The 115343-nt window shown below is 63.6% G+C and carries 94 protein-coding genes and 1 pseudogene (2 of these 95 running past the window's edge); 34 read left to right on the forward strand and 61 right to left on the reverse strand.

Annotated elements, in window-relative coordinates:
- The 6 genes from DESUT3_RS19945 to pckA form a co-directional block, all read right to left on the reverse strand.
- Positions 1 to 1939: the 5' portion of a hypothetical protein gene (locus tag DESUT3_RS19945; RefSeq protein WP_221250247.1), read on the reverse strand. Its footprint begins 527 nt before the window's first position; 1939 of the gene's 2466 nt are visible here — the first part of the coding sequence; its start codon is at positions 1937 to 1939; its stop codon lies beyond the left edge, outside the window.
- Positions 1936 to 5169, reverse strand: coding sequence for a poly-gamma-glutamate biosynthesis protein PgsC/CapC (locus DESUT3_RS19950; protein ID WP_221250248.1), 3234 nt, complete (start codon positions 5167 to 5169; stop codon positions 1936 to 1938). The genes DESUT3_RS19945 and DESUT3_RS19950 overlap by 4 nt, the downstream gene beginning before the upstream one ends.
- Positions 5170 to 5194: 25 nt before the next feature.
- The gene (locus DESUT3_RS19955; protein ID WP_221250249.1) at positions 5195 to 7846 is read right to left on the reverse strand and encodes a CHASE2 domain-containing protein; all 2652 of its coding nucleotides are present in this window, start codon (positions 7844 to 7846) and stop codon (positions 5195 to 5197) included.
- A gap of 70 nt (positions 7847 to 7916) precedes the next feature.
- Complete coding sequence (locus tag DESUT3_RS19960) at positions 7917 to 8687, reverse strand: NRDE family protein (RefSeq protein WP_221250250.1); 771 nt, start codon at positions 8685 to 8687, stop codon at positions 7917 to 7919.
- A gap of 54 nt (positions 8688 to 8741) precedes the next feature.
- On the reverse strand, positions 8742 to 9323 hold the full coding sequence (locus DESUT3_RS19965; RefSeq protein ID WP_221250251.1) for a class I SAM-dependent methyltransferase: 582 nt from the start codon (positions 9321 to 9323) through the stop codon (positions 8742 to 8744).
- 135 nt (positions 9324 to 9458) lie between these two features.
- On the reverse strand, positions 9459 to 11033 hold the full coding sequence (pckA, locus tag DESUT3_RS19970) for a phosphoenolpyruvate carboxykinase (ATP) (protein WP_221250252.1): 1575 nt from the start codon (positions 11031 to 11033) through the stop codon (positions 9459 to 9461).
- Between the two features lie 414 nt (positions 11034 to 11447).
- On the opposite strand from pckA, the gene DESUT3_RS19975 reads away from it, so the two are divergent.
- A complete protein-coding gene (locus DESUT3_RS19975) occupies positions 11448 to 13301 on the forward strand; it encodes a phosphoenolpyruvate carboxykinase (GTP) (protein ID WP_221250253.1) in 1854 nt (617 codons plus the stop codon).
- Positions 13302 to 13372: 71 nt separating this feature from the next.
- Here the strand turns inward: DESUT3_RS19975 and DESUT3_RS19980 are convergent, their stop codons facing one another.
- The 5 genes from DESUT3_RS19980 to DESUT3_RS20000 all read right to left on the reverse strand — a co-directional run bounded on the left by DESUT3_RS19980 (position 13373) and on the right by DESUT3_RS20000 (position 17939).
- Positions 13373 to 13777 (reverse strand): c-type cytochrome, encoded by a 405-nt coding sequence (locus tag DESUT3_RS19980; RefSeq protein WP_221250254.1) that lies wholly within the window; start codon positions 13775 to 13777, stop codon positions 13373 to 13375.
- Between the two features lie 90 nt (positions 13778 to 13867).
- Positions 13868 to 14350, reverse strand: a complete 483-nt coding sequence (locus tag DESUT3_RS19985; protein ID WP_221250255.1) for a HyaD/HybD family hydrogenase maturation endopeptidase — start codon at positions 14348 to 14350, stop codon at positions 13868 to 13870.
- Positions 14350 to 15003: a Ni/Fe-hydrogenase, b-type cytochrome subunit gene (gene cybH / locus DESUT3_RS19990; RefSeq protein ID WP_221250256.1), complete on the reverse strand. Its 654-nt coding sequence runs from the start codon at positions 15001 to 15003 to the stop codon at positions 14350 to 14352. Before cybH ends, DESUT3_RS19985 begins: the two co-directional genes overlap by 1 nt.
- A gap of 101 nt (positions 15004 to 15104) precedes the next feature.
- A complete protein-coding gene (locus DESUT3_RS19995) occupies positions 15105 to 16817 on the reverse strand; it encodes a nickel-dependent hydrogenase large subunit (RefSeq protein WP_221250257.1) in 1713 nt (570 codons plus the stop codon).
- Positions 16818 to 16820: 3 nt separating this feature from the next.
- On the reverse strand, positions 16821 to 17939 hold the full coding sequence (locus DESUT3_RS20000; RefSeq protein ID WP_221250258.1) for a hydrogenase small subunit: 1119 nt from the start codon (positions 17937 to 17939) through the stop codon (positions 16821 to 16823).
- Between the two features lie 304 nt (positions 17940 to 18243).
- Between DESUT3_RS20000 and DESUT3_RS20005 the strand changes: the two genes are divergently transcribed.
- From DESUT3_RS20005 to DESUT3_RS20045, 9 genes are all read left to right on the forward strand, one after another.
- Positions 18244 to 18906 (forward strand): cyclase family protein, encoded by a 663-nt coding sequence (locus tag DESUT3_RS20005; protein ID WP_221250259.1) that lies wholly within the window; start codon positions 18244 to 18246, stop codon positions 18904 to 18906.
- A gap of 121 nt (positions 18907 to 19027) precedes the next feature.
- Complete coding sequence (locus DESUT3_RS20010) at positions 19028 to 19546, forward strand: BCAM0308 family protein (protein WP_221250260.1); 519 nt, start codon at positions 19028 to 19030, stop codon at positions 19544 to 19546.
- 85 nt (positions 19547 to 19631) lie between these two features.
- Positions 19632 to 20060 (forward strand): archease, encoded by a 429-nt coding sequence (locus DESUT3_RS20015; RefSeq protein WP_221250261.1) that lies wholly within the window; start codon positions 19632 to 19634, stop codon positions 20058 to 20060.
- A 25-nt stretch (positions 20061 to 20085) separates the two neighbouring features.
- The gene (locus DESUT3_RS20020; protein ID WP_221250262.1) at positions 20086 to 21528 is read left to right on the forward strand and encodes an RtcB family protein; all 1443 of its coding nucleotides are present in this window, start codon (positions 20086 to 20088) and stop codon (positions 21526 to 21528) included.
- Between the two features lie 97 nt (positions 21529 to 21625).
- On the forward strand, positions 21626 to 22519 hold the full coding sequence (locus tag DESUT3_RS20025) for a complex I NDUFA9 subunit family protein (protein ID WP_221250263.1): 894 nt from the start codon (positions 21626 to 21628) through the stop codon (positions 22517 to 22519).
- A gap of 136 nt (positions 22520 to 22655) precedes the next feature.
- A complete protein-coding gene (locus DESUT3_RS20030; RefSeq protein ID WP_404827059.1) occupies positions 22656 to 25199 on the forward strand; it encodes a helicase C-terminal domain-containing protein in 2544 nt (847 codons plus the stop codon).
- Between the two features lie 15 nt (positions 25200 to 25214).
- Positions 25215 to 25661: a YhcH/YjgK/YiaL family protein gene (locus DESUT3_RS20035; RefSeq protein ID WP_221250265.1), complete on the forward strand. Its 447-nt coding sequence runs from the start codon at positions 25215 to 25217 to the stop codon at positions 25659 to 25661.
- The gene (locus DESUT3_RS20040) at positions 25661 to 26566 is read left to right on the forward strand and encodes a DMT family transporter (protein WP_221250266.1); all 906 of its coding nucleotides are present in this window, start codon (positions 25661 to 25663) and stop codon (positions 26564 to 26566) included. The genes DESUT3_RS20035 and DESUT3_RS20040 overlap by 1 nt, the downstream gene beginning before the upstream one ends.
- A 70-nt stretch (positions 26567 to 26636) precedes the next feature.
- Positions 26637 to 27092 (forward strand): FKBP-type peptidyl-prolyl cis-trans isomerase, encoded by a 456-nt coding sequence (locus DESUT3_RS20045; RefSeq protein ID WP_221250267.1) that lies wholly within the window; start codon positions 26637 to 26639, stop codon positions 27090 to 27092.
- Between the two features lie 54 nt (positions 27093 to 27146).
- Here the strand turns inward: DESUT3_RS20045 and DESUT3_RS20050 are convergent, their stop codons facing one another.
- Positions 27147 to 27722 (reverse strand): Slp/YeaY family lipoprotein, encoded by a 576-nt coding sequence (locus DESUT3_RS20050; RefSeq protein ID WP_221250268.1) that lies wholly within the window; start codon positions 27720 to 27722, stop codon positions 27147 to 27149.
- Between the two features lie 315 nt (positions 27723 to 28037).
- Between DESUT3_RS20050 and DESUT3_RS20055 the strand changes: the two genes are divergently transcribed.
- The 3 genes from DESUT3_RS20055 to DESUT3_RS20065 all read left to right on the forward strand — a co-directional run bounded on the left by DESUT3_RS20055 (position 28038) and on the right by DESUT3_RS20065 (position 33356).
- Entirely contained in the window at positions 28038 to 30197 is a 2160-nt protein-coding gene (locus DESUT3_RS20055; protein WP_221250269.1) for a carboxy terminal-processing peptidase, read from the forward strand.
- Between the two features lie 378 nt (positions 30198 to 30575).
- The gene (locus DESUT3_RS20060) at positions 30576 to 31880 is read left to right on the forward strand and encodes a pyridoxal phosphate-dependent aminotransferase (protein WP_221250270.1); all 1305 of its coding nucleotides are present in this window, start codon (positions 30576 to 30578) and stop codon (positions 31878 to 31880) included.
- 114 nt (positions 31881 to 31994) lie between these two features.
- Positions 31995 to 33356, forward strand: coding sequence for a glutamate--cysteine ligase (locus DESUT3_RS20065; protein WP_221250271.1), 1362 nt, complete (start codon positions 31995 to 31997; stop codon positions 33354 to 33356).
- 562 nt (positions 33357 to 33918) lie between these two features.
- Here DESUT3_RS20065 and DESUT3_RS20070 read toward each other — a convergent pair.
- The gene (locus DESUT3_RS20070) at positions 33919 to 34368 is read right to left on the reverse strand and encodes a gamma-glutamylcyclotransferase family protein (RefSeq protein WP_221250272.1); all 450 of its coding nucleotides are present in this window, start codon (positions 34366 to 34368) and stop codon (positions 33919 to 33921) included.
- Positions 34369 to 34724: 356 nt separating this feature from the next.
- Here DESUT3_RS20070 and DESUT3_RS20075 point away from each other — a divergent pair, with 356 nt between their 5' ends.
- The 4 genes from DESUT3_RS20075 to proX all read left to right on the forward strand — a co-directional run bounded on the left by DESUT3_RS20075 (position 34725) and on the right by proX (position 40004).
- Positions 34725 to 35957, forward strand: coding sequence for a MopE-related protein (locus tag DESUT3_RS20075; RefSeq protein WP_221250273.1), 1233 nt, complete (start codon positions 34725 to 34727; stop codon positions 35955 to 35957).
- 879 nt (positions 35958 to 36836) lie between these two features.
- A complete protein-coding gene (gene proV, locus DESUT3_RS20080) occupies positions 36837 to 38048 on the forward strand; it encodes a glycine betaine/L-proline ABC transporter ATP-binding protein ProV (RefSeq protein ID WP_221250274.1) in 1212 nt (403 codons plus the stop codon).
- A 38-nt stretch (positions 38049 to 38086) separates the two neighbouring features.
- Positions 38087 to 38923: an ABC transporter permease gene (locus DESUT3_RS20085; RefSeq protein ID WP_221250275.1), complete on the forward strand. Its 837-nt coding sequence runs from the start codon at positions 38087 to 38089 to the stop codon at positions 38921 to 38923.
- A 49-nt stretch (positions 38924 to 38972) separates the two neighbouring features.
- Positions 38973 to 40004, forward strand: a complete 1032-nt coding sequence (gene proX, locus DESUT3_RS20090) for a glycine betaine/L-proline ABC transporter substrate-binding protein ProX (protein WP_221250276.1) — start codon at positions 38973 to 38975, stop codon at positions 40002 to 40004.
- A 104-nt stretch (positions 40005 to 40108) separates the two neighbouring features.
- Here the strand turns inward: proX and DESUT3_RS20095 are convergent, their stop codons facing one another.
- The gene (locus DESUT3_RS20095) at positions 40109 to 41908 is read right to left on the reverse strand and encodes a M3 family oligoendopeptidase (protein WP_221250277.1); all 1800 of its coding nucleotides are present in this window, start codon (positions 41906 to 41908) and stop codon (positions 40109 to 40111) included.
- Positions 41909 to 42119: 211 nt separating this feature from the next.
- Here DESUT3_RS20095 and DESUT3_RS20100 point away from each other — a divergent pair, with 211 nt between their 5' ends.
- Positions 42120 to 43469, forward strand: coding sequence for an NAD(P)/FAD-dependent oxidoreductase (locus DESUT3_RS20100; protein WP_221250278.1), 1350 nt, complete (start codon positions 42120 to 42122; stop codon positions 43467 to 43469).
- Between the two features lie 23 nt (positions 43470 to 43492).
- Here the strand turns inward: DESUT3_RS20100 and DESUT3_RS20105 are convergent, their stop codons facing one another.
- From DESUT3_RS20105 to rsxA, 23 genes are all read right to left on the reverse strand, one after another.
- Positions 43493 to 45868 carry a glycoside hydrolase family 65 protein gene (locus tag DESUT3_RS20105; protein ID WP_221250279.1) on the reverse strand — a complete coding sequence of 792 codons (2376 nt, stop codon included), beginning with the start codon at positions 45866 to 45868 and terminating at the stop codon, positions 43493 to 43495.
- Positions 45865 to 46635: an HAD family hydrolase gene (locus DESUT3_RS20110; RefSeq protein WP_221250280.1), complete on the reverse strand. Its 771-nt coding sequence runs from the start codon at positions 46633 to 46635 to the stop codon at positions 45865 to 45867. The genes DESUT3_RS20105 and DESUT3_RS20110 overlap by 4 nt, the downstream gene beginning before the upstream one ends.
- Positions 46636 to 46893: 258 nt before the next feature.
- Entirely contained in the window at positions 46894 to 48354 is a 1461-nt protein-coding gene (locus DESUT3_RS20115; RefSeq protein WP_221250281.1) for an NADH-quinone oxidoreductase subunit N, read from the reverse strand.
- 52 nt (positions 48355 to 48406) lie between these two features.
- Entirely contained in the window at positions 48407 to 49960 is a 1554-nt protein-coding gene (locus DESUT3_RS20120; protein ID WP_221250282.1) for an NADH-quinone oxidoreductase subunit M, read from the reverse strand.
- Positions 49961 to 50004: 44 nt separating this feature from the next.
- On the reverse strand, positions 50005 to 51981 hold the full coding sequence (nuoL, locus tag DESUT3_RS20125) for an NADH-quinone oxidoreductase subunit L (RefSeq protein WP_221250283.1): 1977 nt from the start codon (positions 51979 to 51981) through the stop codon (positions 50005 to 50007).
- A 47-nt stretch (positions 51982 to 52028) separates the two neighbouring features.
- The gene (gene nuoK / locus DESUT3_RS20130) at positions 52029 to 52331 is read right to left on the reverse strand and encodes an NADH-quinone oxidoreductase subunit NuoK (protein ID WP_221250284.1); all 303 of its coding nucleotides are present in this window, start codon (positions 52329 to 52331) and stop codon (positions 52029 to 52031) included.
- A gap of 26 nt (positions 52332 to 52357) precedes the next feature.
- On the reverse strand, positions 52358 to 52861 hold the full coding sequence (locus tag DESUT3_RS20135) for an NADH-quinone oxidoreductase subunit J (protein ID WP_221250285.1): 504 nt from the start codon (positions 52859 to 52861) through the stop codon (positions 52358 to 52360).
- Positions 52862 to 52882: 21 nt separating this feature from the next.
- Complete coding sequence (locus tag DESUT3_RS20140) at positions 52883 to 53278, reverse strand: NuoI/complex I 23 kDa subunit family protein (RefSeq protein WP_221250286.1); 396 nt, start codon at positions 53276 to 53278, stop codon at positions 52883 to 52885.
- Positions 53279 to 53305: 27 nt separating this feature from the next.
- On the reverse strand, positions 53306 to 54349 hold the full coding sequence (gene nuoH / locus DESUT3_RS20145; RefSeq protein WP_221250287.1) for an NADH-quinone oxidoreductase subunit NuoH: 1044 nt from the start codon (positions 54347 to 54349) through the stop codon (positions 53306 to 53308).
- A 47-nt stretch (positions 54350 to 54396) separates the two neighbouring features.
- A complete protein-coding gene (locus DESUT3_RS20150; RefSeq protein WP_221250288.1) occupies positions 54397 to 55359 on the reverse strand; it encodes a tetratricopeptide repeat protein in 963 nt (320 codons plus the stop codon).
- A gap of 19 nt (positions 55360 to 55378) precedes the next feature.
- A complete protein-coding gene (gene nuoG, locus DESUT3_RS20155; protein ID WP_221250289.1) occupies positions 55379 to 57859 on the reverse strand; it encodes an NADH-quinone oxidoreductase subunit NuoG in 2481 nt (826 codons plus the stop codon).
- 33 nt (positions 57860 to 57892) lie between these two features.
- Complete coding sequence (nuoF, locus tag DESUT3_RS20160; RefSeq protein ID WP_221250290.1) at positions 57893 to 59674, reverse strand: NADH-quinone oxidoreductase subunit NuoF; 1782 nt, start codon at positions 59672 to 59674, stop codon at positions 57893 to 57895.
- 47 nt (positions 59675 to 59721) lie between these two features.
- Complete coding sequence (nuoE, locus tag DESUT3_RS20165; protein ID WP_221250291.1) at positions 59722 to 60219, reverse strand: NADH-quinone oxidoreductase subunit NuoE; 498 nt, start codon at positions 60217 to 60219, stop codon at positions 59722 to 59724.
- Between the two features lie 27 nt (positions 60220 to 60246).
- Positions 60247 to 61425, reverse strand: a complete 1179-nt coding sequence (nuoD, locus tag DESUT3_RS20170) for an NADH dehydrogenase (quinone) subunit D (protein ID WP_221250292.1) — start codon at positions 61423 to 61425, stop codon at positions 60247 to 60249.
- A 47-nt stretch (positions 61426 to 61472) separates the two neighbouring features.
- The gene (locus DESUT3_RS20175) at positions 61473 to 61955 is read right to left on the reverse strand and encodes an NADH-quinone oxidoreductase subunit C (RefSeq protein ID WP_221250293.1); all 483 of its coding nucleotides are present in this window, start codon (positions 61953 to 61955) and stop codon (positions 61473 to 61475) included.
- Between the two features lie 41 nt (positions 61956 to 61996).
- Entirely contained in the window at positions 61997 to 62506 is a 510-nt protein-coding gene (locus tag DESUT3_RS20180; protein WP_221250294.1) for a NuoB/complex I 20 kDa subunit family protein, read from the reverse strand.
- Positions 62497 to 62853, reverse strand: a complete 357-nt coding sequence (locus DESUT3_RS20185) for an NADH-quinone oxidoreductase subunit A (RefSeq protein WP_221250295.1) — start codon at positions 62851 to 62853, stop codon at positions 62497 to 62499. The genes DESUT3_RS20180 and DESUT3_RS20185 overlap by 10 nt, the downstream gene beginning before the upstream one ends.
- A 345-nt stretch (positions 62854 to 63198) precedes the next feature.
- Positions 63199 to 63795: an electron transport complex subunit RsxE gene (gene rsxE, locus DESUT3_RS20190; protein WP_221250296.1), complete on the reverse strand. Its 597-nt coding sequence runs from the start codon at positions 63793 to 63795 to the stop codon at positions 63199 to 63201.
- The gene (locus DESUT3_RS20195) at positions 63792 to 64394 is read right to left on the reverse strand and encodes an RnfABCDGE type electron transport complex subunit G (protein WP_221250297.1); all 603 of its coding nucleotides are present in this window, start codon (positions 64392 to 64394) and stop codon (positions 63792 to 63794) included. The genes rsxE and DESUT3_RS20195 overlap by 4 nt, the downstream gene beginning before the upstream one ends.
- A 9-nt stretch (positions 64395 to 64403) precedes the next feature.
- On the reverse strand, positions 64404 to 65393 hold the full coding sequence (locus tag DESUT3_RS20200; RefSeq protein WP_221250298.1) for an RnfABCDGE type electron transport complex subunit D: 990 nt from the start codon (positions 65391 to 65393) through the stop codon (positions 64404 to 64406).
- Positions 65394 to 65395: 2 nt separating this feature from the next.
- Positions 65396 to 66712, reverse strand: a complete 1317-nt coding sequence (gene rsxC / locus DESUT3_RS20205; RefSeq protein ID WP_221250299.1) for an electron transport complex subunit RsxC — start codon at positions 66710 to 66712, stop codon at positions 65396 to 65398.
- Positions 66713 to 66734: 22 nt separating this feature from the next.
- Positions 66735 to 67583 carry an RnfABCDGE type electron transport complex subunit B gene (locus tag DESUT3_RS20210; protein ID WP_221250300.1) on the reverse strand — a complete coding sequence of 283 codons (849 nt, stop codon included), beginning with the start codon at positions 67581 to 67583 and terminating at the stop codon, positions 66735 to 66737.
- Between the two features lie 72 nt (positions 67584 to 67655).
- Complete coding sequence (rsxA, locus tag DESUT3_RS20215) at positions 67656 to 68237, reverse strand: electron transport complex subunit RsxA (RefSeq protein ID WP_221250301.1); 582 nt, start codon at positions 68235 to 68237, stop codon at positions 67656 to 67658.
- A 377-nt stretch (positions 68238 to 68614) separates the two neighbouring features.
- Here rsxA and hemL point away from each other — a divergent pair, with 377 nt between their 5' ends.
- The gene (gene hemL / locus DESUT3_RS20220; RefSeq protein WP_221250302.1) at positions 68615 to 69898 is read left to right on the forward strand and encodes a glutamate-1-semialdehyde 2,1-aminomutase; all 1284 of its coding nucleotides are present in this window, start codon (positions 68615 to 68617) and stop codon (positions 69896 to 69898) included.
- Positions 69899 to 69966: 68 nt separating this feature from the next.
- Here hemL and murB read toward each other — a convergent pair whose 3' ends face one another.
- Positions 69967 to 70947: a UDP-N-acetylmuramate dehydrogenase gene (murB, locus tag DESUT3_RS20225; protein ID WP_225911573.1), complete on the reverse strand. Its 981-nt coding sequence runs from the start codon at positions 70945 to 70947 to the stop codon at positions 69967 to 69969.
- Positions 70948 to 71088: 141 nt separating this feature from the next.
- On the opposite strand from murB, the gene DESUT3_RS20230 reads away from it, so the two are divergent.
- The 5 genes from DESUT3_RS20230 (at position 71089) to atpE (ending at position 73593) form a co-directional block, all read left to right on the forward strand.
- The gene (locus tag DESUT3_RS20230; RefSeq protein ID WP_221250304.1) at positions 71089 to 71850 is read left to right on the forward strand and encodes an RNA methyltransferase; all 762 of its coding nucleotides are present in this window, start codon (positions 71089 to 71091) and stop codon (positions 71848 to 71850) included.
- Positions 71851 to 71941: 91 nt separating this feature from the next.
- Complete coding sequence (locus DESUT3_RS20235) at positions 71942 to 72199, forward strand: AtpZ/AtpI family protein (protein WP_221250305.1); 258 nt, start codon at positions 71942 to 71944, stop codon at positions 72197 to 72199.
- Entirely contained in the window at positions 72183 to 72548 is a 366-nt protein-coding gene (locus DESUT3_RS20240; protein ID WP_221250306.1) for an ATP synthase subunit I, read from the forward strand. The genes DESUT3_RS20235 and DESUT3_RS20240 overlap by 17 nt, the downstream gene beginning before the upstream one ends.
- Positions 72549 to 72567: 19 nt before the next feature.
- On the forward strand, positions 72568 to 73242 hold the full coding sequence (atpB, locus tag DESUT3_RS20245) for a F0F1 ATP synthase subunit A (RefSeq protein WP_221250307.1): 675 nt from the start codon (positions 72568 to 72570) through the stop codon (positions 73240 to 73242).
- 84 nt (positions 73243 to 73326) lie between these two features.
- Positions 73327 to 73593, forward strand: coding sequence for an ATP synthase F0 subunit C (gene atpE, locus DESUT3_RS20250; protein ID WP_221250308.1), 267 nt, complete (start codon positions 73327 to 73329; stop codon positions 73591 to 73593).
- Between the two features lie 101 nt (positions 73594 to 73694).
- On the opposite strand, the gene DESUT3_RS20255 is transcribed toward atpE, so the two are convergent.
- On the reverse strand, positions 73695 to 73925 hold the full coding sequence (locus DESUT3_RS20255) for a hypothetical protein (RefSeq protein ID WP_221250309.1): 231 nt from the start codon (positions 73923 to 73925) through the stop codon (positions 73695 to 73697).
- Positions 73926 to 74440: 515 nt separating this feature from the next.
- On the opposite strand from DESUT3_RS20255, the gene DESUT3_RS20260 reads away from it, so the two are divergent.
- Complete coding sequence (locus tag DESUT3_RS20260; RefSeq protein WP_221250310.1) at positions 74441 to 76291, forward strand: cytochrome c3 family protein; 1851 nt, start codon at positions 74441 to 74443, stop codon at positions 76289 to 76291.
- A 77-nt stretch (positions 76292 to 76368) separates the two neighbouring features.
- Here the strand turns inward: DESUT3_RS20260 and DESUT3_RS20265 are convergent, their stop codons facing one another.
- Positions 76369 to 78180 (reverse strand): DUF2339 domain-containing protein, encoded by a 1812-nt coding sequence (locus DESUT3_RS20265; RefSeq protein WP_221250311.1) that lies wholly within the window; start codon positions 78178 to 78180, stop codon positions 76369 to 76371.
- 527 nt (positions 78181 to 78707) lie between these two features.
- On the opposite strand from DESUT3_RS20265, the gene DESUT3_RS20270 reads away from it, so the two are divergent.
- The 4 genes from DESUT3_RS20270 to DESUT3_RS20285 all read left to right on the forward strand — a co-directional run bounded on the left by DESUT3_RS20270 (position 78708) and on the right by DESUT3_RS20285 (position 83070).
- Positions 78708 to 79178 (forward strand): cytochrome c3 family protein, encoded by a 471-nt coding sequence (locus tag DESUT3_RS20270; protein ID WP_221250312.1) that lies wholly within the window; start codon positions 78708 to 78710, stop codon positions 79176 to 79178.
- A 2-nt stretch (positions 79179 to 79180) separates the two neighbouring features.
- The gene (locus tag DESUT3_RS20275; RefSeq protein ID WP_221250313.1) at positions 79181 to 79954 is read left to right on the forward strand and encodes a 4Fe-4S dicluster domain-containing protein; all 774 of its coding nucleotides are present in this window, start codon (positions 79181 to 79183) and stop codon (positions 79952 to 79954) included.
- A gap of 2 nt (positions 79955 to 79956) precedes the next feature.
- Positions 79957 to 81237 (forward strand): NrfD/PsrC family molybdoenzyme membrane anchor subunit, encoded by a 1281-nt coding sequence (nrfD, locus tag DESUT3_RS20280; protein ID WP_221250314.1) that lies wholly within the window; start codon positions 79957 to 79959, stop codon positions 81235 to 81237.
- 378 nt (positions 81238 to 81615) lie between these two features.
- Positions 81616 to 83070: a NapC/NirT family cytochrome c gene (locus tag DESUT3_RS20285; RefSeq protein ID WP_221250315.1), complete on the forward strand. Its 1455-nt coding sequence runs from the start codon at positions 81616 to 81618 to the stop codon at positions 83068 to 83070.
- Between the two features lie 280 nt (positions 83071 to 83350).
- Here the strand turns inward: DESUT3_RS20285 and DESUT3_RS20290 are convergent, their stop codons facing one another.
- From DESUT3_RS20290 to cysM, 9 genes and pseudogenes are all read right to left on the reverse strand, one after another.
- Positions 83351 to 84340 (reverse strand): beta-ketoacyl-ACP synthase III, encoded by a 990-nt coding sequence (locus DESUT3_RS20290; RefSeq protein WP_221250316.1) that lies wholly within the window; start codon positions 84338 to 84340, stop codon positions 83351 to 83353.
- Positions 84341 to 84440: 100 nt separating this feature from the next.
- Positions 84441 to 86930, reverse strand: coding sequence for a mechanosensitive ion channel domain-containing protein (locus tag DESUT3_RS20295; protein WP_221250317.1), 2490 nt, complete (start codon positions 86928 to 86930; stop codon positions 84441 to 84443).
- 275 nt (positions 86931 to 87205) lie between these two features.
- Positions 87206 to 88249 (reverse strand): cytochrome-c peroxidase, encoded by a 1044-nt coding sequence (locus DESUT3_RS20300; protein ID WP_221250318.1) that lies wholly within the window; start codon positions 88247 to 88249, stop codon positions 87206 to 87208.
- Between the two features lie 93 nt (positions 88250 to 88342).
- Complete coding sequence (locus tag DESUT3_RS20305) at positions 88343 to 89068, reverse strand: N-formylglutamate amidohydrolase (RefSeq protein ID WP_221250319.1); 726 nt, start codon at positions 89066 to 89068, stop codon at positions 88343 to 88345.
- Complete coding sequence (locus tag DESUT3_RS20310; protein WP_221250320.1) at positions 89058 to 90296, reverse strand: carboxylate-amine ligase; 1239 nt, start codon at positions 90294 to 90296, stop codon at positions 89058 to 89060. Before DESUT3_RS20310 ends, DESUT3_RS20305 begins: the two co-directional genes overlap by 11 nt.
- A complete protein-coding gene (locus DESUT3_RS20315) occupies positions 90293 to 91774 on the reverse strand; it encodes a RimK family protein (protein ID WP_221250321.1) in 1482 nt (493 codons plus the stop codon). Before DESUT3_RS20315 ends, DESUT3_RS20310 begins: the two co-directional genes overlap by 4 nt.
- 4 nt (positions 91775 to 91778) lie before the next feature.
- The gene (locus DESUT3_RS20320) at positions 91779 to 92498 is read right to left on the reverse strand and encodes a C39 family peptidase (protein WP_221250322.1); all 720 of its coding nucleotides are present in this window, start codon (positions 92496 to 92498) and stop codon (positions 91779 to 91781) included.
- A gap of 117 nt (positions 92499 to 92615) precedes the next feature.
- Positions 92616 to 92987 (reverse strand): DUF3024 domain-containing protein, encoded by a 372-nt coding sequence (locus tag DESUT3_RS20325; protein ID WP_221250323.1) that lies wholly within the window; start codon positions 92985 to 92987, stop codon positions 92616 to 92618.
- Positions 92988 to 93002: 15 nt separating this feature from the next.
- Positions 93003 to 93098 (reverse strand): annotated as a pseudogene (gene cysM, locus DESUT3_RS21375) (cysteine synthase B); the annotation flags it as partial.
- A gap of 196 nt (positions 93099 to 93294) precedes the next feature.
- Between cysM and DESUT3_RS20330 the strand changes: the two are divergent.
- Positions 93295 to 93492, forward strand: coding sequence for a Rho termination factor N-terminal domain-containing protein (locus tag DESUT3_RS20330; protein WP_221250324.1), 198 nt, complete (start codon positions 93295 to 93297; stop codon positions 93490 to 93492).
- A 15-nt stretch (positions 93493 to 93507) separates the two neighbouring features.
- Here the strand turns inward: DESUT3_RS20330 and DESUT3_RS20335 are convergent, their stop codons facing one another.
- The 7 genes from DESUT3_RS20335 to DESUT3_RS20365 all read right to left on the reverse strand — a co-directional run bounded on the left by DESUT3_RS20335 (position 93508) and on the right by DESUT3_RS20365 (position 101372).
- Complete coding sequence (locus tag DESUT3_RS20335; protein WP_221250325.1) at positions 93508 to 93909, reverse strand: DoxX family protein; 402 nt, start codon at positions 93907 to 93909, stop codon at positions 93508 to 93510.
- 28 nt (positions 93910 to 93937) lie between these two features.
- Positions 93938 to 95779 (reverse strand): UbiD family decarboxylase, encoded by a 1842-nt coding sequence (locus DESUT3_RS20340; RefSeq protein ID WP_221250326.1) that lies wholly within the window; start codon positions 95777 to 95779, stop codon positions 93938 to 93940.
- Between the two features lie 601 nt (positions 95780 to 96380).
- Positions 96381 to 97247, reverse strand: coding sequence for an NAD(P)-dependent oxidoreductase (locus DESUT3_RS20345; protein ID WP_221250327.1), 867 nt, complete (start codon positions 97245 to 97247; stop codon positions 96381 to 96383).
- A gap of 64 nt (positions 97248 to 97311) precedes the next feature.
- Positions 97312 to 97833 carry a hypothetical protein gene (locus DESUT3_RS20350; RefSeq protein WP_221250328.1) on the reverse strand — a complete coding sequence of 174 codons (522 nt, stop codon included), beginning with the start codon at positions 97831 to 97833 and terminating at the stop codon, positions 97312 to 97314.
- Positions 97834 to 97952: 119 nt separating this feature from the next.
- Positions 97953 to 99344 (reverse strand): dihydrolipoyl dehydrogenase family protein, encoded by a 1392-nt coding sequence (locus DESUT3_RS20355; protein ID WP_221250329.1) that lies wholly within the window; start codon positions 99342 to 99344, stop codon positions 97953 to 97955.
- The gene (locus DESUT3_RS20360; protein ID WP_221250330.1) at positions 99341 to 101176 is read right to left on the reverse strand and encodes an acyl-CoA dehydrogenase family protein; all 1836 of its coding nucleotides are present in this window, start codon (positions 101174 to 101176) and stop codon (positions 99341 to 99343) included. Before DESUT3_RS20360 ends, DESUT3_RS20355 begins: the two co-directional genes overlap by 4 nt.
- Before the next feature lie 7 nt (positions 101177 to 101183).
- Positions 101184 to 101372 (reverse strand): hypothetical protein, encoded by a 189-nt coding sequence (locus DESUT3_RS20365; protein ID WP_221250331.1) that lies wholly within the window; start codon positions 101370 to 101372, stop codon positions 101184 to 101186.
- 129 nt (positions 101373 to 101501) lie between these two features.
- Between DESUT3_RS20365 and DESUT3_RS20370 the strand changes: the two genes are divergently transcribed.
- The 4 genes from DESUT3_RS20370 (at position 101502) to DESUT3_RS20385 (ending at position 107931) form a co-directional block, all read left to right on the forward strand.
- Complete coding sequence (locus DESUT3_RS20370) at positions 101502 to 102209, forward strand: hypothetical protein (RefSeq protein ID WP_221250332.1); 708 nt, start codon at positions 101502 to 101504, stop codon at positions 102207 to 102209.
- 51 nt (positions 102210 to 102260) lie between these two features.
- A complete protein-coding gene (locus DESUT3_RS20375) occupies positions 102261 to 103703 on the forward strand; it encodes a hypothetical protein (RefSeq protein WP_221250333.1) in 1443 nt (480 codons plus the stop codon).
- Between the two features lie 221 nt (positions 103704 to 103924).
- Complete coding sequence (locus DESUT3_RS20380) at positions 103925 to 106768, forward strand: HEAT repeat domain-containing protein (RefSeq protein ID WP_221250334.1); 2844 nt, start codon at positions 103925 to 103927, stop codon at positions 106766 to 106768.
- Positions 106765 to 107931 carry a HEAT repeat domain-containing protein gene (locus DESUT3_RS20385; protein ID WP_221250335.1) on the forward strand — a complete coding sequence of 389 codons (1167 nt, stop codon included), beginning with the start codon at positions 106765 to 106767 and terminating at the stop codon, positions 107929 to 107931. The genes DESUT3_RS20380 and DESUT3_RS20385 overlap by 4 nt, the downstream gene beginning before the upstream one ends.
- A gap of 6 nt (positions 107932 to 107937) precedes the next feature.
- Here DESUT3_RS20385 and uvrB read toward each other — a convergent pair whose 3' ends face one another.
- From uvrB to DESUT3_RS20410, 5 genes are all read right to left on the reverse strand, one after another.
- The gene (gene uvrB, locus DESUT3_RS20390) at positions 107938 to 109935 is read right to left on the reverse strand and encodes an excinuclease ABC subunit UvrB (RefSeq protein ID WP_221250336.1); all 1998 of its coding nucleotides are present in this window, start codon (positions 109933 to 109935) and stop codon (positions 107938 to 107940) included.
- A 147-nt stretch (positions 109936 to 110082) separates the two neighbouring features.
- Positions 110083 to 111528 carry a cysteine--tRNA ligase gene (gene cysS, locus DESUT3_RS20395; protein ID WP_221250337.1) on the reverse strand — a complete coding sequence of 482 codons (1446 nt, stop codon included), beginning with the start codon at positions 111526 to 111528 and terminating at the stop codon, positions 110083 to 110085.
- Positions 111529 to 111601: 73 nt separating this feature from the next.
- A complete protein-coding gene (cheB, locus tag DESUT3_RS20400) occupies positions 111602 to 112639 on the reverse strand; it encodes a chemotaxis-specific protein-glutamate methyltransferase CheB (protein ID WP_221250338.1) in 1038 nt (345 codons plus the stop codon).
- A gap of 33 nt (positions 112640 to 112672) precedes the next feature.
- On the reverse strand, positions 112673 to 114763 hold the full coding sequence (locus tag DESUT3_RS20405; protein ID WP_221250339.1) for a hybrid sensor histidine kinase/response regulator: 2091 nt from the start codon (positions 114761 to 114763) through the stop codon (positions 112673 to 112675).
- Position 114764: 1 nt separating this feature from the next.
- On the reverse strand, positions 114765 to 115343 hold the 3' end of the coding sequence (locus DESUT3_RS20410; RefSeq protein WP_225911574.1) for a methyl-accepting chemotaxis protein. It continues 1197 nt past the right edge of the window; the window shows 579 of its 1776 coding nt (coding positions 1198–1776); the start codon falls outside the window, past its right edge — the gene reads right to left on this strand; it ends in the stop codon at positions 114765 to 114767.

Here is a 115343-nt window from a genome sequence, read left to right on the forward strand (position 1 = left end):
CGGCGGCCACCGGTGCCAGCCGCAGCTCGCCTTCGCGACCCGCCAGAACCCCCTGCTGGTGCAGCAGGCCGTCGACGTAGAGAGCGAAGGGCAGCGGGCGGTCCGAGCTGCGCAGGAACAGCAGGGTCGGCTCCACAGTCGGCCGCCGGTAAGGCGAACGGAAACTCAGGCGGGTTTCCCGCCCGGCGTGCAGCGGCCGGAAGGTGGCAGGCAGGGCCGCGTCGCGCTGCAGGGACCCGGGCTCCGCCGGCACCAGCAGCCTGCGGGCCAGCCAGTCGCCCTCGGGGTGAAAATCCTCCCACAGGTAGCGGCCTTCCAGCAGTTCGGGACGCTCCTCGGGGGGCCGGTGCTGAACGGTGAGCAGCAGCGAGCGGCCGGCCCTCTCCAGTCCCTCGTGATCTTCGGGGCGCAGCCCGAACCAGGCGGGCTGGCGCTCCTCGCCCGCCGAGGGGGCGAAGTAATCCTCGGGGATTCGCAGCTCCCGGGCCAGCCCCGGCGGCCGGGTATAGGCGCTGACCAGCGCCGGAGCCGGCGCCTCGAAGCGAATCTCGGCCACCTCGGGCCCCAGCCGGAAATAGCTGCGCAGGGGTTCGGAAAGCGAACCGCCCTCGCCGAGACCAGCCGGGCTGTCGTAGAGAGAGGGGATCGGGGCCAGCGGGATATCGCCCCTGGTCAGGGTCTCGCCTTTGGCATCGAGCAGACGATAGCCGACCACCGGCGCCTGCTGAACGCTCCAAGGCTCCGCCAGCGGCAGGGCCAGGCGCAGGTCGACCCGGAAGGGGGTCGCGGCCGCGCGGTCATGACTGACGCGGTAAGCCACCGGCTGGCCGGAATCGACCAGGTAGCTGCGGTGGTAGAGCGGTTCGGGGGTCACCTCCCGCAGCAGATCCGGCTCCCGCAGAAAGGCGCGAACCGCCAGCGGCGACGGCGACTCCACCTCGAGCAGGCCGCCGCCCAGGTCGGCTTCGAAAACCCCGGGTTCTGCCGGCCAGGGGACAGCGAACTGACGACGTTGGTCGGGGCCGCGGCCGAACCAGCGCAGCCGGACCGGCCCTTCCCCTTTAGCCCCGGGCACCAGCGGCCGAAGCTGGAGCTGCAAATGTTTGGCATCCTCGGGCAAGGCGATGACCCCGCGGCGGCCGGTGTCGACCACCAGGCCCTGGGGGAGCACTACCTCCTCGAACTGCTCGCCCTCGGCCCCCTGCCGCAGGTAGATAAGCTGCGGATGGTAGTCCTGGCCGGCCACCCCGGCCGGCCCCAGGGGCCGCCAGCCCTGGCGCAGCAGGTTGAGCTTTTCCTCGGCCAGCAGAAGCTCCGGGGGATAGACGCTCCCCCTCGCCAGGGACTGCTTCTGCGCTTGGCTGAGCCGCTGCCAGAGAAAGCCGAGCTTGTGTTCGGCGGCCTGTTCCAGGGCATAGACCCGCAGACCGACGCCGGCCACTGCCGGATCGGCCGGCCCGGGGCGGACCCGCAGGGCGGCTGCCCCTTCGAGGCCCTGCAGCCCGATCAGGGCGATGCGCCCCTCGGCCGGGAGCAGGGCGCTGTCCGGGTAGTAGAGCGGCGCCGTCGGCTCCCCGGTCTGCGGATCGAGCAGGCGCACCAGCCGCGAACGCTGGTGGTAGGTATGTTCGGCCAGCACCCGGCCATCGGCGGCGAGCACCTGGTAGTCGAGGCTGTAGGCGACCCCTTCCAGACCAGCGCTCTCGCTGCCCGGGTCGAGTTCGGCGTTGCTGACCAGCCGCAGCAGCCCGCTGCCGCCCGGCAGGGAGAACTCGGTCCAATCCCGGGGTTCCAGGCGGTACAGGGTGCGCACCTGCGCGTCCGCCGCGGCTCTGGGCTGGGGAAGTCCGGCGGAGATTTTCAGCCAGAGAGCGCGGCCGCCCCACAGCGACAGCGCCATCAGGATCCCGAAAAGCAGCAGGCGCCCCAGCAATCTCATCGCCCACCTCCCGGCTCGAGCCAGGCGGCCCGGGTCTGGATGAAACTGGCGATGGTCGCCGCGGCCTCTTCGGGCTTGTCGAGGACAAAGCCGCGCTCCAGGTTCCGCGGAGCCAGGTTGGCCACCAGCAGGATTCGCCCGCCCGCGTCATGGACGAGCAGGAAGGCCTGCCGCGAGTTAAGCCCGATGACCCGCTCCAAGCGCAGTGACGGCCAGTCCCGCGCCACCCGCTGCAGACTGATGATGTCCTGGTTGGCAAGGTATGCGCCCAGTAAACGGCGCAGTTCCGGCGGCACCCCGCCCCCTTCCGCCCAGCGACTTTGCTGCAGCAGCCGCGGCAGGTCGGCCTCGCGGGTGGGAATCCCCAGAGCGGAGAACTGACCGGCCTGCCAGCGATTTTCGTCCTGCTGACGATAACCGGCCCGGGCCAGCGGTGAGAGCCAGAGCAGAGCGAACTCCTTGTTGCGCGCCATCGCCAGCTGCAGATACTGCAGATTGCCGCCCACCTCGTAGCCGGCCGTCGCGGCCGAACCATCGACCAGGGCGACATCGAGCTCTTCCAGGCGCAGGTTCTCCCAGAGTTTTCGTTCCAGCGGGGCCAGCAAATCAGCCTGGCTGGCGCCGCTGGCCGGAGCCAGCAGGACATCGGCCGGGAGCTGCGGCTGCCCGGGGCGGAAGCCGAAGGCCCTGACCTGTACCGCCAGCAGGGGCTGATCTGCGCTGATCCGCAGCAGCGCCTGGTTGAACAGGCTGAACAGGCTCTGCTTGTTGCGCTCCTGCACCAGGTCGGAACTGCCGTCAAAATTGGCGCGGGGATGGGTGCCGCCGACCAGCAGGGCGCGGGCCTGCAGTTCTTCGAACAGCGAGACAGCGTACTCGAAGCTGTTCAGCTCGTAGAGCGGCCGGGGATTCTGCACCGCAAACCCCTGCGCCGGTCCAAGGCGCAGCACATAGGTCCCCCAGAAGCGCTGGGGCGCGGCGGCCTCGTCCTCGGCCAGGATCAGGTAGTCCTGGCCGGTGCCGAGGTGGTGATACTGGACCAGCTGGTAGCCCATGGCCGCCGCCGCGTCGGCCAGACTGCGGAGCTCTTCCCGGTCCGCTTCGCTCCAGGCCTTGAAATCCCGGCCCGAGACTGCCAGGCGCAGCAGAGGGGCGAGCACCTCCTCGTCGAGATAAAGCAGCTCTTCGGGACGCGGCGGCAGGTAAGCGTCGCTGCCGCGCGGGGCGATTTTCTCCTTGCCCCCCAGCAGCCAGTCCTGAAGGTAGCCGTCAATGCGCTGATGCTGCTCGGTGACACGCAGATCCCGCTCGGGCACGGCGGCAGCGAAGCGCAGCCTGCGCATCCCCTTGCGGTCGATCAGCAGTTCGGCGAAACCGGTCCGCGAAACCAGACGCTGCGGATTGACCAGGGGCGGTTCGCCCCAATGGATGCCGTAACCGCCGACCAGCCTCTCGAGCCGCGCCAGGTCAAGCCCCGGGGGGAGCTCCGACTTGACCCAGAGGCCGGTCTGCGGCTCGGGAGGCTCCACCACATCGTCGCCGGCGCGCACCCCGCTGAGGGCGCGGATGCTGGCCGCCGTGTAGCCCCTGACCTGCAGAGCGTTCTCTCGCCCAACCTGACGGTGAAAGGCCTGGAACAGGCCTTGGCTGGCCGCCAGGGCGTCGGCCCCCGAGGCCGCAGGGCGACTCGGGCCAGCCACGGCCAGCGCCCGGGCATTCAGGGCCGCAAACAGGCCCGCGGCCCCCTCCAGCGATCCCCACTCGGCAAGGGGCGCGGGCACCTCGATGGTGAGGGCTCCGGGAGCCGCCAGGTTGAGGACGTAGACCCCCCAGCCCCGGCGGGGTTCGGTTTCGCGCAGCAGCAGACGCCCCTCGATCTCCTGGATCTGGTAATTGGCCCCGGCCAACAGGCGCCGCGCCTCATCCAGCTGCGCAGGATCCCTCCCCTGCCCGTAGGCCAGCAGGCGATCGACTCCGGCGGAAAACAGGTCGATCTCCCGGGGCAGAGGCGCCACCGGCGGCTGGCTGCGAGCCTGGTAGAGTGCCACTTTTTCGCCCTTCAGCACCTCGCTCAGACGCTCGTTTTCGAGCTTTACCAGCGGCGGCGCCGCCACCGAGACGCTGCTCGCCCGGGGCCCCCAGAAAGCCGGCAGCAGGGTCAGGCAAAACCCCGCCAGGCTGGCCGCCGCCACCGCCACCAGGGAGGTCTGCAGGGTCGCGCGGGTCAGCCTCAGGACAATCTCCTTGTCGTGCATCCGCACCGCCATCAGCGTCGGCAGCAGGTAACCGAAGCCGTAATAGTCCGTCACCTTCACCTCGGGCGCCAGCCACAGCAGCAGGTAGCCAAGGGCCATCTTGTAAACGAAGCCGATGTTGAAAAACAGCCTCAGTTTGCGCGCCCCTTCCACCGAAGCCCGGCGGTACAGGGGGGTGCGCAGCACCAGGGCCGCCAGCACCAGGATGACCGCCGCCTCGGCGAAGGAGGTGAGGATCTTGAGCGGTTGGTACCACTGCAGGGCGAGCAGCGAGGGGATCAGGATCCCGTTGAAATCCCACCCGTAATAGAGGTTCATGCGCGAGGCGATGAAGGCGGCGGTCAGCAGGATGATGTAGGACTTGGGGCTGGCCAGGATGGAAAAGGCCACATCCTCGTAGAGGTAGCCCAGGGTGCTGATGGTGAAATTGGTCCACTCCATCAGCCCGAAGCGGACCAGCACGTAGGTCAGGCCGAGAATCGTCGCGAAGGGGAGCAGGCCGCGGCGCAGGCCGGGCTTCCAGAACTGGTTGGCGATCAGGGCGACGATGATCAGGCCGAAACTGTGCAGGTGGTAGCGGTAGTCGAACTGCAGGCCGAAGTGCCGGTTGAGGGCCTCGCCCAGCATCGGCAGCAGCACCAGGTCGCAAAGGATGCGCACCAGGATGCTGAACAGGATCAGGGCAAAAAACCGGTCGCGGCCGAAAAAGGGGCTCCACCAGCCGCGCCGGGAAAGGACCTCGCTGACCAGCCAGACCATCAGGTAGGTCACCAGGCCCTCACCGAGCACCACCGCAGCCGCCCAGGGCTTGAGGATCAGCAGCGGCACCAGGTAGCCCGGGACGACCAGCCCGGAGAGCACCCAGCCGAGCCGGAGGTTGAAGAAGGTCACCACCAGAACCCCGAGCCAGACCGTGGTCACAACCGAGCTGGCGAGGCTGCCGATGGGGAATATGTTCAAAGGGAAAATGTCCAAATCCGGCTATCCCGTATCCGACAGATCAGATAAAACCCTGCAGGCGCAGGTCCACCCTGGTCCCCACGCCCACCTCGCTGCTGCCCTCCACCTGCCCGCCCCAGAGCCTCACCAGGCGGACCGCGCGGCGCAGCCGCTGGAACTCCTTGCCGCTCAGCGTTTCATCGCCGAACAGGCAGGCCCGGAAACGCTCCGCGGGCAGGCCGAACCCGGTGTTGACCAAGCTCAGCCGCTGGTAGTGCCCTTCGACGGCAAAACGGATGCGCAGCTCGCTGTTTTCGACGGCATCCCCGATCAGAAAGCCGAGGATTCCGTTCAGCACCTCCGCAAACTCCTCGGCGGGAACAAAGATGGGCAGCAGCGGGTCCGGCAGGTCGAAGCTGAAGCCGATGTTCCTGCGCTCGGCCGTCTCCCCCAGCCGCTTGGCAGCTTCTTGCAGGGCCCGGCGGACATCGACGGGAGAGTGGCGGACAATTTCCACATCCTCGCTGGTCTGGAGAACCTGCTGAACCTGCAGCAGGGAGGAACCGGCTTCCGTCACCGACAGGCGCAGAGCCTGCAGGGATCCTTCGCGCTCGGCCTGGTCCGTGGATTTTTCCAGCCTCCCCAGAGCTTCTTCGACCCCCAGCAGCTGCTCACCGAGGCGGTCGTGGACCCCCTTGATGAGCCCTTTTTTCACCTGCCAGATATTCGCCAGGTCGGTGACATCCACCAGCTCGGAAAGAATCCCCTGCAGGCTGAACGGGAAATTCTCTTCTCCCCCGGGCGATTCTTGGATTTTCAGTGGTCGGATTTTCAGCAGGAAGCGGCGCTGGGGGTGACCGGGCAGCTCGGCGGGCAGGGTCGCTTCACCGCTTTCCAGAATGATCCGCTCCAAAACCCGGCGGGTGCTCGCCGGATCCTGGCCGGTTACCGCGACGGTAAAATCGAGGGCGGTCATTTCAAAGGGAGCGAGGCCGGCGGCTTCCATCAGTTCGGTCATCTCCCGGTTGACCTGCAGAACCCTCCCGAACAGATCGTAGAGGATCGTCGCCGTTTCCAGCCCCCGGAACAGATCCTCGAGCCGGTTCAGACGCCGCTCCAGCAGGGTGATGCCCTTTTTCAGTTCCAGGTAGGCCCGGTCGCCCCCCTCGAGCCTCAGGTAGCGGGAGAACAGGCTCTTTTCGGCCTTGCTGCGTTCCAGCCACTGCTGGCGGTGGTAGAGCAGTTCGCCGATCTGCTCGCCGAAGGCTTGAACCGCCTCGTCAAACAGGGGCAGAGCGCTCTTCTTGGCCGGCTCCACCCCAAAGGCCCAGAACCCCTGGACCTCGCCGGCGAAGGTCAGGGCCACCAGGTACTGCTCCTCGGCCACCGAGCCGGGGGCGAGAAAATCCCTCGGCAGCAGCAGGGGGCTCCCCTTGTCGATGGCGGAACTGTAAGGGTGCCGCTGGAAATCCCGGCGCTGTTCCCGGATGTCCTCCAGCGAACAGTGGATCGCCCGCACCTCCCGTACCCGGTGGTTGCCGGCGACCCGCTCGAGAAAGATCAGGCGGTTCAGGTCGAGGATCTGGTTGACCATGACCGCAACCTGGGACCAGTAGTCCTGGGACTGCAAGATGTTCGAAGGGAACACCCGCTGCTGCAGGGTCAGCGAAGTGCCGTAAAGGGCGTCGCGCAGGGCCGCGGTTTCCAGCTCGGACTTGCGGGTGAACAGCAGCAGGAACATCAGCCCCTGGATGGTGGCCGCCTCGGCCAGCGGCGGCCAGTACCGGGCGTAGCCGAGCAGCCCCCAGGCCAGGGCGCAGTAGGCGGCCAGGGCGGCCGCGGTGAACAGGGCGGCGAAGCGCACCCTGACGCCCTGGTAGACGAACAGGGCCAGCAGGGCGATGACCGCGATCCAGATCAGGCGGCCAGCCGCTCCGGTGGTGGCGATCGGTCCGGCGCCCAGCAGCGACTCCACCGCCAGCCCCTGGAAATGCAGCAGCGAAACGGTTTCAGCCGCGGGCTTGCCCGGGATGTGCAGAAACGGCCCGGTCGCCGGATCGGTCAAGCCGATCAGCACCACCCGGCCGCGCACCAGATCCGCGACCAGCCCCCCTTGCAGGGCCCGCTCCAGAGAGACCCGCGGCAGCCTTTCCCCGCCGCCGTTGCAGTTGACCAGGAAGGGTTCGGCGGCCGGCCGGCCGGCCGCCAGGGCAACCAAGGACGGAACCTGTTCGGCGCCGACCCGATAGGCGCCCGGCTGCAGCCGGTGGACCCCGTGTCGGGAAGGAGGCTGGGCCACCAGGCCTACTTGCAGATTTCGCCCCTGTGCCGCTTCGGGCAACGGGGCCGGCTCCGCGGCCCCGCCGGCAGGCAGGGGCCGACCGAAGAGCAGCCCGGGCTTCGCCTCAAGACGCTGATAAAACTGCTCGGTGACCTTATCCGGGAAAAAGCTGAAGGCGATGCGGCTCGCCCCGAGCCCCTCGAGGTTCTCCACCAGGGCCAGCCAGGCCCCCTCTTCCAGTTGCTGGGAGGGGTGCCCCTCGATGAGCAGCACCCCCGGCCGGCCTCCGGCAGAGGGGGCCAGCCGCACCAGCTGGTCGTAGAGCAGCCCGTCGGGAAGGCGCAGCAGGCCGGCCAGGCTGAGCAGCCAGGTACCGGCAACGGCTGCGATCAGGGCGGCCAGGCCGAAAAGACGCGAGGCATTGACACCCATGGTTTTCCCTCCAGAAAAAATGGCATCCCGTCCGCAGCCAGGCTCGCCGCTGCGCACAGGATCAAAGAATTCAGCGGCCGGGAGCTAATACGAAACGACGCTCGCTCTGCCGCTCGCCCCCCGGTCCGAAGGTGCTTTCGGCAAAAGTCAGGGTCCGGTCCCGGGCCAGCAGCAGCACGGTGGAAGAGCGGGTTCCGTAATCCGGGCTGACGATGAACCGTGAGGCCAGCACCCGCTCCCAGTCAAGGCCGACGCCGGTATCGGGCAGCTGGTGATCGGGGGGGAGGGAGCGGTCGGAGAGCACCTTCTGCAGGGGCTCCACCCGGGCCGGGGCCGCCGCCTCCAGGACCCTTTCCAGGGCGGCCTTGCCGCTGGCGACCTTGGGCCACGGGGTGTCGAGCAGGTGGTTGCTCAACCCGTAGCAGCCGGCTTCAAGCTTGCGGAGCTGCCCCTGGCGGTTGGAGTAATACCAGAGATCCGCCCCGTCTCCCGCCAGCAGGTTGAAGCCCTTGTAACGATCGGCCTCGGCGGCCACCTTTTCGAGATAGGCCCGGGGGGATTGGCTGCCGAGCAGGAACTCGCTGGTCAGCAGGCCCCGCGAGCGCCGCTTCTCACCCCATTCGGCAGGGTCACGGTAGTTGGTCACCGCAGCCAGGCGCCCGGTCCGGGAGATCCCCAGCCAGGTCCCGCCTTCGACCAGGTCCCGACCAGCCAGCAGATCCGGTCTTTCTTCCCAGAAGCCGGCCGGCGCGGTGGCTCGCCGGTAAAATTCATCGCGGTTGGCGGCCAGCACCAGCGGGTAGTCGGGGTGGCCGTTGAGGGCGAACAGTATCAGGCACATAAGGATACCAGGAGTCAGGCGTCAGGCGTCAGGCGTCAGGAGTCAGGAGCAAATCTAACTCCGCTCTCCGCGGGGGCGGCGGGCGACGATGCCGGCCAGACTCCCCCCCTTGCTCGAGGGCTCGAGCCCCTCTTCGTGCAGCAGGATCTCCCAGCCCGCAAAGAGTTGCAGCAGCTCCCCCGGCTCCAGGACATAATCAGGGTTGCCGGGGCCGCCCGGGAAGGGCCCGGCCTTGCTGAAGGTGCGCACCACCGCCACTCCGCCGGGGCGCAGGGCCTGGCGGATGGCCGGGAAAAGGCCGCGCTGCAGATAGAAAAAATCCAGCACCACAGCATAGCGGGCACTGCCGAGTCGGGGTTCGGCCTCCAGGTCGACCTGGCGCACCCGGATGGGCAGGGAGCGCCGGGCGGCCTCTTCGCGAAGCCGCTCCAGGCCGGTTGCGGAGAGATCCAGCGCCGTCACCTGGTAGCCGCGCTCGGCCAGCAGCAGCGCATTGCGTCCCTGGCCACAGGCCAAATCGAGCACGGCCCCCCGGGGCAGCAGGGGCAAGACCCGCAGCAGCCAGGGATCGGGGGCCAGGGGGCGGTCTGCGGCCTCCCGCCATTTTTCGTTCCAATCCTGCGGCGTTTTTCTCATCCTGATAATTCTGGCAATTTCGGCTGGAATATCAAGCCCTATCGGGACAACTCCGGTTATTTTCCAGCAACGACAAGGGGCGCCCCTGGAGGCGCCCCTTGTCGTTGCTGCGGAAAAGATGCTGACGGATGCCGCCTACATCCGCGGCCCGGCCTGGGTGAAGTCAAAGTCGTCACCGTCCTTGACGTACTTCTTGAAGTTCTCGATGAACATCCCGGCCAGTTTGTTGGCGGTGTTGTCGAAGGCCTGCTTGTCGGCCCAGGCGTTGCGGGGGTTGAGCAGGGCGCTGTCGACGCCTTCCAGGCTTTTGGGGATATTGAGGCGGAACCAGCGGGTCTGCTCGAACTCACTCTTCTCGATGCTGCCGTCGAGGATGGCGTTGACGCAGGCGCGGGTCGCCTTGATGCTCATGCGCTTGCCGACCCCGTAGCCGCCGCCGGCCCAACCGGTGTTGACCAGGTAGGCGTTGACTCCGTGCTTTTCCATCTTCTCGCCGAGCAGCTTGGCGTAGGCGGTGGGATGCAGGGGGAGGAAGGCCTCGCCGAAGCAGGCCGAAAAGGTGGCCTGGGGCTCGGTCACGCCGCGCTCGGTGCCGGCCACTTTGGCGGTGTAGCCCGAGAGGAAGTAGTACATGGCCTGCTCCTTGGTCAGCTTGGAGACCGGGGGGAGCACGCCGAAGGCGTCGCAGGTGAGGAAGATGATGTTCTTCGGATGGTCCGCCTTGAGGCTCGCCTCGTGGTTATCGATGTGCTCGATGGGATAGGAGACCCGGGTGTTCTCGGTCTTGGCGCGGCTGTCGAAGTCGATGACGCCGTCGTCGTCGGCGACCACGTTCTCGAGCAGGGCGTTGCGGCGGATTGCCGCGTAGATCTCCGGCTCGCTCTCGGCGCTGAGGTTGATGCACTTGGCGTAGCAACCGCCCTCGAAGTTGAAGATGCCGTCGTCGTCCCAGCCGTGCTCGTCGTCGCCGATCAGCTTGCGGGCGGCGTCGGTGGACAGGGTGGTCTTGCCGGTGCCCGAGAGGCCGAAGAACAGGCAGACATCGCCGTCCTGGCCGACGTTGGCGCTGCAGTGCATGGAGAGGATCCCCTGCAGCGGCAGCCAGTAGTTCATCATGGTGAAGATGCCCTTCTTCATCTCGCCGCCGTACCAGGTACCGCCGATGATGGCCACGTTCTTCTCGATGTTGAAGACGACAAAGACCTCGGAGTTGAGCCCGTGCTTCTCCCAGTTGTTGTTGGTCAGGTTGCTGGCGTTGTAGACGGTAAACTGGGGAGCGAAGCCGCTGATATCCTCACCGTTGGGGCGGATGAACATGTTCTTGACGAAGTGGGACTGCCAGGCGAACTCGGTGACGAAGCGCACCGACTTGCGGGTCTTTTCGTTGGAGCCGCAGAAACCGTCGGTGACGTAGAGATCCTTGCCGGCGAGGTAGTCGAGGACCTCGGCATGCAGTTCGTCGAACACCTCGGGAGCCATGGCCACGTTGACCTTGCCCCAGGCGATGTTATCGAAAGAAGGCTTCTGGTGGACGAAGTACTTGTCCTTGGGAGAGCGGCCGGTGAACTTGCCGGTGTCGACCATCATGGTGCCGTTGGCTGAAACTTTGCCTTCACGGTTGGCGGATTCGTGCTCGAAGAGCTGGCTGTAGTCGAGATTATGGAAAATTTTCCCGACGCTGGTTAACCCCAGGTCCTTGGCCTCAATCATCACGTTACCCCTTTTTCTACTTGGTAGTCTGGTCTCCCCCAAGGGGGGGTGCCTTAAGCCCCCAACCTTTTAACAAATTTATTGCAAATAAAAAAGAAAAATATAACTAAAATCCGCATTTAACCCCCAACCCCGGGCAGACCGGCCCCGGCAGGCGGAAAATGTCCGCTTTTTTCTGCCTCCATCTCCCCGAAAAAGCGCGCTTTCTCCTTTGATTGCAACAGGAGTTTATTGTATAGTTGGAACCTTAAATTTTCTGAACCGACCCCCGTAAGGTGGGGATGCAGCGCAACAAAGCGGCCGCCCCTGCATATTTGCCGTTCCCCTCCCGGGGCGGCCCGGGCCGGGCGAGACAGAACCATTCAAACCGCTGTTCCGCGACACTCCACCACTTCCATCAGGAGGCTACCGAGCATGAGTTACGAGGTCCCCAAAAACGACAAACTGCTGAAATGGGTCGAGGAGATGGCGACCCTTTGCCAACCGGAGAAAATCCACTGGTGCGACGGCTCCCAGCAGGAGTACGACGAGCTCTGCGCGCTGCTGGTAAAGAGCGGGACTTTCCGCAAGCTCAACCCGGAAAAGCGGCCCAACAGCTACCTGGCCTGGTCGGACCCCATCGACGTGGCCCGGGTGGAGGACCGCACCTTCATCTGCAGCATCTCCAAGAACGACGCCGGCCCGACCAACAACTGGATGCACCCCAAGGAGATGAAGACCAAGCTCAAGGGGCTGTTCAAGGGGTGCATGAAGGGGCGCACCATGTACGTCATCCCCTTCAGCATGGGGCCGCTCGGCTCGCCCATCGCCAAGATCGGCGTGGAGATCTCCGACTCGCCCTACGTGGTCATCAACATGCGGATCATGGCCCGCATGGGCAAGGCGGTGCTCGACGTGCTCGGCAGCGGCGAGTTCATCCCCTGCATGCACTCGGTGGGCGCGCCGCTGGAGCCGGGACAGCAGGACAGCCCCTGGCCCTGCAACAAGGAAAAATACATCGTCCACTTTCCCGAGGAGCGCTCCATCTGGTCCTTCGGCTCGGGCTACGGCGGCAACGCCCTGCTCGGCAAGAAGTGCCTGGCGCTGCGCATCGCCTCCAAGATCGGCAAGGACGAGGGGTGGCTGGCCGAGCACATGCTGATCCTCGGCGTGGAGTCGCCCGAGGGGGAGAAGACCTACGTCGGTGCCGCCTTCCCCAGCGCCTGCGGCAAGACCAACTTCGCCATGCTCATCCCGCCCAAGAGCTTCCAGAGCAAAGGGTGGAAGGTGACCACCATCGGCGACGACATCGCCTGGATCAAGCCGGCCGCCGACGGCAAGATCTACGCCATCAACCCCGAGTACGGCTACTTCGGCGTCGCCCCCGGCACCAACGCCAAGACCAACCCCAACGCCATGGCCTCCTGCGCCGCCAACACCATCTTCACCAACGTGGCCCTGACCCCCGACGGCGACGTCTGGTGGGAAGGGATGACCGACGAGCCGCCGGCCAAGCTGACCGACTGGCAGGGCCAGGAGTGGACCCCGGGCTGCGGCCGCCCCGCCGCCCACCCCAACGCCCGCTTCACCTCGCCGGCCTCCCAGTGCCCCTCCATCGACCCGGACTGGGAAAACCCCAAAGGGGTGCCGATTTCCGCCTTCATCTTCGGCGGCCGACGCAAGAACACCATCCCCCTGGTCTATCAGTCCTTCAACTGGAGCTACGGGGTGTATCTCGCCGCCACCATGGGCTCGGAGACCACCGCCGCGGCGGTGGGCGCCACCGGCAACGTGCGCCGCGACCCCTTCGCCATGCTCCCCTTCTGCGGCTACCACATGGCCGACTACTTCAGCCACTGGCTGCAGTTCGGCCGCACCATCGCCCGGCCGCCGCGCATCTTCAGCGTCAACTGGTTCCAGAAGGATGAGGACGGCAAGTTCGTCTGGCCGGGCTACGGGGAGAACATGCGGGTGCTCAAGTGGATCGTCGAGCGCGTCACCGGCCGCACTGGGGCGGTGGAAAGCCCCTTGGGCTGGATGCCCCGCTACCAGGACATCGACTGGGAGGGGCTGGACATCAGCCGCGAGAAATTCCACGAAATCATGGCGGTCGACCGCGCCCAGTGGAAGGACGAACTGGTGGCCCACGACGAGCTGTTCATCAAGCTCTTCGACCGCATGCCCAAGGAGTTTCTGCACATCCGCGAACTGATCACCTCGAGCCTCTGGCGCTCCCCCGAGCACTGGGAGCAGATCGGCGACGTGCACCCGGAAGGGTGGAACGAGTAAGAGATTCTGTGCGCACCTGAAAAACACAACGGGGCGGCTCCGCAAGGGGCCGCCCCGTTGTCGCTTTAAAATCACCCCCCGGCGCGGCTGCGCAGGTAGGCCACCAGCTGCCAGATCTGCTCGTCGCTGAAATGGGGGCCCCAGGCCGGCATCACCGACCCGCGGGAGAGGTAGGGCTCGACGGTCTTGCCGTGGCTGATGCGCCAGAACAGGAAGGCGGGATCGACGCTGCGGTATTTCCGGTCGTGGAAATCCGGGGCGGGGGGCTGGAAGAAATCGGCCCGGGGGCTGCGCCCCTCCCCCGGCCGGCCGTGGCAGGAGGCGCATTTGGCGGCGAACAGCGCGGCGCCAGCGGCGCGGCCGGCGGAACTCTCCAGAAGGCCCTCCGGGGGCTGCCGCGATGGGTAGGGCGGGGCCGATTCCCGGCAGCCGACCATGGCCGAGACCAGCAGAAGAACCAGGGCGGCTCGCGTCATGACTGGGCTCCTGGTTGCCGTTCGCATGCCAATCCCCAACCCCAAAGGGGCCATCTGTGGACGGCCCCCCGGCACTTGCAACAAATCTGTTCAGGCCGCCTTCTGCTCGGCCGGCACTCCCCAGCGCTCGAGCTCATCGAGAACCCCCTGCCGCACTTCGGCCAGGGCGCCCTGCACCGGCGGGGTCAACTGCAGCGCCATCTCCACCGAGCCGACCTGCACTCCCCAGACCACCAGCTCGCCGGGCAGGTGCCCCTGCAGCTCGGCCACCGCCAGCAGGTCCTGAACCCCCATCTGGTGGACCGAGAGCTTGCTGGCGAAGGCCCGCGGCACCTCCTCCCCCTCGAGGCGGAAAATCGTTCCGGGCACGGCGCCCATCTCCAGGGCATCGACGATCAGCAGCCTGTCCACGCCCTCCAGATAAGGGAGCAGGTCGAGGCCGAGGGTTCCGCCGTCCAGAACGGCGACATTGGCGGGGAACTCGTAACCGGCCACCAGCTCCGCCGCCACCCGGCAGCCGAAGGCGTCGTCGTTCATCAGGGCGTTGCCGAGCCCCAGGATCAATACCCGCATCACAGCTCCTTGGGATCGATGAACTTGTAGCCGCCGAAGATGCTGCCCATGGTGCCGTTCTGCTCCTTCACGTCCATCAGCCAACCGCTGTAGACATGGTGGATGGCGAAGCCGATCAGCAGCCACATGATCATGTGGTGGGTCAAGCGCAGCCACTGGCTGCCGAAGACCGGCAGCATCCAGCCCAGGACGCTGTCCCAGCCGCTGCCCGGGGCATACTGACCGTAGAGGGCGAAGCCGGTGAGAATCTGCAGCACGAACAGCAGGAACACTGCCGAATAGGCCATTGCCGCGAGGGCGTTGTGGCCAATCACGTGGGGCACCCTGGCGCGCAGAAAGGTGTAGTAGTTGAAAGTGCCGATGATGTACTTCCACCCTCCCCGAGAAGCCCAGGGGAAGAAGGTCCTCCACGAGGCGTAGCGGTTGCCGAGAAACGCCCAGAGGATGCGGGTAAGCACCGAGGCGGTGAACAGGTAGGCGAAAAAGAAATGGATCGCCCGGTTCCAACCCATCAGGTACTGGGAGGTGGAATTGGCCGTGTAAAAGGGATCGCCGATATAGTAGCCGGTCACCGAAAGCACCAGGATGCAGATCGCGTTGAGCCAGTGGGTGATGCGCACCGGCCATTCCCAGACGTAGGTTTTTTGCAGCATGCTGACCTCCTTCGGAGGAAAAAGCGGGTAATGAGTAATAAGTGAGGAGTGACAAGAAAAGGCATTTACTACTCACTTATTACTCATTACTTATCACTGGCCTACAACGCCTTGACCTTGATGATCTCGGTCCCCCGGCCGTCGAGCAGGTGCACCGCGCAGGCCAGGCAGGGGTCGAAGGAGTGCACCGTGCGCAGGATCTCCAGCGGCTTCTCCGGGTCGGCGATGGGGGTGCCGATGAGCGCCGACTCGTAGGGGCCCATCTGCCCCATGGCGTCGCGCGGTCCGGCGTTCCAGGTGGAGGGGACCACCGCCTGGAAATTGGCGATCTGCCCGTTCTCGATGCGGATCCAGTGCCCCAGGGCGCCGCGCGGCGCCTCGTGGTAGCCGAACCCCTGGGCCTCCCTGGGCCAGGTGGCCGGGTCCCATTTCTCGTTGTTGTGGGTCTCGAGAATGCCGCGGCCCATGTTGTCGGCCAGCTGGTTGAGCCACAGTTCGTTCTTCTGCGCCAGCACCAGGCAGTCGACGCCGCGCGCCGCGGTGCGCCCCAGGGTCGAGAAGAGCGCCTCGGGGCCAACCCCGAGCTTGGCCAGGACGAAATCCACCGCTCCCTTGACATCCGGGTTGCCGCCCACATAGGCCACCAGCACCCGCGCCAGCGGTCCGACCTCCATGGGTTGGTCCATATAGCGCGGCGACTTGACCCAGGAATATTTCCCGTCGGTGTCAAGCCACTCGTAGGGAGGCGCGGGGCCGGTGTACTTGTGGTTGGTCTCGCCCAGGTAGGGATGCAGTCCCTTGTCGTCGCCACCGCTATAGCTGTACCAGGAGTTGGTCACGTATTCGGTGATCTTGGTTTCGTCCATCGGCAGCAGGTTGGCCAGGTCCTTGCCCAGGATCACCCCGCGGGGGAAATAGAGGTTGCCGGTCCCGCCGCTGTTGTCCATGGGGAAGTCCCCGTAACTGAGGAAGTTGCCGACCCCGCCGCCGATGGCCGCCCAGTCCTTGTAGAAGCTGGCCACCGCCAGCAGATCGGGGATGTAGACCTGCTCGACAAAGACCCGCGCCTTCTTGAACAGCTTGGCCAGGTAGGCGATCTTGTCGGCGTTGATGGCGTTCTGGCTGTCGGGGTCGACGGGCATGGCGATGCCGCCGACCAGGAAGGTCTGCGGATGGGGGTTCTTCGAACCGAGCACCGCGTGGATCTTGATGACCTCCTTCTGCCACTCGAGGGCCTCGAGATAGTGGGCCACCGCCATCAGGTTGGCCTCGGGGGGCAGCCGGTAGGCGCTGTGCCCCCAGTAGGCGTTCTGGAACGGCCCCAGCCGCCCGGTGCCGACGAAAGCGGCGATGCGCTCCTTGACGGCCTTGAAATGGCTCACGCTCGAGTTGGGCCAGTCGGAGATCGACTGGGCCAGCTTGGCGGTGGCCGCGGGGTCGGCCTGCAGGGCGCTGGTGATGTCGACCCAGTCGAGGGCGTGCAGATGATAGAAGTGAATAACATGGTCCTGCACGTTCTGGATGCCCATGATCAGGTTGCGGATCAGCCGGGCGTTGTCGGGGATCTGGATTTTCAGCGCGTCTTCGACGGCGCGGATGCTGGCCATGGAGTGCACGGTGGTGCACACGCCGCAGAAGCGCTGGGTGAAGTGGTGGGCGTCGCGCGGGTCGCGCCCCTTGAGGATGGTCTCGATGCCGCGAAAGGCGGTGGAGGAGCTCCAGGCGTTGGCGATCCTGCCGTCCTCGAGCTGGGCCTCGATGCGCAGGTGTCCTTCAATGCGGGTTACCGGGTCGACGGCGATTTTGTTGGCCATGGCTTATTTCTCCTTCCGGTCCTGGGCGGATTTCCCCTCTTCTCCCTTGCGAAAGGCGCTGACCACCCCGTGGGCGCCGAAGGCCAGCGCCGTGCCCACGGCGATGCCGAGGCCGATCTTGTCCGCCGTCGCCTCGATGCCGAAACCCGGCACCTTGGGCAGCCGCCGGTAGAAGGGGGTCATGGTGTCCCAGAACTGGGGCTCGGAGCAGCCGATGCAGCCGTGCCCCGCCATCACCGGCCAGCTGACCCCCTCGTTGTAGCGCACCGTGGGGCAGTTGTGGAAGGTCTCGGGCCCCTTGCAGCCGAGCTTGTAGAGGCAGTGCCCCTTGCGGTGCCCCTCGTCGCCGAAGGCCTCGGCATACTGGCCGGCGTCGAAATGGCCGCGCCGCTCGCAGTTGTCGTGGATGCGCTTGCCGTGGGCGAACAGCGGGCGGCCCAGCCGGTCGGTGGCCGGCAGCTTGCCGAAGGTCAGAAAATGAACGATGGTGGCGGTCAGGTTGGCGGCGTTGAGCGGGCAGCCCGGCAGGTTGACCACCGCGGCGCCGGGGACCGCCTCCATCACCCCGATGGCCCCGGTGGGGTTGGGCGCCGCGGCGGGGATGTTGCCGAAGGCGGCGCAGCTGCCCACGGCGATGGTCGCCGCGGCGTTGCCGCAGACCTCGCGCACCGTCTCCAGGGCGCTTTTGCCGGCCACGGTGCAGTAGACCCCGCCGTCGCCGGTGGGGATGGAGCCTTCGACGATGGCGATGTACTTGCCCTTGTACCTCTCCATCGCCTGGTGCTTGGCCTCCTCGGCGAGATGGCCGGCGGCGGCCATCACCACCTCGGCGTATTCCAGGGAGATGGTGTCGAGGATGATGTCGGCGGCGGTCGGCTGGTTGGCGCGCAGAAACGCCTCCGAGTCGCCGCTGCAGCTCTGGAACTCCAGCCAGATCACCGGCACCCGGGCATCCTCCAGGGCCTGGGCGACCTTGGGGATGAAGCTGACCGGCAGCGCCAGGGCCGCCGTGGTCGCTGTGCAGAACTTGAGAAAGTCGCGGCGGCTGACGCCCCTGGCCTCCCATTTTTGCAGAATTTTTTCCGGCAGCTCGACGGTCGCGGGATTGGAATCGACTTTCATTTCCCCAGCCTCCTTTCCGAAGGAGAAAGCCAAACTCAAAACATGGTTTTTATCTTGGCGGACAAAAAGCCAAAAAATGAAAAATTATGCACTATAACCGAACGATAACATTGTTTTTATATACTATGATTAAAATTTGTCAAGCCTCAATCAGCAGGGAGGGGACACTTTGGTCGGAGTCTGCTAAACTGCTTGCCAGCCCCGCATTCACTGCTACAAATAATAGCATCCGTGCAAAAAATTACACAAATTCAATGAAATTGCCTTTTTCAGGCGGGGAGCCACTCCAGGGGCGAGGACGGCCATGACGATTCACGACATTTCGGTTTGCATTTCCGACACCCTGCCGGTATTCCCCGGGGACCCGCCGCCGCGACTCACCCCCCGCCAGGATGACGCAGGCTGGCGCACCACCCTGCTCAGCCTCGGCAGCCACACGGGAACCCACCTCGACGCTCCCGCCCATCTGCTCGAGCAGGGCGCTACGCTGGACGCCATCCCCCTGGAGAGACTGATCGGCCCGTGCCGGGTGGCGGACCTAGCGCAGTTCACGGGGCCCATCGGCGCCGCCGAATTGCGCCGACTCAAACTGAAGGGGAACCGGCGACTGCTGCTGCGCACCCGCAACTCGGAGTTCTGGGGGCGGCGAGACTTTGTTCCCGACTATGCCGGCCTGACCGCGGAGGCCGCCGCCCTGCTGGTCGACTGGGGGGTGAACCTGGTGGGCATCGACTACCTATCCATCGAAGCGGCCCAGGGCGAAGGAGAGGTCCATCGGCGGCTGCTGGAGGCCGGGGTGGTCATCCTTGAGGGACTCAACCTGAAGGGGATCACGGCGGGCGACTACGAACTGCTCTGCCTGCCGCTGAAGATCGCTGCGGCCGACGGCGCCCCCTGCCGTGCGGTGCTGCGCAGCCTCGATCCGCCCCGCGGCTATCCGCAGCATCACACCGGGTGGCCTCCCTGAGCGCCGCCAAATCCTGGGAAAAAGCTGTTATTCGACCGGTTGCGGGCATCTGGCCCGGCAGGGCAAAGGTGCTATACTGGAAACAGGATGAGTTGTTCGACGTTGGAAAGGGGGTCCGTATATGCAGAAAGACGTCAGGAAGTTCGGGATCAGCGACAAGCGTGGCCGGGTAAAAACCAGTGCAGACCCTTACATCTCCGGCGAAGGGCTCAAGGAACCGGCGCTGTGCTCCTCGTGCAAAGCCTTTTACCGCAACAAGCGCTGGGATCTCGACCCCAAAGCCTACGCGGCCATGGAGAACAGCCCCGAGGCCAATTGGGTGACCTGCCCCGCCTGCCAGAAAATCGCCGAAAGTTACCCTGAAGGGATCGTCACCCTGCGGGGGGAATACCTTTGGGACCATGAGGAGGAGATCCGCAACATTCTGCGCAACGAAGAGACCAAGGCGATGGCCAAGAATCCCCTGGAACGCATCATCCGCATGGACCGCGAAGGGGACGATCTGGTCATCGAGACCACCGAGGAGAAGCTGGCCGAGCACCTCGGCCGGGCCCTGCACAAGGCCCACCAGGGCGAGCTGAAGGTCAGCTGGACCGAGGAGCATTCAATCTGCCGGGTGACCTGGGAGCGAGGCGCCTGAAGCAGCACCCGACCATATCGATCGCGTCCACCCGTATCGGAACCAGGCGGAACACCACCGCGCTGGTTCCGTATTTTTTCCGGAGATGGCAAGGGCCGTGAACCACTACCGGCTGCTGGAACACACCGCCGACATCGGCATCGAAGCCGAAGCGGAGAGCTTCGCCCAGCTTCTCGAACAGGCGGCGTTCGGGCTGCGGGCGGTGATCACCGAGGCGACGGACATCCAGCCGCGCCAGGAGGTGGTCCTCGAGCTGGGCGCGGCGGACCGGGAGGAGCTGCTGGTCGCCTGGCTGGGCGAACTGCTCTACCTGTTCGAATCCCGCCACCTGCTGCCCGCCGCCTTCGCCATCGAGCAGGCCGAGGCGACCCGGTTGCGGGCCAGGGTCCGGGGCGAACCCCTCGACCCGCGGCGCCACCCGGTTGAGCGGGAGGTCAAAGCGGTTACCTATCACCGGATTCTGGTGGAAGAGGCGCAGGGGAGCTGGCGGGCGCGGGTCTACCTGGATCTGTGAACACCCGCCGGAGCTGGAGCAGACCATGAGCGTGAAAGTGGAACAGATCGACGCCTGCCGCTGGCGCCTTCCCCGCGAAGGGGCCATGCGCACCGACGGGCTGGTCTTCGCCAGCCGCCAGATGATGGCCTTCCTGCAGCAGGAGCAGGCCCTCGAGCAGGTGCGCAACGTCGCTACCCTGCCGGGCATCGTCGGCCCGTCCATCGGCATGCCCGACATCCACTGGGGCTACGGTTTTCCCATCGGCGGGGTGGCCGCCTTCGACGCCGACGAGGGGGTGGTTTCCCCCGGCGGGGTCGGCTACGACATCAACTGCGGCGTGCGCCTGCTGCGCACCGATCTCGAGGTCAGCGAAGTCCGCCCTCATCTCAAGCAGCTGGCAGACGCTCTGTACCGCAACGTCCCCTCGGGGGTCGGCTCGCACCGCAAGGACCTCAAGCTCAGCGTCGAGCAGGAGCGCAAGGTGCTGGTCCGCGGCGCCCGCTGGGCGGTGGAGCAGGGCTTCGGCCGCCCCGAGGACCTGGAGCACATCGAGGAGCAGGGGACCATCGCCGGCGCCGACCCCGAGCTCGTCTCCGACCGGGCCCTGGAGCGGGGCCGCAACCAACTCGGCACCCTGGGCTCAGGCAACCATTTTCTCGAGGTCGACCTGGTGGAGGAGATCGGCGATGAGCAGGCGGCCGCCGCCCTCGGCCTGTTTTCCGGCCAGGTGGTGGTCACCATCCACACCGGCAGCCGCGGCTTCGGCTACCAGGTCTGCGACGACTACCTGCGCACCATGCTGCACGCGGCGCGCAAGTACGGCATCGAGCTGCCCGACCGGCAGCTGTGCTGCGCCCCGCTGAGCAGCCCCGAGGGCAAGCAGTACCTGGCCGCCATGGCCTGCGCCGCCAACTTCGCCTTCACCAACCGCCAGCTGATCACCGCCTGGGTGCGCGAGAGCTTCGAGCAGGTGCTCGGCAAGGGCCCGGCCGAGCTGCGCATGTCGCTGATCTACGATGTCTGCCACAATATCGCCAAGTGGGAGACCCACCAGTTCGAGGGGAAAAAACGGCGGCTCTGCGTTCACCGCAAGGGGGCCACCCGCGCCTTCCCGCCCGGCCACCCCGACACCCCGGCCGCCTACCGGCACGTCGGCCAGCCGGTGCTGATCCCCGGCGACATGGGGCGCTATTCCTACGTGCTGGTCGGCACCCAGGGCGCCTTCGAGGAGACCTTCGGCTCGACCTGCCACGGCGCCGGGCGGGTGCTCAGCCGCCACGCCGCCAAGAAGCAGGCCCGCGGCCACAACGTCGAGGCCGAACTGGCCGCCCAGGGGATCCATATCCGCGCCGCCTCGCGGGCCACCGTGGCCGAGGAGATCCCCGAGGCCTACAAGGACGTCATGGAGGTGGTCGGGGTGGTGCAGCAGGCCGGCATCGGCAAGATCGTCGCCCGCCTCAAGCCGCTGGCGGTGATCAAGGGGTAGGGGCGTGATTCATCACGATCGCCCTCTGCGAACCGGAGAAGAATGATTGTAATGAGGGCGCAAAGTTTTGCGCCCCTACCAGGCCAGGAGGTTCACCATGAAGGTTTTCGTTACCGGCGCGACCGGCTTTGTCGGCGGGGAGGTATTGCGGCAGCTGCTCGCCGCGGGGCACCAGGCCCGCTGCCTGGTGCGCAAGGGCTCCGAGGGGAAGCTGCCCGCGACCGCAGGGATCGAGGTCCGCCACGGCGACGCCACCGAGGCGGCCTCGCTGCAGGGGCTGCTCGAGGGGTGCGACGCGGTCATCCACCTGGTGGGGATCATCCGCGAGTTTCCCAACCGGAGGATCACCTTCGAGCGGCTGCACGTGGCGGCCACCCGCAACCTGGTCGAGGCGGCCCGGGCCCAGGGGGTGAGGCGCTACCTGCAGATGAGCGCCAACGGCGCCGCCGCCGACGGGTCCACCGAATATCACCGGACCAAGTGGCGGGCCGAGGAACTGGTGCGCGGCTCGCAGCTCGACTGGACCATCTTCCGCCCCTCGCTGATCTTCGGCCGCGGCAGCGAGTTCGTCACCATGCTCGCCGATCTCATCCGCAAGCTGCCGGCGCTGCCGGTGTTCGGCGACGGCCGCTACCGCATGTCGCCGGTGGCGGTGGCGGATGTCGCAAAAACCTTCGCGGCCGCCTTGAACAAGCCGGAAACCATCGGCCGCAGCTTCCACTGCTGCGGGACAGAGAGCTACAGCTACAACGAGATCCTCGACCTGACCGGCCAGGCGCTGGGCAAAAGCCGCGTCTGCAAGATCCACCAGCCCCTGTTCCTCATCAAGCCGGTAGTCTCCCTGCTCCAAGGGGTTCCCCTTTTCCCCATCACCAGCACCCAGCTCACCATGCTGCTCGAGGGCAACGTCTGCGACCCCGCCGACTGGGCGCAGGCCTTCGGCATCCAGCCCACCTCCTACGCCGAAGGGATCAAGGCCGCCCTTAGCTAGGGCCGGCCGGCCCGCCGGGGCCGGCGAGGGCTCAGGCAGGGCGGCGAGCCCCGCCCCCCCCTGGACGACAGTCTGCCATCTTTTCTTTTTCCTTCCCCTCCCCTATAATTGCCCCTTCACCGGGAGCATGCCTTTGATCGAAGAAAATTTTTACCCCGAGGCCCTGCAGATGATGCGCCACGCCATCGCCGAGGCCGGGGGCAACGAAGTCTTTTTTCTCGGCCGCACCGACGCCGAGCTGCGCATCTGCGAACTCGAGGTGCTGGCCCGCGGCAACCGCCAAGCGGTGCCGGCCATCCTGCAGGCCTGCAGCTTCGGCGACGTGGTGGTGCACAACCACCCCTCGGGGGGCCTGCAGCCCTCGGGGGCCGATATCGAGATCGCCTCGCACCTCGGCTCGCTGGGGGTCGGCTTCTACATTGTGGATAACCCTGTGGAAAATGTGTACAGGGTGGTGGAGGCCTTCGCCCGCAAGGAGGAAAAGCAGCTCGAACCCCAGCGCATCGGCGACATTTTGGGGCCCGAGGGGGTGGTGGCCCGGGCTCTGCCCGGCTTCGAGGAGCGCCCCGAGCAGCTGCGCATGGCCTTCGCCGTCGGTGAGGCTTTCAACAAGGGGAAGCTGGCGGTCATCGAGGCCGGCACCGGCACCGGCAAGAGCCTGGCCTACCTGGCCCCGGCCATCCTCTGGGCGCTGCAGAACGAGGAGCGGGTGGTGGTTTCGACCAACACCATCAACCTGCAGGAGCAGCTGATCCGCAAGGACCTGCCGTTTCTGCGGCGCGCCACCGGCCTGGAGTTCCAGGCGGTGCTGGTCAAGGGGCGCGGCAACTACCTCTGCCGGCGCCGTCTTGAGGCGGCCCGCCTGGAGCCGGGGCTGTTCGAGGACGAGCTCACCGGCGAGCTCAACGCCCTCTTCGAGTGGGCGGAGAAGAGCGCCGACGGCTCTCGCGAAGAGCTGACTTTCATCCCCCGCGAGCAGGTCTGGGAGGAGGTGCGCTGCGAGATCGACCAGTGCTCGCGGGCCCGCTGCGCCAGCTACGCCGGCTGCTTTTTCCACAAGGCGCGGCGCCGCGCCGCCCAGGCCGATCTGCTGGTGGTCAACCACGCCCTGTTGCTCTCGGACCTCTCGCTGCGTCACCAGACCGACAACTACTCGGCGGCCGCGGTGCTCCCCCCCTTCGAGCGGATCATCCTCGACGAGGCCCACCACCTGGAGGACGTGGCCACCAATTATTTCTCCTCCCAGGTGACCCGCTTCGCCTTCGCCCGGGTGCTCAACCGCCTGCGCCACCCGCGCAAGCCCGACAAGGGGCTGCTGCCGCGGCTGCTGGCGGCGCTCTCCCGCGAACTGCCCGACAGCGAGGACCAGCTCTACCGCGACCTGCACGGGCGCATCGAGAACCTGATGGTGGCCCGCCAGGGGCTCTCCGACCGCTCGGTGGTGCTGCTCGAGGGGATCGGCGAGGATCTGGCCGCGGCCCTCGGTCAGCCGATCAGCGAGCGCGAGGAGCTCCGCCAGCGGGTCACCCCGGCGTTGGCCGCCGGCGAAGCCTGGGCCTCGGTCTGCGACCGGGTACGCGAGCTCATGCAGGAGACCGGGCTGCTCGCCAAGGAGCTGCGCGCCCTGCTCAAGGAGTGCGGGCGGATCCCCGACGAGGTCTACGACAAGCTCGGCTCGCCGGTCACCGACCTGCGCGGCATCGCCGGGCGGCTCGAGGGGATCGCCGCCGATCTCGGGCAGTTCGTCGCCGGCGACGAGCGCAGCTGCGTCTGGTTCGAGGTGGGGCGCGGGCGCATCGGCCGCGGCAGCGGCATCGTCACCCGGCTGTGCAGCGCCTACCTGGAGGTGGCCGGGCTGCTCAAGGAGGCGATCTACGAGCGCTTCAAGACCGTGGTCATGACCAGCGCGACCCTTGCGGTGGGCGACTCCTTCGCTTATTTCAAGCGCCGCACCGGCCTCGACCTGGCCGAACCGGCGCGGCTCAGCGAACTGCTGCTGCACAGCCCCTTCGACTTCGCCAGCCAGGCGCTGGTGGCGGTGCCCACCGACATCCCCGAGCCGGGGCGCGCGGGCTACCCCGAGATGGTCCGCGATCTCGCCGAGCGCGCCATCCTCGCCGCCGACGGGCGCAGCTTCGTGCTGTTCACCGCCTACTCGCTGCTGCGCCGGGTCTACGGCGAACTCTCCCTGGTGCTCGGCGCCCGCGGCTATCACTGCCTGCGCCAGGGCGAGGAGAACCGCCACCGGCTGCTGAAGAAGTTTGCCGCCGACCCGACCAGCGTGCTGTTCGCCACCGACTCCTTCTGGGAGGGGGTCGACGTGCCGGGGCGCGCCCTGGAGCAGGTGATCATCGCCCGGCTCCCCTTCAAGGTCCCCACCGAGCCGGTACTCGAGGCCCGCGCCGAGGCCATCGAGGCCGCCGGCGGCGACCCCTTCATGGAGTACACGGTCCCCCAGGCGGTGATCAAGTTCAAGCAGGGCTTCGGCCGGCTGATCCGCCACCGCGAGGACCGCGGGGTGGTGCTGATCCTCGATGCCCGGGTGGTGAAGAAGGGCTACGGGCGCATCTTTTTGCGCTCGCTCCCCCAGGCCCGGGTGGTGGCCGCCCCCGCCCGGGAAGTCTTTGCCGAAATCGAGGCTTTTTTCGCCCCCCCCGCGGCGGGCGCCAACACCCATTGACCCTGGAGGGTTGCCATGGTTATCGATTCGCTGGACAACGCCGCCCGCTATGCCGGGCTCGGCCAGGGCATCGCCCGGGCCCTGGAGTACCTGGCCGCCACCGACCTGGCGGCGGCAGCCGACGGCCGCTACGAGATCGACGGCGAGCGGATCTTCGCCATGATCCAGAGCTACCCGACCAAACCCCCGGAGCAGGGGTTCTGGGAGGCCCACCGCCGCTACGTCGACGTGCAGTATGTGGTATCGGGGACGGAGCGCTTCGGCTACGCCAACCTGGCCGGACTGCAGGCCAAACCCTACGATGAGCAGCGCGACCTGGTGGTGCTCGAGGGGACGGGGGACTTCTTCGAGGTCGGCGCCGGCAGCTTCGTCATCCTCTTCCCCCAGGACGCGCACATGCCGGGGCTGCAGGCCGGCGCCGCGCAGCAGGTGAAAAAGGTCGTCGTCAAGGTGGCGGTTTAATGCCCGACCAGAAAAAGGCCTACCTCTACGGCCTGGCCACGGTGCTGCTCTGGTCCACCGTCGCCTCGGCCTTCAAGATCTCGCTGCAGTACCAGGACCACGCCCAGCTGCTGCTGTTCGCCAGCAGCGCTTCGCTGCTGACCCTGGGCGCCATCCTGCTGGCCCAGGGGCGGCTCGCCGAGATCTTTCGCTGCAGCGCCGTTCAATACCGCCGCTCGCTGCTGCTGGGGCTGCTCAATCCCTTCGCCTACTACCTGATCCTGTTCAAGGCCTACGCCCTGCTCCCCGCCCAGGAGGCGCAGCCGCTCAACTACACCTGGGCGCTGACCCTGGTGCTGCTCTCGATCCCCCTGCTCAAGCAGAGAATCGGCTGGCAGGAGGTGGCGGCGATGCTGGTCAGCTACTCGGGGGTCTGGGTCATCTCCACCCGCGGAGCGATCTTCAGCCTGCACTTCTCCAACCCCCTGGGGGTCGCCCTGGCGCTGCTCAGCACCCTGATCTGGGCCCTCTACTGGATATTCAGCATCCGCGACGATCGCGACCCGGTGGTGGGGCTGCTGCTCAATTTCGCCTGCGGGCTCCCCTTCGTCCTGGTCTACTGCCTGCTCTTCTCCGAGCTGCGCCTGCCCGCCTGGCCCGGGCTGCTCGGGGCGGGCTACGTCGGCCTGTTCGAGATGGGGATCACCTTCGTGCTCTGGCTGCGCGCACTGAAACTCTCGGAGAACACCGCCCGGGTCGGCAACCTGATCTTCCTCTCGCCGTTTCTCTCCCTGGTTTTCATCCATTTTCTGGTCGGCGAAGAGATCCTCGCCTCGACCTACGCCGGGCTGGTGCTGATCGTCGGCGGCCTGCTGATCCGCCAGCTGCGCCCCGCCGCGGCACAGAAAAACCTCAAGCCGGGCTAAATGGTCGACTTGCCCCGGTCGGCTCTGCTATAGTTGCGCCAAATCAACCCACTGGAAAGGAACCATCCACATGGCACAGGCCAAAGCGGGCGACCGCGTCAAAATCAGCTTCACCGGCAGACTGGCCGACGGCGAAATCTTCGACTCCACCGAGGAGTGCCACAGCGACGACTGCGGCTGCGGCGCCGGTCCCCTTGAATTCGTGGTCGGCGACGAAGAGATCATCGCCGGGCTCAACGATGCGGTCATCGGCATGCAGCCGGGCGAGAAGAAGACCGTTCAGGTCCCCGCCGCGCAGGGCTACGGCCCCTTCGACGAGGAACTGGTCATGGTCATCGAGCGCAGCGATCTGCCCGCGGACCTGCAGCCCGAGGTAGGCGACACCCTGGGGATCACCGACGATGACGACGAGGAGTACCCGGTCACCGTCGTCGAGGTCACCGACACCACCGTCACCCTCGACGCCAACCATCCCCTGGCCGGCGAGGATCTCTCCATCGAACTGGAACTGCTGGAAATCCTCTGATCCACCCACCCCTGCAGGAGCGGGCCTTCCGCTTCTGCAGGGGACGGCTGCCGGCTACCACCAGTAGGGGTTGCGGAAATGCCGCGGGCCATACCGGTAGGGGTAGTGGTGCCAGTAGGGGTAGTAGGGGGGATGATAGTAGGGGTGGTAGGGCGGGCCGTAATAGGGATAGTCGTCAAAGTAGGAGCGTTCCCGGTACTCGGGCCAGAGATAGATCTCGCCGATGGCGAAGACCGGGTAGTGATAGGTGGAATCCTGCAGAGGACGGCTCTGGCTGCCCGCAACCCGGCCGGAGAGGGTGACCAGGCGCCCCGGCTTGTAAAGGGCCGGATCGAGTAATTTTTCACTGCGCGCCAGAAACCTCCCCCCTGCTTCATCCGCATCCCCGGGCCAGCCCCACCGATCGAGGCTGTAGCGCAGCACTTCGAGCTCCGTCCCCTCCGGGGAGACATTGTTGTCGAGGATCAGTCCCCCCACCACCAGGGTCCGCTCCCGATACCGCTCGGGGTTGCTCTTGACCTGCTCGAACTCAAGCAGCGGGTCGACCTCGACGAGCGCTTCCTTTGACAGTACGTGGGAACATCCCGTTAGCGCCAACGCCAACAGAGCCGCCAGGCAAATTCTTCTCATCGTCGCTCCTTTCCCCGCCTTTACCCCTGGATTCATTTTAACCAGCCGGCCGGCAGCGCACAAGCGCACCCCCTTTGCGCAGGCCGCGCCGCGCGCACCCGGTGCCTGGATGGAAAAACCGCGCTAAAACCCTTGGCGCGAAGTCGCCCGGGGCGGTATACTATGAAATCGATCTGCTCGGACCGGGAGAGTCTCCCGGCGCCGTGGCCCGAACCCCAATCGCCCGCCGAAGCGTCTGCTGCTGCGCAGCAGGCTGCCCTTCCCCGGGCCAGACCAGGAACCGCCATGCCCAAAGCCTTTTTTAAACGATGCCTGATGCTCCTGCTCGTCGCCTGCCTCCTCTCACCCGCGGCCAGCGCCGTTTACGGCCAGGGGTCTGGGGACTACGACGCCAACCGCGCCAAGCTGCTCAGCTACATGGTCCGCCAGCAGCTGGAGCGCTATCATTACAGCCACAAGGCCCTGAACGACCAGCTGTCCAAGGACGCCTTCGCTCTCTTTCTCAAGCAGCTGGACTTCCAGAAGCGATTCCTGCTGAAAAGCGATGTCGCCAAGCTGCAGGCCTACATGAACCAGATCGACGACGAGATGCAATCGGGCGACATCCAGCTCCCGGTGGTGGCCGCGAACCTCATGGCCGAAAGGATCCCCCAGGCCCAGGCCCTGGTGGAGGAGCTGCTCGCCAACCCCTTCGACTTCACCGTCCAGGAGAGCTTCGAGACCGATCCGGAAAAACTCGATTTCTGCGAGAATCTCGACCAGCTGCGGGAGCGCTGGCGCCAGGCCCTGAAGTTCCAGGCCTTGACCCGCTACCTCAACCTGATCGAGGACGAAGGGCTCAAGGAGGCAGGGGACCAGGATCCGCGCCTGGAGGCGCTGCGCGGAAAAGCCCGCGAGAAGGTGCTGAACAGCAACCGGCATTTTTTCACCCGCCTGCTCCAGGACACCCGCCAGGACCACTACGACCGCTTCCTCAACGCCGTCACCCGGGCTTTCGACCCCCACACCAACTACCTGCCGCCGACCCAGAAGGAGGATTTCGACATCAGCATGCGCGGCTCCCTGGAAGGGATCGGCGCCACCCTGCGCGAGGAGGACGGCTACATCAAGGTGGTGCGGGTCATCCCCGGCAGCGCCGCCTACCGCCAGGGACAGCTGCAGGCAGAGGACGTGATCCTCGAAGTCGCCCAGGGGAGCGAGGAGCCGGTGGACGTCACCGACACCCGCCTGCGCGACGCGGTGTCCCTGATCCGCGGCCCCAAGGGTTCCGAAGTGCGCCTGACCGTCAAGAAAGCCGACGGTTCCCGCCTGGTCATCCCCATCATCCGCGACGTGGTGGAGATCGAGGAGACCTTCGTCAAGGGGGCCACCTTCCCCGACCCGGCCAGCGGCAAAACCTTCGGCTACATCAAGATCCCCAGCTTCTACCGCGACTTCCAGGGCTCGCGGCTGGGCGGCGAGGGGCGCAACTCCACCGACGACGTGCGCGAACAGCTCCGGCTGATGAACGAGCAGAACATCGCCGGCCTGATCCTCGACCTGCGCAACAACGGCGGCGGCGCCCTCACCGACGCGGTGGGCATCGCCGGGCTGTTCATCGAGACCGGCCCGATCGTCCAGGTGCGCAGCAGCAACGGCCAGATCAACGTGCTCGAGGACCGCGACCCCAAGATCGACTATGCCGGGCCCATGGTAGTGCTGGTCAACCAGTTCAGCGCCTCGGCCTCGGAAATTCTCGCCGGGGCGATGCAGGACTACGGCCGGGCCATCGTCATGGGCGGGGCCCACACCCACGGCAAGGGGACGGTGCAGACCATCCTCGACCTCGACCGCACCATTCCGCTGCCGAACATGGGCAAGTATCGCCCTCTGGGCGCCATCAAGGTGACCACCCAGAAATTCTACCGGATCAGCGGCGGCTCCACCCAGTTCAAAGGGGTGGTCCCCGACATCGTTCTGCCGGATCGCCTGGGGCACCTGAAAAGCGGCGAACAGTACTCGGACTATGCCCTGCCCTGGGACACCGTCGCCGCGACGGAATTTCAGCCCTGGGCTCCGGCTCTCGGCAACCTGGCGGGGCTGAAGCAGCAGAGCAGCGCCCGGGTTGCCGCCAGCGAGTCCTTCAACGAAATCTCCCAAGACGCCGACAGCGCCCGGCAAAAGAGCGAACAGACCAGCCAGTCGCTGTTTATCGACCAGGTGCGTCGAGAGCGGGAGGAGGCCCGCCAGCACAAGGCCGCCCCCGCCTTCCACGAAGGGGGCGAGCCCGGCGAGGAAGAGCCCGGGGACAACGCCCGGCTCAGCGACGAGGAGCGCCGCAACCTCTGGATCAAGGAAACCGGCGAAGACCCCTATGTGCGCGAAGCCATGGCCCTGATCGGCCAAATCCTTGCCCTGGGGAGCCAGCCGGCCACCCCGGCCGGGGAGTCCAAGGCGGTGCAGACCACCCCCTACTCCCGCCCCAAAGTCCAGTAACCACCGCATTACATTCACTCTCTCCACGCCGCCCGCCCTGCGGGCGGCGTTTTTTTTCGAACGGGCCAGCGCGGGGCAGAATGAAACATTTGACTTTCGCTCGGCGCCATGATAAAGACTTCCCTTAATAAATTCTCGGCAAGCTCCGGAAGGGCTGGAAGATGGCGAACAAGGCAGCAAACCTGATGATGGCGGCAGCAGCAGCACGAGCTGCCATCGCGGCGTGCGCGCGCCGTTGGCCTGCCTGATGTCCTGCTGAGTGATTCCGACTGATATCGAAGACACGAAGAGGCCATGGGCAGGCAAGTCCATGGCCTTTTTCATATTCCAGGATCCGATCGTCCCCAGGGACGAATTTCTTGTTTGGGAGAGGCGGCTATGCGCAACAACATCGTTCATATCGGTGCCGGCGAACTGACCTATGAAATCCGGGCCATCGTCGAAATCGCCGAGAAGCTGCAGAAGCTGGGCATCAAGACCAACATGGAAAACATCGGCGACCCCGTCGCCAAGGGGGAGAAGATCCCCCTGTGGATGAAGGAGATCGTCGCGGATCTGGCCATGAAGGACTGCAGCTACGGCTACTGTGCCACCAAGGGCCTGCTGGAAACCCGTCAGTTTCTGGCCGAGATGACCAATCGCCGCGGCAAGGCCCAGATCACCCCGGATGACATCATCTTCTTCAACGGTCTCGGCGACGCCATCCAGAAGGTCTACGGCCTGCTGCGCCGCGAGGCCAGGGTCATCGGCCCCTCTCCGACCTACTCCACCCATTCTTCGGGCGAGGCCGCCCACGCCGGCCAGAAGCCGGTCTGCTACCGGCTCGACCCGGACAACAACTGGTACCCCGACCTGGACGACCTGCGCCTGTCGGTCAAGTACAACCCGGCCATCTCGGGGATCCTGATCATCAACCCCGACAACCCCACCGGAGCGGTCTACCCCGAGCGGATTCTCAAGGAGATCGTCGCCATCGCCAGGGAGTACGACCTGTTTCTCATCTGCGACGAGATCTACCAGAATCTGGTCTTCAACGGCCAGGCGACCAAGCCGATCTCCGACCTGATCGGCGACGTGCCGGCCATTTCCATGAAGGGGATCAGCAAGGAGCTGCCCTGGCCCGGTGCCCGCTGCGGCTGGATCGAGGTCTACAATGCCGACAAGGATCCGGTCTTCAAGCGCTACATCCAGAGCATCGTCGACTCGAAGATGGTCGAGGTCTGCTCCACCACGCTGCCGCAGAAGGCCATCCCGCGCATCATGAGCCACCCCGAGTACCCGGTCTACCTCGAGGAGCGCAAGAGCCGCTATGAGCGCTGCTCAAACATCGCCTACCGGATCCTCAAGGAAGTTCCGGGGGTGATGGTCAACCGGACCAACGGCGCCTTCTACATGAGCGTCGCCTTCAAGGAAGACACCCTGACCCACGACCAGACCCTGCCCATCGATAACCGCGAGGTTCGCGCCTTGGTGGAGGGCCTGGTCTCCCAGCCGGGGGTCTCGCTGGACAAGCGCTTCGTCTACTACCTGCTGGCCTCCACCGGCATCTGCGTGGTGCCCCTCTCCTCGTTCTTCACTCCGCAGCGCGGCTTCCGCATCACCCTGCTGGAACCGGACGAGGCCGAATTTACCCGGATATTCGAGACCATCGCCGCAAACATCACGGCCTACCTCAACTCCTGAGGCCGCGGCCCTGGCTTCGCCCTACCCGACGGGGCCGGCCTCTTGCCGGCCCCGTCGATTTTTTAATTCCCCGGGCGACTCCCCGAGCGCCGCCGCTGGTGATAATCTTAAGCCATGACCACTTTGCTCAAACAGAACCTGGAAAAGCCCGTCGCCTCACGCCAGGACCTCCTCGATTACCTGACCCTGGGGGCACGGCCGCCCGAGCGCTGGGGCATCGGCACCGAGATGGAAAAGCTGGTACTCGACGCCGAAACCGGCGAAGCTGCCCCTTATGAGCGCATCGAGCAGCTGCTGGCCCTGCTCGAGGCGACCGGCCGCTGGCGGGGGGTGCGCGAAAACGGCCACCTGATCGCCTTGCTGGGCCCGGTCTCCTCGGTGACCCTGGAGCCGGGGGGCCAGCTCGAGCTCTCCGGGGAACTCTGCCCCGATCTCCACTGCAGCTACGGAGGGTTTGCCAGCCACATCCGCGAAGTGGTCGAGGCGGCCCGTCCGTTGGGGCTGGCGTTTCTCGGCCTGGGGGTCCAGCCCTTTACCCCATTGGGGCGCATCGGCTGGCTGCCCAAGTCCCGCTATAACATCATGGCCCCGTACATGGCGCGCACCGGCGACATGGGCCAGCGAATGATGAAACAAAGCGCCGGACTGCAGGTCAATCTCGACTACTCCGACGAGGCGGATTGCATTGAAAAACTACGCCTCTGCCAAGCCATCGCCCCCCTGGTTTACGCCCTGTTCGCCAATTCCCCGGTCATGGATGGCCGGCCGAGCGGCTGCCTTTCCACCCGCGGCGAAATCTGGAGTCGGACCGATCCCGACCGCACCGGGCTGATCCATGCCCTGTTCGAGGAAGGTGCGGGGTTCGCCACCTACGTCGAGTACGCTCTCGATGTTCCGATGTATTTCATCAACCGCGGCGGCCGCTACCTCGACCTGACCCGCGAACGCTTCACCTTCCGCCGCTACATGGCCGAAGGCTTTGCCGACCAGCGGGCCACCCTGGGCGACTGGGACCTGCATCTCTCGACACTGTTCCCCGAGGCCCGACTGCGGCCGCAGATCGAAGTGCGCAGCGCCGACAGCCTGCCGCCGCATTTGACCATGGCGGTTGCCGCGCTGACCAAAGGGGTGCTTTACGACGAAACCGCCCGCCGCGAAACCTGGAAGCTGTTCGCCGGCCTGGACCGGGAGGAGTTGGAGAAGCTCTACCGGTCGAGCTGGAGGCTCGGCCTCAAAACGCCCCTGCGCCGCGCCACCCTGCGGGAGACGGCCCTGGAGGTGCTGGCCATCGCCCGCGAGAGCCTGGTGAGGCAGAGGCGGATGACCGGTCAGGGATGCGATGAATCGATCTATCTGGAAGACATCCAGGAGGTTGCGGAGAGCGGGACCACCCTGGCCGAGCGCTTGCTGGGCCAATGGCGGGGCTCGCGCAGCGAGTTGGTGGGAAAATTGATCAAGCACTGCGGATTCGATTGAGCCGACTGTGCATTTGCGCAGTCGACTTCTGCGCGACCGTCCTCAAAGGTTTACGCGGTCCCACGTGGAATGCCTCGCGCTGATCGGATAGAGTTGAAACCATCGAAAGCCTGTTGTGGCAGGCGGGCTGGAGATACCTCCTAAGCAGTACCTTCTTCATTTCCTTGCTCCCTAAGCAGCACTCAGGGCCGGTCGAAAGGGGTTGCCTCCTCCCGAGACCGGCCCTAGTGCGTTATGCCTCCTACTTTCGCTTCCCCCGGCGGCACCCTGTGCTCTTGCACAGTCGCCACCTGCCGCTCCGGCCTGATTTTTTTACCAGCATCCACGTATAAACCAACCGCTGCCCCTGCTAGTATTCAAATCATCGAGGGCCTGTTGTGGCAGGCGGGTCTGAGATACTCTCTTCATTTGAACCTCCCTTTGTTCAAACACTTCAGGGCCGGTACGGGGGAATGCCTCCCCCCCGTACCGGCCCTGATGCGTTTGCAGTCCCCCTCCGGTACTTTCGGCAAGGTCAGACGATCCCCGCCCAGGGGCCGGAGCCCTGGAAAACCATCGGCCCCTAATCCCCCGCGGGCATGGTATTGAACGATTTCAGGAATACAAGATACTCGGAGGATAGTTTGTGCTCTTCGGCGCCGCGGATAATGGCCTGCAGGTATTCCGGCGCGGGTTTGAGCCCGGTGCGAAACTTGGCAGCCCGGTAGACCACACACTCCAATTCCCCCTTGGAGGTCTGAACCACCAGGGCGTGCCGCCGATAATGGCCCCGATCCACCCCCTGATACACATCCAGGTTCGCCAAGCTCGCCTCGGGGACGTCATAAACCACCCCCTCCGCCACGCTTCCCTTGTGGTCCTGCAGGTTGGCCATACCCGAACCATCCTCGCCGGGTTTGTCGAAAACCAGCCGAAGGTTGCGTACCTTTCCCCGGCAGACCTTTTCAAAACTGACGCGCCGCTCCTTGAGAATCTCCGTGTTCATGTTGGCCCCGTAGGCAAAGTAGAGCATCGATGCCTCCTGTTCTGCGCTGGGTGGTTGACCGATCGGCCTCAAAGGATTTCACATCCTCCGGCATCCCAACTTAAGCTTACCCGAAAATTCCTCCCTGTCGTGCGCTTAGCCGACTGCAACCGCCCTGGCCGAGGTCGCTTTCACGAAACCTATCAGATTATTTTTTTCAAACCTTCGATTTTCACCCTTTACTCCAGCAACAGCAGTGTGCCACCATTGACACATTGCAGTTATCATTAAACGGCTCCCTACCCATTGTGGGACCTGCAGCCCCCCCCAAAAGATCGACCTGAAACCACCGGCCCCACTCGGCCATCTCGAACCATCAAATGAACAACAAAGGAGAATGCCAAATGAAGAAACCGCTTGGACTTGTCTTGGCTGTGCTGCTCTTGAGCGCCTCCGGCGCCTTCGGCTTCGGCAGCATCGGCAACCAGGTCAACGCCAACTGCCCCTCCCAGCCCTACACCGGTGACTGCGCTCTCTGCCACACCTCCAACCGCGGCGCCAGCACTCCCGCCAAGGACGCTGCCGCCATCGGCAACTGGAGCTTTTTCTGCCCGCCGGTCGATCCCAACACCATCGACAGCGACATGGACGGCTTCACTCCCAACCAAGGGGACTGCAACGACGCCAATGCCGCGGTCAACCCCGGGGCCGTGGAAAACTGTACCGACGGCGTGGACAACAACTGCGACGGCCTGACCGACACCCAGGATACCCAGGCCTGCCCCGCCGCTCCGACCTGCAGCGACGTCGATGGTGACGGCTTCGCCGTCGAAGGGGGCAACTGCGGCCCGATGGACTGCAACGATTTCGACGCAACGGTTCATCCCGGGGCCGACGAGATCTGCGGCGACGGCGTGGACCAGGACTGCAACGGCTCCGACCTGGCCTGCCCTCCCCCCGCCTGCACCGACGCTGACCAGGACGGTTTCGCCGCCGAGGGTGGCAATTGCGGACCGATGGACTGCAACGACAACGACCCGGCGGTCAACCCCGGCGCAGCCGAACGCTGCACGGACGGCGTGGACAACAACTGCGACGGCAAGATCGACGGTCAGGATGCCCAGGCCTGCGCGCCGCAGCCCACCTGCACCGACGGTGACAACGACGGCTTTTTCGCCCAGGCCGGCTGCAACACCGCCCAGGACTGCGCCGACAGCAACGCCCTGATCTTCCCCGGGGCCACCGAAGTGTGCGGCGACGGGCTCGACAACGACTGCGACGGCAAGATCGACGAAGGCTGCGCCAGCGGCACCAACCCCGACGGCGCCACCCTCTACCAAGATCGCTGCGCGGCCTGCCACGGCTCCCTGCCGCTTTCCAACGTCTGCGGCGAAGACACCGAGGACATCATGGAGGCGATCGCCGAGAACGAAGGCGGAATGGGCTTCCTCAGCTCGCTGAGCGATGCCCAGGTCAGGGCCATCGCCGAACAGCTGGCCAACTGCCGCCAGGGCCAGGATGGCCAGAGCGACGACCGGGATGAGTCCAGGGACTGGCGCAAGAGAAACCGGGACCGGGACCACGATCGTGACCGGGATCGCTATCGCCAGCGCAGCCGTGATCGCCACGACGACTAGGCCTCTTCGGAACTGAAGAGTCGGATGCCAGCGACAAGAGCCGCCCCCAAAAGGGCGGCTCCTGTTTTTTTATCGTGCGGACTGTCAATCAACGTGAGATCAAGCTGCTATTGCTTACTGATTCAACCGCTCCAGGACATCTTACAAATTTTCTAACATAGAAACCTTTTGTCTTCTATTAGTTTCCTTAACGTCCTATCCTGGAATTCGATGTCAATACTATGGCACTACAATTTTTTTATTTGGGAGCTAGCATTTTTTTCTATTTGTAGAAATCGTTTTTCGCTTTTTAAAATTTTTCTGCATAAACCAAAGGCAATTTCACCAGACATTGACTAGATCACAAAAAGAAACTTCCTAAAAAGCAGATAAATATATTGAGAAACACTTTCACGTCACTTGAGTTAAAATTCACTGTCATCCCTTGACATTTTTTGGTAATTATTCTACCCTTGTTTTTTTTGGCTCCTGGCAAGCAAACAAACAAGCCATTCCCCCCTGCAGGAAAAGGTTTTTATCACGAATCTAAACTGAAAAACTCCGCCTCGTTCAACGAAAACACTCCGGGTCTATCGGCTTGATTCAGCCATCGACGGACCGGGGCCTGATCCGGTGATCCGCCAGAGATTTTAAATCCGGATCGGCACCGAACTCCGCAGCGAAAACCCCTCAAAGGGGATTGAGACCGCACCCAAGGCCCTCGGGCCTTACCCTCTTCCCAGCCTGCCCCTCGAGGGGCAGACTGTCTCGACCCGAGCCGCATTCAAATCCAGGCAATGTGTTTTCTACTCCGGGGATCTGCAGTCCGCAGAAGGGGAATATTTTTTTCAGCAGGGTGGGCAGGAGATATCCGCCCGGGCCCTGCCGAAAGGATTCATCATGTCCGTGAAAATTAAAATTGAAAACCTCTACAAGGTGTTCGGGCCGCAACCGAAAACCGCACTGAAAATGCTCAAAGAAGGTCTGGACAAGGAGGAGATCCACCAACGCACCGGCATGACCATAGGCGTGCAGGACGCCAGCTTCGAAGTCAACACCGGTGAAATTTTCGTCGTCATGGGCCTCTCCGGCTCGGGCAAATCGACGCTGGTGCGCATGCTCAACCGCCTCATCGAACCAACCTCCGGCCACGTCTACGTGGATGGCCAGGACGTGGCGACCATGAACGATGAAGACCTGGTCAAACTGCGCCGCAAGACTATCAGCATGGTGTTTCAGTCCTTCGCCCTGATGCCGCACATGAGCGTTCTGGAAAACGCGGCCTTCGGCCTCGAGATGGCCGGGGTCGACAAGCAGAGCCGCAATGAACGGGCCATGCAGGCCCTCGAACAGGTCGGTCTCGAGGGGTATCACAACAGCCGCCCCGACGAACTCTCCGGGGGCATGCAGCAGCGCGTCGGCCTGGCCCGGGGGCTGGCCGTCGACCCCGACGTGCTGCTGATGGACGAGGCCTTCTCGGCCCTCGATCCGCTGATCCGCACCGAAATGCAGGACGAGTTGCTCAAGCTGCAGGCCAAGCACAAGCGCACCATCGTTTTTATCTCCCACGATCTCGACGAGGCGATGCGCATCGGCGACCGCATCGCCATCATGGAAGGGGGCCGGGTGGTTCAGGTCGGCACCCCCGAAGAGATTCTGCAGAACCCTGCCGACGATTACGTGCGCGCCTTCTTCCGCGGGGTCGACCCGACCAACATCCTCACCGTCGGCGATATCGCCCGCCAGACCCAGGTGACGGTCATCCGCCATACCGGCGAAGGCCCCCGGGCCGCCCTGCAGCGGCTGATCAGCCACGACCGGGAGTACGGCTACGTGCTCGACACCGACCGCCGGTTCATGGGCATCGTCTCCACCGATACCCTGAAAAATCTCATCGACAGCGGCGGCGGCAAGGATATTTCCCCGGCCTTTATCGGCGAGGCCCGGGCCGCCCAGGCCGGTGATTCGATGCAGGACATCCTGCCCGAAGTCACCGCCCGCCCCTGGCCGATCCCGGTGCTCGGGGAGGAGGGCAAATACCTCGGCGTGATCTCCAAAAACCAGTTCCTGCGCACCCTGCAGCGCAATCATCTCGAAGAGCAGCAGGCCTGACCGAAGCTGCCGTTTCAGAATTTTGAGGAATATCCAGAATGCGTATATTTGACTTTGACGAAAGAACCATCCCCCTCGACGACTGGATTCAGAACGGGGTCGACTGGCTGGTCGCCAACTACCGGGACCTGTTCCAGGTCATCAAGGTCCCCGTCGAGAAAACCCTCGAGGGGCTCGAGTGGTTTTTCACCTTTCTGCCGCCGAGCCTAGTGATGCTGGTTTTCGCCTTCCTCGCCTGGCGCTACGCCGGCAAACGGGTCACCGTCTTTACCCTGCTGACCCTGCTGCTGGTCGGCTTCCTCGGGCTGTGGGAAGACACCATGATCACCCTTTCGATGGTGATCTGCTCGGTGCTGTTCTGCGCCATCTTCGGCATCCCCCTCGGCATCTGCGCCGGGCGCAGCGACCGCTTCGAAATGATCCTGAGGCCGTTTCTCGACGCCATGCAGACCACCCCGGCCTTCGTCTACCTGGTGCCGGTGGTCATGTTGTTCAGCATCGGCACCGTCTCCGGGGTGCTGGCGACCATCGTTTTCGCCCTGCCGCCGCTGATCCGCCTGACCAGCCTCGGCATCCGCCAGGTACATCCCGAACTGGTCGAAGCGGCGCTGGCCTTCGGCGCCACCCGCTGGCAGGTGCTGCGCAAGGTGCAGTTTCCCCTGGCCCTGCCTTCGGTGATGGCGGGGCTGAACCAGACCATCATGATGTCCCTGTCGATGGTGGTCATTGCCGCGCTGATCGGCGCCGGCGGCCTCGGGGGGCCGGTGGTCCAGGGCCTCAACACCCTGGAGATCGGCCTGGCCACCATCGGCGGCCTGAGCATCGTGCTGCTGGCCATGGTGCTCGACCGCATCACCCAGGGATTCGGCAAATAAATCCCTGAATCCACCTGCACCCATCACTCACCCGATAAGGAGAATCGACATGAAAAAAACGTTACTGAGCTTTTTGGCCCTCGGCCTGGTAGCCGCCCTGGCCATCCCCGCCGTGGCTGCCGAAGACCGCCCCGGCAAGGGTGTTACCGTGAAACCCGGCCGTGCCACCTGGAACACCGGCTTCTTCCAGGAAGCCCTGGTGCGTAAAGGCCTCGAAGAGCTCGGCTACAAGGTCAAACGCCCCAAGGACCTGGCCAACCCGATCTTCTACCAGTCCCTGGCCCTGGGCGATCTCGATTACTGGACCAACGGCTGGTTTCCGACTCACAACAACCAGTTGCCGAAAAATTTCTACGACAAGGCCGACAGCTACGGCTACGTGGTCAAGGCCGGCGGCCTGCAGGGTTATCTGGTCTCGAAAAAGGACGCGGAAAAATTCAACATCCAGTCCCTCGACGACTTCAAGCGCCCCGAGGTCAAGCAGGCCTTCGACCAGAACGGCGACGGTAAGGCCGACCTGGTCGCCTGCCCTGCCGGTTGGGGCTGCGAGAAGGTCATCGGCCACCACATGGAAGCCTATGAACTGGGCGATCACATCAACCCGATCAAGGCCGCCTATTCGGCCAGCATGGCCCAGGCCCTGGCGAGCTATCAGAACGACAAGCCGGTGTTTTTCTACACCTGGGCTCCCAACTGGACGGTCTTCAAGTTCAAGCCCGCCGAAGACGTGGTCTGGATCAACGTCCCCGAGATCAAGCCCATGGAGGCTCAGGCCGACTCCGTCGAGCGCATGACCGTCGCCGACGTCGAGGGTGCGGTCAGCAACCCGGTCAAGCTCGGCTTCGTAGTCAGCGACATCCGCATCGTCGCCAACAAGAAATTCGCCGAAGCCAACCCCGCCGCCAAACGCTTTTTCGAGGTCTTCACCCTGCCGCTGGCGGACATCAACGAGCAGAACACCAAGATGCAGCAGGGCGAAGATTCCAAAAAGGACATCGAGCGCCACGTCGAGGCGTGGATCGCCAAGAACCAGGAAAAATGGAACGGCTGGCTGGAGGAAGCCCGTAAGGCGGCTAAATAAGTCTGCCCGTTTCTAAAAGTAAAGGCTCCATGCCCCAGGGGAAACCTGTAGGCATGGAGCCTTTTTTTTCTGTACAACCGGGATGCAGCGCTCGAAGAACTCCCCTAACCCGCCTCCACCAGCGCCCGCAGTTCCTTAAGCAACCCTTCCACGAAATCATACCCCTTCTGCCAGAAGTCGGGATCGGCCAGGTCGATGCCGAAGGGTTTGAGCAGTTCGGCGGGGGGCTGGCTCCCCCCCTTGGCGAGCAGCTCGAGGTAGCGGGGGACGAAGGGCGCGCCCTCCTCCAGGTATTTCTGATAAAGGGCCAGCACCAGCAGCTCGCCGAAGACGTAGGAGTAGCAGTAGAAACGGCTGTGGATGAAGTGGCTGATGTAGCTCCACCCCCAGCGGTAGGGTTCGATCATCTCCACGGCATCGCCGAACAGCCTGGCGTTCTCGCTCCACCACAGCTCGCAGTACTCCTCGGGCGAGAGCAGACCCGCCGCACGCTTTTTGTGGGCGGCCAGCTCGAAGCGGGTCAACACGTTCTGACGGAAGGTGGTGGCAATGATGTCCTCGAGCTTGGCGCAGAGCAGCTCGATCTTGACCCGCGGGTCGCTCTCGCGGTCGAGCAGGTGCCGGGTGAGGAGCATTTCCCCGAAAACGCTGGCGGTTTCGGCGAAGGGGAGCGGCGCGTGATACTGGAACAGGTTCTGCCCCTGGGACAGGGCGTAATGGACCCCGTGGCCAAGCTCGTGGGCCAGAGTCGCCACGTCGCGCAGGTTGCCGGTGTAGTTGAGCAGCACGTAGGGGGCCTGGCCGGGGAGCATCCCCATGCAGAAGGCCCCGCCCCCCTTGCCCGGTTTGGGCAGGGCGTCGATACGCCGCTCGGTGAAAAAGGCCCCGGCCTCCTCGGCCAGGCGGGGGGAGAAGCCCCCGAAGGCCTCGAGCACCAGGGCTTTCGCCTCGGCATAGGGAATCTGTCGGCTCTGCCCCCCCAGCGGGGCGTAGAGGTCGGTGTTTTTCATCCGCTCCCGCCCGAGCAACTGGCGCTTGAGGGCGAAGTATTCCTGGGCCAGGGAGTAGTTGGCCTCGGTAACCTGCATCATCCGCTCGACCATCGCCGGCTCGGTTTCGCTGGAGAGGTGGGTCGGGGTCATGATGTCGGGGTAACGGCGCAACTCGACCTCCTTGGCGTGGTCGAGCAGGATGTTGTTGAAGCAGGAGCTGAGCACCAGCGCGTTTTCGGCGTGCCGCCCGAGGAAGGTGGCGAAGGCCCCCTCGCGCACCTCGCCCTCGGGGTGGTGCAGCAGCGCCAGCAGCTCCTCGCCGGTGACCTCGCGGGGTTCCTCCTCGCCGGGCATGGCGAAGCGGAAACGGAGCGAGGCGGTCAACTCCTCGAAAAGCTGGACGAAGGCTTCGCGGCCGGTCAACTCCTTGCGCTTGAGGACCTGCTCGACCTCTTCGCTGAGGGTGTAGGGGGCGTGGGCGCGCATCTGGTTGAGATAATGCGCGTAGCGGGCGACCTCGGGGTCCTTGAGCAGACAGAGGTAACGTTCGTTGTCGAGCTGCAGCAGCTCCAGCTCGAAGAACAGCAGCTGTTCGCTGGCGGCGCTCCAGGCCTCGCGGGCGCGGGCCAGCAGCGCCTTGTGGGCCGGCGGGGAGCTGTCGGCGGCAAACAGCAGCTGGGCGTACAGGTAGGGTTTTAGCCCCTGCTTCTGCAGAGCCTCGTAGCGCTGCAAAACGGCTACCAGCAGCTCGGGGGAGAGCTGGTCCGAGGCGATGCGGCCGCGAAAATCGTGGCGGAAACGCCCGGCCTGGGCCTGGCCCTGCTTCAGGTCGGCCTCCCAGCGGGGGTCATCGGGTCCGCTGTAGAGGGCAGAGAGCTCCCAGCGAAGCTCCCGATCGGTTTGTTCTGTCATGAGTACTCCTTGGGTCGGCAGATGGCAGAAGGGAAAAGTAGCGAGCCGGGGCAGCCCTGTCAATCCCAAAGGATTCCCGGGCATGGCGCGGGAGGCCCCGGGTTGCGAACCCGAGCCCTACGAAGGGAAAAATCACCCTGAGCGGTTTGACCGCTCGCCCGTTGGGGTAGAATAGGAATTACGCCAATTGCCAACCCCTCGGGAGTCTGCCATGTCCGAAATTCCCCCAGCCGGCCCCCCGCCCCGGGTGCTCATCGTCGGCGGCGGCTTCGCCGGCCTCAACGCCGCCAAGGGGCTGGCCGACGCGCCGGTCTCGGTGTTCCTGGTCGATCGCCACAACTACCACCTGTTTCAGCCGCTGCTCTACCAGGTCGCCACGGCGGTGCTCAGCCCGGCGGAGATCGCCACCCCCATCCGCCACGTGCTTCGCGACCAGCAGAACGTGCGCATCGGCCTGGCCGAGCTGAACGGGATCGACCTGGCGCGAAAGACCGTCAGCCTGCCCCGCGGGGAAATCGGCTACGACTACCTGATCCTGGCCACCGGCGCCACCCACTCCTATTTTGGCCAGGACCAGTGGGAAAAACTGGCCCCCGGGCTCAAGACCATCGACGACGCCCTGGAGATCCGCCGCCGCGTGCTGCTTGCCTACGAGGAGGCCGAGTGGGAGGAAGATGTCGAATCGCGGCAGGCCAAGCTGACCTTCGTGGTGATCGGCGGGGGGCCGACCGGGGTCGAGATGGCCGGCGCCCTCAAGGAGATCGCGGCCAGGTCGGTGCCGCGGGACTTTCGCTTCATCGATACGACCACCGCCCGCGTCATCCTGATCGAAGCCGGCAGGCGCCTGCTCGGCGGGATGCCCGAGGCGTTGGGGCGGCAGGCTCTGCGGGATCTGCAGGACATGGGGGTGCAGGTGCGACTGGGTTGCCGGGTCACCGGCATCCGCCCCGGGGAGGTCCTGGTGGCTGAGGAGCGGCTGCCGGCCGAAAACGTCATCTGGGCCGCGGGGGTCCGCGGCTCACCGGTGGCGCGCACCCTGGGGGTTCCCCTGGACGACAAGGGGCGTGTCCTGGTGGAAGCCGACCTGTCGGTCCCGGGGCACCCGGAGGTGTTCGTGATCGGCGACCTGGCAAGCCTCATCGATCCGCCCAGTGGCCAACCAATCCCTGGGGTCGCCCCGGCCGCCATCCAGATGGGTCAGTACGTCGCGCGCATCATCGCAGGAGAAGCCACCGCCGGCAAAGGCCCGCGGCCGCCGTTCCGGTACCGCGACAAGGGCGCCATGGCGACTATCGGCCGCAACCGGGCCGTCGCTTCTGTAGGGGGGCGCAACTTTTCAGGGGCCTTCGCCTGGCTGCTGTGGTGCGCCGTGCATATCTGGTCGCTGATCGGCTTCCGGCGGCGGGTCTTTGTGATGTTTTCCTGGCTCTGGTCCTACCTGAGCTTTACCAAGACCGCGCGGCTGATCACCGGCAATCCCCAGCCCCGGGTCAAGCGCCCCCGCGGGGTCATCCCCACCAGCAGGGACAATGACGCCGAGCAGGACGACTCCCCTCCCTGACGGCTCCGTCGCCACCGCGGTGGCTAATCCTGGGACCCTGTGTTTTCCACCCGCAGCGGCTGTCCGGGCGACAGGTTCAGATCCCGGCCCTGATGCTCCAGCGTCAGCTCTTTGCCCTCAACCAGGGTGTAGACCGCCTGCTCGCGCGTCATCTCCACATCCAGGCGTTGGCCCCGCACCGTGAGCTGGAACCGCAACCTCTTGAGCTGAGGCGGAAGCCGGGGGTCGAAACTCAGGCTTCCCCGGTGATCGCGCATTCCCGCGAAACCGTAGGTGACCACCATCCAGGTGCCGCCCATCGAGGCGATATGGCAGCCGTCCTTGACGTTGCCGCCGATATCCGCCAGATCCATCAGCACCGCATAGCGGGCGTACTTCATGGCCTTCTGCACGTCGCCGATTTCGTTGGCCACAATGCTCTGGATGCAGGCCGACAGGGAGGAGTCTCCCGTGGTCAACGGATCGTAGTAATCGAAATTGCGTTTTTTCTGCTCCGGGGTGAACTCGTTGCCGAGCAGGAACATGGCCAGGACCACATCGGCCTGCTTGATCACCTGGTGCCGGTAGATCACCAGCGGGTGATGGTAAAGCAGCAAGGGGAAACGCTCGCGCGGGGTCGCCTTGAGGTCCCACACCTCGCGGTCGAGGAAATTGTCGTCCTGGGGGTGAATTCCCGTGGCTTCGTCAAAGGGGATGTACATGGCCGCAGCGGCCTCGCGCCACTGGTCGGGCTCGGCGGAATCGAGACCGGTCCTGTGCACCAGGCTGGCGTAATGCTCCGGATGCCGCTCACTCATGTGGGCGACCGTTTCGGCGGCGTAGCGCAGGTTCTCCCTGGCCATGAGGTTGGTGTAGGCGTTGTTGTTGACTACCGTGGTGTACTCGTCCGGCCCGGTCACCCCGTGGATGCAGAAGCGGCCGTTGTTCCGCCCCGAGAAAAACCCCAGGTCATACCAGAGCCGGGCGGTTTCCACCAGAATCTCGGCCCCTTCGTTGTACAGCAAGGCCTTGTCATCGGTAATTTCCACGTACTTGCGCAGGGCATAGACGATGTCGGCGTTGATGTGGTACTGGGCCGTTCCGGCAGCGTAGTAGGCGCTCGCCTCCTCGCCGTTGATGGTCCGCCAGGGGAACAGGGCCCCTTTCTGGTTGAGCTCCCGGGCCCGTTGCCGGGCCTTTTCCAGCATGCTGTGGCGAAACCGCAGCAGATTGCGGGCGATGTGCGGGGCGCTATAGGTCAGAAACGGCAGGACGTAGATTTCCGTGTCCCAGAAGTAATGCCCCTCGTAGGTCTGCCCGGTCAGCCCCTTGGCGGCTATCCCGGTCCCTTCGGCCCGAGCCGAGGCCTGCAGAATCTGGAACAGGTTCCAGCGCAGCGCCTGCTGGATTTCCCCCATGGGGCGGTTACTCCCCCCCGGGTCGCCCTCCACCTCCAGGTCGCTGCGCTTCCAGAATTCATCCAGGAAGCGGCGCTGACCATCCAGCAGGGCCCTGAAGCCCTGCTGCAGGGCGCGGTCCAGGGTCCACTCGGCGCGGGTACACAACTTTTCTGCCGGGATGCTGTCGGAGCTGTGATAGGCGATGAATTTGACCAACTGGATCGGGATGCCCGGCTTGGCGTCGACAAAATATGCCACCTTGCCGAAATCCTCCGCGCACTCGGTGCGCCAGGAGTGGGGGCAGTCGGTCTCAAACTGGTGATCGATGGCGCAGGCCAGGGTCATCCCGCTGTTGCGGGCCTGATGACTCATGACCAGGCGTCTGTCGCGGTGGTAGTGGCGCTGGGGCAAAAGCACCCGCTGCGCAAAACCCTTGGCCTGGCGCGGGTCCTCAATGCCGGCCTGGTTTGGTTGATCGCCGATCAGTTCGGAGGAGATGACCACCGGCGCTTCGGCGTTGAGCAGGGTGACCTGGATGGAGACCGCTGCGAGATGCCGGTGTTCGAAGGAAACCAACCGACGCGTTTCGATCAGCACCCGTTTCCCCGAAGGGGTCTCCCAGAGAAGCTCCCGGTCCAGGGTGCCCGCCTGCATATCCAGGGTCCGCTGATAAAGCTGCAGGCTCGCCTCGGGGAGGTAAAACGGCTCGTCATCCACGTAGAGGACCACGGTTTTGGCGTCGGTGACGTTGAGCATGGTCTGCCCGGTGCGGGCAAAGCCAAAAGCCCCCTCACTGTAAACCAGGGGCCAGGTTTCATGAAAACCGTTGAGAAAGGTGCCGCGCTGCGAATAGGGGCGCCCCTCCTCGTAATTGCCCCGCATGCCGAGATAGCCGTTGCCCAGCGAAAAAATCGTCTCGGTCTGGGCCAGAAATCGCGGATAGAAACTGGTTTCGATAATTTTCCAGGGATTAATCGGATAAACATGGAGCGGCGGATTGAGGGTTTCATGACGTATCATGTCCGGCCGGCCTTTCCGGGCAGAAGTTCCGCCAGATCCCTGACTACCAGGTCCGCACCGTTTTCCTTCAGAGCCTGGGCATCTCCGTGCCGGTCGATGCCGATCACCAGCGCGAACCCCCCTCTGCTGGCCGCCTGAACCCCGGAGATCGCATCTTCCACCACCACCGCCCGCAGGGGCTCCACGCCGAGCAGTTCGGCCGCCTTGAGAAAGGTGGCCGGATCGGGTTTCCCCGGCAGCCCGAGGGACTCGGCCACCTTCCCGTCGACCCAGAGTTCGAACAGGTCGGCGATCCCGGCGGCACGCAGGACGGCTTCACAGTTTTTGCTCGCCGACACCACCGCGGTCCGGATCCCCTGGCCGCGAAGATGGTGCACCAGGGACACCGACCCTTCGAAGACACCGACGTTGCCTGCGGCCAGCAGTTCATTGACCAGTTTATCCTTGCGGTTGCCAAGCCCGCAGATGGTCTCGACCTGCGGAGAGTCCCCGGGATCCCCTGGCGGCAGCTCGATTCCCCGGGACTCCAGGAAGCTCCGCACCCCCTCGTAGCGCAGCTTTCCGTCCACATAGAGACGATAATCGAGGTCGCTGTCGAAGGGCTGAAAGGCCTCGCCCCTCTCCCTTGACTTCTGCTGAAGGTATTCATCGAACATTTGCTTCCAGCAGACTGCATGCAGTTTGGCCGTGGCGGTCAGCACCCCGTCCAGGTCAAACAGCACGGCGTCGTAATTTTCCCAGGTCAGCGCTGCGGTCAACGACTCCATGAATCCCGACTCCTTTTCAACTCCCCACTGCGAGGGATATCCTGCGGCTGCCGGTAGCGACATCAGCTGCCGAGCGCATCCCGCTGAATGTTTACCGTTAAAGGGTACTACAAGCAAAGGATATTACCAACCCGCATCGTGGTAACCCTGCCTGCCTCGGACCGGGGGTGCGCAGGCCAAGCTGTTCAGGACGAATAAAAACAAAGGCCCGGACCTTTGCAGGTCCGGGCCTTTGCCTTAAGTTGCTTTGATTCCGGGTCAGAAGATCGCCAGCTTGGCCATCTCCATGACCTTGGCGGGGATCAGCCCAAGGTACAGGACCCCAACGATGGCCACCACGATAGAGACCACTGCCGCGGTGTTCAGCTTGACCCACTCGTAGTTCTCGGTCGGATCCTTGAAGTACATGGCCACCATGACCCGCAGGTAGTAGTAGAGGGACACGGCCGAATTGAGCACCCCGATCACCGCCAGCCAGATATAGCCAGCCTTGACAGCGCCGGCGAAGATATAGAACTTACCGGCGAAACCTGCTGTAGGCGGAATCCCCATCAGCGAGAACAGGAAGATGGTCATCGCCACCCCGAGGAAGGGGCGCTTGTAGCCAAAGCCTGCAAATCCATCGAGAGTCAGGTTCTCCTCCCCCTGCTTCCCGGCAAGAACCAGCACCGCGAAGGCACCGATGTTCATGAAGGTATAGCCGAGCATGTAGAAGAGAATCCCGGAAAGGCCAATCTCGTTGGCAGCCACCATGCCGACCAGGGCATACCCGGCGTGGGCGATGGAGGAGTAGGCCAGCATTCGCTTGATGTTGGTCTGCTGGATGGCGATCACGTTGCCGACGATCATGGTCAGGATGGCCAGCAGCCACAGAAGACTGGTCCAGTCACCCTGCATGGGGCCCAGTCCAAGCGTGAAGACCCGCAGGAAAGCGGCAAATGCCGCGGCCTTGGGGCCTGCGCTCATGAAAGCGGTGATCGGCGTGGGAGCGCCCTGGTAGACGTCCGGGGTCCACATGTGGAAGGGAGCGGCGGCAATCTTGAACAGGAAACCGACGGCCATCAGCAGCATGCCGGCAACGGCCATGGGGCTGGAGATCAGCGATTCGTGGGCCGCCAGGAACATCCCGATATCGGCCAGGTTGGTCGTCCCCGACACCCCGTAGATGAGGGCGATCCCGTAAAGCAGGAAACCGGTGGAGAAGGCGCCGAGCAGGAAATACTTCAGCCCGGCTTCGTTGGAGCGCACCTGGCCGCGGAACAGGCCGGCAAGCACGTAGAGCGAGATGGAAAGAACTTCCAGGCCCAGGAAAATGGTCATCAGGTCGGTGCCCGAGGCCATCCACATGGCGCCGGCCGTGGTGAACAGGATCAGGGCATAGTACTCGCCAATCGGATACCCCTCCCGCTTGAGATATTCATCCGAGATCAGGATGGTAAGCCCAGCGGCAAACAGGAAGGTGATGTTGAAGAAGGTGGCGAAGTTATCGAGTGCCACGTGCCCGGCGAAACCGAATTCGGGTTTGTTCCAGGCTGCCAGGGAAACGATGCCCGTGACGATCAGCGCGATGACGCTGATCCAGGCGACATGGGTGGTTTTGCCCCGAGGGGAAAAGACGCTGATCATCAGCAGAGCCATGCCGAAACAGGTCAGCACCAGCGATGGCATGATCGCCGCGAAGTTCACGTTCTGCATGGCGAGTTGCACCAGATTTTCCATGGAAATGCTCCTCCGGAAGCAGTGTTTAAACAGTACTTAAGGCTAGGGCCTTTTATTTGATTTCCAGGTGCCCGGTCTGAACCGGTTCCACCATGGCGACCTGCTGCTTGCTCTTCACCTGGATGATCAACTGTTCGAGGGAAGGGGACATCTTCTCGAAGAAGGTGTTGGGATAGACACCGATCCAGAAGACGAACACCAGAAGCGGCAGCATCAGGACGATTTCCCGGGCGGAGAGATCCTTGAGGTCCTGGTTCTTGGGGTTGGTAAGTTCCCCGAACATGACCCTCTGGAACATCCAGAGCATGTAGACCGCGGCGAAGATTACCCCGGCGGTGGAGATCACTGCGTACCAGCGCAATTCGCTCTCAAAAGCGCCGACCAGGGCCAGGAACTCGCCGACAAAGCCGTTGGTCCCGGGCAGGCCGATAGAGGAGAAGGTCACGATCATGAAGATGGTGGCGAAGATCGGCATCTGCTTGGCCAGGCCGCCGAACTCACTGATCAGGCGGGTGTGGCGCCGTTCGTAGATAAAGCCGACGATAAGGAACAGCGCGCCAGTGGAGATACCGTGGTTGATCATCTGGATCATGCCACCGGTGAGCCCCTGCAGGTTGAGGGCGAACACCCCCAGCATGACGAAGCCAAGGTGCGAAACCGAGGAATAGGCGACCAGTTTCTTGACGTCGTCCTGCATCATGGCGACCAGGGCTCCGTAGATGATGCCGATCACGCAGAGGGTGGCCAGCAGGGGCATGAAAGTCTGCAGAGCGTCGGGGAACAGGGGCATGGCGAAGCGCACGTAGCCGTAGGTACCCATTTTCAGCAGGATGGCGGCCAGGATAACCGAACCTGCGGTGGGCGCCTCGGTATGAGCGTCGGGCAACCAGGTGTGCAGGGGGAACATCGGAACCTTGATGGCGAAGCTGAAGGCGAAGGCCAGGAACAGCCAGGGCTGCAGCTCGGGGGCGATGGTCATCTTGTAGAAGTCGGTGATGCTGAACCCGCTGAGGTCCATGCCCGACTGGACGGCGTGGTAATAGACGTAGATGATCGCCACCAGCATCAGCAGGGAGCCTACCGCGGTATAGATGAAGAACTTGACCGCGGCGTAAATCCGGCGGCCGCCGCCCCAGATGCCGATCAGGAAGTACATGGGAATCAGCATCAGCTCCCAGAAGATGTAGAACAGGAACAGGTCAAGGGAGATGAACGCCCCGAGCATGGCGGTTTCCAGCAGCAGCAACAGCGCCATGAAGCCCTTGATGTTCTTCTCGACCGCCTGCCAGGTGGAGAGCACCGCGATGGGCATAATGAAGGTGGTCAGCAGGATCAGCCACAGGCTGATGCCATCGACACCGACATTGTAGTTCATCTGGAAGAAATCCCCAACGCTGATCCAGGAGGCGAACTCGGTATATTGCATGGCCGCGCTGGTTTTGAACTCGTCGTGGAACGCCAGCGGCAAACTGAAGACAAAGGTGACCAGGGTCACCACCAGGGTGAAGCCTTTGAGTACTCCGCCGTTGTCCTTGGGGATGAACAGCAACAGCAGCATCCCCAGCAGCGGGAAGAAGGTCATCAGGCTAAGCAGATGGTCGGTCATGGGAAATCGCTCCTTTTTTCTCTCTCGCTATGGTGAAAGCGCTCTTACCTGAAGACGTAGAAACCAACAATCAGGATCACCCCAACGACCATGGACAGGGCGTAATTGTGAACCAAGCCGCTCTGCACATGGCGCAACCCCTTGGACCAGAGGTTGACAAGACCGGCAACACCGTTGACCGCCCCATCCACGACCATGACATCGAAGCCCTTCCAGAGGAAGGTCCCGAGACGCTTGCAGGGATTGACGAACAGGGCGTCGTAAAGCTCGTCAATGTACCACTTGTTGAAAACGATACGGTGCAGCCCGGAAAATTTGCTGACGAATTTGGCAGGCAGTTCCGGTTTTTTCATGTACATCACGGTGGCGAGGCCGATGCCGACCAGGCCGATGACCACCGAAAGCACCATCAGCCACCGCTCCACCGCAGCCGTGCCGTGAGCGGAAATTTCATATACCTGCTGGGTCTGGTGGAAGACCGGGGCGAGGAAGCCCTCGAGCCGGTTCCCCACATGGAGGACGTCGATGGCGTGCGGTATGCCCACCAGACCGCCGACGGTCGCCAGAGCGGCCAGTACCACCAGCGGCAGGGTGATCACCCAGGGCGACTCGTGAACATGATCCTTGGCTTTGGCGTGGGTCTTCTGCTCGCCGTGGAAGGTCATGTAGAGGCAGCGGAACATGTAAAAGGCGGTCATACACGCCGCAATCGAGCCGATGATCCAGACCAGCATGCTGCCGCGGGTGGAGGCAAACGTCCACCAGAGGATCTCATCCTTGGAGAAGAAGCCGGAGAAGAACGGCATGCCGGCGATGGCCAGACAGGAGATCCCGAAGGTCGCCCAGGTAACCGGCATCTTCTTGCGCAGCCCGCCCATGTTGCGCATGTCCTGCGGGTCATCGTGAAGGTGGGCATGGTGCAAGGCGTGGTGCATGGCGTGGATTACCGAACCGGAGCCGAGGAACAGGCAGGCCTTGAAGAAGGCGTGGGTCATCAGGTGGAAAATGCCGGCGGTGAAGGCCCCCACCCCCATGGCCATGAACATGAAACCGAGCTGGGAGACGGTGGAATAGGCCAGCACCCGCTTGATGTCATTCTGCGCGAAACCGATGGTGGCGGCGAAGATGGCGGTAGCGGCACCGACCAAGGCAACCACCATCATGGTGTCGGGAGCCTGGGCGAAAAGCCCGTTCATGCGGCCGATCATGTAGACGCCGGCGGTAACCATGGTGGCGGCATGGATCAGGGCCGAAACCGGGGTCGGGCCTTCCATGGCGTCGGGCAGCCAGGTGTAGAGGGGGATCTGTGCCGACTTGCCGGTGGCGCCGAGGAAGAAACAGAGGGTCACCACCGTCACCACGGTGCTGCCGACTCCGAGCAGGTGGCCATGCTCGGCGATCTCGACGAAGTTGACGGTCCAGATCCCGTGCTCGCTGCCGAGGGTCCAGAACAGGGTGAAGAGGCCGAGCAGGAACCCGAAGTCGCCGACGCGGTTGACGACGAAGGCCTTTTTGGCGGCGTCCCCGGCGCTCTTCTTATGGAAGTAGTAGCCGATGAGCAGGTAGGAGCAGAGGCCGACCCCCTCCCAACCGATGAACATGACCAGGGCGTTGTTGCCCAGGACCAGCATCAGCATGGAGAAGCAGAACAGGTTCAGGTAGGCGAAATAGCGGTAAAAGCCCTCTTCGCCGTGCATATACCCGATGGAGTAGAGATGGATGAGGGAGCCGACACCGGTGACCACCATAATCATCAGGGCGGAAAGCGGATCGAGCAGGAAGCCCCAGTCAATCTGCAGGGTCCCGAGGGACATCCAAGGGGCGATGACCTGCTGGTGAACCTTGACCGAATCTCCCAGCAGCTGGAAAAAATACTTGCAGGAGACCACGAACGAAGAGGCGATGGCGAGCGTTCCGATAGCGCCGATTACCTTCTCATTCTTGATTTTCTTGCCGAAAAGTCCGTTGATTACGAACCCCAGCAGCGGAAAGAATGGGATAAGCCATAGTTTGTCGTACATCTATCTCTCTCCTCTAGGCGGAATGAACTCTTTATCCGGGCAGGCGCTCACCATTTAAGCATGTTGATTTCGTCGACGTCGATGGACTCTTTGTTCCTGAAGAAGGTGATCATCAGGGCGAGCCCTACCGCAGCTTCTGCGGCCGCGACGGTCATGACGAAGAATACGAAAATCTGACCGTCGATGTTCCCCATGAAGTGGGAAAGAGCGATGAAGGAGAGGTTGACGCCGTTGAGCATCAGTTCGATGCACATAAAGATGACGATTGCATTTTTCCGGGTCAGAACCCCAAAGGTGCCCAGAGCGAAAAGAATCGCGCTGACAGTCATGTAATGGTGAACGGTAATCATGGCAGGTCTCCTGTCCTTATCTATGGCTAGACTTCCCTCTTGGCCAGCACCACGGCACCGATGATGGCAACCAGGAGCAGGATAGAGGTGATTTCAAAGGGAAGAAGAAAATCGGTGAACAGGGCCTTGCCGATGGCTTCGGTATGCCCCCCGGTGGCAGCGATGTCTTCCGCGAGCGAACCCTGTGCCCCCGTGGCCCCGCCCTTGTTCAGGAAGTAGAGTGCCTGGATCAGCACCAGCACCGCCGCCCCGATGCCCCAGACCACGCTGTGACTGCTGACCTGCCGCGTGGCGGTTCCCAGGTTGAGCAGCATGATGACAAAAACGATCAGAACGATGATGGCACCGGCGTAGACCATAATCTGAATGGCGGCCATGAAGGGTGCGTGAAGCATGACGTAAAAGACCGCCAGGCAGACGAAGGTCATGACCAGTGAGATGGCACTGTTGACCGGGCTTTTGCACTTGACCACCAAAAATCCGGAAAGGACGGCAACCAAGGCGACCAGATAGAAAAACAGAAGTTCCATGGTATCAACGCTCCTATTTGGTTACTTGAGAAGTCGCTCTTTGGTGAATTCGAAGTCTTCCCGCTTGTAGTTGGCCAGCTCGTAAGTGCCGGTCATCTCGATCGCCTCCACCGGGCAGGCCTCAACGCAGTAGCCGCAGAAGATGCAACGGAGCAGATCGATCTTGTAGACCCTGGGGTATTTCTCCCCCTTCTCGTTCTCGGCCGATTCGACGGTGATGCACTTGGCGGGGCATACCGTCGGGCAGAGGTAGCAGGCCACGCACTTCTCCCGGTCCTGGGTCGGAACCAGGCGGTGCAGGCCCCGGAAACGGTCGGAGGGCTTCAGCTTTTCAGTAGGATACTGGACCGTGGTCGAATGCCCCGGGAGCAGGTGTTTGAAGGTAATGCTCAGACCTTTGGCAAACTCTCTAAACATGGGCCTATCCTCTTGTATGGATATTGATCACTGAAGGATGACGACAACGATGCCGGTCAGCACAATGTTAGCCAGTGACAGGGGGATGAACACCTTCCACCCCATGGTCATCAACTGGTCGTAGCGCACGCGGGGGAAGGTGGCGCGCAGCCAGATGAAGAAGAACATGAAGGCGAAGACCTTCAGCAGAAGGTTGATAGCACCGGGAAAGGGCCCATGCCAGCCGCCGAGGAACAGGGTGGCGGCGATGGCGGAGATCACCACCATATTGGCGTATTCGGCCATGAAAAACAGGGCGTACTTCATGGACGAGTATTCGGTACAGAAACCGGACACCAGTTCGGTTTCCGCTTCGGGCAGGTCGAAGGGAGTCCGGTTGATTTCCGCCAGGCCGCAGATGACGAACAGGCCGAAGGCGAGCGGCTGGGAAAAGATATACCAGTTGGGCAGAAAGGAGATGCTGCCCCACAGCGGCCCCATCTGGGCTGATACGATGCCGCGCAGGCTCAGGGTTTCGGAGAGCATGAACACCGCGATAATCGACAGGCCGGCGGCGAGTTCATAGGAGACCATCTGGGCCGAGGAGCGTATGCCGCCCAGCAGAGAATATTTGCTGTTGGAGGCCCAGCCGGCCAAGACAATGCCGTAGACCCCAAGGCCGGCCATGGCCAGGATGTAGAGAATACCGACGTTCAGGTCGGTGATCTGTTGGGAGATGATGTAATCACCAATCACCAGATCGGGACCGAAGGGGACGACCGCCACTGTGATGAAGGCCGGCACCAGGATCATCATGGGAGCAAGCAGGAAGGGGACCTTGCTGGCCTCGGAAGGGATGATGTCTTCCTTGAAGAACAGCTTGAGGCCGTCGGCAATCGGCTGCAGCAGGCCATGCCACCCGGTGCGCATGGGCCCGAGGCGGGTCTGCATGTGGCCGATGACCTTACGCTCGACCCAGGTGGCGTAGGCGACAATCAGGATCACCACCACGAAGACGGCCAGAATCTTGACCAGCATGGATGCCAGAAACAGGGGGACATTGTTTGAGAGGCTCAACACTTCAGGCGTCATGACAATCCTCTTCCTTGAACGTTTTGGGTATCGTTAGGCTTAAAGGCTTAGAAACCGGGTTTGTGTGGCGTTTTAAGTTCGCCGAGGTGCTTTTCCAGGTACCGGGCGTCACGGTTGTTGGGATTAAAAGATAGAGCCTTGGCAACGGCATCCCGGGCGCCGTCCAACAAGTCGAGTTGCATGTAGCACTCGGCGATTCGCACAAAGGTATCCGAGTCCTTGGGATTGAGCTTGAGCACCTCGTTGTAGGAGCTGATCGCCTCGCTGAATTCTCCCGTCTTCCGGTAGGCCTCGCCCAGCATGTAATAGCCCGGAGCGAACCTGCTGCTGTTTTCCACCGAACCGCGGAACTGCTCGATGGCGTCGGAGAGATCCCCCGTTTTCATGAGGGCCATTCCCAGTTCAAAACGAGCCGCGGTGTAGGAGGGGCTGATCTCCACGACCAGCCGGAACTGCTCGATCGCTTCCTCGACCTGCCCCTGCTGGGAGAGCACCATGCCGAGGATGTACAGGGCACGGGTATACTGAGGGTTGATCTTGATCGCCGCGGCCAACTCCTCCCGGGCCCGGTCCAGGTCGGAATTGCGCAGATAGGAAAGCCCCAGCCGGTAATGGGTTTCGGCGCTGCCGGGATTCAGGCTCAGGGCCTTACTGAAGCTTTCGATGCTGCCGGCAAGGTCCCCCAGTCCGTACTGGGCCATGCCCAGTTTGAAGTACACCCGGAACGGTTCCTTTTCCCCGGCCAGGGCCTTGTTGAAGACATCGATCGCCTGCTGCAGGTCCCCTCTGTCGTAGAGGGCCAGCCCCTTGTAGTAGTACCCCTTGCTGAAACCGGGGGTGAGGGTCACCGCTTCGTCCCAGAGCTTGATGGCCTCGTCGATCAATCCACGATGGTAATGGTCGAGAGCGCGCTGGTGAATAAACTCGACGTTATTCCCCAGGTTCACACCGCATTGGTCGCAGAATTTCGCCCTTGCGGATACGGCCGCCTTGCACTTGGGACAGTCCATAACCTCTCCTGCCTGGAGACTACTTGCTCAGTTCAACAGCAACTGCGGTTTCGCCCTGATAGAGGCGGTTCAGCCCGGCACTGGCAAAATGGTAGGGAGCGAACACGACCCCTTTGGGCAGCCGGGTGCCAATTTTTGCCTTGAGTTTGAGCTCTACGCCATTGCCCTTGACATTCAGCGTGTCGCCCTCCTGAACCTTGAGAGCTGCCGCATCCTCGCGGCCCAGTTCGAGGTAGGGCTCGGCCACCACGGCATTGGGCCCCTGAGCCCTGGTGCTGACGGTACCACTGTGGTAAAGCGCACTGCCGGTCACCAACTGGTAGGCGGCGGCCAGCCCCTGGGCAGCAGCTACAGGCACGACCCGCTTGTGCGCCGGGGCGAACTCCTCGCCGCCCCAAACCACGCCCTGGGGGCCGATCTGGGAAAACTCGATTCCCTTGTAATTGGGGGAGTTATTCACAATATCACTGAATACGGCAGCCGGCCCGGTGTAGCTGACCTGATTGCCGAGGCGCGCGGCAAGCATTTCGAAGATGGCGAAATCGGTTTTCGCTTCCCCCGGGGGGGCAATCCCCGGGCGCACCCGCTGAATTCGCCGCTCGGCGTTGGTAAAGGTGCCATCCTTTTCGGCAAAGGATGCGGCCGGCAGGACCACGTCGGCCTGCTGCGCAGTCGGGGACAGGAACAGGTCCTGAACCACCAAAAACGAAACCTTGCTCAGCGCAGCTTCCACCATGCTCCGGTTCGGATAGGAGGTCAGCGGATCTTCACCTACCACATAGAGCGCGGAAAGGTTTTCGCCAGCTGCCTGCTTGAGCATTTCCTGGACGCCCAGCCCGCCCTTCTGCGGCAGGATCCCCAAGTCGACGGCGCCCTGGCTGTTGGCCTTCTCCCCGCAGAGGTAAAGACCGCTACCGGATCTTCCGGCAACTCCGGTAAGCAGCGCCAGGTTGGCGGCAGCTACTGCCAGCTCTTTGCTTTGCGCGGTATAGGGAAGCCCGTAGGCCAGCAGGATCGCAGCTTTTTTGGCGGCCCCCAGTTGGCGGGCGGCGGCCTTGATGGACTCAGCGCCAACGCCGGTGATCGCTTCAGCTTTTTCCGGAGTACAGGTAGCCAGGGAAGTTTTCAGTGCCTCCACGCCCTCGATGCCTTCGGTAACCGCCAGGCCCTCGGCGAGCAGCACCTGGGCCATGGCGTTGAGAACCGTGACCTCGGTGCCGGGCTTGGCCAACAGGGTCTTGGCGTGGGGCAGTTTAGTGAATTTCCCCTTTTTGTCCGAAAGGACAGTCAGATGGGCGTCGTTGCGCTTGACCGCCTGGTTGACCACCATCCCGAAAACCGGATGGGTTTCGTAGAAATCCGAACGGATCGAGAGAATGGCATCACACTGCTCTACCTGGGGGAAGGTGCCCAGCGATGCGCTCACCCCGAGGGTCTCCATGAATCCTTCGGTCAGGCCCTTGTAGCACTCACCCCCCGAGTGGTCCAGGTTGGCGGTACCGAACCCCTTGGCCAGATTCTTCAGGAGAAAGAACTCCTCGTTGGTCAGGCGGGCGCCGGAAATAATCCCCAGGCCCTTTTCGGCCTTGGCTTTCTTGAATCCCTCGACCACCGCCTCGGCCGCTTCCTGCCAGCTGACCTCGACAAGTTGTCCGTCCTTGCGCACCAGGGGTTTTTTCAGCCGCTCGTCACTGTTGACGTAAGAGTAACCGAAGCGGCCCCGAACGCAGAGGTTGCCGTCGTTGACCCCGGTCTTGTCATTGAAGCGGATGGTCTGAACCTTGTTGTCCATGACCCCCAGGGTCACGGTGCAGCCGTTGCCGCAGTATCCGCAGACCGAGTCGACCTCCTTGAGTTGCCAAGGGCGGGCCTTGAACTTGAAGGGACGGGGCAGGATCGCCCCCACCGGGCACATGGAAACGCACTGGCCGCAGAATTCGCAGTTGAGGCCGCGGTCAAAAGCGGTGGCAATCTTGGTTTCAAACCCGCGATTGATGAAGGAATAGGAACCGTAGCCGACGATTTCGTCGCAGACCCTGGCGCACTTGCCGCACAAAACACAGCGGTTCATGTTGCGCTCGATCAGCGGGTTGACCTCGTCGGTAGGCAGGTCGAACTTAACCCCCTCGAAGCGGTTGCTGACCACCTCGTACTCATAGGTCAGATCCTGCAGGTCGCATTCACCCCCCTTGTCGCAGACCGGGCATTCCACCACGTGGTTGACCAGCAGGAACTCGAGAACGGTTTTACGCACCTTGCGGATTTCGTCGGAGGTGGTCTTGACCACCATCCCTTCGGTGACCGGCGTGGTACAGGAAGGAATCAGCCGCCCCTTCATCTGCTCGACCTCGACCAGGCAGACCCGGCAGGCACCGTAGGGGAGAAGTTTCTTGGCGTAACACAGAACCGGGATATCGACCCCCGCCTGCTTGGCGGCCTCGTAGATCGTAGCCGTCTTGCTTACCGTTACCTGCTTGCCGTCAATCGTAAGATTTACCATCTTGACCTCGTATCGAATCAGCTAAGAAACCGGCTACTCAATCGCCATGAAACGGCAGGCATCATAACAGGAGGTGCATTTGGTACATTTCTCCTTATCAATGATCGCCAATTGCCCTTTCTCCCACCGTACAGCATCCACCGGACAGACCTTGAAGCAGAGACCGCACTTCTTGCAGGCGTTGTCGATGACCTCGAACTTGAGCAGCGGCTTGCAGCTGTGCGAAGGGCACTGTTTTTCCTTGATGTGCGCCTCGTATTCGTGGCGGAAATAGCGGATGGTGGAAAGAACCGGGTTGGGTGCCGTCTGTCCCAGGCCGCACAGCGAGCTCTTCTTGATGTCGTAGGCCATGTCCTGGAGCAGTTCGATGTCTCCCTCGCTACCCTCGCCGGAACAGATCCGCTCGAGGATCTCGAGCATGATCTTCAGGCCGATGCGGCAGGGAATACACTTGCCGCAGGATTCGACGCGGGTGAAGTTGAGGAAGAAGCGGGCGATATCGACCATGCAGGTGGTCTCGTCCATGACCACCAGGCCGCCCGAGCCCATCATGGCGCCGGCTTTGATCAGCGAGTCGTAGTCGACCTGGGCATCCAGAGCCTCGGCGGGCAGGCACCCGCCGGAGGGGCCACCGGCCTGCACGGCCTTGAACTTGCGATTGTTGAGGATGCCGCCGCAGACGTCGTAGATGACTTCCTTCATGGTCGTGCCGGCAGGGACCTCGACCAGACCGGTGTGCTTGACCTTGCCGGTGAGGGCGAAAATCTTGGTCCCCTTGGTCCCCTCGGTGCCGATAGAGGAGTACCAGTCCGCGCCGTTATAGAAGATGTAGGAGACGTTGGCGAAGGTCTCGACGTTGTTGATGTTGGTCGGCTTGCCCCAGAGGCCGCGCACCGCCGGGAACGGCGGACGGGGCCGGGACATGCCGCGCTGGCCTTCGATGGAGGCCATCAACGCGGTTTCCTCGCCGCAGACGAAGGCGCCGGCGCCGGCCTTGATGCGCATGTCGAAATCGAACCCGAGCCCCATGGCATTTTTGCCGAGGAAACCTTTTTCGTAGCAGGTGTCGATGGCTTTCTGCAGGCGTTTGATGGCCAGCGGGTATTCGGCGCGACAATAGACGTAACCGAAGGTGCAGCCGATGGCGTAGGCGCCGATCATCATCCCTTCGATAAGCCCGTAGGGGTCACCTTCGAGGATGGAGCGGTCCATGAACGCCCCTGGGTCGCCTTCGTCGGCGTTGCAGATCAGGTATTTTTCCTTGCCGGGCGAAGCCTTGCAGAACGACCACTTGACGCCGGTAGGGAAGCCGCCGCCCCCTCGACCCCTCAGTCCCGAGCGCTTGACCTCCTCAATAACCTCCTCGGGCTTCATGGTGACCGCCTTCTTGATCCCTTCAAAACCCCGGTGGGCGAGAAAGTCATCGAGGCTTTCGGCATTGACCGTACCACAACGGGAGAAAATGATGCGCTGCTGCTTTTCGAGGAACTTGGCGTAGTAGGGGCCAGCTTTTTTCTTTTCGACCACCTGGTTGTTGAGGACATGTTCCTCGACGATCTGCGTGACAAGCTCCGGGGTGACGAAGTCGTAAGTCACCGCCTCCTGACCGGGCAGTTGAACGTCAACCAGAACGTCGTTGGCGCAAAGACCGCGGCAACCTGTACCGATCACCTCGCAGCGCTTGCCGACTTTGGCCTCGACGCCGTGTTTTTTGAACTCGGCTTCGAAGGCGTCTGCCACCGCCTTGGCACCCGAGGCGAGCCCCCCGGTACCCTGACAGATGAGAACCTTGATATTTTCAGCATTCTCGGCCATTTGCAAAATCCCCGATTCGCGATTGGGTTGGAATTGGTTGGACCGTCTCAGTCCATCTTCATGTATTTTTGAATGACGTCGTCCATCTTCTGAACCGACAGGCTGCCATAGGTAGCATCGTTGACCATGATGACCGGAGCCATGCCGCAGGCCCCAATACAGGCAACGTACTCGGCGGTGAACTTGAGGTCCTCGGTGGTTTCGGCATGCCCGATCCCCAACCGCTCCTTGAGGGTGTCGGCGATTCGCCCGGCGCCCTTGACGTGGCAGGCGGTGCCCATGCAGACCCGGACAATATATTTGCCCCGTGGTTCCAGGTGAAACTGGGCGTAAAAGGTCAGCACCCCGTAGATCTGGCTGGTGTAGACGTTCAGACGCTCCGCCACCAGGTGCACGGTGGGCTCGGGAATGTATCCATAGACCTCCTGGATTTCCTGCAGCACCGGCATCAACGCCCCGTGCATGTCCAGATATTTGTCGATAACCTGGTTGGCGCCGGTCAGATCGACTTCCTGCTCCTGCACCTTTTCCGCTACTTCGCTCATGAGATTACCTCTCCTTATCCAGACCCGTTACCGGTCGATCTCGCCAAGGACGATGTCCAGAGTGCCAATGACCGCAACCACGTCGGCCAGCAGGGACCCTTCGACCATCTGCGGAAGCGCCTGCAGGTTGACAAAGGAAGGCGGACGGATCTTCATGCGGTAAGGCTTGGGCGAACCGTCGGAGACCAGGTAATAGCCGAGTACCCCCTTGGGTGCCTCGACCTCCTGGTAAATATCCCCGGCGGCGGGCTTGAATCCCTCGGTGACGATCTTGAAATGATGGATAAGACCCTCGATGGTATTGACCACTTTCTGCTTTGGCGGCAGGCATACCTTTGGCGCATCAGCGAGAATCGGGCCTGGTTGAAGCCGGTCAAGCGCCTGAGTGATAATTTTGCAGGATTCGCGCATCTCCACCAAGCGAACCTGATAACGTGCCCAAGTGTCACAATCCTCGTGGGTGGGGACGACGAAATCATAGTTTTCGTAACCGCTGTAGGGATTGTCGCGACGCAGGTCCCAGTCAACACCGGAGGCACGCAGAGCGGGACCGGTCAAGCCGATATCAATGGCATCCTCGGCACTGATCACCCCGACCTTCTGGGTTCGCTTCTGCCAGATCTTGTTGCCGGTCAACAATCCCTCATAGGTGTCGATGTGCCCGGGCATAGCTTCGACAAAGGCACGGATTTCCTTATCCAGCCCCTCGGGGAGGTCAGCGGAGAGCCCACCCACCCGGAAATAGTTGGAGGTCATGCGGGCGCCTGAGATCTTTTCGTAAAATCCCATAATGTTTTCACGCTCGCGGAAGCAGTAGATGAAAACGGTCATGGCACCGATATCAAGGCCGTGACAGGCCAGCCAGACCAGGTGACTCTTGAGCCTGGTCAGTTCTGCCATGATCACTCGAATGGTCTTTGCCCGCTCGGGGATGGCGTCGGTGAGGCCGAGCAGTTTCTCCACCGCCAGCACATAGCCGAGGTTGTTGCTCATCGGGGCCAGATAGTCGAGCCGGTCGGTCAGCGGGATCACCTGGTGGTAATTGCGGTGCTCGGAGAGCTTCTCGACCCCGCGATGCAGAAAGCCGATATGGGGGGTCGCCTTCACCACCCGCTCGCCGTCGAGCTCGAGAAGCAGACGCAGAACGCCGTGGGTGGAGGGGTGCTGGGGCCCCATGTTGACGGTCATTATTTCAGTCGTAGCCATAATAAACCTCTTCTATCCTGGAAAAGGTGATCGTCCTGGTGAAGTACCTACGAAACCCGCCCCTGGTAAGGCTGCCGGTCGGGCCCCTGTACCGGGTAATCCTTGCGCAGGGGATGCCCCTCGTAATCGTCGGTCATCAGGATCCGCCGCAGGTCGGGGTGGTTGCGGAAAGAGATCCCCATCAGGTCCCAGCACTCGCGCTCATGCCAGTTGGCGGTCGCCCAGACCCCGGAGACGGTCTCCACCACCGGGTCGCTCTCTTCCACGGGCACTTTGATGCGCAGATACTGCTTGGTCGATACATTGAAGAGGTTGTAGACCACCATGAAGCGGGGCGCCTTGCCCAGGTAGTCGACCCCACAGAGATCGCAGAGCAGATTGAACCCCAGCTCCTTCTTCAAAAAGGAGCCGATGGCCACGATATCCTCTTTCTTGACGGTAACGCTGGTATCGCCACGAAACTCGACGACGTCCAGGACCGAACCGGAGAACTTCTCCTTCAACTTGCCAACGGCAACATGCTCGCTCATATTTTCGTCCCTATTCCGTTTAAGTCCGGCACCTGGATCGATCAGGCCACGGTAATGCGCTCGCCAACACCGATGGCCGCGCCGAAGGAGTTGCGCTCCTGCATGATCTTGTCCTGCAACTTCATGATGCCGTAGAGCAGACCCTCGGGACGCGGAGGACACCCCGGGATGTAGACATCCACAGGCAGAGCCTCGTCAATGCCCTGCACCGTGCTGTAGGTATCGAAAATGCCGCCAGAACAGGCGCAGGCCCCCATGGCAATGACATAGCGGGGCTCGGGCATCTGCTCGTAAACGGTCTGAATGACCGGGAGCATCTTCTTGGTGACGGTTCCGGCAATGATAATTACATCGGCCTGGCGGGGCGAGGCGCGGAACAGGACCCCGAAGCGGTCCAGGTCGAAGCGGGCGGCACCGGTCGCCATCATCTCGATGGCGCAACAGGCAAGACCAAAGGTCATCGGCCAGAGCGACCGGGACCGGGACCAGTTGACCAGCTTGTCCAGACTGGTAGTAATGAAATTATTTCCCAGCGTTTGATCTACTCCCATTCCAGCGCTCCTTTTTTCCAGACGTAGATATAACCGATGAGAAGGATCAGGATAAAGACACCCATCTCAACGAAACCGAACAGTCCAAGACGCTTGAACATCACCGCCCAGGGATACAGGAAAACCGCCTCGATGTCGAAGAGAATAAACAACATGGCAATGATGTAGAACTTGACGGAGAATCGCTCGCGGGCGGAGCCGACGGGGGGCATGCCGCATTCGTATGGCGCCAACTTGACCGCGCTGGGCTTTTTCTGCCCAACCAGCCCTGAGAAGACGACGGAGCCTATGGCGAACGCGAAGGCGAGACCGACGAGAACGAGTATCGGCAGATAACTCTCTAGCATGGACAGCTCCTCCCAAGAAATGTTAATTTTTAGCGGATATAGCGTATTGTTTACGTTATTTGGCGGACTGCAAGTTAAGATAAATTAAACCCTTTGTCAAGGAAAAAATACAGTATACTGTATGCACTTAAAGATATCGGAACATCCCGAAATCAGGGGACATTAAGGAGAGAACACGGGCAGGAAACGGTCCGCAGGGGAGGGAGACGGGCGGACCACCGCGGACCTGCCGCTGGCGCAGTTGGGTGGGCAATTGAAGAACGCCCGCAGAAGACAGCTAAAACAGCTATCACTACGGGCGTTTCGGGTCAAGTAATTTTTCTGGAAAACCGGCCCGGCCCCGCACTAACGACCGCGTGCAGCGTCGATGCGGTTCATCCCGGCCAAAAGGAGCCCGAGGGCAATGAAGGCGCCGGGCGGCAGGATCATCAGCAAAAAGGGCTGATAGTGGGCGCCGAAAAGGGAGACCCCGAGAATTGACCCCGAACCGAACAGTTCGCGGACCGCCCCGAGGATAAACAGGGCCAGGGTGAACCCGAGCCCCATGCCCGCGCCGTCAACCACCGAGGGGAGCACGGAGTTTTTCGAAGCATAGGCCTCGGCGCGACCAAGAATGAGGCAGTTGACCACGATCAGAGGGATGAAAATGCCCAGCGCCTTGTACAGATCATAGACGTAAGCCTCCATGGAGAGTTGGACCACGGTCACGAACGAGGCGATGATCACTATGTAGGCGGGGATACGCACCTGGGCCGGGATCAGCTTGCGCAGCAGCGATACCACGATGTTGGAACACAGCAGCACAAAGGTGGTGGCCAGGCCCATCCCCAGGCCGTTTTCGGCGCTGGTGGTCACCGCGAGGGTGGGACACAATCCCAGAAGCAGCCGAAATACCGCATTCTCCCGCCAGATCCCCTTGCTGAATTCGCCGATCAGATTCATCCCCCAACTCCTTGCGCAACCACCTGTTCCCGGTGTTCCTGATAGAATTGCAGACCGGCGGCAACCGCCTTGACCACCGCACGCGGCGAAATCGTCGCGCCGGTGATCTGGTCGAACTGGCCACCGTCTTTTTTGACGCGCCAGTCGGCGTTTTCCAGGTTTTTCCCGGCAAACTGCTGCTTGAACCAGCCCTGGGCTATCTTGTCTCCCAGGCCGGGGGTTTCCGCGTGGGTCAGGATCTCGATCCCGACCACGCTGCCGTCGGGAAGAATCCCCACCATGATTTCGATGTTGCCGCTGTAGCCCTCCGGGGCGACCACCTTGAAGGCGATCCCGGCAAGCTCTTCGCCCTTGCGGCCACGGTAGAAGACCCGGGAGAGATCGCGCCCCTTCTTGTCTTTGCCGACCACCAGGCTGACGCTATCCTGGTCTGGACTGTTGTCGATTTCGGGCAGGACGGCCTGCAGCGCCTTGAGCGTTTCCTGGCGGCGCTGCTCGGCTATCGGCTCGCGGGTAACGGCTTCGACCAGCGAAAGGATCAACCCGGCACCGGCGGCAATCAGGGTCAGAGCAAGGGCCAGGCGTGCTATGTCTTTCATGCGCAGTCCTTATGCCTTTTCAGCAACATAGCCGAATTTCTTCGGCCGGGTGTAACGATCGATAAGCGGCGTTGCGGCGTTCATCAGCAGGATCGCGAAAGAAACACCCTCGGGATAGCCGCCGAACAGACGAATGAGCACCGTGATCACCCCGCAGCCGACTCCGAACACCACCATTCCGCGGGTGGTCACCGGGGATGAAACCATGTCCGTGGCCATATAGAAAGCACCAAGGACCAGACCTCCCGTCACCAGGTGAAAGAGCGGGCTGGGGTATTTGGCCGGATCGACCAGCCAGAAAACGCCGGAAAGCAGCACCACGGAGCCGACAAAGCTCAAAGGGATGTGCCAGGTAAGAATCTTTTTCCAGAACAGATAGGCCGCCCCCAGCAGCAGGGCCAGGGCCGAGACCTCGCCGAGGCACCCCGCCATGTTGCCGACAAAATAGTTGCCCAACCCCTGCTGCAGCGTTTCGGGCATCTTGCCGGTCAGCATGACCGCGGTTTTCCAATCTCCCAGAGGGGTGGCGCTGGTCACCGAGTCGAGCCCGGAACCCAGGGGGGCCGGTGCGGTCCAACTGGTCATCTGCACGGGAAAGGAGACCAGCAGCACCACCCTGGCCACCAGGGCCGGGTTGAAGGGGTTGTAGCCCAGCCCTCCGTAGACCTGCTTGCCGATGACGATGGCCACGGCGCTGCCCAGCAGGGCCAGCCACCAGGAACTGGCGGGAGGCAGATTGAGGGCGAGCAGGATCCCGGTAAGGGCGGCACTTCCATCACCGACGGTGACCGGGCGGCGCATCAGCTTCTGGGCAAGGGCCTCGAACCCGACACAGCCGGCAGTACACAGGACCAGCACCCACAGAGCCGGCAAACCGAAAAAGTAGACGGACACCGCACAGGCGGGAAGCAGGGCGTAGATCACCGCGCGCATCACCCGGTCGGTGGTTTCCCGGGCGCTTAGATGGGGCGAGGACGAGAGATAGAGCTGCCTTTCCACGGTTAGACCTTCCTCCTCTTGGCCAGAATAGCCCCCTTGGCGTAACGGATGGCCTGGACCAGCGGCAGGGTGGCGGGGCAGATGTAGGTGCAGCAGCCGCACTCGATGCAGTCCATGGCGCCGTATTCTTCGGCCTCGGAAATGAAATCCAGCCGGGCGTAGGCGGCGATGGTGGTGGGCATGATGCGCGCCGGGCAGGCCTGCACGCAGCGGCCGCAGCGGATGCAGGGCCCTTCGGAGCGCAGCGGCACGTCCCCGGCGCCGAACAGCAGCAGACCCGAGGTGCCGCGGGTGGCGGGAACCTCGAGGGACAACTGGGCGGACCCCATCATCGGGCCACCCATGATGATCTTGGCCGGCTCGCCTTTGACCCCACCACAGAACTGGACCAGGTGGGCCAGGGGGGTGCCGATGCGGATACGCAGGTTTTTCGGCTCGGCAACCAAGGGCCCACTGACGGTGCAGATGCGCTCGACCAGCGGCCGGCCATGCAGCACCGCGTCCGCCACGGCGGCGGCGGTTCCGACATTCTGCACCACCACGCCAACATCCATCGGCAGCCCCCCGGAGGGGACCTCGCGACCGGTGATGGCGAGAATCAGCTGTTTTTCCGCCCCCTGCGGGTACTTGACCTCGAGCGGCACGACCTCGATGCCGCGCCCGGTGCAGGCCTGGCTCATCAGGTCGATGGCATCGGGTTTGTTGGCCTCGATGCCGATATACACGCGGCTGACCCCGAGCACCTTGCGCAGGATGTCAACACCAGCCAGGACATCGTCCGGCTGCTCCAGCATCAGCCGGTGGTCGGCGGTCAGAAACGGCTCGCATTCCACCCCGTTGAGAATCAGGGTGTCGATCTTTTTGCCCTCGGGAGGGGAGAGCTTGACATGGGCCGGGAAAGTGGCACCGCCCATGCCGACGATCCCCGCCGCGCGGATTTTCTCGCGCAGCTGATCGGCGGAGAGCGCTTCGGGATCCCCGGGCTCGAGCCCTTCGACCCAGCGGTCTTCCCCGTCGGGGCGAATCACCACCGCCGGCAGGGCCTTACCCGATGGGTGAAGCCGCGGCTCGACCGCCACCACCTCGCCGGAACTCGGAGCGTGGACCGGCACCGACACAAACCCCTTGGCCTGGCCGATCACCTGGCCTTTTTTCACCAGATCCCCCTTCTGCACGCAGACCTCGGCGGGAGCGCCGATGTGCTGCGCCATGGGGACCACCAGTTCCTCGGGCAGGGGGCAGGTTTCGATCGGCTTGTGCTCCGACCACCGCTTGTTGTCCGGCGGATGAAGGCCGCCGGGAAATGTCTTTAGCTTCATCACTGAACTCTTGGTTTGGGCTTCAGGCAGCCGCCCCGGGGGCAACCCCGCAGGTTGGCGGAGCGAAACTGCTCCCCTCGGGATAGCCGTCCACGAAATCGCGGATGCATTTGGTCGGGCACTTCTCCACCGCCGGAGCGGCCAACTGGTGATGCTCGTAGGTGACCCGGGCCAGGAAATTTTCTATGACATAGGCCTCGGGGGCGGTCTTTTTGCAGATCTGGCAGGCGATGCAGCCGACCTGGCAGTACTTGCGCACCAGCGCCCCCTTGTCGGTGCTGTTGCACAGCACGTGCACGGTCGCATCGAGCGGGGTCATGCGGATGACCGAACGCGGGCAGGCCGCCACGCACTTGCGGCAACCGGTGCACTTCTCGCGGCTGATCACCGCTAGGCCCTCGGCGGTCATTTCGATGGCGCCAAAGGGGCAGACCCGGGCACAGGTCCCCAGTCCCAGACACCCCCCGGGGCAGGCCTTGGGCCCGTCGGCGATCTTCTGGGCGGCGTTGCAGTCATGCAGGCCGAGGTAACGGTACTTGGCCTGAGCCTTGGCGTTGTCACCCTGGCAGAGCACCACCGCCACCTGGGGGTCGGCGCTCACCGGAGCGATGCCCAGGATGTTGGCGATCTTTTCCGCTGCACCGGCGCCGCCCGGCGGACAGTCTGCCGGCCCGGCCTGGCCGGCAACCACCGCCTTGGCATAACCGCCACAGCCCGGATAGCCGCAGGCACCGCAGTTGGCGCCCGGCAGCACTTCGAGGACCGCCAACTCGCGCGGATCGATTTCGACGGCGAATTTCTTGGCGGCAAATCCGAGAGCGACCGCCGCCGACAGGCCGATGCCGCCCAGACTCATGATGGCTTCAAGCATAGAAAAACCTCATAGAATTCAGAATTCCGAAGGCCGAAGACGTACCGCTCTCCTGACTCCCGGATTCTGCCCTTACCCCTTGACCAACCCGGCGAACCCCATGAAGGCCAGAGACAACAGGCCGGCGGTCACCAGGGCGATGGCGGTCCCCCGAAAACTTTTCGGCACCGGGCACAGATCGACCCGCTCGCGCAGCCCGGCGAACAGCACCAGCGCCAGAGTGAAACCGAGCGCCGCCCCGAGGGCGAACACGACCCCCTCGAGGAAGGAGTAGTCCTTCTGAATATTGAGCACCGCCAACCCCAGCACCGCACAGTTGGTGGTAATCAGCGGCAGAAAGATCCCCAGCGACTGGTAAAGGACCGGACTGACCTTCTGCACCACCATCTCCACCAACTGCACCAGTGAGGCGATCACCAGGATAAAGGCGATGGTCTGCAGATATTCGATGCCCAGCGGAATCAGGACGAAATATTGGATAAACCAAGTGACCACGGTAGCCACGGTCATGACGAAGGTCACTGCCATCCCCATGCCGACGGAAGTCTCCACCTTCTTGGACACCCCCATGAAGGGGCAGATCCCAAGAAACCGGGCCAGCACGAAATTGTTTACGAATACGGCACTTACCAGTATCAGCAGAAGTTCCACCATGGTCCTGGACACCTTCTCGTTGAAATGCGAATCCAAGTTGCAAATGGTCAGACCAGTGTTTATAAAATACCCGGGTCCGGCATGTCAAACTTTTTATTTATCAGCACATTCCGCAAATGCAAGCGGCTCGCCCGAGCCCCGGCGAGCCGCTTCCGATTTGCGCCCCGCCCTCCCGCGCGCAAGCCACCCTCGGTTCTGTGCGGGCCCGCCGCCAAGCCTCGCCAAGGCATCCTGCAATCCCGGCGGACCCATTCTTGACAAGGACTGGGCCCTGTGTTAAGCACTCAGCTTATTCCCATTGCCGCCGCCGAACAGGCCTCGACCTGGAACCGGGGCATCCACCAGCCAACCCAGCCTATTTAATAGAAAGGGGCCCCATGAACCACCAGCAATCCTCACAGCTGTTCGCCAAGGCCAAGACGGTAATTCCCGGCGGCGTCAACAGCCCGGTACGAGCCTTCCAATCTGTGGGCTGCGACCCCATCTTCATCAGTCGCGCCGAAGGCTCCCGCATCTACGACGTGGATGGCAACGGCTACATTGATTACGTCGGCTCCTGGGGCCCGATGATCCTGGGCCACTGCCATCCCAAGGTGGTCGAGGCGATCCGCCAGACCGCCAGCGACGGAGCCTCCTTCGGCGCCCCCACCGCCCGCGAGATCGAGTTGGCCGAACTGGTCTGCGCCGCCTACCCCAACATCGAAAAGGTGCGCATGGTCTCCTCGGGGACCGAGGCGACCATGAGCGCCATCCGCCTGGCCCGCGGCTATACCGGCCGGGACAAGATCCTCAAGTTCGACGGCTGCTACCACGGTCATGCCGACTCGCTGCTGGTCAAGGCCGGCAGTGGCGCCGCCACCTTCGGGGTCCCCACCTCGCCGGGCGTTCCCGCCGATTTCGCCAAACACACCCTGACCGCCACCTACAACGACCTGGAGGATGTCAAGGCGATCGCCGCGGCCAACCAGGGGCAGATCGCCTGCATCATCATCGAGCCCATCGCCGGCAACATGGGTTGCGTTCCTCCCCGGCCAGGGTTCCTCGAAGGGCTGCGCCAGCTTTGTGACCAGGAAGGCATCGTGCTGATCATCGACGAGGTGATGACCGGCTTCCGGGTCGCCTACGGCGGCGCCCAGGAGCGCTTCGGGGTGCGCGGCGACCTGGTCTGCCTGGGCAAGATCATCGGCGGCGGGCTCCCCGTCGGCGCCTTCGGGGGCAAAAAGGAGATCATGGAGAAACTCTCCCCCGAGGGGGGCGTCTACCAGGCCGGCACCCTCTCCGGCAACCCCCTGGCGATGAGCGCCGGGATCGCCACCCTGAAGCTGCTCCAGCAGGAGGGCTTCTACCAGAGCATCGAGGAGAAAAGCGCCTACCTCGAAAAAGGGCTGCTCGAGGCCGCCAAGCTGAGCCCGGTCCCCACCTGTCTGCAGCGGGTCGGGGGCATGTTCTGCACCTTCTTCCACCCGGGCCCGGTTTATTCCTTCGCCGATGCGGTCAAAAGCGACACCCAGGCCTTCGGCAAATTCTTCCGCAGCATGCTTGAATCAGGCATCAACCTCGCCCCCTCCCAGTTCGAGGCGGGATTCATGAGCGCCGCCCACAGCACCGAAGACCTGGACCGCACCATCGAGGCCGCCGCCAGGGCCTTCCAGAGCCTCTAGCCGGCCCCCGCCAGTAGCCGCCAAGGCCCGGCGCCCACTACAGGACGCCGGGCCTTTTTCCATCCCGCCTACCCTGCCTGATCAGCCGGCAGGATTTCGCCGTCGGCGCGAACGTAGCGCACCTCGCAGCGCAGCTCATAGCCGATCCTGGCCCGGACCGCCTGGCGAACCTGGCCGATGAGCGCCAGAACGTCCCGGGCGCTGGCCTCCCCCAGGTTCACGATGAAGTTGGCATGTCGGGACGATACCTCGGCGCCGCCGATGCGAACCCCCTTGAGACCGGCCTCCTCGATGACCCGGCCCGGCGGTCCGACCGTTGCGTGCATCTCGGCGTTGCTCAGAAAAACCGACCCACAGTTAGGCTGCTTGAGAGGGAACTTGCCGCGCCGCTCGCGCAGATCGAGCAGCATCTGGCGTCGGATGGCGCCGCGGTCTCCGGGCGGACACTCCAGTTCTACCTCCACAACCACCGCCCCCGTCCCCTGCAGGGCGCTCTGCCGGTAGCCGAACCGGCAGGCCTGCCGATCCAGGACCGCAAAGACCCCCTCTCGATCCACCACCCGGACCTTCCTGACCAGCTCGCCGATGCCCCGGCGGTGGCTGCCGCCATTCATCACCACCAGCCCCCCCAGAGTTCCGGGGATGCCGATGGCGTGCTCCAGGCCGGCCAGCCCGGCCTGCATCGTCCGGCGGGCCAGCTGCGGCACCCAGACGCCGGCCTCGGCGAAGATCCGCGGGCCGCTGACCTCGATGCGCGCCAGCTTGGCCCCAAGCCTCAGGACCACCCCGCGCAGGCCGGCATCGGCGAAGAGCAGATTGCTCCCCTGGCCGATGACCACCAGGGGGATCCCGGCCTGCCGCACCGCAGCGACCAGGGCGGCCACCTGCACCGGGGTGCGCGGTTCCACCAGCAGATCGGCCGGGCCGCCAATCCGCCAGGTGCTGCACCGGGCCAGGGGAAAATCAAAGAAGCAATCCCCAAGCTCCAGCCCCGCCAGACGTTCCAGTTTTCGCCGATATCCATTTTTCCGTTCTTGCGATCCAGTCACAGCCATAATGCTCCCGCCTCCGTGAACCGGCCGCCGCGCCGGCAGCCCCAAGTTTAACCGATTTTTGCCCCAGTGCGGGAGCCTGAAATGGGCGCACGATGCCGCTGGCCATTTTCCCCAACTTCCATTATGCTGGCGCCCATGAGTGCATCGAACGACACAGCGGCCAGCCCAAGCAGCATCTCGCTCATCCTGGTCGAACCCCAATCCCCGGGCAATATCGGCATGGTCTGCCGCGCTATGGCCAATTTTGGGGTCAGTGACCTGCGCCTGGTCAACCCCTGCCAGCACCTGCACCCCGAAGCCCGCAAGTTTGCCGTGAGCGCCGCGCCCCTGCTGGGAACTGCACGGTTGTTCCCCTCCCTGGAGGAGGCCATCGGCGATCTGCACACCGCGGTAGCCGCCACCCGCCGCGGCGGGCAGCGGCGCGGAGCCCCCCTGGTGGCCCGCCAGCTGCCCGAACTGCTCGCCGGCGTCCCTGCGCTGGGGTTCGGGCTGGTGCTGGGCCGGGAGGATTCCGGCCTCACCAGCGCCGAAGTCGCCCTGTGCACGCATACGGTAACCATCCCCTCGGAACCCGAACGCGGCTCATTGAACCTCGCCCAGGCCACCCTGCTGCTGCTCTATGAAATCTATGTCGGCACCCATGGTTGCCCCCCTTTGAATGTCGACCCCCCTGCTCCTCTCGCCGAGGTGGAGCCGATGCTCGGACAGATGGAACTGGTGCTGAATCGGATTGCCTTCCTGAACCCCGAGCAGCCCGACACGGTGCTGAATTCGCTGCGGAGGATATTCCAGCGCGCCGCGCTCTCCGGGCGCGACGTCGCCGTGCTGCGGGGCATGTGGAGCCAGCTCGCCTGGAGTATTCGCGACTGGCGGGGGCGCAAACGCGGCGAGGGCTGATTACCGCCAAAAAGCGGTTGACATTCGCCAGATTCCTGTGCTATTCAAAGCGGGTTTTAACCTACAACACTGTATTCTGTATACAATTTCCATGGCCGAAGACAAACGCCAACTCTTCAGATCGCTGGGCTTTCTCTCCAGTGTCGGGATCTCCATGGTGGCGGCTACCTTCATTGGTCTGGCCATGGGCTACTATCTCGACAAATGGCTGGGAACCCACCCCTGGATGACCCTGATCTTCCTCGGGTTCGGGATTGTTTCCGGCTTTCGCAACATTTACATCCTTACCGAGCGCGAGCTGAAGCGCCAACAGAAGGAAAACCAGAAAGACAGTGAAGGAAAAGAATGAAGACCTGCTGGGCGAACTGGCCCGGCGCAACTGGCTCATTCTCGCTGTCCTGGTGCTCGGCAGCCTGGCGTGGCGGTCCATGCCGGTCACCCTCGGGGTTCTCAGCGGTGGCCTGGTTGCGATCGTCGGCTACCAGTGGCTGTTCCGCTCCCTGCGCAGGATGCTGGCCCACCCTTCCCGGGGGGCCGCCAAGAGTTTTCAATTCGGTTATTTCATCCGACTGGGCGCCCTCGGCGCGGCGCTGTTCGTGCTCATCGCCCTGGTCAGGGTCAACCCCATCGGCCTGGCAGTCGGACTCTCGGTGGTTGTCATCAACATCGGCTGGACCACCATAAAGCGATCGATCTGAACGAGGAGGCAGTTTTCCCATGACCCACCCTTTTTTGATCCTTAAGTGGCTCGAAGAACAGCTGCACATGCATATCGGCGAGCACGTGACCTACACCTGGTTCGTCATGCTGGTGCTGATCGCCCTGGCTTTTGCCGCATCACGGGCCGTCAAGGAAGTCCCCAGCGGGCTGCAGAACTTCATGGAAGTGGTGGTCACCGGCGTCGAGAACCTGATCGAGGAGACCATGGGGCCCAAGGGCAAGACCTACTTCCCCCTGATCGCCACCTTTGCCCTGTTCATCCTGGTCTCCAACCTGATCGCCCTGGTGCCCGGCTTCTACCCGCCCACTGCCAACCTGAACACCAACGGCGCCCTGGCCCTGACTGTGTTCATCATGACCCATGTGGTCGGCATCAAAGAACACGGGATCGGCTACATCAAGCACTTCATGGGCCCTATCCTGGTGCTGGCCCCGCTGATGATCATCATCGAGTTCATCGGCCACCTGGCCCGGCCCCTCTCGCTCAGCCTGCGACTTTTCGGCAACATGTACGGCCACGAAATCGTCCTGATGATCTTTTTCGCGCTGGTTCCCTTCCTGCTGCCGGTGCCGATGATGCTGATGGGTGTCCTGGTCGCCTGCATCCAGACCTTCGTCTTCACCCTGCTGGCCATGATCTACATTGCCGGCGCCATAGAGGAAGCGCATTGATATCATTTCGTTTCGCCCCGGCGAAACTCAAGGTCCTATAGCGTATAGGAACAATCAACCACCTGAAACAGAAGGAGTAGGAACATGGAATTTTTCGCTTGGTGTATGATCGCAGCAGGTTTCGGCATGGCAATCGGCTCGTTCGGTACCGGCCTCGGCCAGGGTCTGGCCATCAAGAGCGCCGTTGAAGGCGTTGCTCGCAATCCCGGCGCTTCGGGCAAGATCCTGACCACCATGATGATCGGTCTGGCCATGATCGAGTCCCTGGCCATCTACGTCTTCGTCGTGGCGATGATCATCCTCTTCGCCAACCCCTTCACCGAGCAGGTCCTGCAGCTTGCCGCCAAGTAAGGGCGAAGATCACCGGATAGAAAAAAAGGATGCTGCCCCGCGGGCAGCATCCTTTTTTCTTTTCCTGGCAGGGCACCGCGCAGAAACCGGGCCCGTTTAAACTAGCGCAGGTCGCGGTTGCGAAAGATTCGCATGCATAGCACTCCCAGGATCGACAGACACAGCCCCACACAGACCAGCAGGTAACCAATGCTGCGACCATCACCCCAGCCCCAGAGGTCGCTGCCGGCCATAAACGCGATCAGACCCATTCCGGCAAAAGTCCCCAAGCCACCGATGATAAAGAGGGCAAAGGCGACGATTGCCAGCCCCAGCCCCAGATCCTTGGCCATGTTCTCCTTCCCCTTTCCCGCGCTCCGGGATGGTTCGCGGTGTATTGATCCAGTCAGTGTAGGGCGAGCCCAGGCCCGAAGCAACCCCTTTTTAAGCACTGGCCCCGGCGGCGAGTCGCAAGCAATTTTTTTAAAAAATCAAAACCATGTTTTTTATTTTACATTTTTTTTCCTGCATTCAAGCGACACACCTTCAAACCCCGCAAGCAAGGCGCTGCCTTTCACAGACTTAATGCATTTTGCTTATTGATATATTGTTTTATTTTATTATTCCGCGGGCATGCCACTTCGCACTTAATCACAGATGTTTCTTTTCCGAATTGACAATCATTAATAGCCGTGTTATCCAAGGGTTCCATCTGTATATTAATTGTATACAGTATACGGAAGAGGCCGGGATTCCGTCGTATTGCGAACGTCCACGCCACAGTGATTTTGGCAATGGACAGGCCTGCCACCCAAGATCCTGCGACGGAAATTCCCGCTAACGGGAGTACCTTTCTAGGAGGTGTTAAATGTCGCAGAAGCTTCACCGATTCATCCCCATGCTATTGCTGCTGCTGGCCATTGCGGTTCCGGCTGCAGCAGAAAACGGCGTCGCCATTGACCCGGCGGCCTGTATCGAATGCCACGAGGATTCGATATCCCTGCTCGAGTTCGGCCAATCGGTCCATGGCAAGAACGCCTGCACCAGCTGCCATGTCGAGGTAACCTCTCTGGAGGCCCACGCAGACGGCGAGATCATGCCCGGCCCGGTCAAATGCTCCCGCTGCCACAAGAAAGAGACGGCCGAGCACTATGCCAGCGTGCACATGCTCAACGACGTCAAATGCGCCGACTGCCACTACGACGTCCACACCCACAACTACTGGAAGGGCGACAAGAACAAGATCATCGAAAAGTGCACCACCTGCCACGATGACCACGCCGACTACCTTGACTCGATCCATGGCCAGGCGGTATCTGCCGGCAACATGGACTCGGCCGCCTGCAGCGACTGCCACAACCTGCACGAAATCAAGCCCCTGGGCGACGCCGCTTCCCACGAAAATCGCGATTTCCACACCAAGGTCTGCCTCAATTGCCACGACAACCAGGAGATGATGACACGCAACGGCGTGTTCAACGTCGCGGTCAAGACCTACATGGAGAGCTATCACGGCAAGAACTACCGCCTGGGCTATCCTGAGCTGGTCGCCGGCTGCGCCGACTGCCACACCTCGCACAACGTACGCCCCCACACCGACCCGAAATCGAGCGTCAACCCGGCCAACCTGGTGGAAACCTGCGCCCAGTGCCATGAAAACGCTTCGCCGCTGTTCACCAAGTTCTACAGCCACGGGGAGCACTCGGACCGGGACAAATACCCCATCCTCTACTGGACCTTCATCTGCATGACCGGCCTACTGGTGGGCACCTTCGGGGTCTTCTGGATCCACACCCTGCTCTGGATGTTCCGCGGCTTCGTCGAAAACCGCGAGAAGAAGCTCGCCCTGATGCACGGCGAACACCACGTCATCCCCGAAGCCTACAAAATCTACCGCCGCTTCAACCGCCGCCATGTGGCCCTGCACTTCCTGGTCATCATCAGCTTCCTGCTCCTTTCGCTGACCGGCCTGCCGCTCAAGTTCGCCGACCAGCCCTGGGCCAAGCTGATGATGGACTTCTACGGCGGTGCCCACACCGCAGCCCTGCTCCACCGCGTCGGCGCAGGCATCACCTTCATCTACTTCGCCGGCGCCATCGTGCTGAGCATCCACTTCCTGTTCATCCGCAAGGACCTCCCCGGCAACTGGCTGCTGCGACTGTTCGGACCGGATTCGCTTTGCCCCAACTTCCGCGACATCCGCGATGTCACCGGCATGGTCCGCTGGTTCCTGTTCCGGGGTCCCAAGCCCACCTTCGAGCGCTGGACCTACTGGGAAAAATTCGACTTCATCGCGGTCTTCTGGGGTATGTTTGCCATCGGCGGTTCGGGCCTGATGCTTTGGTTCCCCGAGTTCTTCGGCCTGTTCCTGCCCGGCTGGATGTTCAACGTGGCCACCATCGTCCATTCGGACGAGGCGCTGCTGGCCACCGGCTTCATCTTCACCGTCCACTTCTTCAACACCCACGGACGGCCGGAGAAGTTCCCCATGGACTTCGTCATCTTCAACGGCGAAATCAACAAAGAAGAGTTCATCGAGGAGCGCGGCGACCAGTGGAAGCGCTACCAGGAACTCGGCATCACCGAGGATTTCGTCAAGGAGAAGCCCAGCGGCGTGGTCTACGACTTCTTCTTCAAAACCTTCGGCTTCATCGCTGTGATCATCGGCCTGGCCCTGGTGGTGCTGATGGTCTACGGCTTCATGCACGGCAGTCACTGATTCCTGGCTGCATCGCGTAACAAGAAAGGGCTGCCCCACCGGGCAGCCCTTTCTTGTTTCCCTCTCCCTTATGGCGCCTATCTGCTGGACGCCTCCTCGGCCTGCCGGTTTGCGGCTACCGCCCTGGCCACAGCATCCCCCTTCTGCCAGCGGGAGAGCGCCAGGGAGATCAGCATGGCGGCGACCCCGAAGGAGAAGACGCTCAGAACCAGGGGCACTCCCTGGGCCGCGATCAGATCGAGGAAAAACACCTTCATGGCGCCGACCAGGGTCACCAGGATCGCCACGTTGCGCAGTTCGATGCTGCGCCGGAAATAGGCCAGACTCATCAGCACGATGGCCGCCAGGTTGACGGCCACCGACTGCCCGCAGGTAAAGGCATGGGGGCCGAGACCGCCGGCGGCCTCGAGTCCGTGGTGCAGCCCGATGCGAACCAGGCAATAGCCGTCGACCAGGGCCGCCAACAGCAGCAATACCGCCGAGCGATCCTCAGCATCCAACCGCCGGAAGACCGTTGCTTCTGCTGGCGGATTGCGGCGACACCACGCATGGTGATACAGCGTCACCAGCGCCAACGCCAGCGCGGTCACTCCTCCCGAGACCGAAGGCACTGCCTCGAGGCTGGTAAATACGGCCACCAGCAATGCCAGGCAGCAATATACCTGCAACAGGTAGGAGGTTACCCGCACCCCGCCACTGCCCCAGCGCTGCGCCAGCCGGGCCATGATCATGGCCAAGGGGCTGAGCAGCAGCAGGGAGCCTAGCACATCGCCGGTCACCGCGGGTGAAGCCAACCCGAGCAGCACCGCCCCGGCCCAGAGATAGGCGTTGGTTCCCGGTTTCCCCGGCACCTCGCGAGCTCCCAGCCAGAGGGCCGCCCCCAGGTGTACCAGTGCCAGAAACACACCGAGCAGGCCGACGGCGGTCATGCTCCCGGTACGCAAATTGACCAGGTAGGCGGCTGCGCAAAAGGTCCAGGCCACATTGACCGCCGGGGTCACCAGGTCAAATTTTGAAACCCTGCCCTTGCCGGCCCGCAGAATGCCGAACAGGGAACTGCCAAGGAAAAACAGTCCAAAGAGCATGACCGCCGGCAGGAACCAGCCTGCGGCCAGGTCCGGCGGGGCGCTGGCGCGCTTGCTGATGATCACCCCCAGCTTCAGCCCCCAGGCGACCAGCATGACGATGGTGACCACCAGCAATGTCCAGCGAAGCCAGGAACACCTCTTAAGAAAGGAAGCCCATAGGCCCAGAAGGTTGGCCGCAAGCAGGGTCGCCGTCAAGGCGACGAAGGAGGGATTGGGATAATCCAGGGCCACCCCCGCAAAGCACAGCCCGAAGGTCCCGACCAGAATCGGCAGGGCCAGTCTATGAAGATAGCTGATCAGGGCCATCCCCGCCCCGGTCGCCAGCACCATGACGTAGGCGGGAACCGAGGGCAGGGATTCGAAACGCTCGTGGGTTTCCACCACGATGATATACATGAGGATTCCGCCACAGAGGGTGAACACCGGCGCCAACGGGCTCTTGCGGCCGTACTGGTACCAGCCTGTGAACATCAGGGCACCGGCATACACCATACCGAGCAACGACCCGACCTGTTTGTCGATGAGATCACTGTCGGTCACCGTGCGCAGGGCCAGGGCGACTACGAGCAGGAAACAAAGGGTGGAAAGCCGGGGCAGAAGCGCGGAACGCCCTACCCAGGACAGGATTTCTTCCGAAGCATCCTCCTCGGGACGGCCGGCGGCCGCATTGCCCGCACGCCCCGCCGGAGCGGTCCCCAATTGCCTTCCGGCAGCCAAATCTTCGACCTTTGCGGTCAGGGTCCGCAGCTGCGCCTCGAGAGCCTCGATTCTCTCCTCAAGCTTTCGTGTCCGCTCCTCCATGCAACCTCCCGACCAGCAACGGACGCCTTCCCGGCATACCCCTCACGAGGGTCTTCATGCCCTGACAGGTCCGTCAAACATTTATTCAGTTGGGCATCTTACCCCCCGGGGGGGTGTGGGATGTGGTCTTGAAAATGTCCCCCCTTCAAAATATAACTGCTTTTTATTTTTTTCCAAAAGATTTTTTTCCCCTTTCCCTGGGAGAACCAGAACCGTCGGTCAGATCCACGGCGGGCCGCGGCCCCTGACACTGCGGATCGAGGCCATGCAGGCGTTGAAAGATCGTTCCAGGGGTAGCATTCAGCAAGAATCTTGCTATAGTTTCCCCTCATAAGGGCAATACCGCAATTCCGGCCCCGGGCCGAAGCTCCCAACTGGTCGAGAACTATAGAATTTCTGGCCTAACAGCCTGAAAGTCACGGTGGCGGGCCGCGCCTCTGCATGCCAACCTCAGATTGACAACGCCAAAATAAACTGTTAAAACCAAAAAACGTTGTTCTATTATTTTTCTTTCAAGGGAGCGTAATGTGAAAAATCATGTCTGGCGGCCGCTGTTCGTGGTCATTGGGCTGGTGGTGATCATCCTGCTCATCAGGATGGCGTACGTCCCGGCCGATTTCGGCGTTGGGGAACGCGGGTACATGTACGGGTTCCACCGCCAGGGCAACGAGCAGGAGTGGAAGGAGTTCCAGGTCAAATACCGGGGGGCGGCTTACTGCGCAGAGTGCCACGAGGAAAACTCGTCGGAGATTTCCGCCTCCGGCCACGGGCGCATCCAATGTGAAAACTGCCATGGCGCGGCCTTCGGCCATCCAGAGGACCCTGAGTCGCTGGCCATTGACCGCAGCCGCGAGCTCTGCCTGCGCTGCCACGCGGCCCTGGTCACCCCTTCCAGCGGCCGCGCCCAGTTGCCGGGCATCGACGCTACTCAACACAACCCCGGGATGGAATGCAGTGAATGCCACAACCCCCACAATCCCAGCCTGGAGGAGATGTAACGATGAAGAGGCGCGATTTCCTGAAAAATTCGCTGGTATTCGTCTCCGGAGCCTCGGTTTGCGCTTCCGCGCTGGAGTTTCTAGATCCCCGCGAAGTCCTTGCCGCCAACCCCGAGGTGCGCTGGGCCTTTCTGGTAAACACCCACAAATGCGTCGGCTGCGGATTCTGCGTCAAGGCGTGCAAAATCGAAAACGAGGTCCCCTTCGAGGCCAACGTGACCCGGACCTGGGTCGAGCGCTATGTGATCAAAAGGGATGGCGAGGTGGTGATGGACTCCCCCAAGGGGGCGCGGGACGGATTCACCTCCAAGGAGCTGGACCAGGGGGCGTCGGGCATGCGGCGCATCCCCGACGAGGAGATTTCCCAGGCCTTTTTCGTGCCCAAACTCTGCAATCAATGCCAGAACCCGCCATGCGTCCAGGTCTGCCCGGTCGGGGCCACCTACCAGACCGGCGATGGGGTCGTGCTCGTCGATCGCAGCTGGTGCATCGGTTGCGGCTACTGCATCATGGGCTGCCCCTACGGCGTGCGTTTCTTCCACCCCGTGGAGAAGGTGGCCGAGAAATGCAACTTCTGCTACCACCGCATCACCAAGGGTATGAATACCGCCTGCGTTGACGCCTGCCCCTTCGGCGCCCGCCTGATCGGAAACCTCCGGGATCCCGACGACCCCGTGGCCAAGGCCGTCATGACCCAGCGAGTCGGCGTCCTGCGCGACGAATACGGAACCAAGCCCCATGTCTTCTACATCGGGCTGAACAAGGAGGTGAGGTAGCCATGGTACACGGTGAATTCTGGACCATTAAGGACCTGTTTGTCCTGCCCAACGAATACGTCTACTGGTCGATCCAGATCGTGCTGTATCCCTACATGACAGGCCTGGTTGCGGGGGCCTTCGTGCTCTCCTCCCTCTACCACGTGTTCGGCGTGGAGAAGCTCAAGCAGATCGCCCGCTTTGCGCTGGTATTCTCCTTCGCCCTGCTGCCGGTGGCGATGATGCCGCTGATGATGCACCTGCAGCAGCCGCTGCGCGGCACCAATGTGCTCATGACGCCCCATTTCACCTCGGCGATCTCGGCCTTCGGCATCGTGTTCATGACCTACGCATGCATCGTCGGCGCCGAAATCTGGTTCGTCTACCGCAAGTTCATCGTCGACTCGATTCACCGCCTGCAAGCAAAGAGCAGCCGCGGACCCGGCGAAAGCCTGCTGCTGCTGATCTACAAGGTGATTTCGCTGGGAGCCATGGACCTCAGCAAAGAGGCCCTGGAGGCCGACCACAAGGCGGTCAAGTTCCTGGCCGGCCTCGGCATTCCCGTCGCCTGCTTCCTGCACGGCTACGCAGGGTTCATCTTCGGCTCGGTCAAGGCCAACGCCCTGTGGATGACGCCGCTGATGCCGGTCATTTTCATCTGCTCCGCGGTGGTCTCGGGGATCGCCCTGTGCATCATCAGCTATGCGGTCTTCATGGAACTGCGCAAATGGGCGGCGCGCAGGAACAAGCACTATTTCCTCCCCGACGCCCTCGCCCACGGAAGCTCGGCGGTGGACCCCGAGCACCTGCGCAGCGTTCAGGGCCACGAGGTCAAGATGACCTCCAAATACCTGCTGATTTTCATGACCCTGGCGATCACCCTGGAGCTGCTCGACATCATTTTCCGCGGCTATACGGCGGTCAAATCCTGGGACATCCTGCGCGACGTGATCTACGAGCATGATTTCGTAAAAATCTTTGTCCTTCAGTACGGCATCGGCAACGTGCTGCCGTTTCTGATGCTGCTGGCGCCACGCCTGACGACCCGCCGGGCGGCCCTGGCCTGCCTGCTGGTGCTGTTCGGCGTGCTGATGATGCGCTGGAACGTGGTCATCGGGGGGCAGGCCTTCTCGCTCACCTTTGCCGGGTTCATGCATTACCACCTGCCGATCATCCCCCACGACATGGAGACCTTCAAGGAAGGGCTCGGCGGGGCCCTGCTGGTGGTCAGCACCCCGTTTATCATCTTCTATTTCCTGAACATGATTTTTCCGGCCTTTCTCGAGGAAAAAGAAGCCCACTGACCTCCCTGCCGCCCCCCCGGGGCCTCCTCCAAAGTGAGGAGGCCCCTTTTCTTGGGCTCCGCCGCCAGCCCCAGCCACCAACGGCCCGCTGATGCCCCAGGCCTCCCGCGTCCGACCATGGTCCGTGGGAGAAATTAGCCCGATTTTATCTTTTTGGATTTGACAAAACAGCGTTATCGGTGATAATAAGCGTGCTTTACTGACTGGCTGCTGGATTAAGCAACAGAATTTGCGCTTCACGGAACACCTGTTCCGCCTTCCCTCACTGGTTTCTTCAGCAAATGCTGCCCCGGTCCCGCCGCCGGCAGTCCGCTTGCCGTCATCCACTGCACCTGAAGCCGCACCATTCCAAAAAAGAACAGAAAAGGGACAAGTCAAATGAAAAGCTTAACGGACATTCTCGGCGCGTTTACCCGGGGCATCGCGCGAAGCAGGGTTTCCTTGATCGGTGCCATGATGGTCACCGTCATCACCCCGTTCCTGCTCGGGGCCATTTTCTACGACCTGATCTGGCACATCGGCAACACCTATGTCGCCGCGATCATTTACATGGTCCTGGGTCCGGCGTTCATCGGCGGCCTGGTGCTGGTGTTCCTCGGGCTGTTTTTCTTCAAAGGCAGGGAGGAGGTACGCCTCTTCACCCTGGAGTACCTGCGCGACTACTTCAACGACCCCTCGAAGTTCAGCAAGATGCGCAAGCTGGTCTTTTTCGCAGTCTTCCTGTCCTGCATCAACCTGTTCGTCATGGGGCTTCTCGCTTACCGCGGCTACCACTACATGGAATCGGTCGGCTTCTGTGGCCAGTTTTGTCATACCGTGATGAACCCCGAACACACTGCCTACAGCAACTCGCCCCACTCCCGCGTGGCCTGCGTTGAGTGCCACATCGGTGCCGGCGCGACCTGGTTCGTGAAATCGAAAATCTCCGGCGCCCGCCAGTTGTTCGCGGTGGCCCTGGACACCTATCCGCGTCCCATCCAGGTCCCGGTGCACGGCCTGCGCCCGGCGCGGGAAACCTGCGAGGAATGCCACCGGCCCGAGAAGTTCCACGGCGAAAAGCTGGTGGTCAGGGACAAGTTCCGCGAAGACGAGGCCAACACCCACGTGCAGACCGTGCTGCTGATGAAGATCGGCTCCGCCGGCGACCGCGCCAAGAGTTCCCACGGCATCCACTGGCACGTGGCACCGGAAAACCGGATCACCTACAAGGCCTCGGATCACAGCCGCATGGTCATCCCCGAGGTCACCCTGCACAAGCAGGACGGCACCCAGGTGGTCTTCAGATCCGATGATGCCGATGATCTGTTGGCCGAGGCCGGCGAACATGGCGAGGTGCGGGAAATGGACTGCATCGACTGCCACAACCGCCCCACCCACATCTATCTGCCCGCGGACGTGGCGGTCGACAACAAGATCCTCTCCGGCGAGATCGCCCAGGAGCTCCCCTTCATCAAGAAGATGGCCATGGAAGTGGTGACCCGGGAATACGCCTCCCAGGAAGAGGCCAAATCGGCTATCGCCACTGATCTGAACAACTATTACCAGAAGAACTATCCCGACTTGGTGCAGCAGAAGCAGGCGGTTCTGGAAAGGTCCATCGCCGCGGTACAGGCGGCGTATGCCGAAAACGTCTTCCCCGAGATGAACATCAAATGGGGAACCTACACCAACCACATCGGCCACATGGAAGACGGGGGCTGCTTCCGCTGCCACGATGAAAGCCACGAGTCCCCCGGCGGCGAAGTGGTCTCCCAGGATTGCGACACCTGCCACACCATCCTCGCCGAGGAAGAGGAGAATCCCGAAGTTCTCGACCTCCTGCGGGGCCAGTAATTCCAAAGCAAAAGCCCACCGGCGCGAGCCGGTGGGCTTTTTTCTTGCCAACGAAAAAGACCCTTCGCCAGTTTCGCGAGGGGTCTTTTCAGGTCAGCCGGAAGCTTATCGAGCCCGGCTTCTCCACCCTGCGGAGCAGGGCGACGATTGCCCCCGTTTCGGGGGCCAGGCAACCTATGTCTTTATGTATGCGGCTATGACTTAGGTTCCTCCTTTCTCTTTGCTTTACATTGTAACCCCGCCGAGCCGAAAGGCAAGCCCTGGGGATAGTTTTCCCGGTTCAGCAGCGCATCAGCCCGGCTGCCCAGGTAAAGCCACCGCCGAAGGTGACCATCGCCACCAGGTTGCCTGGCTGAAGCACCCCGCTTCGCCGCGCTTCGTCGAAGGCAATGGGAATGGAGGCCGCGGAAGTGTTGCCATAACGTTCGACGTTGACGTAGACCCGTTCCTGGGGCATGTCGAAACGCTTGGACACCGCTTCAATGATGCGCAGGTTGGCTTGATGGGGGATCAGCAGGTCGATATCCCCGGCGGCAATCCCTGCTTCTTCAAGCACTCGGGTCAGCGCCTCGGTCATGGAGGTTACGGCATGGCGGAAAACCTCGCGCCCGTTCATGACGATGGAATTGAGCCGTTCCCGGACATTTTCCGGAGTCGGCGGATTGAGGCTGCCGCAACCGGGATTGTACAGCAGGCCGGAGTAGGCGCCGTCGCTGCGCAGGTAGCAGTGGAGCAGCCCCCGTTCGCCGTCGGAAGGCCCGAGAACGACAGCCCCGGCCCCGTCGCCGAACAGCACGCAGGTGTCCCGGTCCTCCCAGTTGACCATGGAGGTCAGTACATCGCCACCGATCACCAGGGCGCGTCGGTAACCGGCCGTAGTCATCAGGCCCTGGGCTACCTGCAGGCTGTAGAGGAACCCCGAACAGGCCGCCGAAAGGTCGAAGGCGGTGGCCCTGCGCGCCCCCAGCCGGTCCTGCACCAGGCAGGCGGTGGCGGGAAATTTCATGTCTCCGGTGACCGTCCCGACAATGATCAGGTCGATCTCCTCGGCCGCCACCCCGGCATCGGCCAGGGCTCTCTGGGCGGCCGCGGTGGCCAGTTCCGAAAGGCCGACGCCCGGCTCGACGATGCGGCGCTCCCGGATGCCGGTCCGGGAGAGAATCCACTGATCGGTAGTGTCAACCATTTTTTCCAGGTCAGCGTTGGTCAGGACCTTCTCTGGAACCGCCCGCCCTGAGCCCAGAACCATGACCTGAGGCTTTTTTGTCATCCGTATCCTCCCCGCTTCGATTGGCTTCGCATCGGGGCAGGATAACACTTTCCGCACCACGGCTCAAGCAGAGGCGCATCGATCCGGCTTCGCCGGGGAATCAGTCTTCCCTAGCCTCGGGCTCCTCGCCGCCGTCGGTCTCGGTGAACCTTGGCACCACCTCTTTCTCCTCCTCCGCGGCGACACCGGTCCGGGGAGTCTTGCCTCCCGCCCCCCAGGAGCGGGCCAGCAGCGCCTCGTCCACCGAGCGCAGATGCAGGTCGCGCTGGGGAAAGGGGATTTCCACCTGGCCATCGCGGAACCCCTGGTCGATAGCCTGGTTGAGCTCGCTGATGATGCGCAGGCGCCTGTTGATGTCGGTGACCCATACCCGCAGCTCGAAATCCAGGGAACTGTCCCCGAAACCCTTGAAAATCGGCGAAGGGGCAGGCTCCGAGAGCACGTCGGGATGCTGCACCGCCACTTCTTTGAGGATACTCAACACCAGCTTGACGTTGCTCCCGTAGGCCACCCCGACGGGAAGAACCAGGCGGGCAACTTGGGTCGAAAGGGTCCAGTTGGTGACTTTCTCGGAAATCAGTTGAGAATTGGGGACGATGATTTCCGACTGATCCAGGGTTTCCACGATGGTGGAACGCAGCCCGATTTTGCGCACCCTGCCCCACTCGCTGTCGAGAACGATCATGTCTCCCACCTTGATGGGCCGCTCGAAGAGCAGGATGATGCCGCTGATGAAATTATTGACGATGTTTTGCAGGCCAAAGCCGATACCGATCCCGAAGGCCCCGGCGAGGACCGCGAAGTTTCTCAGCTCGAAACCGGCCAGGCTCATCGCCAGCAGAAAGCCGATAAAGACCAGCGAATAGTGGAGCAGTTTCTTGATCGCGTCGCGAACCCCCCGGTCAAATTCCCGCCGCGGGAAAATCTGCGTGTCCAGCACCGCCCTGATGAACCAGGAAAACACGATGGAGAAATACAGTACCACCCCAACCCAGAAGAGCATCTCCAGCGAAATGTTGATTTCGCCAACGGCAAAACCCAGTCCCAGCAGCACTTTCCAGGCCTGGGCCGCCGAATCGAAAAGCCCCCAGACCACCAGCAGGTAGAGCAGCGCCAGGCCGATGAGGACCGCCTCGAGAACCCCCTGCAGACGCCTGGTGAGCTCCGCCCCGAAGCGGCGAAAAAACGGCCTTTCCGCGACCCGGGGATGGGTCAGCAGGAACTCGATCCCCCCTCTGCCGAGACGAATCGCCATGTAGGTGAAAAGAGCCAGGAACACCGTCCCTACGGAAGCCTCGATCAGTCGGGATGCCAGCAAGTTGAAGCCGGCGCACTGGGCGACCAGGGACAAACCGAGGATCAGGGCTCCGGCCTGCAGGACCTGGGCAAACCACCCACCCCGGCCCTGGTGAGCCCGCCTCTGGCGCATCGCCAACCAGAGCAGCAGGGGAATACCCAACAGCGAGAGCAGGGCGAGGTAGATCCGGTAAAGAGGCTGGGGAAAGGAGATGATCTGCAGGCCGAGGGAGAGCACCACCAGGAATGCCAACAGATAGACCATGAAGATCTTGCGGGGATTGCGCAGCAGTCCGGCCACCAGCACCGACGCGGCCAGCGCCCCCAGGACGCCGGAGAACAGCCGCCAGAGCGCCGGCGGGCTCGAGTAGAGGGGGTTCAGGGCCGCCTGGGCGACAAAGATCCCCGTCGCCCAGGGATGGCGGGTGATAAACTGCCACTCGGGGGTAACATCCGGCCGGCGCCGATGGCGGATGATCAGCGGCGAGAGGGTCAGCACAATCAGCACCTGCATCGCCAGAAGCCATCCGTTTTCCTGCCAGAACAGCCGGTCCACCGGGCGCACCCGCAGAACCCCGGCTTTCACCGCCGCCCAGAGTTCGGCAGTGAACTGGCGGTAGAAATCGCGGTCGGCGAAGGAGGGCGAGGTTTTCTTAAAGGTCTGACCGCGCAGTGCATTGAGGTGACCGCTGATGATGTTGAGGCGGTCGAGGGCTCGTGCCTGCACGTCGATGATTTCTTTCTGCAGTCCCACCAGCGGGGCGTTGCTCTCGGCGAGCCCCTTCTGGGCCTGGGCTATGAGCTTGCCGGCTTCGCTGAAGGCCTCGAGCGAAAACTCCTGCTCTAAAGCCTGCAGCTGAGCCTTCCATTCCTGCCAGAACTTCTCCTTGCCGAGCCAATCCTTGCGCAGCTGCTCCATTTCGGCAAGGCGCCGGGAGAGATCGTCGAGGACCTTGCCGATGGCATCCCGCTGCTCCACCAAATCGCCGCGCACTTCCTGCAGGCGGTCGAAGCTCCACCCGGCCGGATCACCGGTGTCGGTCATCCGCTTGCCGATCTCCTGCTGGCGCTGCTCAAGGGCCTGGAGCTGTCTCCGAAACTCGGCGGAGTCGCGGATCTGCGCCAGGCGCAACTCGAGATTCAGCCCCTGCTCCCGCAGTTGGGCCAGCCGGGGGATGACCTCGACCACCCCCGGAAGGGCTGCCGCCTCAGGCCCTTGGGCGACGGGCTCCTGGGCAAAGGCGGCGGCGCCAATCACCACCAGGCTCCACAGGGTCAACAACAGCTGAGCCATGGCCCCTCCTTGGAGAAAAAAACCTTTCAATGTAATTCTGAAACATCACGGCAGGTTGTCAATGCGGCCCGCTGAGACCGGCTCGGCAAACCCGTGGGGATCGCGCAAAGGATCGGCCTTTCCCGTTCGTGGAAGAAACCTCGAGCGGGCTGCCTCGCTGGGCCTGCGCACCCAACTGCTCAGCGACAAGGAAGGACTCTGGGAAGCATTGGCTGAATTGCTGCAAAGGAGGCAACGTGCCCGGCAAGTCGCCGGGCACGCTGCGGACGAAGAGGTCAGGAACCCAGCTCGGGGCGGGGGGTTGCGATGCGCTGAGCGGGAAGAACCGGATGCAGCACCTGGGGCTGCTCGCCGGTAAGGGCGTCCAGGAATTCCGCCAGATGGTCGATTTGACCCTGGTCCAACTTGATCCCCAGCTGGGCCGATCCCATGATCGTCACCGCGTCACGCAGGCTCCATACTTTTCCCGAGTGGAAGTAGGGTGGGCTGAGGGCCACGTTGCGCAGGGAGGGTGAACGAAAGACATACTGGTCGCTGGCGGTATTGGTGACCTTGAAGCGGCCGGGATCGTCCTTGGGCAGGATTTCGCCGCCGGGGTTTTCCACGACACCAAACGGAAAATACCCGTTGCCGCCGACGTTCACTCCATTGTGGCAGCTGCCGCAGCCCTTGTTCATGAACAGCCCCAGCCCCTCCAGCTGTGAGGCGGACAGGGCCTTGGCATCCCCCCGCAGATAGCGATCGAAGGGGGCGTTGGGGGTGATCAGGGTCGCCTCGAAGGCCTCGATGGCCATGGCCATATTGTCAAAGGTTACCGGCTCGGCCTCCTTGGCGAAGACCTTTTTGAACACGGCGACGTACTCCGGCAGGCTCTTGAGAGTGGCGACCACCTGCTCCGGGGTGTTGTTCATCTCCACCGAGGCCTGAACCGGCCCCTTGGCCTGCTCGGCCAGGTCCTTGGCCCTGCCGTCCCAGAACTGGGCGGTGTTGAATACCGCGTTGAAGGTCGTCGGCGCGTTGCGCGGCCCCTTTTGCCAGCCATGCCCCACCGAAGTTTCCTGCAGGTCGACCCCGGCCAACCCTACGTTGTGGCAGGTCTGGCAGCTGATCAGCCCGGAGGCCGAAAGGCGGGGTTCGAAGTACAGCATCCTGCCGAGCTCCACCTTCTCTGGGGAGGCCGGGTTGTCCTTGAGCGCCGGAGGAGAGGTCGGCAAGGGTTTGAACATCCCCTGCGCCCGGGTCAGCAGATCCGTTTCGCTCCAGGCGCTCGCCGCAATCAGCACCACTCCGGTCATCACCGCAAGAATCCGTCCTCGCATTACCTGCCTCCCTGGGTTGAGTTGATGGACGTGAGCCCCCTGGCCGCTTGCCGGGGGCTCGGCAGGTTAAAAATATCTCACGGCGACTGATTGTCAAGACACTCTGCGCTTCCTCACCTCCAGCACCCCGACGAGGGTGTGCAGCAGCCCCTCCTGGAGCTGTTCCCAAAGTGGGCCGTCGAGTACCGGGATGCGCTGGTTGACCTCCAGCTCGATCCCCAGGTAGCGATCCGGGGGCAGGTTCCGCCGCAGATGGGTGACCAGGGCGTCGGAAGCCCCCCGGTAGGGGTAGTTGCGCCGCACCCGCCAGCCGCCGGCCAGTTCGGCCAACTGCTGCTGCCAGGCCAGGCAGAATTCGCGCTCCAGGGGGCGGCGCGGATCGTAGAGCAGGCCGAGATCGGCGTTGCGCAGCCTGCCGTGCAATTCGGGGGTGAAGGAATGGATCGAGAGGTGCAGACAGCCCCCCGCCCCGGCAAGTTCGCCGGCGAGCCGCTCCACCCGCCGCCGGTAGGGATGGTAGTAGCGCTCGAGCAGCTTTTCACGCTCGGTCTCCGCCAGAGGCTTGGTGATGAAGCTGAAAAGCGTGGGGCTGTGCCGGGAGCGGTTCAAATCGACCAGCAGTCGGGTCACCTCGGCGGCCGCCAGCGGGGCGCCCAGCCCCTCGGCCAGCCTCCGGGCCAGGGGCAGGATGCCGATGTCGTAACCACGGTGGGTCTGCAGCAGCGCCTGGTGGCCGGCAAACAGCTGGCGGTACTCGCCCGGGACCTGGTTGCCGCCGTGTTCACAGCTGATCAACAGCGAGAAGGGTTCAGGGGACAAAGGGCCTCCCATTGGCCAGGTTGTCGCAGAGCCGGCGGTAGATATCATTGATGCGCTGCGCCTTAGGCTCGGGGCCGAGCGCGGACAGGATCCGCCGGCTCAGGGTGCCGTGCTCGAAGATGACCGAGAGGGCGGCCAGCTCCTCGCGGGTCTGTTCGCCGCCGAGCAGGGTTTCGGCCAGGTGCCGCCACAGCTCGCCGGCGCGGCAGCGCTCCCGCTCGAGACCGAAGCAGGCCAGGTAGCGGCCGTCCTCGATGATCGCCCCCTCCCCGTCGCGGATGGCACCGAGCAGGATCGGCTCCAGGGCCTCTACCGGCCAGCCCTGCTGGTCGGCCAGGCTGCACCAGCGCTCGGCGGCCAGCGCCTTGAGCACCTCGATGATCAGGGTGATGATCGCCAGGTCGAGCTGGGGGCACTCCTGCACGTCGAGCACCCGAATCTCGATGGTGTTGCGCTCGAAGCGGGCGATGGCGCCCCGCGAATTGAGCCACTCGTCCTGCAGCACCCCCTGGGGGTCGTGGCTGGCGATGTCGCGGTACATGGTCTCGAGGATGACGCGCTGGTAGTCGGCCTGGTTGAAGACCGGCTCGGGGATCACCCGCCCGGTCACCGAGGGGATCAGCGCCTGGTTCAGCCGGTAGACCTCCAGCCGGTTGTCGATCAGCCCGGTGGGGCGGCCGTCCATGACCGGAGAGGAGGCAGCCAGCGCCGGCAGGATCGGCAGCACCAGGCGCACCGCCGCATGCAGCACCGCGAACTCCCGGTCATCGGCGAAGGGGAGGTTGAGATGGGCGCTCTGCAGGTTGGCCCAGCCGTGCCCCCGGCAGCCGAAGATGCGGTTGTAGGCCTCGTAGATGGGGCCGTTTTCGTGGGGCCACAGACGCATCTCCTGGAACGGGTCCATCCAGGGGTGCATGGCCGAGGGCATCAGCCGTCCGCCGTGGGGTTCGAGCAGAGAGTTGATGCGCCGGGCGTGCTCGGCGAAGATCTCCCCCAACCCTGCCAGACTGGCGGCGGGCCCGTTGGTCTTGAGCTCGATGACGTGCAGCACCAGTTCGTTGGACCAGCGCAGAGGGCCGACCTCGATCTCGTTGAGCACCTCGCCGGCGCCGTCGCGCAGCACCCGGTCCGCTACCGGCAGCACCCGCAGCCCATCGCGCTCGACGATCATGTACTCGAGTTCCACCCCAAAGCCTTGGAACAGGTGAAGGATCTCCCCCTCTTTCATGCCTGGGCCCTTTCCTTGCGTTCGCTGATGCGCCGCAGAATCGTCTCCATGATCCCCAGGTAGAGCCGCTCCTTGAGCACCTGGTCCTCGATCCCGGCGTCGATATTGGGGTTGTCGTTGACCTCGATGACGTAGACCTTGTCCCCCACCTGCTTGAGATCGACCCCGTAGAGACCGTCGCCGATGAGATTGGCCGCCTTGAGCGCGGTGCGCAACACCGCCTCGGGCACCTGCTCCAGCGCCAGGGTGTCGGCACGCCCCTCGTCGCTCTTGACCCCGCGGCTGTCGCGCTTGAGGATCTGCCAGTGCTTCTTCGCCATGTGGTAGCGGCAGGCGAACAGCGGCATCCGGTCGAAGACCCCGATCCGCCAGTCGAAGGGGGTGGGCAGAAATTCCTGGGCGATGACCAGTTCGGATTTTTCCAGCAGCCTGGCCACCGCCTCCTTCAACTCGGCTTCGGTCTCGACCTTGACCACCCCCTGGGAGAAGGAGCTGTCGGGCTGCTTGAGGATGCAGGGGAGCCCCAGACTGCCCACCACCTGCCTGCGGTTCTCGCGGTGGACGATGAGGGTCCTGGGGGTGGCCAGCCGGTTGCGCTCCAGCAGTTCGGCGAGAAACACCTTGTTGGTGCACCTGAGGATCGACTCGGGATCGTCGACCACCACCAGCCCCTCGGCCGCGGCGCGCCGGGCGAAGCGGTAGGTGTGATGGTTGACGTTGGTGGTCTCGCGGATGAACAGGGCGTCGAACTCGGCAAGCCGGCCGATGTCCTCCTTCTCGATCAGCTCGGAGCTCATCCCCAGGGACTCGGCGGCGCGCACGAAGCGCTGCAGGGCCTTTTCGTTGGAGGGTGGCTCGGCCTCCCCGGGGGCCACCAGGATGGCCAGGTCGTAGCGGGCGGCGGCCTTTCTGGCGGCGCTGCCGCGTTTGCCGGCGAAGAAGGCCTGGGCGGTCCCGCTGACGAAGTCGCGATGCTCCTCGGGGATTTCGCTGGCGGCCACCGGGCCGAGGGTGGCCAGCTGCCACTTTCCCGATTTGGCGTTGCGGCTGAACTGGGCGCGCAGGAAGGGGGCGGCGAACAGGCTGAACAGGCGACCGGCCAGCCGGTCGTAGCGCTTGGCCAGGTTGCGGCCGAAATAGATGCTGAGCACGAAATCCTTCGACAACAGCGGCGCCAGGCTTTTCTGGATCAGCTCGTCGAGGTCCTCGGAGACGATGCGGATCACCGACTGGCTCTTGAAATCCTGCAGCACCGTGACGCTCGGCATCGGCTTGTGGCCGCGGGCGGTGGCCAGCAGCGAGACATAGTAGCCGACGCTCTGGTAGCGGTAGGAGCGGCAGAGGTTGAAAACCCGGGCGCGGCGCATCTCGGTGTAGCGCGGATCGGTGAGGTAGGTGCGGGCCGGCACCACCTCCACCCCCGGGATCTGCATCAGCCAGGCGTCGGCGGCATCGGCCACCAGCAGCGGCACGGGCATCAGGCTATTCCTTTCCGCCCCCGGCGGGGGGCTGGATGATCAGCAGGTTGGCGTCGTAGGTCAGCACGCCGAGCAGGATGGAGCAGATGACGCGCTCGATGTTGACGGCGTACTTCTGGGTTTCGGCCACGGGGTTGGGGATCAGCGGGTCGGCGACCAGCACCCTGCGCTCGGCCCGGTCGTAGCCGCGCAGCACCACGAAATGCCCCGAGGGGACCCCGCGGATGTCGTCGTAGTCGCAGTTGGGGCCGTACTCACGGGCGCTGCGGTACAGGTAGGTGGCGCTCAGCCCGGTGATGATGGGAACCGCCCGGTTGAGATAGCGGCGGATCAAAGCCGGATTCAGATCCTCGAAGCGCAGCTTGCCGCCGCGGCCGAGAAATTCGATATAAGCCTTCGAGGCCAGGTGCAGCTTGGCGTCCTCCTTGAAGCGCATCTGTGCTTCAAGGCGCTCCTGCAGCGCCTGCGGGTCCAGGTGCATCCAGGTGGGATCGAACAGCTGCAGCTTGTAGCTGTAGATGGTGGCGCGGTAACCGCGGCGCAGGGCGTGGCAGCCGAGCAACACCGCCAGAGTGCCCCCCTCCTGGAGCATCGGCACCTCGGCGATGACCCGGTCGAGGGGCATCTCGTCGTTGAAATAGCGGTAGACGGCGTGCAGGCAGGTCGGACCGCAGGTCGTTTCATCGGGTTGGGGGAGGATCTGCAGCGGCAGGCGGGTCAGCATGGGGACTACTCTCCGGGGGTGCAAGCCAAGGGTCCGCAGGACAGTGCGTCGCGATTGCCAAGTCCTTTAGATTATAGCTTTTTCGGCAGCGATTGCAGAGAGGCCGCGGAAAGGGTCCTACAGGGCGGGCCGGGTCAAACCGTCCCAGAAAAGCCCCAGGGGATCGGCGTCAAGATGCTGGAGCAACTTCCCGAGATGGAGCGAGGGCGGAGCATTCTGGTAAAAAACCCAGCGCTGCTCCCCGCTGGGATAATGCAGGGTCCACTGTCCCAGCAGGGCGATGTAGCGAAGCTGGGCCACCGGAACCCGCTGGGGGAGCCCGGCCTGAACGGGCCCGAAGCGCAGGGCCACCAGGGTTATGGCATCGCCCTCGATCTCGTAGATGACTTTCAGCCGGTGTCCGAAGTCCTCGGGCACTTTTTGGGCGCAGTACCGGTCCAGGAGTTTTTCGGCCGATTTGCGGACCAACTCAGGGAGGGCCATGGGCATTCTCTTTTCTCCGCATCAGGGAGGACAGTCGGCACAGGCAGAGCGGAACAGGGAGGTGCTCAGATAACGGTCTCCCCGGTCGGGGAGCAACACCACCAGGGTTCCGGCGGCCCCCTCGGCGGCCCATCCATGATATCAGTGCCTCCCCCGGAGTGACAATGAGGGATTTTCCCTCGCCACCCCTTTTGCGTCCGCCTTCGGGAACAGCGCGAAAACATTGGAGCCTGCCAATACTGGCTTGACAGGGAGTGGGAGTGTGATTGATTATATCGCGCTGGTCACCGCATGAACCAAGGAGAAGGAACCCATGAATGTGACGGAAATCCGCGACCGCGCCAAAAACGCCGGGGTGAAACAGGCCGCCAAGCTGCGCAAGGCCGACCTGATTCGCGCCATCCAGGTCATCGAGGGCAACCAGGGCTGCTATGGGGTGGAGTGGCGATTCAGCTGCGGGCAGGCGGACTGCTGCTGGCGGCAGGATTGCCTGACCCCGAATCCCGGTTGAGCGAAAGTCATCAGATCAGCCCCGGTCGACGCTGTGGCGGCCGGGGCCGATGAAGACCAGGCTGAGAAACAGGATGCCGACCTCGATGGCGTGGGAGGCGCCCTGCAGCCCATCGCCGCGGCCCAGGTGCATGTTGGCCGCTACCGCCATGGTGAAGGCCAGCACCAGGCAGGCCGGGCGGAAAAACAAGCCGAGAATCAGGCAGAGCCCACCGAAGAACTCGCTTGCTCCAGCCAGAGCCCCCCAGACCACCGGGAACTTATAGACCCCCAGGTAGTTCATGGCGGCGCCGAGCTTTTCCCAGCGTTCCGGCCCCCCGAGCAGTTTGGGTCCACCGTGCAGCAGAAACATGGCCCCGACCCCGACCCGCAGCAGCAGAAGGCCGAAATCCCGATATTTCCCCAACGACTTCCACATCAGTCCGTCCCCTTTCGTTAACCTAACATCAGATGATGCCGTGCAGCGGCTGCCCTGGCGCGCCCAAGGCGTCGACCCGCCTCTCGACCGCCGGATCGTCCACCAGCGGCGGCGCATGGTGGGACTTGTGACGGGCATCGATGACCAACGGGCCGCTGCAGCCCCAGTGTTTGCTGCGGGTGAATTCACCAATTCCATACACATCGCTCGCGGGGTTGGAGCGGGTGAAGGTGACCCAGAGGAAATTGTTCAGGGTGCGGGCGGTGAATTCGCTGTCGTCGACCACCACCAGCAGGGGGAAGCGGTGGATCGGATCCTGCTGCCCGAACGCGGCGCAGAAGGCCGTCAGCGCGGGGTCCTGCTCACCCCGGCCCTGCCCGGCCGGAGGCCCCTGCACGGCCAGCACCCCGGGCAGGGCCAACCGCGGCGCGGAAAAGCCCGGGGGCAGAGACAGCTCGGCGGGGATTTCCGTCGGCAGCTCCCGGCGCCGCTCCCCGGCGGCGGCGATGACCACCTTGGAGCCTTCATTGAGGCCGGTGCCGGAATAGTCGAGGGTGTCGATGGTGGTGGCGGTCTGGAAATGCAGATCGCGCCGCCAGTCGACCCGCTCCAGCAGGTGGCGAAAAAACGCGGGGATGTCGTGGACATCCAGCTGCGGGGCATCCTCCCGGGCGGTCAGCAGCAGGTACTTGGCGAGGGAGAGCTGGCCCTGGCCGAGAATGGCGTTGCCCAGGGTCAGCAGCTCCTGGGGGGTGCGCTCGGCGGCGTAGGGAAGGTAGCGCTCGCTGCCGATGGCCAGCAGCAGCGGATGCACCCCGGCGGCGTCCACCGCGTGCACCGCGTGGACCCCCGGCAGCACCGTGGGGATCAATGAGCCGGTCAGCTCATGAATGAAGGCGCCGAAGCTGGTGTCCTCCTGGGGCGGGCGGCCGACGGTGGTGAAGGGCCAGATTGCGCCGGGGCGATGATAAACCGCCTCGACCCGCAGCACCGGAAAATCGTGGGCCAGGCTGTAGTAGCCCAGGTGATCGCCGAAGGGCCCCTCGGGCAGGATTTTGGCCGGATCGATGGTGCCGGTGATGCAAAAATCGGCCTCGGCCGGAATCGGCAGTCCCCCGCCCGGACGGACCAGGGGGATGCGGTGGCCGCCGAGCAGACCGGCAAAGGCCAGCTCGGGCATCCCTTCGGGAAGCGGCATGACCGCAGCCACGGTGAGGCTCGGCGGACCGCCGACGAAGATGTTCACGCGCAGCGGCTCGCCGCGCTCCAGCGCCTCGGCATGGTGCACGCCGATCCCGCGGTGGATCTGGTAATGCAGGCCCAGCTCGCGCCCCGGCTGGTATTTGCCGCCGGAGATCTGTACCCGGTACATCCCCAGGTTGGAATGGCGAACCCCCGGATCGCCGGGGCTTTCGGAGTAGACCTGGGGCAGGGTGATGAAGGCACCGCCGTCCGCGGGCCAGCTCTTGAGCTGGGGCAGAGCCTCGATGCTGGTGCGGTGGGCAAGGATGGGGCCGCTCTGCACCCTTTTCGGCAGCAGGTGCCAGGCGCCGCGCGGCGCGTCCAGAAATGCCCAGGGGTTCCGCAGGGCCCGGGCCGGGTTGACCTTGAGGTCGACCAGCCGGGCAATGGTTTCGCGGGTGTCGCGGAAGATGTACCGGGTCCGCTCGAGAGTGCCGAACAGGTTGCCCAGCATCGGGAAGTCGCACCCCTTGACCCGGGTGAACAGCAGGGCCGGCCCGTTGGCCTGATAGACCCGCCGCTGAATGGCGCCGACCTCCAACTCGGGGTCGACTTCGCAGCTGACCCGGATCAGCTGTCCGCTGGCCTCCAGATCACGTACACACTCGGTGAGATTGCGGTAGCCCATGACGGTACCTCTCTCAAATAGTCACTGCCTGGACGGGCGCCATTCCCGCGCGGGGGAGGAATTCCGTGAAATTTCGATGCGATTCCGCGCTATCACGGTTTCAGGCGAACCTCGCCCGTGGAAAACGCCCCGCCGGAGGACAAAAGCCCCGTTCCGGAACCCTGCCGGCAGCAAAAATTTAAATTCAGGTCAAATTACTTTGTTTCAGGCCGGGTTTTTGGCCCACATCTGGCAAGCACGGGAAGGTAACAGCCAGCCGGCAGAATGAACAACGCGGCACCGCATAACCCATTGCACGGAAGAGGCCCAGCGTGGCGCCGCCTCCAGCAGAAGCGGCGTACCAAATTCGGAACATTCTGGATGCTGAGTGACCGTCGGGGAGGGGGCGAGGGTCGCCCGACAATTCCGTGCAATGGGTTATGCGGTGCCGCGTTGGCCGATGGCTTAACTGGCGCGGGAATGCAGCCGCCGCCCTAGAGCATAGCCCCGTAAACAGCCGAGTTCAACAAAAATTTTCCGGATTCCGGCATGCTCTGGTCCTCCCCCCGCGGGGAAGGACGATCCGCCATTACCTTCCATCTGCCAGGCACGCCCCCCTTCTTCAGTCAGCCTTGACCGCCCGGAAAAGCGCCGAAAAATCCTCCTCTCCCAAGCCCAGGCTGCGCGCTTTCTTGAACGCCTCGTTGGCGGTGGCGGCGGCGAACAGAGGCTGCGCCACCTCGTCGCCCAGCCTCAGCGCCAGACGCAGATCCTTCTGCATATGCTTCAGAGGGAAGTTGACGGTGAAGTCCCCCGCCAGCATGGCGCTCCCCTTCCCCTTGAACATGGGGTTGGCCAAAGCGCCACCGGCCAGCACCTCGAGCAGCTGCCGGGGATCGAGCCCCCCCTTTTCGGCCAAGGCCAGGGCTTCGGCGAAGATCGCCATCATCCCGCCCATGACCATGTTGACCACCAGTTTCATCTGCGCGCCGTTGCCGAGCTCCCCGAGATAGAAAGACTGCTTGCCCATCTTGTCCAGGGCGGGGCGCGCCTCCTCGAAGAGCCCGGCGTCGCCGGCCGCCAGAATCAGCAAGGTCCCCTCCTCCGCCGGTTTCTTGCTCCCCGAAACCGGAGCCTCGAGAAACCGCCCTCCCCGGGCGAGGACCGCCGCGCCTATTTTCTGCGAGGTTTCGGCATCGACCGTGGACATGTCGACATACCCGTGGCCGGGCGGCAATCCCTCGAGCACCCCCCCGCCGGCGAAACAGACCGCTTCGGCGGCAGCCGGATCGGCGAGCATGGCGAAGGTCACCCCGCACTGCTCCACCACCTGCCGCGGCGAATCCGCCTGCCTGGCGCCCAGCGCGACCAGCGGCGCGCACTTTTCCGGGTTGCGGTTCCAGACGACGACCTCGAAGCCGGCCCGAACCAGGTTGGCCGCCATGGCGCTGCCCATGATCCCCAGGCCGAGAAATCCGAATTTAGTCATGCTCTGCTCCTTTTGAAAGGTAAATAGCTCAGGGGTGCCATCTTACCCGCCAGTCCCCCTGCGTTCAATCCCCTTTCTGGCCGACAAAGTAATCTTCCTTGTGCTTGAACAGGACGTTGAAAGTGGTCAATGACCCGTAGATGCGGGTGACATACTGCTGAAGATTCACCTTGTCCTCGTCCGTCAACCCCTTGTGGGCATTGATCTGCTGCTCCATGACCCGCAGGCGGTCGCGGACCATGACGATTTTGTGGAAGAAGACCTCGATGGGCACGCTTTTGCTCTGCAGCTCCGCCTTGGCGGGCTTGAGCAGCAGCTCGCCCCCCTCCCAGCGCTCGCCAAGCTCGATGGCGGGGAGCTCCTCCTCGCGCAGCTCGCGAACCGCCAGCCTGACCATCTCGTAGGCTGCCGAGTCGGCCTCCGACAGTACCGCAAGGTGAGCACGACCGACGAACGCCTGCTTGTCGTTGCGCGGGAAATAGACCGCGCACTTCTGGTTATCTCCGTAGCCCGAAGTATCCTCCACCCGGCCGATGCCATACTTTTCGTGGCGGACCAGGTCGCCTTTGAGCAGATCTCCACCCATGGATTTCTCCTTGAAAGAAAAAATGGAAAGGCAGCCGCCGTTGGGGCTGCCTGTTCAGGATAAATATTTCCGCCGATTCCGCAACTGCCTTGCCGGCGGCAGCGGCCCGCCGGCGGGTTTCAGGGGGCGGTTTGCCGGCGGACATTGTCCAGCGCGGCCAGGCGCAGCCCATCGCTGATGGTCGGATAGACGTGGACGGTTTCGGCCAGGTCGAAGACCGTCAGACCGAAGCGCACCGCCAGGGTCGCCTGGTGGATGATGTCGGCGGCCCGCGGCGCCAGCAGCTGAACCCCGAGCACCCGGCCCGAACCCTGTTCGGCGCAAAGCAGGATGCCCCCCCGGCGTCCGCCCATGACATGGGCCTTGGCCACCTGCTGCAGGTCGAGCCAGGTCTCCACCACATCCTTGCCGGCCAGCCGGGCCTGGTCGGGGGAAAGCCCCACGGTGGCGAACTCGGGATCGACGAAGACCGCCATCGGGGTGTTGCGGTGATCGATGCGCCGGTGGCGAGCGGGATCGAGCATGTTTTCTATCGCGACCTCCCCTTCGCGTGCCCCGGCGGGAGCGATCAGAGGGGGGCCCGTGACATCGCCGGCGGCCCAGATCCCCGGTGCCGTGGTCCGGCATTCCTCGTCGGTGGTGATGAAGCCGGCATCGTTGATTTGCACGCCGGCCTCGGCCAGGCCGATCCCCTCGGTGGCCGGCGCGGTGCCCACAGCCAGCATGATCTGCTCGGCCCGGTAGATGCGCTGCTCGCCCTCGACCTCCACCTCCAGACAGCTCTCCCCGGCCTCCCGAAAGGCCCGCCGGCTCTGCACCCCGAACACCAGTTCGACGCCCTCCTGGCGCAGCACGTCCTCGAAGATCCCGGTAAGTCGCGGATCAAACTCCTTGAGGGTGCGATCGCCCCGCTCGAGAATCGTCACCCGGGTCCCGAAGCGGGCGAACATCTGCCCCATCTCCAGGGCGATCACCCCGCCGCCGATGATCAGCAGCGAGGGGGGAAAGCAGGGCAGGTGCAGGGCCGAATAGCTGTTGAGATACCCCACCTCGCTCAGTCCCGGGATCTGCAGCGTTCGCGGGATGCCGCCGCAGGCGATCAGGAACCGGTCGCTGACCAGGATTTCCGCCCCCACCTGCATCTCCCGGGGGGAGAGAAAACGGCCGTGACCACGCAGCACGTGAATATCCTTGTTCTGGTCGAGCACCTTCTGGTAATGCTCCCGGCGCAGGGTCTTGACCGCGGCGTTCTTGGCGGCCATCAGCTGACCGCAGTCGACCGGAGCGGCGTTCAGGTTCAGCCCGTAGGGCTCGCCGCGGCGGGCCTCGAAATAGGCTTCGGCCTTGTGGATGAGGGTCTTGCTGGGGATGCACCCCCAGTTGACGCAGGTTCCGCCCAAGTGGCTCTGTTCCACCATCAGCACCTGCGCGCCCAGCTGCGAGGCCTTCAGGGCCGCCGCAAAGGCCGTGGTGCCCGAGCCGAGGATGACGATGTCCTGCCCGGAATTCATGAACGGTCCGCCTCGCCCTTCCAGGTGCTGAGGATGTTCTCCTCCAGTATGGGGAAGCGGCCTTCCAATACCTGCCTGGCACAGCGGTAGGCGAAGCGGTCGTCGTTCAGATAGACCGCCCGGTGCAGGTGCGCCAGGCGACGCCTTGCCTGGCGGCAGAACAGTTCGGCCAGCTCCAGCTCGCCGGCCTGCGCACCGGGGGCGGCCGCCCGGGAGAGGACCGCGGCCATGGCGAACAGTTCGGCCCCGCTGTCTACCAGGCGACCCAGGACTTTCTGCTTGCGCTGCAGCCCCTGCCGGTGCAGGGCGATCATATGGAACAGATCGCGCGCCAGGCGCCGGGTCGCCCGCTCGAGGAACCGCAGGTGCCGGCCCAGGCCCCCCGGAAGCTGCAGCGCGCCGGGGGTCTGGAACCGCGGAAGCCACAGGGGCGGATACCAGCGGGCGTAGAATTTGCCGGCGCCCAGAACGTCGACCTTCTTCGAGGTGGCCGAGGCGCCGGCCACCTTGAGATGGGGATCGAGGGCCTCCCGGGCGATGAACAGGTGCATGATCTCGCTGGTCCCCTCGATGATCAGGTTGATGCGGGCGTCGCGCAGCAGCCGCTCCATGGGCATCGGCGCCTCGCCCCGGGCCTTCAGCGAGTCGGCGGTTTCGTAGCCGCGGCCGCCGCGGATCTGCAGCGCCTCGTCCAGCCCCCGCCACATCGCCTCGGTGCAGAACAGCTTGGCCATCGCCGCCTCCAGGCGGATGTCGGTTTCGCTCCGGTCGGCCATGGCCGAGGTCAGCCAGGTAAGACTCTCCACGGCGTAGATCTCGGCCGCCAACCGGGCGATCTTGGCCGCCACCGCTTCGTGGTGGCCCACCGGCGCGCCCCACTGGCTGCGCTCGTTGGCCCATTGCACTGCCATCGCCAGGGCCTGTTTCATGGTGCCGCCGCAGGCCGCGGGGAGGGTCAGCCGGCCGGTGTTCAGGGTACGCAGGGCCAGGCGCAGCCCCTCGCCCAGCCCCACCACGATATCCTCGCGGCCCACCCGCACGTTGTTGAACTTCAGCAGCCCGTTCTGAATCCCCTTGAGCCCCATGAAGTCGCAGCGGTGCTCCACCGAGAACCCTTCGGCTTTGCCATCGACGATAAAAGCGGTGATCTCGGGGCGCTCGGCCTTGGGATCGTTGGTGCGGGCCATGACGATCAGCAGGTCGGCGATCGGACCGTTGGTGATCCAGAGTTTCTCGCCGTTGATCAGGTAGGCGGCGCCATCCTCGGTGGGCGTGGCGGTGGTGGTCATGCTCGAGGGATCGGAGCCGACATCCGGTTCGGTCAGGGCAAAGGCGCTGATCTCCCCAGCCGCCAGCCGCGGCAGATATTTCTTCTTCTGCTCCTCGGTGCCGAAGATCTTGAGCGGCTGCGGCACGCCGATGCTCTGGTGGGCCGAAAGCATGACCGCGGTGGAGGCGCAGTGGCTCGCCACCAGCTGGATGATCCGGTTGTAGTTGATCTGGGACAGCCCCAGTCCGCCGTAGTCCTTGGGGATCTTGATGCCGAACAGCCCCAGCTCCCGCAAGCCGGCGAAGACCTCGGCGGGAATCTCCTTCTCCCGATCGATGCGATCGGCGTCGACCTTTTCGGCGAGAAACCGGCGCAGCTTCTCGAGCAGCTCATCCGCCTGGCGACGGTCCTCCGGGTCCTGCTCGGGAAATGGAAACAGCAGGTCCGTATGCAGCCGACCCATGAACATTTCGCCGACAAAACTCGGCTTCTGCCACTCGGTCTCCCGCGATGCCTCGGCGACCTCCAGGGAGCGTTTCTCTTCAGCGCCTTGCCTGCTCATAATGATTTCAACCTTTCAGCAATCGGAAAATGGTTTTTTGCAATAAGGATAACAGGTATTTGCGGACCCGCATCCGGCACGCCGGCGGACGGTCCACAGATTCTTGCCGCCCGCCCGGCTGCCAGAGCGGCAGACGACCGACCCAGGAGGAGTTCCCGTACAAAAAATAATGGCTGAATAATTGCAGTAATGCCATGAAACTTTTCCATCCGTCCAACAATTTGACTTTTTTTGACGCCAAATCCTTAACAAGTTGCCATAAATCGGCACTTATGGTAGAGATTTGGGTCGACATTTAATCCTATTTGAAAGAAGGAGCGGTTCTATGAAGAGGGTTCTGGTTCTTGCATTGGTTGCATTGTTTTTCGGCGGAAGCGTCGCCCTGGCCGGTCCCTTCGGCCCGGCCAAGCCGGTGATGAAGGGCGGGCAGTTCTCCCTCGGCCCCGGCATTCACGTCTACAGCGCCGAATGGGAAAACGAAGGGATCGACGTTGAACAGGTCAACGGGTTCGCCCAGGCCGGCTTCGGCATCACGGACAATGTAGAGATCTACGGTCAGCTCGGCGCCGCCGACCTGAACATCGAGGGGATTTTCGACGACGAGGATTTCGAGGACGGCTACCTCCCCTTCGGTACCCTGGGCTTCCGGGCCCTGCTCACCGACCGCCGGCCCATCGCCATGGGGATCTTCGCCCAGGGAAGCTACTTTTTTGACACCTACGAGGACAGCGGCCTGATCGATGGCACCCCCGCTAAGCTCGAGTTCAACAGCATGTACGAACTGAACGGCGGCATCGCCCTGCACACCGAAATCGAGGGCGCCCTGCTCTACTTCGGCCCGTTCTTCTTCGTCCGTGAGGTCGACCTGGATGTCAGCAGCGCAACCTCCGACTCGGGCACCGTCGAGGAGGACAGCAACTTCGGCGGCTTCGTCGGCATCCGCTGGCCGCTGAAGAACGGCATGAACATCGAGCTGGAAGGCCAATACCGCACCAAGGCTTCGGTCGGCGGCTCCATCCAGTACGTATTCTGATTTTCCCCCAAGAATTGGTGGGCTGAACACCCATCAGGGAGGTAATCCGAGATGAGCAGGAAGTATCTTTTGGCAATCTGTATGATGGCGGCCCTGGCCCTCGGCGGCTGCGGCAGCGGCGGCGGTGGCAGCGACTCGCCGGTTCTGGGCGGCACCACCGGCGGAGGAACGACCGACGGTGGGACGGATGGCGGTACTGCAGACAACACCGGTGGAGGAACGGTTACAGGTGTCGGCACGCTCGGTGCTTTGACCGACATTGGTGACCTTCTCGGTGCAGGTGGCGACGCATGGTATGACACCGAGACGATTGACATAAACATTTTGGGCCAGATTATCGGCTCTTCCATGAGCGTGCCCATTTTTTGGGACCCTGCCTCACCAGATAGCATGACCATAATTCCCGGGCACCCAAGTGCCTATGACGACTACTTCGGACTGAAAACCACTCCATCAAACAACACCTTTGAGGTCACTAACCCTCTTCAAATTACTGACAGCGGGCTGGTTATCGGGAACTCCTTCACAAAAACGGGAGAAAGTGAATCCCGGGCCTATATCTGGGATTCGACATCCGATACCTTCATCGATCTTACTCCTCCAAACTATACAGACAACGACAACAAGCGGATAATCAAAGAATACTCCAACGTTGTTGACATCAATACCCACGGCGAGGTACTGCTCACCGCTGATAATGAAGATGGGAGATGGGCCTACTATTGGGATGGGGTTACCTTCGAAACCATCAGCGACTTGCAAGATGAAAGCGGTGCCACCCTGCCAGCGTTTGATGTCCCGAGACTATTAAGAGTCCCGTCCATTTTGGGGGCCACCAGTTCCACCGCCGTAGCTCTCAATGACAACGGCCAGGGAGTTGTCAATTCCGGCGATACGGCGGCATTTTTCGACCTCAACAATGGGGGGCGAGCCTCTCTTAACTCCTTGGGTGGAGCCTCGACCCAAGCCGTGGACATCAACAACTCTGGACATGTAATCGGCAACTCGGGTAACGAAGGCTTCTTTTGGCGGGGCGGTGTCATGTACCCCATCAGCAACCCCACCGGTGACACGGTTGTCGTGGTTGATATCAACAACAACGATCAGGTAGTGGGGAACTCTGGAGGCAAGGCATTTATCTGGCATTTGGACCTAAACAAGAATGGGGTGTTTCAGGAGATTGGTACCCTCGGTGGCTCAACCAGCACAGTAGCAGCCATCAACGATCAGGGCCTTGTCATCGGCACTTCCGAGACAAGCAATACCTACAGCGAGGGGAACATCAGCAGAGTTGTGGAGCATGGGTTCCTTTGGCGTAACGGTGCCATTTACGATCTTGGCGCACATTCTCCTCCAAATTACAGCTACCCTTTTCACCCAGACTTGTTCTTCAGCAGAGGCACTGCTATCAATGAAAACGGTGTTGTCGCAGGAGACTCTTTCAGTATCAATGCTCATGCGCGTGGCTTTACCTTGACACCTGTATTCCCCTGATTGCACCTCTTAGACAAAAATGCGGGGCCGTTTGGTCCCGCTTTTTTGTAGCCCCAACATATCAATATAATCTCCTGTATCTGGCAGAATTTTATCTGCTTAAATAGAAAATCAATTTTTTAACCTCAATCATGCAGAATGGGCCACAGGATTTGGTGACGAAATTGGACTGAACGAATTTTGCTAAGCTCCCATTATACCTTTTTTGAGTCTGCTCACTCGTGCGCCGTTTTCTGCTGACCAGCTGCATCGTCATTCTCCTGCTCGGCGCCTTTGGCCTGACGTTCTTCACCGTTTCGCCCTACCGGGTTTCCGGGCAGCCCTACCTGCGCTCCCTGAACGACTTCGTCTTACTCCTGGGCAGCGACCGCCCCGGGCCCTTCAGCGCCGACGGCTACCGGAAGCTGTTAGGCAGAGCCGGGCCGAAGACCCACCGCCATGTCGAAGACAAGATCCGCCGGAAACTGCTGCGCTGGGGCGAGCCGATCATCCCCCTGCTGATCACCGATCTTGAGACCACCTTCGACCCGGCAAAGCTGCGGTTTATCGCCGGCACCCTGGGTGAGCTCCAAGCGGAACCCGGGGCGCTGGCCATGGCCGAACTGCTGCTGCGCCTGGAGGGCGATCCGCGCGATGTCCCCGGGGTGCGCCGGGCGCTGCTGACAGCGCTGGAGAAAAGCCGGGCGGCGGCCGCCGCCCCGCAGCTGATCGCCTACCTTGGGCAGAACCCCCGGCACCGCAGCGAAGTCTACGCCGCCCTCGGTGCCCTGGGGCGGGCGGATTTTCTGCTGGATGAATTTCACCGGGAAACGGACTGGGAGCGCCGGGACGACCTGATCTGGCCGCTGGCGCAAACCCAGGCCCCCGAGGCGATGCGCACCCTGGCGCCGCTGCTGCTGCACCCGGACAATCACCTGCGGATGCGGACCATCAGCGCGCTGAGTCAGTCAGCGCGGGAAGCGGCCATCGATGCCTGCCTGGAGGTACTCGGCCGGACCCGGGATGAATATGTCTACAGCGCGGTGATGCAAGCGCTGCTGGCCAACCGCTTCGCCGCCGACAACCCGCGGGTAGTGCCGTTTTTGCGGCAGTTCCTGAACCACCCGGGACTGGCCTGGGAGGCGAACTACGCGCTGGCGCGGATCGGCTCGGCGGAGGCCATCGACGCCCTGGCCTCGCTGGTCGGCACCCAGGACCCGCACGCGGTGATGAACCACTTCGAATATCTGGGCTCCGCCGCCTTTCCCCTGATCGGAAAATTTCTCGCCTCGCCTGACCCCTACGCGCGGCGCCAGGCGATCTACAAGCTGGAGGAGATGCTTGAGCCGCAAGCCATCCCGCTGCTGCGCCCCCTGCTCCAGGACCCCGATTACTGGGTGAAAAAGGCCGCGGGCGAGGCCATCCTGGGGCTGGAGAAGCTGCAGCTGTTCAAGAGCTTCACCGAATACCTGCCGGAAAGGGCGGGCCGGAGCGCCTGGCGGGGATTCCGCTTCGAAATGAGCTGGGGTTTCAGGGACGGTTTTGCCCACGGGATCAGCATCTTCAAGTGGCTGCACCGGCTTGGCCTCGTGGTTTCCCTGGGCCTCGGGCTGCTGCTGATCTTCAACCTCTGGCGGGTCTTCGAGCCCTACCGCTTCAACCTGTTCGTGCAGTTTCTGCTGGTCAGCGGCTTCCTCGGCGATTTTTTGCTGTACGATGAAGCGCTCGGCGATTTCGGCCAGCACTACCTGCTCGCCACCGGCTGCCATCTGCTGCTGTTGATCGGGTTTTTCTGCAAGGAGAACAAACCCCTGCCGGGACAGCTGGGCAACCGCTTCGCCCGCCTGGGTGGGGCCAACCTGGCCCTGCTGGCCCCACTGCTGCTCTGGTTCGGCACCCCGGCCCTGACGCAGGCGCTGCGCCGGAACCTGGTGGATTTCGCCAACGTCTGGCCTGGCCTGGTGCTGCTTCTGCTGGGCTGCCTGCTGGTCATCGAACAGTGGGCGCTCCCCTGGAACCTGCTGCGCCCTTCGGCCAGGCGGCAGCGACGGCTGAGCGCCTTGTTCTCCACGGCGATCCTGGGCTGGATCGCCTGGCCCCTCTGGCTGCAGGTCTGGATAGCCGTCTCAGCCGGCAACCAGGACCAAGCGACCTTCCACCTGCTGCTCCTGCTCCCCTTCGCCTGGTTGCTGCTCAGACACTGGTTGACCCTCAATCCCTTCGGGCGGCAGCGCAGCTTCGAACTGCCCCGCCCGCCCCTGCCCGACTGGCAGCTGGCCAGCGACGGCGAGCGGATCAGCCTGCGCTGGCAACCTGCGGCCAGGGGCCTGCTCCAGCCCCTTCTGCAGCTGTTGCCGGTTCTGGGAGCAGGCTTCGCCGCCGCGGCCCTGGCCGGGTTCTACCGCGGCGGGGGCCCCGGTTTGATCCTCTCGCTGCTGGTCGGGCTGGCCGGCGCGGCGCTCGGCGGGCTGGTCAGTGAATTTTTCCGCCCCCGGGTGATGCTGCAGATCGAGGATGGCTACCTGCGCTGCGGCCTTCCGCGCCTGGGAGGCACCCTCGGCGCCAGCCGCTGGTCGCGCCACCTGTACCTTCCGGACGCGGTACGCGCCCGCCTGGAGCGCCGAGCCGCTCCTGCCGGCGGGGGGCTGAGCGAGGCGGAAAAGGGCTGGATCGAGCGCTTGCGCCTCATCAGCGGCCAAGGAGAACCCGGCAAGCTCCCTCGGCAGGCAAAACTGGCCGCCAGGGCGCGGCTGCTTTGGTCCAGCCAATCAGCAGACCTTCTGCTGATGGATCTGCAGGTGAAAAACCTCTCCCCTGGGCCCTTCAGCCTGGCCATGCTGGACCGGCAGAGCGGCAAGCTCAGCTGGAAGGCGGAGCTGGACGGAACCCCGGTGGAGCTGATGTTCCACCGCCGCCAGCGCGAGCAGCTGATTCCGGCCGGCGCCGTCAAGTCCCTGCAGTTGCGGCTTTTTCCGCGGGGCGACCTGGCGGTCGGGCCGGGACCGGAGAAACTGACCCTGACCGGGCCGGCCGGAATCGCCCTCGAGCTGCCGCTGCCGGCCCGCGCCGGGGAGGTGGCCCGATGATTCGCCTGCTGCTGGTCTGCCTGTTGCTGCTGCCGAGCCTGGGATTTGCCAAGGGCCAGAGCGATTACGCGCGGGTTCTCGAGCAGGGCGACCCGGCCCGCTGGCACGAGGCGGTGGAGGGGTCTTTTGCCAAGCAGGGGCGGCTGGACTGGAAATCGCTGGGGGTCATTCTGCCGCGGGTGGAACGGATGGAGGCCCGCACCCGCCAGCTGGTGGCGGCCGGGTTGGCCTATCGCACCGAAGATCCGCGGGTGATCGAGGCGCTGGGGCGGCTGGCCTATGACGGGGATCCGCGGGTGCGCGAGGCGGCCCTCGAGTCCCTGCTGACTGGGAAGAGCGAAGCGGTGGCGCTGCTGCTGGAGGGGCTGCTGCAGCAGCCCGGGGACAAGGCCTGGAGGCTGGAGCGGAAAATCCGCGAGATCCGCGCCCGGCTGGCCGAACCCCAGCAGATCCCGCCGCCGCAGCCCGGGCCCCCCACATCGGCCTGGCGCACCGTCGGGCTGGCCGGCGCGGTGGGACTCTGCGGCCTGCTCGGGCTGCTGCTGTTCGTCTGGGGCTGGCGCCTGTTCCGGCTGCGCCGGGCGCTCGCCGATCTGTCGGTGGCCAACATCCGCTCGGCGGCCCTGGGCATCAACAACCTGCGCGGCGAAGTCCAGCCCTGCCTGAACCAGCTGCTGGTCCACCCGGCCAGCGGCGAACTCTGCGTCTACTATGCCGGGGCCGACCGCGACCATCCCGGGCACCGCTTCTGGCTGCTCGACGACAGCGGCCGGCTGCTGGTCGAGCCGGCCGGGGCGATCCTGCTCTCGGAAGACGGGGTGTTGATGCCGGGGGAGATGATCCAGCTGGTCGGGGATGTCCAGCCGCTTGCCCGCCGCGGCAGCGAACTGATCGTCGCCAAGCGCCGCGAACCGCGCCACCACCTGGAGAGGCTGGCCCACTTTCTGGTGAACGGCCTGCTCGGCCGGCTGTTTCGCGACAGCAGCGGCCGGGCCCTGTTCGCCGATCCGGCCCGGCTGTTCTGGATCTGGGACGATCTGGACAGCGCCCCCCTGACCTCGCGGCGCCAGGCCTGGTCGCTGTTCGCCACGGTGGCCGCCGCCGGCGCCTGGCTGGTGCTGCTGAGCGTCGCCCTGGTTTATCTGCTCGACGGGGCGGCCTGAACGCGGCTACCCCCCGAGCGCCAGCTCCCGCTTCTCCAGGGCCAGCAGCCTGTCGCGCAGCTCGGCCGCCTTCTCGAACTCCAGCTCGGCCGCGGCGGCGAGCATCTCCTTTTTGAGCCTTTCGATCTCCCTGCGGATCTCCCCGGCGGAATGGTACTGCTCCAGCTCCTCGGCGGCGACCGGCAGTTCCACGTAGTCCTTCTCGGCGATGTCCTCGAGGATGCTGCGCAGGCTCTTCTTGACCGTCGCCGGGGTGATGCCGTGCTCTTCGTTGTAGGCCAGCTGGGCGATGCGGCGCCGCTCGGTCTCGTCGAGGCAAGCCTGCATGGAGCGGGTCACCTTGTCCGCGTACATGATCACCCGGCCGTCGACGTTGCGCGCGGCCCGCCCGCAGGTCTGGATCAGCGAGCGCTCGCTGCGCAAAAACCCTTCCTTGTCCGCGTCGAGGATCGCCACCAGCGCCACCTCGGGGATGTCGAGCCCCTCGCGCAGCAGGTTGATGCCGACCAGCACGTCGAACTTGCCCTGACGCAGGTCGCGGATGATCTCCATGCGCTGCACCGTGTCGATATCCGAGTGCAGGTAGCGCACCTGGATGCCGAGCTCCTCGAGGTAGCCGGTCAGGTCCTCGGCCATGCGCTTGGTCAGGGTGGTGACCAGCACCCGCTGCCCTTGCTTGACCGCGGCGCGGAGCTCGTGGAGCAGGTCGTCGACCTGCTCTCTGGCCGGGCGCACCTCGATGGGCGGATCGACCAGTCCGGTCGGGCGCACGATCTGCTCCACCACCACGCCTTGCGCTTTCTCCAGCTCGTAGTTCGCGGGGGTGGCCGAGACGTAGACGGTCTGGATTCCCTTGGCCTCGAACTCCTCGAAGGTCAGCGGCCGGTTGTCGAGCGCCGAGGGGAGGCGGAAGCCGTAGTTGACCAGGGTCTCCTTGCGCGAGCGGTCGCCGCGGTACATGGCGCCGATCTGCGAGACGGTGACGTGGCTCTCGTCGATGAACAGCAGGGCGTCCTCGGGAAAATAGTCGAACAGGGTGGCCGGCGGCTGGCCCACCGCCCGGCCGTCGAGAAACCGCGAGTAGTTCTCGATCCCCTGGCAGTAACCCATCTCCTCCATCATCTCGATGTCGAACAGGGTGCGCTGCTCCAGGCGCTGGGCCTCAAGCAGCATGTTCTGGCCGCGGAATTGCTGCAGGCGCGCCAGCAGCTCGTCCTGGATTTCCTTGACCGCCCGCTCGAGGGTCGGCCGAGTGGCGACGTAGTGGCTGGCGGGGAAGATGGCGGTGCGGCCGATGCGGTCGATGACCCGTCCGCGCAGCGGGTCGATCTCGCTGACCGACTCGATCTCGTCGCCGAAGAACTCGACGCGGATCGCCCGGTCCTCCTCGTAGGCGGGGAAGATCTCGACGGTATCGCCGCGCACCCGGAAAGTGCCGCGGTGAAAATCGACGTCATGGCGCTCGTACTGGATCTCCACCAGGCGCTTCAGCAGCTGGTCGCGCTCCAGTTCCATCCCTTCCTCGAGCTGCACCAGCATGCCGTAGTAGGCCTCGGGCGAGCCGAGGCCGTAGATGCAGGAGACGCTGGCGACGATCAGCACGTCGCGCCGCGAGAGCAGGCTACGGGTGGCGCTGTGGCGCAGCTTGTCGATCTCCTCGTTGATCGAGGAGTCTTTTTCGATGTAGGTGTCGGTGACCGGGACGTAGGCCTCGGGCTGGTAGTAGTCGTAGTAGGAGACGAAGTACTCGACGGCGTTGTCGGGGAAAAGCTCCTTGAACTCGCCGTAGAGCTGGGCGGCCAGGGTCTTGTTGTGGGCCAGCACCAGGGTCGGCCGCTGCACCTCGGCGACCACGTTGGCCATGGTGAAGGTCTTGCCGCTGCCGGTGACGCCGAGCAGCACCTGGGCCGGGTCGCCGCGGCGCACCCCTTCGGTCAGCTCGCGGATCGCCTGGGGCTGGTCGCCGCGGGGCTGGTAGTCGGATTTGAGGACGAATTTGGCCATAACCTTAGCTTAAACCACGAAGGACACGAAGACCACGAAGGAGGACAAAAACCCAGACAGAAAAAAGCGCAGAAGTCACCGCCTCTGCGCTTTTAAAGGTTTGTCTTTGCTATCTTCGAGTCCTTCGTGTTCCTCGTGGTGATAAAATCACTTCACCTTCCAGGTGGTCCCGGCAGGACCGTCGAGCAGCTCGATCCCCTTGCCCGCCAGTTCGTCGCGGATCTGGTCGGCGCGGGCGAAGTCCTTGTCCTTGCGCGCCTGCAGGCGCTCGGCGATGGCGGCCTCGATCTGCTCGGCGCTGATCTCGAGGGTCGCCAGGGCGGCGAGCTTCTGCTTTTCCAGCCAGGCGGCCGGCTCGGAGCCGAACAGCCCGAGCACCCCGCCCAGGCGCAGCAGGCCCTGGTGCAGGTCGCGCACCGCGGCGACCTTCTCGGCGTTCTTGCGGAACTTCTTCTCGCCGATCAGCCGGTTCATGGTCCGCGCCCCCTCGAAGAGGTGGCCGATGGCCAGGGCGGTATTGAAGTCGTCGTCCATCGCCTCGCGGAAGCGGACCTCGAGCTGCGCCCCTTCTGCCGATTTGGTCTCGCTCTCGGGACAGCCGGCCACGGCCTCGGCGGCCGCCTGCAGCGCCTCGTAGAAACGGGTCAGGCCGTGCTTGGCGTCCTCCAGGTTCTGGTCGGAGAAGTCGATGGGCGAGCGGTAGTGGGCGCTGAGGATGAAGAAGCGCACCACTTCGGCGTCGTACGTCTTGAGGATGTCGCGGATGGTGAAGAAGTTGCCCAGCGACTTGCTCATCTTCTCCTTGTTGACGTTGACGAAGCCGTTGTGCAGCCAGTACTTGACGAAGGGCTTGCCGCTCGCCCCCTCGCTCTGGGCGATCTCGTTCTCGTGGTGGGGGAAGATCAGGTCGCGGCCGCCGCCGTGGATGTCGAAGGTGTCGCCGAGCAGGCTCGAGCTCATCGCCGAGCACTCGATATGCCAGCCGGGGCGCCCGGGGCCCCAGGGGGAGTCCCAGGAAGGCTCGCCCGGTTTGGCCCCTTTCCACAGGGCGAAGTCCATGGGGTTGCGCTTCTGCTCGCCGGGGGCGATGCGGGCGCCGGCCTGCATCTCCTCCATGTTGCGCTTGGAGAGCTTGAGGTAGCCGGGGAACTTCTCCACCGCGAAGTAGACGTCGCCGGCCGAGGCGTAGGCCAGCCCCCGCTCGATCAGCCGCTCGACGATGGCGACGATCCCGCCGATGTGTTCGGTGGCCTTGGGCTGGTGGGTGGGCAACTCCAGGCCGAGGGCGGCCATGTCTTCGTCGAAGGCGCGGATGAACTCCTCGGCCAGCGCCTTGCTGTCGATCCCCCGCTCATTGGCGCGGTTGATGATCTTGTCGTCGACGTCGGTGTAGTTGCGCACGTAGGTGACATCATAGTCGCTGAACTTCAGGTAGCGGTAGATGATGTCGAAGACGATGTTGGCCCGGGCGTGGCCGATGTGGCAGTAGTCGTAGACGGTCACGCCGCAGACGTACATCCCCACCTTGCCCGGCTGCAGCGGCTGGAACTCTTCCTTGCCGCCGCTGAGCGTATTGTAGACCCGCAAGGTCATGCTGAAATCTCCTGTTCGTTCTCCGGCCGCAAACTGGATGGACCGGGATCTTGAAACCTAACACAGAGCCCGCTCAATTGAAAGGCTCCCGCGTACCGACCAGCGCGGCCACCGCGGCCGGAATCCTCTCCAGGGACAGGGTCCGGTGGGCCGCCCCGCGGGCGATAGCCGCCCCGGGCATGCCGAAGACGGCGCTGGTCGCCTCGTCCTGGACGATGTTGTAGGCGCCGGCCTCCTTGAGCGCCAGCATCCCCGCCGCGCCGTCCTGCCCCATGCCGGTCAGCAGCACCCCCACCACCCCGGCGGCCCCTTCTTCGGCCAGCGAGCGAAACAGCACATCCACCGAGGGGCGGCAGCTGTTGACCGGCGGGGCTCCGCTGAGCAGCACCCGGCCGCCGCGCAGCTCCATGTGCTGGTCGGCGGGAGCGACCAGCACCAGGCCGGGCTCGGGCTGATCGCCGTTGTGGGCCAGCCGGACCCGGAAGGGGGATTCCTGGTCGAGCCAGCGGGCAAAACCGGGCGCGAACCCCTTGGCGATATGCTGCACCACCAGGATTCTCGCGCCGCACTCCACCGGCAGCTTCTGCAACAGGGTGAGCAGGGCCCGGGGGCCGCCGGTGGAAGCCCCGATCGCCACCAGGCTCCGCGGGCCGCCAGGCAGCCGCGGCACCGCGCTCGGCTCTCTCCTGCGGCGTCCGCCGAAATGGTGCATGACCCGCACCCCCGCCAGCAGGCGCACCTTCTCCAGGAGCGGCCCGATGAAATCCTCGCTGGCCTGCAGGCCCCCCTCGGGTTTGGCCATCACGTCAAGGGCTCCCATGCGGATCGCTTGGAAGGCGGTCTTGCCGTCGCCGGGGCTGCAGGTGGCCGAGAGCACCAGGATCGGCGTCGGGCAGGTGGCCATGATTTCGCGCACCGCCGCCAGCCCGTCCATGACCGGCATGACCACGTCCATGATCACCAGGTCGGGGGCCAGCTTGCGGGTCAGCTCGACGGCCTCGCGGCCGTTGGCCGCCTCGCCCACCACGACGATCTGCGGGTCCCGGGCGAGCATCTCGCGCAGCAGCAGCCGCACCAGGCGGGCATCATCAGCCAGCAAAACCTTGATCATCGCGGCCGGACCTTCGAAAGTGTCTGCAACGGATCAGCCAATCAGGGCCTCCACGGCATCGAGCAGTTTCCCCTCCTCGAAACGGCTCTTGACGATATACGCCTGGGCCCCCACCTCGATCCCCCTGCGGCGATCCTCGTCCGAGGCCCGGGAGGTGACGATGACCACCGGAATCTCGGCGGTCCGCGGCTGGCTGCGCAGGGCGCGGGTCAGCTCGAAGCCGTCCATCCCCGGCATCTCGATGTCGGTGACCACCAGGTCGAAATCGCGCTCAGCCGTCTTGCCCAGGGCCTCCTGGCCGTTGATGGCGACCTCCACCTGGTAGCGGTGGGACTCCAGGATGTTCTTTTCCATGGTCCGGGTGGTGATCGAGTCATCCACCACCAGCACCCGTCCGCGCACCGAGGGCTCCTGTCTGGCCTTCAGCTCCCGGCGCAGGCTGCCGCCGGGGGCCTCCTGGCGGGCCGCGTAGAGCCCGGGGATCGACAGCAGCAGGGCGGGACTGCCGTCGCCCAGCAGGGTCGCCCCGGAGACCAGACGCAGGTTCTTCAGCTGGGGCCCCAGGGGCTTGACCAGCAGTTCGGCGGTCCCCAGGGTGCCGGAGACGGCACAGGCCAGGGCCTGTCCGCCGAAATTGAGGATGATCGCCGTCATCCGCCCGGCCAGCGAGGCGTGGCGGCGGGGGGGGATCTTGAGCACCTCGTGCAACGCCAGCAGCGGCACGAAGCGCCCCTGGTGGCGGATCACCTCTCGCCCCCCCTCGCTGAGCAGGTCCCCTTCGCCAAGCCGCACCACCTGGCTGACGAAGTGCAGCGGAAAAACAAACGCCTCCCCCTCGCAGTCGGCCACCAGCCCGGCGACCACCGCCAGAGTCAGCGGGAGCTTGAGGACGATTTCGGTCCCCTGCCCGGGGGTAGAATGGAGTTCCAGGTTCCCCTTGACCTGGTCGAGACTGGTTTTCACCACGTCCAGCCCGACCCCCCTTCCGGAGACGTCGGTGATCAGCTCGCGGGTGGAAAAGCCCGGCCGCAGCACCAGGTAGAGCGCTTCCCGGTCGGTGAGCGCCGCGGCCTCCTCGGCCGAAACCAGGCGGCGGCGCACCGCGGCCTGGCGAACCGCCTGGGGGTCGATGCCGCGGCCGTCGTCGCGCAGGAAAACCATCACCATGCCCGCCTGGTAACGGGCGGTAAGGTCGATCCGCCCCCCCGGGTTCTTCCCCGCCCGCTGCCGGTCCGCGGGCGACTCGATGCCGTGATCGACCGCGTTGCGCAGCATGTGAACCAGCATCGGCCTGAGCGCCTCCAGCAGAGCCCGGTCGAGTTCCACCTCCTCGCCCCGGATCACCAGCTCGAGCTGCTTGCCCTGTTCCCTGGCCAGGTCGCGCACCAGCATCGGGAACTCGCCGCAGATCGAGGAGAAGGGGCGCATGCGCAGGGCCAGGGCCTGGCCGCGCAGCTCCCTGGCCAGTTGGGCGAAACCTGCCGTTTCCCCCTCGATCTGCTGGCACAGCCGCTGCAACTCCCCCAGCACCCCTTTGCCCGCCTCGTGATGGGGGGTGCGGCGCAGCGGCCCGAGAAACGCCTCCAGGTCCTCACTCACTTCTGCCAGCTGGCGGCTCAGACTCTCAAAGCGCCCCTTTACCCCGAGCAGTTCCCCCAGCTGGTTGGCCAGCCGGTCGAGGCGGACGGTGCTGGTGCGCACCGTGGCCGTGGCCGGTTCCGACCCTCCGGTTTCCATTTCCCCCCCCGACGGGGGGTGCCCGTTGATGGTGGTCAGGATCGAGGTCAGGTTGTCGAGGATTTCGCCGCGCTCCTGGGCCAGAGAGATGCGCCGCTCCAGCTCGTCGACGGCCGCGAGCAGTTGATCGATCAACGCCTGGGCAGGCCTCTCGCCCCCTTTTTCCAGCGGAGCCAGCAGGTCCTCCAGGGCGTGGGCCGCCTGGCCGACCTCCTCGAGCCCGAACACCCGGGCCGACCCCTTCAGGTTGTGGGCCCGGCGCTGGATTTCGCGCACCGTTTCGGGCTGCGAACCGTTTTTTTCCAGGGCGAGGAGGTCGCCGCGCATAGCGCGGATGTGTTCCTCGGCATCCTGGAGAAAGGTCGCGACGAACTCCTCGGCGTTCACCCTAGCCCCGCTCCTCCACCAGGCTGCGCAGCCGCTCGGCGAGATCGTTCAGCTCGGCGATGGCCTGGGCGGTCTCGCCGGCAGAATCGGCTACCTGGGCAGCCACGTCGCGCACCTCGGCGATGGTCTCGGCCATCTGCTCGCTGGCGGAGGTCTGCTGCTGGGTGGAGACTTTGATCTCGCGGGCGGCGCGGGTGGTTTCGCCCACCATCCTGGCAATGTGCTCCAGCCCCTCGGAGATTTTCGCCACCAGCGAGCTGGCCAGGTCGACCCCCTTGGTTCCCTCCTCGGTGAGCATGATGGTGGAGTTGGTCGCCTTCTGGATCTCCTCGATGAGCTGCTTGATCTGCTTGGTGGCGACCACGGTCCGCTCGGCCAGGCGCTGCACCTCGGTGGCCACCACCGAGAAGCGCTTGCCCGCCTCGCCGGCGCCGGCCGCCTCGATGGCCGCGTTGAGCGCCAGCAGGTTGGTCTGGTCGGAGATCTCGTCGATGATCTCGACGATGCCGCCGATCTCCCGGGAGTTCTCCCCCAGTTCGAGCATGGCGCTGGAGATCGACTCGACCCGCTGGCGCAGCTG

Origin of the sequence: Desulfuromonas versatilis (genome assembly GCF_019704135.1) — a bacterium.
GTDB classification, from domain to species: Bacteria; Desulfobacterota; Desulfuromonadia; order Desulfuromonadales; family NIT-T3; genus Desulfuromonas_A; species Desulfuromonas_A versatilis.

What these genes read in the sequence shown, in the direction of transcription:
- cysS (WP_221250337.1), bottom strand. Translation starts at nt 111,528, where the DNA reads ATGACCTTGCGGGTCTACAATACGCTCAGCGGCGGCAAGGAAGAGTTC.
- DESUT3_RS20195 (WP_221250297.1), bottom strand. Translation starts at nt 64,394, where the DNA reads ATGAAAGACATAGCACGCCTGGCCCTTGCTCTGACCCTGATTGCCGCC.
- DESUT3_RS20100 (WP_221250278.1), top strand. Translation starts at nt 42,120, where the DNA reads ATGTCCGAAATTCCCCCAGCCGGCCCCCCGCCCCGGGTGCTCATCGTC.
- pckA (WP_221250252.1), bottom strand. Translation starts at nt 11,033, where the DNA reads ATGATTGAGGCCAAGGACCTGGGGTTAACCAGCGTCGGGAAAATTTTC.
- DESUT3_RS19960 (WP_221250250.1), bottom strand. Translation starts at nt 8,687, where the DNA reads ATGTGCCTGATACTGTTCGCCCTCAACGGCCACCCCGACTACCCGCTG.
- DESUT3_RS20235 (WP_221250305.1), top strand. Translation starts at nt 71,942, where the DNA reads ATGGCCGAAGACAAACGCCAACTCTTCAGATCGCTGGGCTTTCTCTCC.
- DESUT3_RS20320 (WP_221250322.1), bottom strand. Translation starts at nt 92,498, where the DNA reads ATGCTGACCCGCCTGCCGCTGCAGATCCTCCCCCAACCCGATGAAACG.
- DESUT3_RS20325 (WP_221250323.1), bottom strand. Translation starts at nt 92,987, where the DNA reads ATGCCCATGGCCCTCCCTGAGTTGGTCCGCAAATCGGCCGAAAAACTC.
- DESUT3_RS20005 (WP_221250259.1), top strand. Translation starts at nt 18,244, where the DNA reads ATGACGATTCACGACATTTCGGTTTGCATTTCCGACACCCTGCCGGTA.
- DESUT3_RS20180 (WP_221250294.1), bottom strand. Translation starts at nt 62,506, where the DNA reads ATGGGAGTAGATCAAACGCTGGGAAATAATTTCATTACTACCAGTCTG.
- DESUT3_RS19995 (WP_221250257.1), bottom strand. Translation starts at nt 16,817, where the DNA reads ATGGCCAACAAAATCGCCGTCGACCCGGTAACCCGCATTGAAGGACAC.
- DESUT3_RS20050 (WP_221250268.1), bottom strand. Translation starts at nt 27,722, where the DNA reads ATGAGAAGAATTTGCCTGGCGGCTCTGTTGGCGTTGGCGCTAACGGGA.
- nuoG (WP_221250289.1), bottom strand. Translation starts at nt 57,859, where the DNA reads ATGGTAAATCTTACGATTGACGGCAAGCAGGTAACGGTAAGCAAGACG.
- rsxC (WP_221250299.1), bottom strand. Translation starts at nt 66,712, where the DNA reads ATGAAGCTAAAGACATTTCCCGGCGGCCTTCATCCGCCGGACAACAAG.
- rsxE (WP_221250296.1), bottom strand. Translation starts at nt 63,795, where the DNA reads ATGAATCTGATCGGCGAATTCAGCAAGGGGATCTGGCGGGAGAATGCG.
- DESUT3_RS20255 (WP_221250309.1), bottom strand. Translation starts at nt 73,925, where the DNA reads ATGGCCAAGGATCTGGGGCTGGGGCTGGCAATCGTCGCCTTTGCCCTC.
- DESUT3_RS20110 (WP_221250280.1), bottom strand. Translation starts at nt 46,635, where the DNA reads ATGGAGTCGTTGACCGCAGCGCTGACCTGGGAAAATTACGACGCCGTG.
- DESUT3_RS20345 (WP_221250327.1), bottom strand. Translation starts at nt 97,247, where the DNA reads ATGACTAAATTCGGATTTCTCGGCCTGGGGATCATGGGCAGCGCCATG.
- DESUT3_RS20120 (WP_221250282.1), bottom strand. Translation starts at nt 49,960, where the DNA reads ATGACCGACCATCTGCTTAGCCTGATGACCTTCTTCCCGCTGCTGGGG.
- DESUT3_RS20275 (WP_221250313.1), top strand. Translation starts at nt 79,181, where the DNA reads ATGAAGAGGCGCGATTTCCTGAAAAATTCGCTGGTATTCGTCTCCGGA.
- DESUT3_RS20065 (WP_221250271.1), top strand. Translation starts at nt 31,995, where the DNA reads ATGACCACTTTGCTCAAACAGAACCTGGAAAAGCCCGTCGCCTCACGC.
- DESUT3_RS20365 (WP_221250331.1), bottom strand. Translation starts at nt 101,372, where the DNA reads ATGGCATTACTGCAATTATTCAGCCATTATTTTTTGTACGGGAACTCC.
- DESUT3_RS20015 (WP_221250261.1), top strand. Translation starts at nt 19,632, where the DNA reads ATGGCAAGGGCCGTGAACCACTACCGGCTGCTGGAACACACCGCCGAC.
- rsxA (WP_221250301.1), bottom strand. Translation starts at nt 68,237, where the DNA reads ATGGTGGAACTTCTGCTGATACTGGTAAGTGCCGTATTCGTAAACAAT.
- nuoL (WP_221250283.1), bottom strand. Translation starts at nt 51,981, where the DNA reads ATGTACGACAAACTATGGCTTATCCCATTCTTTCCGCTGCTGGGGTTC.
- DESUT3_RS20210 (WP_221250300.1), bottom strand. Translation starts at nt 67,583, where the DNA reads ATGCTTGAAGCCATCATGAGTCTGGGCGGCATCGGCCTGTCGGCGGCG.
- nuoH (WP_221250287.1), bottom strand. Translation starts at nt 54,349, where the DNA reads ATGACGCCTGAAGTGTTGAGCCTCTCAAACAATGTCCCCCTGTTTCTG.
- DESUT3_RS20010 (WP_221250260.1), top strand. Translation starts at nt 19,028, where the DNA reads ATGCAGAAAGACGTCAGGAAGTTCGGGATCAGCGACAAGCGTGGCCGG.
- DESUT3_RS20370 (WP_221250332.1), top strand. Translation starts at nt 101,502, where the DNA reads ATGAAGAGGGTTCTGGTTCTTGCATTGGTTGCATTGTTTTTCGGCGGA.
- DESUT3_RS20070 (WP_221250272.1), bottom strand. Translation starts at nt 34,368, where the DNA reads ATGCTCTACTTTGCCTACGGGGCCAACATGAACACGGAGATTCTCAAG.
- DESUT3_RS20290 (WP_221250316.1), bottom strand. Translation starts at nt 84,340, where the DNA reads ATGACAAAAAAGCCTCAGGTCATGGTTCTGGGCTCAGGGCGGGCGGTT.
- DESUT3_RS20060 (WP_221250270.1), top strand. Translation starts at nt 30,576, where the DNA reads ATGCGCAACAACATCGTTCATATCGGTGCCGGCGAACTGACCTATGAA.
- DESUT3_RS20355 (WP_221250329.1), bottom strand. Translation starts at nt 99,344, where the DNA reads ATGAATTCCGGGCAGGACATCGTCATCCTCGGCTCGGGCACCACGGCC.
- DESUT3_RS20085 (WP_221250275.1), top strand. Translation starts at nt 38,087, where the DNA reads ATGCGTATATTTGACTTTGACGAAAGAACCATCCCCCTCGACGACTGG.
- DESUT3_RS20330 (WP_221250324.1), top strand. Translation starts at nt 93,295, where the DNA reads ATGAATGTGACGGAAATCCGCGACCGCGCCAAAAACGCCGGGGTGAAA.
- DESUT3_RS20040 (WP_221250266.1), top strand. Translation starts at nt 25,661, where the DNA reads ATGCCCGACCAGAAAAAGGCCTACCTCTACGGCCTGGCCACGGTGCTG.
- DESUT3_RS20285 (WP_221250315.1), top strand. Translation starts at nt 81,616, where the DNA reads ATGAAAAGCTTAACGGACATTCTCGGCGCGTTTACCCGGGGCATCGCG.
- DESUT3_RS20340 (WP_221250326.1), bottom strand. Translation starts at nt 95,779, where the DNA reads ATGGGCTACCGCAATCTCACCGAGTGTGTACGTGATCTGGAGGCCAGC.
- nuoK (WP_221250284.1), bottom strand. Translation starts at nt 52,331, where the DNA reads ATGATTACCGTTCACCATTACATGACTGTCAGCGCGATTCTTTTCGCT.
- DESUT3_RS20300 (WP_221250318.1), bottom strand. Translation starts at nt 88,249, where the DNA reads ATGCGAGGACGGATTCTTGCGGTGATGACCGGAGTGGTGCTGATTGCG.
- DESUT3_RS20140 (WP_221250286.1), bottom strand. Translation starts at nt 53,278, where the DNA reads ATGTTTAGAGAGTTTGCCAAAGGTCTGAGCATTACCTTCAAACACCTG.
- uvrB (WP_221250336.1), bottom strand. Translation starts at nt 109,935, where the DNA reads ATGGCCAAATTCGTCCTCAAATCCGACTACCAGCCCCGCGGCGACCAG.
- DESUT3_RS20335 (WP_221250325.1), bottom strand. Translation starts at nt 93,909, where the DNA reads ATGTGGAAGTCGTTGGGGAAATATCGGGATTTCGGCCTTCTGCTGCTG.
- cheB (WP_221250338.1), bottom strand. Translation starts at nt 112,639, where the DNA reads ATGATCAAGGTTTTGCTGGCTGATGATGCCCGCCTGGTGCGGCTGCTG.
- DESUT3_RS20175 (WP_221250293.1), bottom strand. Translation starts at nt 61,955, where the DNA reads ATGAGCGAGCATGTTGCCGTTGGCAAGTTGAAGGAGAAGTTCTCCGGT.
- DESUT3_RS20105 (WP_221250279.1), bottom strand. Translation starts at nt 45,868, where the DNA reads ATGATACGTCATGAAACCCTCAATCCGCCGCTCCATGTTTATCCGATT.
- nuoD (WP_221250292.1), bottom strand. Translation starts at nt 61,425, where the DNA reads ATGGCTACGACTGAAATAATGACCGTCAACATGGGGCCCCAGCACCCC.
- DESUT3_RS20375 (WP_221250333.1), top strand. Translation starts at nt 102,261, where the DNA reads ATGAGCAGGAAGTATCTTTTGGCAATCTGTATGATGGCGGCCCTGGCC.
- DESUT3_RS20045 (WP_221250267.1), top strand. Translation starts at nt 26,637, where the DNA reads ATGGCACAGGCCAAAGCGGGCGACCGCGTCAAAATCAGCTTCACCGGC.
- DESUT3_RS20230 (WP_221250304.1), top strand. Translation starts at nt 71,089, where the DNA reads ATGAGTGCATCGAACGACACAGCGGCCAGCCCAAGCAGCATCTCGCTC.
- proX (WP_221250276.1), top strand. Translation starts at nt 38,973, where the DNA reads ATGAAAAAAACGTTACTGAGCTTTTTGGCCCTCGGCCTGGTAGCCGCC.
- nuoE (WP_221250291.1), bottom strand. Translation starts at nt 60,219, where the DNA reads ATGAGCGAAGTAGCGGAAAAGGTGCAGGAGCAGGAAGTCGATCTGACC.
- DESUT3_RS20265 (WP_221250311.1), bottom strand. Translation starts at nt 78,180, where the DNA reads ATGGAGGAGCGGACACGAAAGCTTGAGGAGAGAATCGAGGCTCTCGAG.
- DESUT3_RS20020 (WP_221250262.1), top strand. Translation starts at nt 20,086, where the DNA reads ATGAGCGTGAAAGTGGAACAGATCGACGCCTGCCGCTGGCGCCTTCCC.
- DESUT3_RS19955 (WP_221250249.1), bottom strand. Translation starts at nt 7,846, where the DNA reads ATGGGTGTCAATGCCTCGCGTCTTTTCGGCCTGGCCGCCCTGATCGCA.
- DESUT3_RS20385 (WP_221250335.1), top strand. Translation starts at nt 106,765, where the DNA reads ATGATTCGCCTGCTGCTGGTCTGCCTGTTGCTGCTGCCGAGCCTGGGA.
- DESUT3_RS19965 (WP_221250251.1), bottom strand. Translation starts at nt 9,323, where the DNA reads ATGAGAAAAACGCCGCAGGATTGGAACGAAAAATGGCGGGAGGCCGCA.
- proV (WP_221250274.1), top strand. Translation starts at nt 36,837, where the DNA reads ATGTCCGTGAAAATTAAAATTGAAAACCTCTACAAGGTGTTCGGGCCG.
- DESUT3_RS20310 (WP_221250320.1), bottom strand. Translation starts at nt 90,296, where the DNA reads ATGAAAGAGGGGGAGATCCTTCACCTGTTCCAAGGCTTTGGGGTGGAA.
- DESUT3_RS20055 (WP_221250269.1), top strand. Translation starts at nt 28,038, where the DNA reads ATGCTCCTGCTCGTCGCCTGCCTCCTCTCACCCGCGGCCAGCGCCGTT.
- DESUT3_RS20035 (WP_221250265.1), top strand. Translation starts at nt 25,215, where the DNA reads ATGGTTATCGATTCGCTGGACAACGCCGCCCGCTATGCCGGGCTCGGC.
- atpB (WP_221250307.1), top strand. Translation starts at nt 72,568, where the DNA reads ATGACCCACCCTTTTTTGATCCTTAAGTGGCTCGAAGAACAGCTGCAC.
- DESUT3_RS20115 (WP_221250281.1), bottom strand. Translation starts at nt 48,354, where the DNA reads ATGGAAAATCTGGTGCAACTCGCCATGCAGAACGTGAACTTCGCGGCG.
- DESUT3_RS20095 (WP_221250277.1), bottom strand. Translation starts at nt 41,908, where the DNA reads ATGACAGAACAAACCGATCGGGAGCTTCGCTGGGAGCTCTCTGCCCTC.
- DESUT3_RS19975 (WP_221250253.1), top strand. Translation starts at nt 11,448, where the DNA reads ATGAGTTACGAGGTCCCCAAAAACGACAAACTGCTGAAATGGGTCGAG.
- DESUT3_RS19980 (WP_221250254.1), bottom strand. Translation starts at nt 13,777, where the DNA reads ATGACGCGAGCCGCCCTGGTTCTTCTGCTGGTCTCGGCCATGGTCGGC.
- nuoF (WP_221250290.1), bottom strand. Translation starts at nt 59,674, where the DNA reads ATGGCCGAGAATGCTGAAAATATCAAGGTTCTCATCTGTCAGGGTACC.
- DESUT3_RS20000 (WP_221250258.1), bottom strand. Translation starts at nt 17,939, where the DNA reads ATGAAAGTCGATTCCAATCCCGCGACCGTCGAGCTGCCGGAAAAAATT.
- DESUT3_RS20360 (WP_221250330.1), bottom strand. Translation starts at nt 101,176, where the DNA reads ATGAGCAGGCAAGGCGCTGAAGAGAAACGCTCCCTGGAGGTCGCCGAG.
- DESUT3_RS20315 (WP_221250321.1), bottom strand. Translation starts at nt 91,774, where the DNA reads ATGCCCGTGCCGCTGCTGGTGGCCGATGCCGCCGACGCCTGGCTGATG.
- cybH (WP_221250256.1), bottom strand. Translation starts at nt 15,003, where the DNA reads ATGCTGCAAAAAACCTACGTCTGGGAATGGCCGGTGCGCATCACCCAC.
- nrfD (WP_221250314.1), top strand. Translation starts at nt 79,957, where the DNA reads ATGGTACACGGTGAATTCTGGACCATTAAGGACCTGTTTGTCCTGCCC.
- DESUT3_RS20150 (WP_221250288.1), bottom strand. Translation starts at nt 55,359, where the DNA reads ATGGACTGTCCCAAGTGCAAGGCGGCCGTATCCGCAAGGGCGAAATTC.
- DESUT3_RS20350 (WP_221250328.1), bottom strand. Translation starts at nt 97,833, where the DNA reads ATGGGTGGAGATCTGCTCAAAGGCGACCTGGTCCGCCACGAAAAGTAT.
- DESUT3_RS20025 (WP_221250263.1), top strand. Translation starts at nt 21,626, where the DNA reads ATGAAGGTTTTCGTTACCGGCGCGACCGGCTTTGTCGGCGGGGAGGTA.
- DESUT3_RS20295 (WP_221250317.1), bottom strand. Translation starts at nt 86,930, where the DNA reads ATGGCTCAGCTGTTGTTGACCCTGTGGAGCCTGGTGGTGATTGGCGCC.
- DESUT3_RS20260 (WP_221250310.1), top strand. Translation starts at nt 74,441, where the DNA reads ATGTCGCAGAAGCTTCACCGATTCATCCCCATGCTATTGCTGCTGCTG.
- DESUT3_RS20185 (WP_221250295.1), bottom strand. Translation starts at nt 62,853, where the DNA reads ATGCTAGAGAGTTATCTGCCGATACTCGTTCTCGTCGGTCTCGCCTTC.
- DESUT3_RS20075 (WP_221250273.1), top strand. Translation starts at nt 34,725, where the DNA reads ATGAAGAAACCGCTTGGACTTGTCTTGGCTGTGCTGCTCTTGAGCGCC.
- DESUT3_RS20135 (WP_221250285.1), bottom strand. Translation starts at nt 52,861, where the DNA reads ATGGAACTTCTGTTTTTCTATCTGGTCGCCTTGGTTGCCGTCCTTTCC.
- atpE (WP_221250308.1), top strand. Translation starts at nt 73,327, where the DNA reads ATGGAATTTTTCGCTTGGTGTATGATCGCAGCAGGTTTCGGCATGGCA.
- hemL (WP_221250302.1), top strand. Translation starts at nt 68,615, where the DNA reads ATGAACCACCAGCAATCCTCACAGCTGTTCGCCAAGGCCAAGACGGTA.
- DESUT3_RS19985 (WP_221250255.1), bottom strand. Translation starts at nt 14,350, where the DNA reads ATGCGGGTATTGATCCTGGGGCTCGGCAACGCCCTGATGAACGACGAC.